This window comes from Paraburkholderia sp. MM5384-R2 (assembly GCF_014201025.1).
Lineage (GTDB): Bacteria > Pseudomonadota > Gammaproteobacteria > Burkholderiales > Burkholderiaceae > Paraburkholderia > Paraburkholderia tuberum.
This window is the reverse complement of record NZ_JACHDI010000004.1, coordinates 228,885-343,012: the sequence shown is the minus strand read 5'-3', so window position 1 is coordinate 343,012 and position 114,128 is coordinate 228,885. Positions and strand designations below refer to the sequence as shown.

General features: G+C 64.1%; 103 protein-coding genes and 5 pseudogenes (1 of these 108 only partly in view). 37 read left to right on the top strand and 71 right to left on the bottom strand.

What is annotated here, in order from left to right:
* A protein-coding gene (locus HDG37_RS09950) for a PLP-dependent aminotransferase family protein (protein WP_184046542.1) crosses the window boundary here: on the bottom strand, window positions 1-725 show its 5' portion. Its footprint begins 691 nt before the window's first position; the window shows 725 of its 1,416 coding nt (coding positions 1-725); the start codon lies at window positions 723-725; its stop codon lies beyond the left edge, outside the window.
* Between the two features lie 186 nt (window positions 726-911).
* On the opposite strand from HDG37_RS09950, the gene HDG37_RS09945 reads away from it, so the two are divergent.
* On the top strand, window positions 912-2,240 hold the full coding sequence (locus HDG37_RS09945) for an aspartate aminotransferase family protein (RefSeq protein WP_184046540.1): 1,329 nt from the start codon (window positions 912-914) through the stop codon (window positions 2,238-2,240).
* Between the two features lie 100 nt (window positions 2,241-2,340).
* Here the strand turns inward: HDG37_RS09945 and HDG37_RS09940 are convergent, their stop codons facing one another.
* A complete protein-coding gene (locus HDG37_RS09940; protein ID WP_184046538.1) occupies window positions 2,341-2,865 on the bottom strand; it encodes a DUF6496 domain-containing protein in 525 nt (174 codons plus the stop codon).
* A gap of 197 nt (window positions 2,866-3,062) precedes the next feature.
* Between HDG37_RS09940 and HDG37_RS09935 the strand changes: the two genes are divergently transcribed.
* Window positions 3,063-3,314 carry a hypothetical protein gene (locus HDG37_RS09935; RefSeq protein ID WP_018423554.1) on the top strand — a complete coding sequence of 84 codons (252 nt, stop codon included), beginning with the start codon at window positions 3,063-3,065 and terminating at the stop codon, window positions 3,312-3,314.
* 128 nt (window positions 3,315-3,442) lie between these two features.
* Here HDG37_RS09935 and HDG37_RS09930 read toward each other — a convergent pair whose 3' ends face one another.
* The 11 genes from HDG37_RS09930 to HDG37_RS09880 all read right to left on the bottom strand — a co-directional run bounded on the left by HDG37_RS09930 (window position 3,443) and on the right by HDG37_RS09880 (window position 17,565).
* Window positions 3,443-4,651, bottom strand: coding sequence for an ABC transporter substrate-binding protein (locus tag HDG37_RS09930; RefSeq protein ID WP_184046536.1), 1,209 nt, complete (start codon window positions 4,649-4,651; stop codon window positions 3,443-3,445).
* A gap of 103 nt (window positions 4,652-4,754) precedes the next feature.
* A complete protein-coding gene (locus tag HDG37_RS09925; RefSeq protein WP_184046534.1) occupies window positions 4,755-8,402 on the bottom strand; it encodes a molybdopterin cofactor-binding domain-containing protein in 3,648 nt (1,215 codons plus the stop codon).
* Window positions 8,399-8,905: a (2Fe-2S)-binding protein gene (locus tag HDG37_RS09920; protein WP_184046735.1), complete on the bottom strand. Its 507-nt coding sequence runs from the start codon at window positions 8,903-8,905 to the stop codon at window positions 8,399-8,401. Before HDG37_RS09920 ends, HDG37_RS09925 begins: the two co-directional genes overlap by 4 nt.
* Before the next feature lie 31 nt (window positions 8,906-8,936).
* Window positions 8,937-10,136: an amidohydrolase family protein gene (locus HDG37_RS09915; RefSeq protein WP_184046532.1), complete on the bottom strand. Its 1,200-nt coding sequence runs from the start codon at window positions 10,134-10,136 to the stop codon at window positions 8,937-8,939.
* A 34-nt stretch (window positions 10,137-10,170) separates the two neighbouring features.
* Window positions 10,171-10,884: an ABC transporter ATP-binding protein gene (locus HDG37_RS09910; RefSeq protein ID WP_184046530.1), complete on the bottom strand. Its 714-nt coding sequence runs from the start codon at window positions 10,882-10,884 to the stop codon at window positions 10,171-10,173.
* Entirely contained in the window at window positions 10,881-11,690 is an 810-nt protein-coding gene (locus HDG37_RS09905; RefSeq protein WP_184046528.1) for an ABC transporter ATP-binding protein, read from the bottom strand. Before HDG37_RS09905 ends, HDG37_RS09910 begins: the two co-directional genes overlap by 4 nt.
* Window positions 11,687-13,639, bottom strand: coding sequence for an ABC transporter permease (locus tag HDG37_RS09900; protein WP_184046525.1), 1,953 nt, complete (start codon window positions 13,637-13,639; stop codon window positions 11,687-11,689). The genes HDG37_RS09905 and HDG37_RS09900 overlap by 4 nt, the downstream gene beginning before the upstream one ends.
* Window positions 13,640-13,812: 173 nt before the next feature.
* Window positions 13,813-14,397, bottom strand: coding sequence for an amino acid synthesis family protein (locus HDG37_RS09895; protein ID WP_184046523.1), 585 nt, complete (start codon window positions 14,395-14,397; stop codon window positions 13,813-13,815).
* Window positions 14,398-14,447: 50 nt separating this feature from the next.
* Window positions 14,448-15,038 (bottom strand): amino acid synthesis family protein, encoded by a 591-nt coding sequence (locus tag HDG37_RS09890; protein ID WP_184046521.1) that lies wholly within the window; start codon window positions 15,036-15,038, stop codon window positions 14,448-14,450.
* Entirely contained in the window at window positions 15,014-15,952 is a 939-nt protein-coding gene (locus HDG37_RS09885; protein ID WP_184046519.1) for a UPF0280 family protein, read from the bottom strand. Before HDG37_RS09885 ends, HDG37_RS09890 begins: the two co-directional genes overlap by 25 nt.
* Window positions 15,953-15,975: 23 nt before the next feature.
* A complete protein-coding gene (locus HDG37_RS09880) occupies window positions 15,976-17,565 on the bottom strand; it encodes a 6-hydroxynicotinate reductase (RefSeq protein WP_184046517.1) in 1,590 nt (529 codons plus the stop codon).
* A 289-nt stretch (window positions 17,566-17,854) separates the two neighbouring features.
* On the opposite strand from HDG37_RS09880, the gene HDG37_RS09875 reads away from it, so the two are divergent.
* Window positions 17,855-18,547 (top strand): TetR family transcriptional regulator, encoded by a 693-nt coding sequence (locus HDG37_RS09875; protein WP_184046515.1) that lies wholly within the window; start codon window positions 17,855-17,857, stop codon window positions 18,545-18,547.
* Here the strand turns inward: HDG37_RS09875 and HDG37_RS09870 are convergent.
* Complete coding sequence (locus tag HDG37_RS09870; RefSeq protein WP_184046513.1) at window positions 18,537-18,797, bottom strand: hypothetical protein; 261 nt, start codon at window positions 18,795-18,797, stop codon at window positions 18,537-18,539. The two genes, HDG37_RS09875 and HDG37_RS09870, sit on opposite strands and share 11 nt — an antisense overlap.
* 70 nt (window positions 18,798-18,867) lie before the next feature.
* Between HDG37_RS09870 and HDG37_RS09865 the strand changes: the two genes are divergently transcribed.
* Entirely contained in the window at window positions 18,868-19,026 is a 159-nt protein-coding gene (locus HDG37_RS09865; RefSeq protein ID WP_184046511.1) for a hypothetical protein, read from the top strand.
* A gap of 67 nt (window positions 19,027-19,093) precedes the next feature.
* Here HDG37_RS09865 and pcaC read toward each other — a convergent pair whose 3' ends face one another.
* The 5 genes from pcaC to HDG37_RS09840 all read right to left on the bottom strand — a co-directional run bounded on the left by pcaC (window position 19,094) and on the right by HDG37_RS09840 (window position 23,339).
* On the bottom strand, window positions 19,094-19,501 hold the full coding sequence (gene pcaC / locus HDG37_RS09860; RefSeq protein WP_184046509.1) for a 4-carboxymuconolactone decarboxylase: 408 nt from the start codon (window positions 19,499-19,501) through the stop codon (window positions 19,094-19,096).
* Window positions 19,498-20,289, bottom strand: a complete 792-nt coding sequence (gene pcaD / locus HDG37_RS09855) for a 3-oxoadipate enol-lactonase (RefSeq protein ID WP_184046507.1) — start codon at window positions 20,287-20,289, stop codon at window positions 19,498-19,500. Before pcaD ends, pcaC begins: the two co-directional genes overlap by 4 nt.
* A gap of 5 nt (window positions 20,290-20,294) precedes the next feature.
* Window positions 20,295-21,674: a 3-carboxy-cis,cis-muconate cycloisomerase gene (locus tag HDG37_RS09850; protein WP_184046505.1), complete on the bottom strand. Its 1,380-nt coding sequence runs from the start codon at window positions 21,672-21,674 to the stop codon at window positions 20,295-20,297.
* A gap of 284 nt (window positions 21,675-21,958) precedes the next feature.
* The gene (locus tag HDG37_RS09845) at window positions 21,959-22,618 is read right to left on the bottom strand and encodes a 3-oxoacid CoA-transferase subunit B (protein WP_184046503.1); all 660 of its coding nucleotides are present in this window, start codon (window positions 22,616-22,618) and stop codon (window positions 21,959-21,961) included.
* Between the two features lie 13 nt (window positions 22,619-22,631).
* Window positions 22,632-23,339 carry a 3-oxoacid CoA-transferase subunit A gene (locus HDG37_RS09840; RefSeq protein ID WP_184046501.1) on the bottom strand — a complete coding sequence of 236 codons (708 nt, stop codon included), beginning with the start codon at window positions 23,337-23,339 and terminating at the stop codon, window positions 22,632-22,634.
* A 419-nt stretch (window positions 23,340-23,758) separates the two neighbouring features.
* Here HDG37_RS09840 and HDG37_RS09835 point away from each other — a divergent pair, with 419 nt between their 5' ends.
* From HDG37_RS09835 to HDG37_RS09825, 3 genes are all read left to right on the top strand, one after another.
* Entirely contained in the window at window positions 23,759-24,688 is a 930-nt protein-coding gene (locus HDG37_RS09835; protein ID WP_184046499.1) for a LysR family transcriptional regulator, read from the top strand.
* A gap of 136 nt (window positions 24,689-24,824) precedes the next feature.
* On the top strand, window positions 24,825-25,463 hold the full coding sequence (folE, locus tag HDG37_RS09830) for a GTP cyclohydrolase I FolE (protein ID WP_184046497.1): 639 nt from the start codon (window positions 24,825-24,827) through the stop codon (window positions 25,461-25,463).
* A gap of 218 nt (window positions 25,464-25,681) precedes the next feature.
* Window positions 25,682-26,779, top strand: coding sequence for a VTT domain-containing protein (locus HDG37_RS09825; protein ID WP_184046494.1), 1,098 nt, complete (start codon window positions 25,682-25,684; stop codon window positions 26,777-26,779).
* Window positions 26,780-26,845: 66 nt separating this feature from the next.
* On the opposite strand, the pseudogene HDG37_RS09820 reads toward HDG37_RS09825, so the two are convergent.
* A pseudogene (locus HDG37_RS09820) lies at window positions 26,846-27,523 on the bottom strand (GGDEF domain-containing protein); the annotation flags it as partial.
* 257 nt (window positions 27,524-27,780) lie between these two features.
* Window positions 27,781-28,626 (bottom strand): CHAD domain-containing protein, encoded by an 846-nt coding sequence (locus HDG37_RS09815; protein ID WP_184046492.1) that lies wholly within the window; start codon window positions 28,624-28,626, stop codon window positions 27,781-27,783.
* 222 nt (window positions 28,627-28,848) lie between these two features.
* Between HDG37_RS09815 and HDG37_RS09810 the strand changes: the two genes are divergently transcribed.
* On the top strand, window positions 28,849-29,442 hold the full coding sequence (locus HDG37_RS09810; RefSeq protein ID WP_184046490.1) for a short chain dehydrogenase: 594 nt from the start codon (window positions 28,849-28,851) through the stop codon (window positions 29,440-29,442).
* Window positions 29,443-29,677: 235 nt separating this feature from the next.
* Window positions 29,678-31,264 (top strand): inorganic phosphate transporter, encoded by a 1,587-nt coding sequence (locus HDG37_RS09805; protein WP_184046488.1) that lies wholly within the window; start codon window positions 29,678-29,680, stop codon window positions 31,262-31,264.
* 98 nt (window positions 31,265-31,362) lie between these two features.
* Here the strand turns inward: HDG37_RS09805 and ppk2 are convergent, their stop codons facing one another.
* Together ppk2 and HDG37_RS09795 are read right to left on the bottom strand one after the other, a co-directional pair.
* Window positions 31,363-32,289, bottom strand: a complete 927-nt coding sequence (gene ppk2 / locus HDG37_RS09800; RefSeq protein ID WP_184046486.1) for a polyphosphate kinase 2 — start codon at window positions 32,287-32,289, stop codon at window positions 31,363-31,365.
* 162 nt (window positions 32,290-32,451) lie between these two features.
* Window positions 32,452-32,850: a VOC family protein gene (locus tag HDG37_RS09795; RefSeq protein WP_184046484.1), complete on the bottom strand. Its 399-nt coding sequence runs from the start codon at window positions 32,848-32,850 to the stop codon at window positions 32,452-32,454.
* A 177-nt stretch (window positions 32,851-33,027) separates the two neighbouring features.
* On the opposite strand from HDG37_RS09795, the gene HDG37_RS09790 reads away from it, so the two are divergent.
* A complete protein-coding gene (locus HDG37_RS09790) occupies window positions 33,028-34,077 on the top strand; it encodes a S1C family serine protease (protein ID WP_184046482.1) in 1,050 nt (349 codons plus the stop codon).
* Between the two features lie 49 nt (window positions 34,078-34,126).
* Here HDG37_RS09790 and ggt read toward each other — a convergent pair whose 3' ends face one another.
* The 6 genes from ggt to HDG37_RS09760 all read right to left on the bottom strand — a co-directional run bounded on the left by ggt (window position 34,127) and on the right by HDG37_RS09760 (window position 40,830).
* The gene (ggt, locus tag HDG37_RS09785) at window positions 34,127-35,872 is read right to left on the bottom strand and encodes a gamma-glutamyltransferase (RefSeq protein ID WP_184046480.1); all 1,746 of its coding nucleotides are present in this window, start codon (window positions 35,870-35,872) and stop codon (window positions 34,127-34,129) included.
* Between the two features lie 35 nt (window positions 35,873-35,907).
* Window positions 35,908-37,311 carry an MFS transporter gene (locus HDG37_RS09780; RefSeq protein WP_184046734.1) on the bottom strand — a complete coding sequence of 468 codons (1,404 nt, stop codon included), beginning with the start codon at window positions 37,309-37,311 and terminating at the stop codon, window positions 35,908-35,910.
* 139 nt (window positions 37,312-37,450) lie between these two features.
* Window positions 37,451-38,215: an NTP transferase domain-containing protein gene (locus tag HDG37_RS09775; protein WP_184046478.1), complete on the bottom strand. Its 765-nt coding sequence runs from the start codon at window positions 38,213-38,215 to the stop codon at window positions 37,451-37,453.
* Between the two features lie 28 nt (window positions 38,216-38,243).
* On the bottom strand, window positions 38,244-39,320 hold the full coding sequence (locus HDG37_RS09770) for a lysylphosphatidylglycerol synthase domain-containing protein (protein WP_184046476.1): 1,077 nt from the start codon (window positions 39,318-39,320) through the stop codon (window positions 38,244-38,246).
* Window positions 39,317-40,132, bottom strand: a complete 816-nt coding sequence (locus tag HDG37_RS09765; RefSeq protein WP_184046474.1) for a 2OG-Fe(II) oxygenase — start codon at window positions 40,130-40,132, stop codon at window positions 39,317-39,319. The genes HDG37_RS09770 and HDG37_RS09765 overlap by 4 nt, the downstream gene beginning before the upstream one ends.
* Entirely contained in the window at window positions 40,129-40,830 is a 702-nt protein-coding gene (locus HDG37_RS09760; protein WP_184046472.1) for a CDP-alcohol phosphatidyltransferase family protein, read from the bottom strand. Before HDG37_RS09760 ends, HDG37_RS09765 begins: the two co-directional genes overlap by 4 nt.
* Before the next feature lie 239 nt (window positions 40,831-41,069).
* On the opposite strand from HDG37_RS09760, the gene HDG37_RS09755 reads away from it, so the two are divergent.
* Window positions 41,070-41,501, top strand: coding sequence for a hypothetical protein (locus HDG37_RS09755; protein WP_184046471.1), 432 nt, complete (start codon window positions 41,070-41,072; stop codon window positions 41,499-41,501).
* 146 nt (window positions 41,502-41,647) lie between these two features.
* On the opposite strand, the gene HDG37_RS09750 is transcribed toward HDG37_RS09755, so the two are convergent.
* On the bottom strand, window positions 41,648-42,169 hold the full coding sequence (locus HDG37_RS09750) for a hypothetical protein (protein WP_184046469.1): 522 nt from the start codon (window positions 42,167-42,169) through the stop codon (window positions 41,648-41,650).
* Window positions 42,170-42,891: 722 nt separating this feature from the next.
* Here HDG37_RS09750 and HDG37_RS09745 point away from each other — a divergent pair.
* Together HDG37_RS09745 and HDG37_RS09740 are read left to right on the top strand one after the other, a co-directional pair.
* Window positions 42,892-43,401: a hypothetical protein gene (locus tag HDG37_RS09745; RefSeq protein WP_184046467.1), complete on the top strand. Its 510-nt coding sequence runs from the start codon at window positions 42,892-42,894 to the stop codon at window positions 43,399-43,401.
* Window positions 43,402-43,550: 149 nt separating this feature from the next.
* A complete protein-coding gene (locus HDG37_RS09740; RefSeq protein WP_184046465.1) occupies window positions 43,551-44,063 on the top strand; it encodes a metal-dependent hydrolase in 513 nt (170 codons plus the stop codon).
* Between the two features lie 50 nt (window positions 44,064-44,113).
* On the opposite strand, the gene epsC is transcribed toward HDG37_RS09740, so the two are convergent.
* Both epsC and HDG37_RS09730 read right to left on the bottom strand, forming a co-directional pair.
* Window positions 44,114-45,040, bottom strand: coding sequence for a serine O-acetyltransferase EpsC (gene epsC / locus HDG37_RS09735; RefSeq protein ID WP_184046463.1), 927 nt, complete (start codon window positions 45,038-45,040; stop codon window positions 44,114-44,116).
* Between the two features lie 142 nt (window positions 45,041-45,182).
* Window positions 45,183-45,416 (bottom strand): hypothetical protein, encoded by a 234-nt coding sequence (locus HDG37_RS09730; protein ID WP_013092363.1) that lies wholly within the window; start codon window positions 45,414-45,416, stop codon window positions 45,183-45,185.
* A gap of 328 nt (window positions 45,417-45,744) precedes the next feature.
* On the opposite strand from HDG37_RS09730, the gene HDG37_RS09725 reads away from it, so the two are divergent.
* A complete protein-coding gene (locus tag HDG37_RS09725; RefSeq protein ID WP_184046461.1) occupies window positions 45,745-46,197 on the top strand; it encodes a DUF3005 domain-containing protein in 453 nt (150 codons plus the stop codon).
* Window positions 46,198-46,340: 143 nt separating this feature from the next.
* Window positions 46,341-46,946: a short chain dehydrogenase gene (locus tag HDG37_RS09720; RefSeq protein ID WP_090807306.1), complete on the top strand. Its 606-nt coding sequence runs from the start codon at window positions 46,341-46,343 to the stop codon at window positions 46,944-46,946.
* Window positions 46,947-46,949: 3 nt separating this feature from the next.
* On the opposite strand, the gene araD is transcribed toward HDG37_RS09720, so the two are convergent.
* The 7 genes from araD to HDG37_RS09685 form a co-directional block, all read right to left on the bottom strand.
* Window positions 46,950-48,686 (bottom strand): L-arabinonate dehydratase, encoded by a 1,737-nt coding sequence (araD, locus tag HDG37_RS09715; protein ID WP_184046459.1) that lies wholly within the window; start codon window positions 48,684-48,686, stop codon window positions 46,950-46,952.
* 31 nt (window positions 48,687-48,717) lie between these two features.
* Window positions 48,718-49,659, bottom strand: a complete 942-nt coding sequence (locus HDG37_RS09710) for an ABC transporter permease (RefSeq protein WP_184046456.1) — start codon at window positions 49,657-49,659, stop codon at window positions 48,718-48,720.
* Window positions 49,659-50,546, bottom strand: coding sequence for an ABC transporter permease (locus HDG37_RS09705; RefSeq protein ID WP_184046454.1), 888 nt, complete (start codon window positions 50,544-50,546; stop codon window positions 49,659-49,661). The genes HDG37_RS09710 and HDG37_RS09705 overlap by 1 nt, the downstream gene beginning before the upstream one ends.
* The gene (locus tag HDG37_RS09700) at window positions 50,543-51,622 is read right to left on the bottom strand and encodes an ABC transporter ATP-binding protein (protein ID WP_184046452.1); all 1,080 of its coding nucleotides are present in this window, start codon (window positions 51,620-51,622) and stop codon (window positions 50,543-50,545) included. The genes HDG37_RS09705 and HDG37_RS09700 overlap by 4 nt, the downstream gene beginning before the upstream one ends.
* Window positions 51,623-51,792: 170 nt before the next feature.
* The gene (locus HDG37_RS09695) at window positions 51,793-52,962 is read right to left on the bottom strand and encodes an extracellular solute-binding protein (protein WP_184046450.1); all 1,170 of its coding nucleotides are present in this window, start codon (window positions 52,960-52,962) and stop codon (window positions 51,793-51,795) included.
* A 248-nt stretch (window positions 52,963-53,210) separates the two neighbouring features.
* On the bottom strand, window positions 53,211-54,155 hold the full coding sequence (locus HDG37_RS09690) for an SMP-30/gluconolactonase/LRE family protein (protein ID WP_184046448.1): 945 nt from the start codon (window positions 54,153-54,155) through the stop codon (window positions 53,211-53,213).
* Window positions 54,152-55,132, bottom strand: a complete 981-nt coding sequence (locus HDG37_RS09685; protein WP_184046446.1) for a dihydrodipicolinate synthase family protein — start codon at window positions 55,130-55,132, stop codon at window positions 54,152-54,154. Before HDG37_RS09685 ends, HDG37_RS09690 begins: the two co-directional genes overlap by 4 nt.
* Window positions 55,133-55,188: 56 nt before the next feature.
* Between HDG37_RS09685 and HDG37_RS09680 the strand changes: the two genes are divergently transcribed.
* Both HDG37_RS09680 and HDG37_RS09675 read left to right on the top strand, forming a co-directional pair.
* Entirely contained in the window at window positions 55,189-55,389 is a 201-nt protein-coding gene (locus HDG37_RS09680; protein ID WP_184046444.1) for a hypothetical protein, read from the top strand.
* A 315-nt stretch (window positions 55,390-55,704) separates the two neighbouring features.
* Window positions 55,705-56,409 carry a LuxR family transcriptional regulator gene (locus HDG37_RS09675; protein ID WP_184046442.1) on the top strand — a complete coding sequence of 235 codons (705 nt, stop codon included), beginning with the start codon at window positions 55,705-55,707 and terminating at the stop codon, window positions 56,407-56,409.
* Here the strand turns inward: HDG37_RS09675 and HDG37_RS09670 are convergent.
* The gene (locus HDG37_RS09670; RefSeq protein WP_184046440.1) at window positions 56,393-56,710 is read right to left on the bottom strand and encodes an XRE family transcriptional regulator; all 318 of its coding nucleotides are present in this window, start codon (window positions 56,708-56,710) and stop codon (window positions 56,393-56,395) included. The two genes, HDG37_RS09675 and HDG37_RS09670, sit on opposite strands and share 17 nt — an antisense overlap.
* 157 nt (window positions 56,711-56,867) lie before the next feature.
* On the opposite strand from HDG37_RS09670, the gene HDG37_RS09665 reads away from it, so the two are divergent.
* Window positions 56,868-57,461, top strand: coding sequence for an acyl-homoserine-lactone synthase (locus tag HDG37_RS09665; RefSeq protein ID WP_184046438.1), 594 nt, complete (start codon window positions 56,868-56,870; stop codon window positions 57,459-57,461).
* Between the two features lie 57 nt (window positions 57,462-57,518).
* On the opposite strand, the gene HDG37_RS09660 is transcribed toward HDG37_RS09665, so the two are convergent.
* Entirely contained in the window at window positions 57,519-58,208 is a 690-nt protein-coding gene (locus HDG37_RS09660; RefSeq protein ID WP_008920914.1) for a FadR/GntR family transcriptional regulator, read from the bottom strand.
* Between the two features lie 281 nt (window positions 58,209-58,489).
* On the opposite strand from HDG37_RS09660, the gene HDG37_RS09655 reads away from it, so the two are divergent.
* The 3 genes from HDG37_RS09655 to HDG37_RS09645 all read left to right on the top strand — a co-directional run bounded on the left by HDG37_RS09655 (window position 58,490) and on the right by HDG37_RS09645 (window position 61,378).
* Window positions 58,490-58,957 (top strand): universal stress protein, encoded by a 468-nt coding sequence (locus HDG37_RS09655; protein WP_184046436.1) that lies wholly within the window; start codon window positions 58,490-58,492, stop codon window positions 58,955-58,957.
* 223 nt (window positions 58,958-59,180) lie between these two features.
* Window positions 59,181-59,948: a helix-turn-helix domain-containing protein gene (locus tag HDG37_RS09650; RefSeq protein WP_184046435.1), complete on the top strand. Its 768-nt coding sequence runs from the start codon at window positions 59,181-59,183 to the stop codon at window positions 59,946-59,948.
* Between the two features lie 116 nt (window positions 59,949-60,064).
* Window positions 60,065-61,378 (top strand): SUMF1/EgtB/PvdO family nonheme iron enzyme, encoded by a 1,314-nt coding sequence (locus HDG37_RS09645; RefSeq protein WP_184046433.1) that lies wholly within the window; start codon window positions 60,065-60,067, stop codon window positions 61,376-61,378.
* Window positions 61,379-61,470: 92 nt separating this feature from the next.
* On the opposite strand, the gene HDG37_RS09640 is transcribed toward HDG37_RS09645, so the two are convergent.
* The 5 genes and pseudogenes from HDG37_RS09640 to HDG37_RS09620 form a co-directional block, all read right to left on the bottom strand.
* Complete coding sequence (locus HDG37_RS09640; RefSeq protein ID WP_184046431.1) at window positions 61,471-63,612, bottom strand: xanthine dehydrogenase family protein molybdopterin-binding subunit; 2,142 nt, start codon at window positions 63,610-63,612, stop codon at window positions 61,471-61,473.
* Window positions 63,609-64,619 (bottom strand): xanthine dehydrogenase family protein subunit M, encoded by a 1,011-nt coding sequence (locus tag HDG37_RS09635; RefSeq protein WP_184046429.1) that lies wholly within the window; start codon window positions 64,617-64,619, stop codon window positions 63,609-63,611. Before HDG37_RS09635 ends, HDG37_RS09640 begins: the two co-directional genes overlap by 4 nt.
* Window positions 64,616-65,158 (bottom strand): (2Fe-2S)-binding protein, encoded by a 543-nt coding sequence (locus HDG37_RS09630; RefSeq protein WP_184046427.1) that lies wholly within the window; start codon window positions 65,156-65,158, stop codon window positions 64,616-64,618. Before HDG37_RS09630 ends, HDG37_RS09635 begins: the two co-directional genes overlap by 4 nt.
* Before the next feature lie 645 nt (window positions 65,159-65,803).
* A pseudogene (locus HDG37_RS09625) lies at window positions 65,804-66,052 on the bottom strand (transposase); the annotation flags it as partial.
* Window positions 66,051-66,362 (bottom strand): annotated as a pseudogene (locus tag HDG37_RS09620) (IS4 family transposase); the annotation flags it as partial. The pseudogenes HDG37_RS09620 and HDG37_RS09625, both read right to left, overlap by 2 nt.
* A gap of 210 nt (window positions 66,363-66,572) precedes the next feature.
* Here HDG37_RS09620 and HDG37_RS09615 point away from each other — a divergent pair.
* Window positions 66,573-67,532 carry a GGDEF domain-containing protein gene (locus HDG37_RS09615; RefSeq protein WP_311541206.1) on the top strand — a complete coding sequence of 320 codons (960 nt, stop codon included), beginning with the start codon at window positions 66,573-66,575 and terminating at the stop codon, window positions 67,530-67,532.
* A gap of 148 nt (window positions 67,533-67,680) precedes the next feature.
* Here HDG37_RS09615 and HDG37_RS09610 read toward each other — a convergent pair whose 3' ends face one another.
* From HDG37_RS09610 to HDG37_RS09590, 5 genes are all read right to left on the bottom strand, one after another.
* The gene (locus HDG37_RS09610; protein WP_184046423.1) at window positions 67,681-68,682 is read right to left on the bottom strand and encodes a transketolase family protein; all 1,002 of its coding nucleotides are present in this window, start codon (window positions 68,680-68,682) and stop codon (window positions 67,681-67,683) included.
* On the bottom strand, window positions 68,679-69,524 hold the full coding sequence (locus HDG37_RS09605) for a transketolase (RefSeq protein WP_184046421.1): 846 nt from the start codon (window positions 69,522-69,524) through the stop codon (window positions 68,679-68,681). Before HDG37_RS09605 ends, HDG37_RS09610 begins: the two co-directional genes overlap by 4 nt.
* 38 nt (window positions 69,525-69,562) lie before the next feature.
* The gene (locus HDG37_RS09600; RefSeq protein ID WP_184046419.1) at window positions 69,563-70,891 is read right to left on the bottom strand and encodes an MFS transporter; all 1,329 of its coding nucleotides are present in this window, start codon (window positions 70,889-70,891) and stop codon (window positions 69,563-69,565) included.
* 78 nt (window positions 70,892-70,969) lie between these two features.
* Window positions 70,970-71,719: an SDR family NAD(P)-dependent oxidoreductase gene (locus HDG37_RS09595; protein ID WP_184046417.1), complete on the bottom strand. Its 750-nt coding sequence runs from the start codon at window positions 71,717-71,719 to the stop codon at window positions 70,970-70,972.
* A gap of 207 nt (window positions 71,720-71,926) precedes the next feature.
* Window positions 71,927-72,823 (bottom strand): LysR substrate-binding domain-containing protein, encoded by an 897-nt coding sequence (locus HDG37_RS09590; RefSeq protein ID WP_184046415.1) that lies wholly within the window; start codon window positions 72,821-72,823, stop codon window positions 71,927-71,929.
* Between the two features lie 191 nt (window positions 72,824-73,014).
* On the opposite strand from HDG37_RS09590, the gene HDG37_RS09585 reads away from it, so the two are divergent.
* The 5 genes from HDG37_RS09585 (at window position 73,015) to HDG37_RS09565 (ending at window position 80,029) form a co-directional block, all read left to right on the top strand.
* Window positions 73,015-74,559: an ATP-binding cassette domain-containing protein gene (locus tag HDG37_RS09585; protein ID WP_184046413.1), complete on the top strand. Its 1,545-nt coding sequence runs from the start codon at window positions 73,015-73,017 to the stop codon at window positions 74,557-74,559.
* A 36-nt stretch (window positions 74,560-74,595) separates the two neighbouring features.
* Window positions 74,596-75,591: an ABC transporter permease gene (locus HDG37_RS09580; protein ID WP_184046411.1), complete on the top strand. Its 996-nt coding sequence runs from the start codon at window positions 74,596-74,598 to the stop codon at window positions 75,589-75,591.
* Window positions 75,592-75,617: 26 nt separating this feature from the next.
* Window positions 75,618-76,640: a substrate-binding domain-containing protein gene (locus tag HDG37_RS09575; protein ID WP_184046409.1), complete on the top strand. Its 1,023-nt coding sequence runs from the start codon at window positions 75,618-75,620 to the stop codon at window positions 76,638-76,640.
* 89 nt (window positions 76,641-76,729) lie between these two features.
* Window positions 76,730-77,617: an amidohydrolase gene (locus HDG37_RS09570; RefSeq protein ID WP_221311958.1), complete on the top strand. Its 888-nt coding sequence runs from the start codon at window positions 76,730-76,732 to the stop codon at window positions 77,615-77,617.
* Window positions 77,618-78,064: 447 nt separating this feature from the next.
* A complete protein-coding gene (locus HDG37_RS09565) occupies window positions 78,065-80,029 on the top strand; it encodes an enterotoxin (protein ID WP_184046406.1) in 1,965 nt (654 codons plus the stop codon).
* Between the two features lie 20 nt (window positions 80,030-80,049).
* On the opposite strand, the gene HDG37_RS09560 is transcribed toward HDG37_RS09565, so the two are convergent.
* Window positions 80,050-81,921 (bottom strand): beta-galactosidase, encoded by a 1,872-nt coding sequence (locus tag HDG37_RS09560; RefSeq protein ID WP_184046404.1) that lies wholly within the window; start codon window positions 81,919-81,921, stop codon window positions 80,050-80,052.
* Window positions 81,922-82,221: 300 nt separating this feature from the next.
* Between HDG37_RS09560 and HDG37_RS09555 the strand changes: the two genes are divergently transcribed.
* Window positions 82,222-82,713, top strand: coding sequence for an aminoacyl-tRNA deacylase (locus HDG37_RS09555; protein ID WP_090807449.1), 492 nt, complete (start codon window positions 82,222-82,224; stop codon window positions 82,711-82,713).
* Window positions 82,714-82,834: 121 nt separating this feature from the next.
* On the opposite strand, the pseudogene HDG37_RS09550 reads toward HDG37_RS09555, so the two are convergent.
* Window positions 82,835-83,152 (bottom strand): annotated as a pseudogene (locus tag HDG37_RS09550) (filamentous hemagglutinin); the annotation flags it as partial.
* A 185-nt stretch (window positions 83,153-83,337) separates the two neighbouring features.
* Here HDG37_RS09550 and HDG37_RS09545 point away from each other — a divergent pair.
* The gene (locus tag HDG37_RS09545; protein WP_184046402.1) at window positions 83,338-84,513 is read left to right on the top strand and encodes a diguanylate cyclase; all 1,176 of its coding nucleotides are present in this window, start codon (window positions 83,338-83,340) and stop codon (window positions 84,511-84,513) included.
* A 170-nt stretch (window positions 84,514-84,683) separates the two neighbouring features.
* Window positions 84,684-85,376, top strand: a complete 693-nt coding sequence (locus tag HDG37_RS09540) for a cytochrome b/b6 domain-containing protein (protein ID WP_184046400.1) — start codon at window positions 84,684-84,686, stop codon at window positions 85,374-85,376.
* Between the two features lie 44 nt (window positions 85,377-85,420).
* Here the strand turns inward: HDG37_RS09540 and HDG37_RS09535 are convergent, their stop codons facing one another.
* Window positions 85,421-85,882, bottom strand: a complete 462-nt coding sequence (locus HDG37_RS09535; RefSeq protein ID WP_184046398.1) for a CHRD domain-containing protein — start codon at window positions 85,880-85,882, stop codon at window positions 85,421-85,423.
* A gap of 336 nt (window positions 85,883-86,218) precedes the next feature.
* Between HDG37_RS09535 and HDG37_RS09530 the strand changes: the two genes are divergently transcribed.
* Complete coding sequence (locus HDG37_RS09530; RefSeq protein ID WP_260332832.1) at window positions 86,219-86,515, top strand: hypothetical protein; 297 nt, start codon at window positions 86,219-86,221, stop codon at window positions 86,513-86,515.
* Between the two features lie 233 nt (window positions 86,516-86,748).
* On the opposite strand, the gene ilvD is transcribed toward HDG37_RS09530, so the two are convergent.
* Entirely contained in the window at window positions 86,749-88,611 is a 1,863-nt protein-coding gene (gene ilvD / locus HDG37_RS09525) for a dihydroxy-acid dehydratase (protein WP_184046396.1), read from the bottom strand.
* Window positions 88,612-89,078: 467 nt separating this feature from the next.
* On the opposite strand from ilvD, the gene HDG37_RS09520 reads away from it, so the two are divergent.
* Entirely contained in the window at window positions 89,079-90,470 is a 1,392-nt protein-coding gene (locus tag HDG37_RS09520) for a short-chain fatty acid transporter (protein ID WP_184046394.1), read from the top strand.
* Between the two features lie 103 nt (window positions 90,471-90,573).
* Here HDG37_RS09520 and HDG37_RS40295 read toward each other — a convergent pair.
* The 5 genes and pseudogenes from HDG37_RS40295 to HDG37_RS09495 all read right to left on the bottom strand — a co-directional run.
* Window positions 90,574-90,807: pseudogene (locus HDG37_RS40295) on the bottom strand (hypothetical protein); the annotation flags it as partial.
* Between the two features lie 202 nt (window positions 90,808-91,009).
* Window positions 91,010-91,441 (bottom strand): NUDIX domain-containing protein, encoded by a 432-nt coding sequence (locus HDG37_RS09510; protein ID WP_184046392.1) that lies wholly within the window; start codon window positions 91,439-91,441, stop codon window positions 91,010-91,012.
* 23 nt (window positions 91,442-91,464) lie between these two features.
* Window positions 91,465-92,109 carry a LysE family translocator gene (locus HDG37_RS09505; protein WP_184046390.1) on the bottom strand — a complete coding sequence of 215 codons (645 nt, stop codon included), beginning with the start codon at window positions 92,107-92,109 and terminating at the stop codon, window positions 91,465-91,467.
* A 214-nt stretch (window positions 92,110-92,323) separates the two neighbouring features.
* A complete protein-coding gene (locus HDG37_RS09500; protein WP_184046388.1) occupies window positions 92,324-93,304 on the bottom strand; it encodes a substrate-binding domain-containing protein in 981 nt (326 codons plus the stop codon).
* Complete coding sequence (locus HDG37_RS09495; RefSeq protein WP_184046386.1) at window positions 93,301-94,680, bottom strand: leucine-rich repeat-containing protein kinase family protein; 1,380 nt, start codon at window positions 94,678-94,680, stop codon at window positions 93,301-93,303. Before HDG37_RS09495 ends, HDG37_RS09500 begins: the two co-directional genes overlap by 4 nt.
* 300 nt (window positions 94,681-94,980) lie before the next feature.
* On the opposite strand from HDG37_RS09495, the gene HDG37_RS09490 reads away from it, so the two are divergent.
* The gene (locus HDG37_RS09490) at window positions 94,981-95,604 is read left to right on the top strand and encodes a methylated-DNA--[protein]-cysteine S-methyltransferase (protein WP_184046384.1); all 624 of its coding nucleotides are present in this window, start codon (window positions 94,981-94,983) and stop codon (window positions 95,602-95,604) included.
* Between the two features lie 134 nt (window positions 95,605-95,738).
* A complete protein-coding gene (locus HDG37_RS09485) occupies window positions 95,739-96,044 on the top strand; it encodes a panthothenate synthetase (protein WP_184046382.1) in 306 nt (101 codons plus the stop codon).
* An 8-nt stretch (window positions 96,045-96,052) separates the two neighbouring features.
* Here the strand turns inward: HDG37_RS09485 and HDG37_RS09480 are convergent, their stop codons facing one another.
* The 6 genes from HDG37_RS09480 to HDG37_RS09455 all read right to left on the bottom strand — a co-directional run bounded on the left by HDG37_RS09480 (window position 96,053) and on the right by HDG37_RS09455 (window position 103,528).
* On the bottom strand, window positions 96,053-97,294 hold the full coding sequence (locus HDG37_RS09480) for a Zn-dependent hydrolase (protein ID WP_184046380.1): 1,242 nt from the start codon (window positions 97,292-97,294) through the stop codon (window positions 96,053-96,055).
* Complete coding sequence (locus HDG37_RS09475; RefSeq protein ID WP_260332831.1) at window positions 97,288-97,578, bottom strand: hypothetical protein; 291 nt, start codon at window positions 97,576-97,578, stop codon at window positions 97,288-97,290. The genes HDG37_RS09480 and HDG37_RS09475 overlap by 7 nt, the downstream gene beginning before the upstream one ends.
* A 105-nt stretch (window positions 97,579-97,683) precedes the next feature.
* Window positions 97,684-98,391 carry a dienelactone hydrolase family protein gene (locus HDG37_RS09470; RefSeq protein ID WP_090807471.1) on the bottom strand — a complete coding sequence of 236 codons (708 nt, stop codon included), beginning with the start codon at window positions 98,389-98,391 and terminating at the stop codon, window positions 97,684-97,686.
* A gap of 324 nt (window positions 98,392-98,715) precedes the next feature.
* Window positions 98,716-99,888, bottom strand: a complete 1,173-nt coding sequence (locus tag HDG37_RS09465) for a porin (protein WP_184046378.1) — start codon at window positions 99,886-99,888, stop codon at window positions 98,716-98,718.
* A 799-nt stretch (window positions 99,889-100,687) separates the two neighbouring features.
* Window positions 100,688-101,152, bottom strand: a complete 465-nt coding sequence (locus HDG37_RS09460) for a hypothetical protein (protein WP_184046376.1) — start codon at window positions 101,150-101,152, stop codon at window positions 100,688-100,690.
* Window positions 101,153-101,902: 750 nt separating this feature from the next.
* Window positions 101,903-103,528 (bottom strand): L-lactate permease, encoded by a 1,626-nt coding sequence (locus HDG37_RS09455; protein WP_184046374.1) that lies wholly within the window; start codon window positions 103,526-103,528, stop codon window positions 101,903-101,905.
* Window positions 103,529-104,459: 931 nt separating this feature from the next.
* Between HDG37_RS09455 and HDG37_RS09450 the strand changes: the two genes are divergently transcribed.
* On the top strand, window positions 104,460-105,968 hold the full coding sequence (locus HDG37_RS09450; protein ID WP_184046732.1) for an MFS transporter: 1,509 nt from the start codon (window positions 104,460-104,462) through the stop codon (window positions 105,966-105,968).
* Between the two features lie 136 nt (window positions 105,969-106,104).
* Here HDG37_RS09450 and gudD read toward each other — a convergent pair whose 3' ends face one another.
* Window positions 106,105-107,454: a glucarate dehydratase gene (gudD, locus tag HDG37_RS09445; RefSeq protein ID WP_184046372.1), complete on the bottom strand. Its 1,350-nt coding sequence runs from the start codon at window positions 107,452-107,454 to the stop codon at window positions 106,105-106,107.
* Window positions 107,455-107,584: 130 nt separating this feature from the next.
* A complete protein-coding gene (locus tag HDG37_RS09440; protein WP_184046370.1) occupies window positions 107,585-108,916 on the bottom strand; it encodes an MFS transporter in 1,332 nt (443 codons plus the stop codon).
* 415 nt (window positions 108,917-109,331) lie between these two features.
* Here HDG37_RS09440 and HDG37_RS09435 point away from each other — a divergent pair, with 415 nt between their 5' ends.
* The gene (locus tag HDG37_RS09435; RefSeq protein ID WP_184046368.1) at window positions 109,332-110,042 is read left to right on the top strand and encodes a FadR/GntR family transcriptional regulator; all 711 of its coding nucleotides are present in this window, start codon (window positions 109,332-109,334) and stop codon (window positions 110,040-110,042) included.
* A 55-nt stretch (window positions 110,043-110,097) separates the two neighbouring features.
* Here HDG37_RS09435 and HDG37_RS09430 read toward each other — a convergent pair whose 3' ends face one another.
* Genes HDG37_RS09430 through HDG37_RS09420 form a run of 3 tightly spaced genes read right to left on the bottom strand, consistent with a single transcriptional unit; the run spans window position 110,098 to window position 113,093 of the window.
* Window positions 110,098-110,403: a hypothetical protein gene (locus HDG37_RS09430; RefSeq protein WP_184046366.1), complete on the bottom strand. Its 306-nt coding sequence runs from the start codon at window positions 110,401-110,403 to the stop codon at window positions 110,098-110,100.
* A 1-nt stretch (window position 110,404) separates the two neighbouring features.
* Window positions 110,405-111,763: an acyclic terpene utilization AtuA family protein gene (locus HDG37_RS09425; protein WP_184046364.1), complete on the bottom strand. Its 1,359-nt coding sequence runs from the start codon at window positions 111,761-111,763 to the stop codon at window positions 110,405-110,407.
* Window positions 111,764-111,788: 25 nt separating this feature from the next.
* Window positions 111,789-113,093 (bottom strand): CitMHS family transporter, encoded by a 1,305-nt coding sequence (locus tag HDG37_RS09420; protein ID WP_184046362.1) that lies wholly within the window; start codon window positions 113,091-113,093, stop codon window positions 111,789-111,791.
* 98 nt (window positions 113,094-113,191) lie between these two features.
* On the opposite strand from HDG37_RS09420, the gene HDG37_RS09415 reads away from it, so the two are divergent.
* Window positions 113,192-114,088, top strand: a complete 897-nt coding sequence (locus tag HDG37_RS09415; RefSeq protein WP_184046360.1) for a LysR family transcriptional regulator — start codon at window positions 113,192-113,194, stop codon at window positions 114,086-114,088.
* Window positions 114,089-114,128: the final 40 nt, after the last annotated feature.

Below are 114,128 nucleotides of genomic sequence, written 5' to 3'. Positions count from 1 at the left end.
AGCGTTGCGAGAGCGTCCGTATCGACGCCGGCCGGCGTGCGCGGCACGCCATGCACGACCAGCCCGGCGAGCTTCAGGATCTGCAGCAGATTGCAGTAGCCGGGATCTTCGACGATCACCGCATCGCCCGCGCGCAGCAGCGTGCGCACGATCAGATCGAGCCCCTGCGTCGCGCCCTGCGTGAGCAGCACGTTCGCGACGTCGACGGGCAGCCCGCGCCGGTCGAGTTGTTCGGCGATGCGCTCGCGCAGCGGCGCGAAGCCGTACGGATGGCCATAGTCGCCAAGCCGCGCGGCCGGCACCCGGCTCAGCGCGCGCAGCGAGTGCTGCAGGCCGCTCTCGTTGGTCCATTCGCTCGGCAGCCAGCCGCAGCCCGCCTTGATCGGCACCGAGTGATCGGCGAACACGTCGGACAGCAGCCACGTCGCGGTCAGGCTCGGCGGCGTCCAGTCGGCGACGGCCGCCCGCGTGGACGGCGAGCGCGCCGCCACCCGATAGCCGGAGCCGCGCCGCGCGACCACGAGCCCCATCGACACCAGCCGGTTGTACGCCTCGGTCACGGTGAAGGTGCTCAGCGCGTGGCTTTGGGCAAGCTGCCGCACCGACGGCAGCAGCGCGCCCGCGCGCAGCGATTGCGAGTCGATCGCGCGCGCGAAGCTCCGCACGACCTGTTCGACGAGCGTCGGCGCCGCGCGCCGGTCGCGTTGAAGGTCCAGTTCGATCATGTTTCGGGCGAAAAACGAGGGGCAAAAAGACGGACCGCGGACCGCCCGCTTACCGGAACAGTTCGCGCGAATCCACCAGCACAGTTGACACCACACTTGGTCAACTGTTTATGCCGCCATTAAACCGCGAGGGCTACAGTTTGGCTACGCTTAAAGCCCCAACCGACACCACTTCGAGGAGATGCCATGACTTCGCGCCCCGTCATCGACGATCTGTCGTCCTTCTGGATGCCCTTCACCGCCAATCGCCAGTTCAAGGCCGCGCCGCGCCTGCTGGAATCGGCGAAGGGCATGTACTACCGAAGCACCGACGGGCGCGAGATTCTCGACGGTTGCGCCGGGCTGTGGTGCGTGAACGCCGGTCATGGCCGCGATGAAATCGTCGCCGCGATCACGCAGCAGCTGTCGACGCTCGACTTCGCGCCGACCTTTCAGATGGGCCACCCGCTCGCGTTCGAAGCGGCGAAGAAGGTTGCCGAGCTGATGCCGGAAGGGCTCGATCGCATCTTCTTCACGAACTCGGGCTCCGAATCGGTCGACACCGCGCTGAAAATCGCGCTCGCCTACCATCGCGCGCGCGGCGAAGGCCAGCGCACGCGTCTGATCGGCCGCGAGCGCGGCTATCACGGCGTCGGTTTCGGCGGGATTTCGGTCGGTGGTATCGCGCCGAATCGCAAGACGTTTTCGGGGGCGCTGTTGCCGGCGGTCGATCATCTGCCGCACACGCACGACCTCGAACACAACGCGTTCTCGAAGGGCCAGCCCGGATGGGGCGCGCATCTGGCCGAGGAGCTGGAGCGCATCGTCGCGCTGCACGACGCTTCGACGATCGCCGCGGTGATCGTCGAACCGGTGGCCGGCTCGACCGGCGTGCTGGTTCCGCCGCAAGGCTATCTGCAGAAGCTGCGCGAGATCTGCACGAAGCACGGCATCCTGCTGATCTTCGACGAAGTGATCACGGGCTTTGGCCGCCTCGGCAAGGCGACTGCGAGCGAACACTTCGGCGTCACGCCGGACCTGATCACGCTGGCGAAGGCGATCAACAACGCGTCGATTCCGATGGGCGCGGTCGCGGCGAGCCGCACGATCCACGACACGGTCGTGGGTAGCGGCGCGCCGGGCGCGATCGAGCTGTTCCACGGCTACACGTACTCGGCGCATCCGGCGGCTGCCGCGGCCGCGATCGCGACGCTCGATCTGTACCGCCGCGACCAGTTGTTCGAGCGCGCGGCCAGCCTCGCGCCGACGTTCGAAGCCGCCGCGCATGGACTGCGCGGCGCGAAGCACGTGAAGGACGTGCGCAATCTCGGCCTCGTCGCGGGCATCGAGCTCGAATCGCGCGACGGAGCGCCGGGCGCGCGCGCCTACGAGGCGTTCGTCAAATGCTTCGAGGCAGGCGTGCTGATCCGTTTCACCGGCGACATCCTCGCGTTCTCCCCGCCGCTGATCATCGACGAAGAGCAGATCGCGCGGCTCTTCCGCACCGTTGGCGAGGTGCTGGCGACGGTGCAGTAAGAAGGCCCGCAAGCGCGCCACCAGGCGACGACGAAAGAGCGGCGGCACGCGCATGCGTGCGCCGCTCTTTTTTATTGCTGCCGCTTTGCGAGCCGCAAGCTCAGTGATGCGCGCGCGACGCCCGCGTTTGCGCGGCCTTTTTCGCGGCAGCGGAGCGTCCAGCCGCGCCCTTCGTCGCAGCGGCCTTTTTGGCTGCGGCCGAGCGGCTCGCGGCTGGCCGCTTGGCCGCCGCCGACTTCGCCTGCTTCGACATCGCCGCCGACGACGCCCCGGCCTTGCTCTCGCGCTTGAGCACGCTCTCCGACACACGCGAGCGTTTCGCGCTCGACTCCTTGCTCGCACTCTTTTTCGCGGTGCCTTCGTGCTTGCCCGCCGCGCTGTCCTTCTGCGCTTTCTTGCGGGTCGCCTCGCTCGTGGCGCCCTTCTTCGGCGGCTTTAGGTCGACGCCCGCGCGCCGCGCCTCGGACAGCCCGATCGCGATCGCCTGCTTCGGCGAGCGCACGCCGTGCTTGCCGGCGCGGACCTTGTCCACCTGTTCCTTGACGAACTCTCCCGCTTGAGTACTCGCTGATTTGCCGGCGCGTTTATCGGCCGCGGCACGCTTCAAGGTTTTCTGCTCTGGCATGACGGTTCTCCGGTTGTGGGTGAGTCTCTATCATTCAGCAACGAGCGTGCCGGAGCGCCCATCCGCGCCATGCTCCGGCGGCGGTTGCGCGGGGCGGGACTCGCGTGCGTCGGCGGGACGGCGTATGGTGGTGGACATGGGACGGGAGTAAGCGCCGAAGCGCTAACTCAAATCGGCCGCCTTGCATGGAGACAGCCATGAAGATAGTTACGGTTCGCGCTGGCACGCATATCGAGGGCGTGCACTGGATCGCCGAGTACGTCGAAGACGTCCACGAAATTCGCGTGTTCCGCGAGGGGCAGGAAGTGGACGTGCACAACGCGCCGTCCACACTGTTCGGCGATGAAGAAAACGCGGGCTCGAAAAACACCGCCGATCATCGCGCGATGGAAGCGGCGGTGCTCGCTTATCTGAAGCGCTTCGTCACGGAGCACGACGCGGAAGAGTAGGTTTCGCCGGCGGCAAGCGCCGTTTTCAAAGCCGCCCGCTCGTGGCAAAAGCCGTTGCGAACGTGCATTCACCAACACTCGCGCGGCCTTTGCGCGGCAGTCACGACGGACCGCCGCGCGCCACGTCCTCAATCCGCCGGGCGCAGTTTCTTCACCTCGGCGTCCGATGGCTGCACGCTCGCGCCATCCACATAGCGGTACGACGTCATCACACCCTTGCCGTCCTTCACGCCGGTCACCCCGACATACGCGCCCATCGTCGACTGATTGTCCTGCGCGCGGTACATGATCGGGCCGAAGGGCGTCTGCACGTTGAGCCCCTTGAACGCGGCGGCGAGTTTGTCCGGATCGGTCGAACCCGCCTTCTTGATGCCGTCCGCGATCGACATCAGCGCCGAATAGCCGACCACCGAGCCCAGCCGCGGATAGTCGTGATATTTCGCCTGATACGTGTCGACGAACTGCTTGTTCGCGGCCGTATCGATCGAATACCACGGATAGCCGGTCACGATCCAGCCGGTCGGCGCTTCGGCGCCGAGCGGATCGAGGTAGTCGGGCTCGCCGGTCAGCAGCGACACCACCGCGCGATCCTTGAAGAGCCCGCGCGTATTGCCCTCGCGCACGAACTTGCCGAGGTCGGCGCCGAACAGCACGTTGAAGATCGCGTCGGGCTTCGCGTCGGCGATCGCCTGGGTCACGGCGCCCGCGTCGACGTTGCCGAGCGGCGTCGCCTGTTCGACGACGAACTGCACGTCCGGCTGCGCGGCCGTCAGCAGCTTCTTGAAGGTCGCCACCGCCGATTGCCCGTACTCGTAGTTCGGATACACGATCGCCCAGCGCTTCTTCTTCAGCTTCGCGGCCTCGGGCACCAGCATCGCGACCTGCATGTAGGTCGAAGGACGCAGACGGTACGTGTATTTGTTGCCATCGGCCCAGACGATCTTGTCGGTCAGCGGTTCGGCCGCGAGGAAGAAGATCTTCTTCTGCTTCGCGAAGTCGGCGAGCGCGAGGCCGGTATTCGACAGGAAGCCGCCGAACAGCACCTGCACCTGCTCACGCGCGATCAGTTCCTGGGCGACGCGGATCGTGTCGCCGGGGTTGCCGTTGTCGTCGCGCGAAATAACCTCGAGCTGCTTGCCGAGCACGCCACCCGCCGCGTTCACCTGCTCGAGTGCGAGATTCCAGCCTTGCTTGTAAGGCCCGAGAAAGGCGGGCTGCGCCTTGTAGCTATTGATCTCACCGATCTTGATGGTCTGCTGTGCGCTCGCGCCGAGCGCGGCAAACGAGCACACGGTCGACACCGTGAGGCGAGAGATCCATCCTGCGCGCGTGGTCATGCGTTTCTCCGTTATCAGAAGGAATGGTGGTTTTAGTCAGACATGCGAACGTGCGGACGTGCAAGCGCGTGGACCTGCGCACCTTCGGACGACGGCTGGCGGCTCATTGCTCGCGCGGTTCCGCGCGGATTCTGGCCACGTTCGCGGCGACGTCCTGCCATGCCGGCTTGCCGCCCGCGAACTGGGCGCGCAGGAACGACACGAGCTCGGCGACCTGGGCATCGTTGAAACTGTCGCGGTAAGCCGGCATCGTACCGAGTTCGGGCCGCGCAGGCGAGTCGATGCCGTCGAGAATCACGCGAATCAGATTGTCCGGCGTCGCGCCGTGCAGGTTCGTGTTCAGCGCCAGCGACGGATGTGCGCCGAACAACTGAGGTCCGCTGCCAGCGTGATGGCACGCGGCGCACGCGCCGTCGAAAAGCCGCGCACCCGCCGTGACCGGCGCGCCCGTCATCGCGCTGGCCCGTTCGTATTCGCGCGCGGTCGCGGCCGGATCGGCGTTCAGCTCCAGCGGATTGAGCGACGCGAGATAGACGGCCATCGCGCGGATATCGCTGTCGGGCAGCGTCGCCAGATCGCCGATCACCGGCGCCATCGGCCCGGCCGCGACGCCGTGCAACGGCGCGTGACCGTCGCGCAGATAGCGGAACAGTTCGTCCTCGCTCCACGGTACCGGCGCATTCGACAACGCCGACAGCGCGGGCGCTTCCCAGCCCTCGGCGCTGCCTCCGCCCATGAACGCCGCGCCGGTTTTCTCGGCGCCGAACGCGTTGCGCGGCGTGTGGCACGCGCTGCAATGGCCAAGGCCATTCACCAGATACGCGCCGCGATTCCACTGCGCGCTCTGCGCGGGGTTGGCGGCAAACGCGGTGCGGCCGAGAAACAGGCCGTTCCATGCAGCCATCAGCGGACGCACGCTGAAAGGAAACGCGAGCTTCGTTTCGGGCGGCCGGCTGCGCACCGGCGTTTGCGACATCAGATACGCGTAGAGCGCGTGCAGATCGTCATCGGAGATGTTCTGGAACGACGTGTACGGAAACGCCGGATACAGCCGATGACCGTCGCGGCTGATGCCGTGCCGCATCGCGCGCACGAACGCTTCGAGCGACCAGTGGCCGATCCCGGTCTGGCCGTCGGGCGTGAGGTTGGTGCTGTAAACGACGCCGAACGGGGTCGCGAGCGGCTTGCCGCCGGCGTTCGGCACGCCGTTGTGGGCGGTATGGCAAACCGCGCAATTGCCGAGCGACGCGAGCAGCTTGCCGCGCGCGACCAGTTCCGGCGCAAACGCGCTTGCAAGCGGCGGCGTGATCGGCGCAAGCGGCGCGCTGGAAACCGACGCGAACGACAGCGCGCCAAGCCAGCCGACTGCGCCCGCGGCCAACAAGCCGAAAAAGCCGCGCCGCCAGCGCTTTTTCCTGCGCGCCGCCGCCGCGTCGTGCGCCTGCGCGTCGGCGAGCGCGGCGCGGATCTTTTCCGGCGTGAACGGCGGGCGACGGAAACGCACCCCCGTCGCGTCGTACAGCGCATTGGCGATGGCGGCCGCGCCGGGCAGCGACGCCGACTCGCCCGCGCCCATCGGCGGCTCGCCGTGGCGCGGCATCATCACGACGTCGATCACCGGCACTTCGCGGAACGTCAGGATCGGATACGCGCCCCACTCCTGGCTCGTCACCGCGTTGTCGCCGAACCTGACCTGCTCCTTCAGCGCGCGGCTCGTCGTCTGGATCACGTTGCCGTGAATCTGGTGACGCACGCCATCCGGATTGACCATCGTGCCGGTGTCCTGGCCGACCACGACGCGCGTGACCGCCAGTTCGCCGCTGTTGCGATTGACTTCGACCTCGGCTACCCACGCGGACCATGCCGCGCCGAACCCCGGGAATTTGCTGTGCACGTAGCGCGCGTACGCGATGCCGCGGCCGCGCGCGATGTTGCCGTCTTCGTCGTCCTCGCCGCGCGTTCTGAACGCGGGTTCGCGCGGTTCCCACCCGGCTTTCGCCGCGACCGCCTTGACGAGGTCGATCGCGCGCGGATCGGTCAGATGCCTGAACCGGAATTCGACCGGATCGACGCCGGCCTGCTCGGCCAGTTCGTCGATGAACGACTCGTGCGCGAACGTGTTCGGCAACGCGGACACACCGCGCAGCCACGCGGCGCGCACGATCGGCGGCGTGTCGTCGCAGACGATGCGCATGCTGCGATAGTCGTACGGCGGCACGGCCGTACGGTCCCCCATCTCGAACACCTGCGGCTGCGCGGCAATCGTGCCGGTCAGCAGCAGCGCGAGCGTGGGGGCGTCGTTCGACGGATAGCGCGTCGCGAAGTCGTAGGCGGCCAGTTCGCCTTCGGCGGTGAGCGCGCCGCGTACGTCCATCAGTTGCGCGGCGCCCTTCGGTTCCCACGCGTGTTCGTCCTCGCGCGAGAGCTGCACGCGCACCGGCGCGCCGACCGCGCGCGACAGCAGCGCGGCGTCGGCGGCGACGTCGTCCGCGCAATTGCGTCCGTAGCAGCCCGCCGCATCCATCCGCACGATGTCGATGCGCGCTTCGTCGAGCGTCAGCAATAACGCGAGGTCGGCGCGCAGCGAATGCGGGTTCTGCGTGCCGGACCAGATTTTCAGCTGCGTGTCGTCGCCGCCTCCGTTGCGATAGTCCGCGACCGCGCACGACGGGCCGATCGATGCGTGCATCTGGAACGGCCACACGTAAGTGCGTTCCAACGTGCGCGACGGGTCTTGCGCGAGCGCCGCATCCACGTCGCCTTCGATCACCAGATCGCGCCGCGTCGCCGGATTCGCGCGCAACGCCGCTTCGACCTGCTCGCTCGTGTCGAGCGGCGGCAGGCCATCGACCGTTTTCCAGCGCACGTCGAGCCGCTGCGCCGCCTGTTGCGCAATCTCCTCACGCTCGGCGACGATACCGACGAAATCGCGAATCACGACCACCTTGACGATGCCAGGCAAATCGCGAATCGCCGCTTCGTTCACTTCCAGCAGGCTGTGCCCGATGAACTCACCCTGCGCGACGCCCGCATAAGGCGGCCGCACCACGCGTCCATGCAGCATGCCGGGCACGCGCACGTCGTGCACGAAGCTCAGCTCACCGGTCGCCTTCGCGGGAATGTCGACACGCGGCGCGCTTTTACCGACGACGCGATACGTGTGCGGCGGTTTCAACGGCGCATCGGTCGACAGCAGCAGTTCGACACGCTGGCCTTTGATCAAATCTCCGAAGTGAATGCCCTGCGCCGGGTCGCCATCGCGCGGAAACACGCGGCTGTCCTGCACGTCGAGATCGTTCGCGTCTACATTCAGGCGCGCAGCCGCTTGCGCGACCAGATACTGACGCGCTTGCGCCGCCGCCTGCCGCAGCGGCACCGCCGAAATCTGGATCGTCGCGCTCGCGATCGTCGGTCCCTGGTTCGGCGTTTCGCCGGTATGGCCGAGCACGATCGACACACGCGTCAGCGGCACATCGAGTTCTTCCGCGACGATCTGCGCGAGCGCGGTGCCGATGCCGGTGCCCAGGTCCACGTGACCGTTGAACGCGACCACGCTGCCATCATCTCGCACGACCAGAAACAGATCCGCCTCGGTCGGCACGAACGAAGAACGCGAACCCGGCTGGCCGCGCGCGGCCTTGACCGGTGCATGCGGCGGCCGCGCGACGAGCAGCACGCTGTGCGCGTCGTACAACCGCTTGCGCGACGGCGTCGCGCCACGACGATCGACGCTGAAGTCCGGCCCGGTCATACGCGCGCTCCGTCGTCCACGTCCGTTTGCGCGTCGAGCAATTGCGCCGCGCGCTGCACCGCGCGCACGATCTCGACATGCGTGCCGCAGCGACACAGATTGCGCGACAGCTCGCGCTGGATCGTCGCGACGCTCGGATGCGGATCGCGATCGAGCAGCGCCTTCGCGGTCATGATCATGCCGTTCAGGCAGTAGCCGCACTGCGCGGCCTGTTCGTCGATGAACGCCTGCTGCACCGGATGCAACGCGGTGCGCGTGCCGAGCCCTTCGAGCGTCGTGATCTCGCGGCCCAGCGCGACTTCGGCGGTCGTCACGCAGGCGCGCGTCGGCATGCCGTCGAGCAGCACGGTGCAGGCGCCGCATTCGCCGAGACCGCAACCGAACTTCGGCCCGTTCAGCGCGAGATCGTTGCGCAGCAAGTAGAGCAGCGGTGTCCGCGCCGCCGCGCTGACCACATGCGTCGCGCCGTTTACCTTCAGCACGAGCTGCGCGGCGCGGTTCATCATGATGCGAGCACCCTGTCGCGCCGCGCGTTCACAGCACCACCGGTACTTCGGTCGCGGGCGGCGTATTGCGGCTGCGCCGGCAGCGGATCAGACCATCGATCATCACCATCCCCACACCCGGAATATCGCCGAGCTGCACGCTTTCGAGCAGCGTGTCGGCGGCCGTATGCTGCGCGCGGTCCATGAACACGAGATCGGCGGGACGGCCCACCTCGATCAGTCCCTGGCGCAGGTGGCGCTGCCGCGCGGTATTACCGGTCGCGAAGCAGAACGCGATTTCGGCGGGGATGTCGGCGAGGCTCGAGATCAGCGCGATCATGCGCAGAATGCCGAGCGGTTGCACGCCGGAGCCGGCCGGGCTATCGGTGCCGAGAATGATCCGATGCGGGCATTTCAGTTCGATCGCATGGCGCGCGGTCAGCAACGCGATCCGCTCGTTGCCGTTGTGGACGATTTCGAGCGCGCGGCTCGACTGCTCGCACAGATCGCACACGTGCCGGTACGACAGCGACGTATGGCCGCCATTGACGTGGCCGATCACATCGGCATCGGCGGCGAGCACCACGTCCCGATCGATCAGGCCGGAGCCCGGAATCGACGGACCGCCCGTGTGAATCGTGCTCTGGATACCGTACTTGCGCGCCCACGCGACCATCTGTTGCGCTTCCTCGCCGCCCTTCACGCTGCCGAGGCCGACTTCGCCGAGCAGCTTCACGCCGGCCTCGGAAAGCTCCTTGAAGTCCTGCTCGACCATGCCCTTCTCGATCACCGGCGCGCCCGCCAGCACCTTGACGCCGCCACCGACGCCGGCCGCGCGCATGCCGTCGAACGAGCGCTGCGCGGTGATCGCGAGCGCCTTCACGCCGAGCACGTCTTTCGGACGGCCAGGCAAATGCACTTCGCCGGCCGAGATCATCGTCGTCACGCCGCCGTTCAGATTCGACTCGATCCAGCCGAGCTGATTCTGGCGCGGCGTCCAGTCGCCGAACACCGGATGCACGTGCGAGTCGATCAGGCCCGGCGCGACCGTCGTGCCCTTGCAGTCGACCGTCGTGCGCGCGCCTTCGAGATCGCAGTCTTTCTCGCGGCCGAGCGCGACGATCACGCCGTCGTCGATCACCAGCGTGTCCGCGTCGAGAATCGGCTGATCGATATCGCCCGACAGCAGCAGCCCGATGTTCGTTACCGCGACCTTGCCCGACAAGCCTGTCAACGTCTCTGCCGCCATCTGCCTCTCCTTTCGCCGACACTACCCGATGAATTCACACGCTCAGATAAGCGCGCCTCACTGTTTCGTTCCGTGCGAGTTCGCCGATCGTCCCGCTGAAACGGATCTGCCCTTTCTCGAGCACATACGCGCGGTCGCTGACCAGCTCGGCGAAGTGCAGATTCTGTTCGGATAACAGAATGGATAGCCCTTCGCGTTTCAGTTCGAGAATCATGTCCGCCATCTGCTCGACGATCACCGGCGCGACGCCTTCGGATGGTTCGTCGAGCAGCACCAGATACGGATTGCCCATTAGCGTGCGCGACACGGTCAGCATCTGCTGCTCGCCGCCGCTCATCTGGCCGCCGGGGCGCTTCGGCATTTCGCCGAGATTCGGAAACAGGCGGAACAGCTTGTCGGGCGTCCATTGCGGCGCGCCTTCGCGCGGCGGCTGGCGGCCCGTGTCGAGGTTTTCCATCACCGTCAGGTCCGCGAACACGCGGCGGTCCTCGGGCACGAAACCGACGCCCATGCGCGCGATCTTGTACGGCGCGAGCGCGCTGATGTTCTGGCCGCGAAACGTCACTTCACCGTGGCGGCGCGGCAGCAGTCCCATCACCGCTTTCATCGTCGTCGATTTGCCGGCGCCGTTGCGGCCCATCAGCGCGACTACCTCGCCACGGCCGACTTCGAGGCCGACGTCGAACAGGATGTGGGCGCGACCGTAGAACGCATTGAGGCCGGAGACTTTCAGCATCGGTTCGCTCATTGCAATGCTCCACGATCCCGCGCGCTGCCCGACGCGTCTTGCAGTGGCGCGTGCGGCCGGAACGTCCTGCCGGTGCCGAAATAGACCTCCTGCACACGCGCGTCGTTGCTGATCGTGTCGGCGTCGCCCTCGGCGATCAGCTTGCCGCGCGCGAGCACGATCATCCGGTCGGCGTACGCGAATACGACGTCCATGCTGTGTTCGGTGAACAGCACGCCGATCTCGTGTTCGGTTACCAGACGCTTGGTCAACGCCATCAATTCGTTGCGCTCCTTCGGCGCCATGCCGGCGGTCGGTTCGTCCATCAACAGCAGCTTTGGCCGGTTTGCGAGCGCGATCGCAAGCTCGACGCGCTTCACGTCGCCATACGCGAGCACGCCGCACGCGCGCTTCGCGTGCGCGCCCATGCCGACCTGTTCGAGCAGGGCGAACGCTTCGTCGGCATGGTGCAAGCCCGCTGGCTTCCAGAGGCCGAAGGTCTTTTTCTCGCGCGACACCAGCGCCATTTGCACGTTTTCGAGCACCGTCATCGAGTTGAACGTCGCGGCGATCTGGAACGTGCGGCCGACGCCGCGCCGCCAGATATCGCGCGGCCGCATGCCGACGAGCTCATGACCGTCGAGCAGAATCGAACCCGACGTCGGCTGCAACTGGCCGTTGACCATGTTGAAACAAGTCGATTTTCCCGCGCCGTTGGGGCCGAGCAGCGCCAGCAGTTGACCGGCTTCGAGATCGAATGAAACGTTATCGACCGCCTTCAGTCCTCCGAACGATCTCGACAGACCGCTTACGCGCAGCAGGCTCATAGCCCCTCCTTGACCGCGGCGGCCCGTTGCGACGGCGACGCGGCGCCGCCGTTGGTCTTGCCGGCCTGATCGCCGTTCGCGTCGCCGAAACGCTCGCGAACGAAGCCGACGATCCCCTGCGGAAACGCGATCACCAGCAGCAGGATCGCGAAGCCTAGCAGCGCCTGCCAGTAGTCGGTCTGTCGCGCGACCGTGTCCTGCAGCCACGTGAACACGGCCGCGCCCACGATCGGCCCGCTCAACGTCTGCAAGCCGCCGAGCAACACCATCACGAGGCCATCGACCGAGCGGCTCACGCTGATCACTTCGGGCGAGATGTTGCCCTTCGAAAACGCGTACAGCGATCCGGCGAGTCCGCAGAACAACGCCGCGATCACGAACGACGCCCACTGAACCCGCTTCACGTCGATGCCGATCGCCTCGGCGCGTAGAGCGGAATCGCGCGACGCGCGCATCGCATAGCCGAGCGGCGAGAACAGCATGCGGCGCAGCAGCCACACGCCGAGCACCGCGCACGCGAGCGTCAGGTAGTAGAACGCGACCGGCGAAGACAGCCAGTTCGACGGCCATAGACCGAGAATGCCGTTGCTGCCGCCCGTCACGTCGTCCCACTGGAACACGACCGACCAGACGATTTGCGCGAACGCGAGCGTCAGCATCGCCAGATAGACACCGGACAGTCGCACGCAGAACCAGCCGAACACGAGCGCGCCCACCGCCGCGAGCAGCGGCCCGAGCAGCAACGCGGCTTCCATCGGCAGATTCAGCACCTTCAGAAACAGCGCCGCGCCGTAAGCGCCAAGTCCAAAGTACGCGGCATGGCCGAACGAATGCAGGCCGCCCGGACCCATGATGAAATGCAGGCTCGTCGCGAACAGCACCGCGATCAGGATTTCAACGAGCAGCACCGGCATATATGGAAACGCGTTGGCCGCGAGCGGCGCCAGAACCAGCACCAGCAACACGAAGGCGGCCAGCCCCTTCAGACGCCTGCCCGCCGGACGCAATGGCGTTTCCGGCGTACCCATCGCGCGCACCGCGGCGCTCGCGCGGCCGAGCAGACCCCAAGGCCGCACCACCAGCACGACCGCCATCACGACGAATTCGGCCACCAGCGTGAAGCGGCTCAGCGATAAACCGATGCCGAAGATCGTCACGTGCCCGACACCGATGCACAGCGCCTTGATCTCGGCGATCAGCAACGCCGCGACGAACGCGCCCGGAATCGAACCCATGCCACCGACCACGACGACCACGAACGCATTGCCGATCGTCTCGAGGTCGAGCGACAGGTTCGCCGACATGCGCGGCCCTTGCAGCGCGCCGCCGAGTCCCGCGAGAAACGCGCCGACGAAGAACACGCCGGTAAACAGCCACGCCTGATTGATGCCGAGCGCGCCGAGCATCTCGCGATCCTGCGTCGCGGCGCGCACGAGCGTGCCCCAACGCGTGCGCGTCAACGCGTACCACAGCAGCAGCAAGACGACCGGACCGATCACGATCAGCGCGATGTCGTACGTGGGCAGCGGATGGCCGAGAAAGTCGACCGCGCCCGCGAGATGCGGCGCGCGCGGGCCGAACAGATCCTCCGGGCCCCAAAGCCATAGTGCGGCGTCGCGAAAGATCAGCACGAGCGCAAACGTGGCGAGCAGATGGAATAACTCCGGCGCCTGATAGATCCGCCGCAACACGACGATCTCGACGAGCGCGCCCAACACCGCGACCGCGAGCGCGGCGGCGAGCACCGACAGCCAGAAGCCGCCCGCCGTGTGGCCAAAGCGGCTCGCGATGCTATACGCGACGTAAATGCCGAACATATAGAACGAGCCGTGCGCAAAGTTGACGATGCGCGTCACGCCGAAGATCAACGACAAACCGGCGGCGACCAGAAACAGCGTCGACGCGTCGGCGAGTCCATTGACCAGTTGTACCAGCAGATTCGAAAACATCGCGACCCTCGGCAGCTCGCCGAACGGCGCGCGCGCAACATGCGCAGCGGCCCGATCGGCGGACGTTGCAGCGCGGGCGGCACCATGCGCGCCCGCGTCAACGGCAGGACACTACCAGCGAAACAACCCGCAAAACAAGCGACGGCAAACAGGCGGCTGAAAAAAAGGATCGCTCAGCGCAGGCCGTCCTCGCCTTTGATCTCGTTCGCCTGCAAGCCGCCGATGCGCGGCAGCGGCCGGCCCGACGCGGTCACCGCGACCGCCACGACTATTTCGTTCGCGCGCGGCGCATCGGCCACGCGCGCCTCGATCGCGTCGAAATGGCTGCGCACGTAGGCGGCATCCTTGTGGCCGAGCGGCACGTCGATCGCGGTGCCCAGGGTGCCGATCTTCTTCGCCGACGGCACCAGCGCCGCGCCCTTCTCGACCGCCGCGCGCAGCGGCGCGCCGAGCTTCGGATGCAGGATCGCGGCCGCATGTTCAAGCTCGCCCGCCTCGCCGACGATCGCCGCCTTGCCGTAGCTTTGCGCCTCCCCGGGCGCGATGCCCAACGCCTCGACGCAGCGCTTGCCGAGTAGCGCACCGAGTTCCTCGCCAGCTTCGATCAGCGCGTCGAGCTTCGGCTCATAGCGGCCCGCATACGGATTATCGATCACCGCGATCGCGACCGCGCGGCGCGTGGGCGGCTCGACGGCCTGGCCCATTTCGATGTGTGTTTCGTCGACCTGCACGACCAGCTTGCGAAGCCTGATTGCCATTTGCGCTCTCCGAGTTTCGTTGCCTTGCTGTCTGGTTGCCGCGCGCCGCTTCAGCGCAAGCCGTCCTTGCCGACGATCTCCTCTTTCGCGAGGCCGCCCACCCGCGCATGCACGCGCTGGCCCGTGCTCATCACGAGGATGTAGACGATCTCGTCGGCGGCGGGCGCGCCGGGCACGCGTACTTCGATCGCATCGAAGTGGCTGCGCACGTAGCTCGCGTTGACATGCGTGAGCGGCACGTCGAGCGCGGTGGACGGCGCGCCGACCTTCTTCGTCGACGGTACGATCGCGTGGGTCGGCACACCGTGCTTTTCGAGCAGCTCGCGCATCGCGTAGCCGCCGGGCACATGCCATAGCGCGCCGTGCTCGAGTTCCCCGCGCGCGCCGACGATCGCGCCCTTCCCATAGCTTTCGATCGACGCATGCGGCACCGCCATCGCCGTCAGCAGCCGTTGCGCCATCTCGAAGCCGATCGGCTTCAGCGCTTCCATCGCGGGTTCTATTTTCGGCTCGTAGCGGCCCGCGAACGGATTCGTCATCACCGCGGCGATCGCGCCTCGTCTGAGCGGCTGGGCGGGCGCGGGGCCGAACTCGTGGAAGATGTCTTCGACGTGCGTCAGCACGCGGCGTATTTCGAACACGGAGCCTCCGTTGTCAGTGAAGCGCGCGTGGTGGACAACGCGCGTGAATCGTCGATGCCGGTGACCCGCGCCCGTCCTTGCAGGAACAGCGCGGCGCCTTCGATCAAACCCTGGTCGCGCAACGGCTTCGCGACATCGACGCCGCGCGCGAGCGCGAAATCGATCAGCGGCTGCGGCAGACGCGGCACGTCGACGGTCACCAGCAGATCGCCGAGATCGCTATCGTCCTTCAGCGACGACGCCGGACGCCGCACGATTCCCGCATGATCGAGATCGACCGCGTTCGCGATCATCGTCGCGGCGGCGTCGGCGCTCGCGGCATCGCGCGCGAGCACGGTCACGCTGTCGGCGATGCCGAGACTGAAGCTGCGGCCGCGCCAGCCGCTCGTCGCGACGCCGCGAATCGGCTGCCGAGCGTCGAGCGTCAGATGCGCGTCGAGCGCAGGGTCGTGCGCGAAACGCGTGCCCGAAATTTGCGCGAGATCCGCCAACACGCCCACGCGATACTGCTGCCCCGCCGCGAGGTGCAGCGCGATGTCGCCGCCGTTGTTGATGAACGCACGCGCGATGCCGTCGCGCGCGAACGCGGCGATCAGTTCGTCGGCGACGCTGCCCGCGACCGCCGCCATCGGCGTGATGAAGCTCGAACGATGCGGATGACACGCACGCCACATACGCGTCGCGACCGGCCCTCGAAGCGGGCAATCATGTCGTGCCGCCACAGCCTGCACTGGTTGCCGAAGCACGTTCAATTCCCGGACCAGTTCCTCCAGCACAGGACTGAAGCGCTCCCAGCATGCGTCATATGCGGCACGCACCGTGTCGGGCTCGCCGTCGGCGCCGAGGATCAGGTCGATCGGCCCGTGCTGCCAATGCCAGCGGTGCTCGTCGAGGCGCGTTCGGGTGGGGGTCATCGCGTGATTTTTAGTCAGGGTGCTTAACCGGGCATTGCAGGCGGCCACGGATTGTCCGGATCGCGAGCCAGCGTCCGCCGCGCGAGCGGCGCGCCTTCCGTATGCGTCGGCCCGCTCGCGAGCACGCTCTGCAACGAGCGCACCGCCTCGACGTGGCCGCCGAGATCGCGGTACGTGTCGTACGTCATCGTGAATTCGATCGGCGCGACGAGCGCCGGTGTCGGCACCGTGCCGAACGAGCGGTCCGGCATGCGCGTCACGTCGACCATCACGGTGATGCCGCCGCCCGGCCACACATAAGCCGGCGCGCCGCCGCACGTGACGTTGACGAGCTTGCGCTTGATCGCGCGCGTGAGCAGCACCGGATTCTCGGTCGCGCCGGCGCGCAGACTGCCGCCCGCGCCGCCGAGAAACAGCACCGTCGCGAGCGACGGCTCGCAGTTCTCGCCGATCCGCTCGACCGTGCGGCGCACCGCGTCGGGCATCGGCGCGATGCGCGGTACTAGCTGTGCGTCGAGTTCGTACCATTGCGCGTGTTCGCCGGTCGTCGAGACCATCAGCACGCGCATGCCCGGCTTCGCGACCGACGGATCGAATCCTTCGACGATCGCGAGCGGGTCCTGAATGTCGGTGCCCCCCCAACCGGTGCCGGGATTGGCAACCTGGAAATAGCGGCCCGGCGTCGATTTGCGGCCGCGTATCTTGAGTCCCGAGCGCGTCATGCCGAGGCAGCGGCCCGCCTGGTGCTCGGTCAGCACGCCCGTAATGTGATCGTCGACGACCACCACCTCATCGACATGGCCGAACCATTGCTTCGCGAAGATACCGATCGTCGCGGAGCCGCAGCCGACGCGCATGCGCTGCTCCTCGACACCGTCGACGATCGGCGCGACGCCGGCGCGAATCACGAGACTCGCGCCGCCGTCGATACCAAGCTCGACCGCCTCCTTGTTGCCGAGCGCGAGCATCATGTCGCAAGTCACGCGGCCTTCTTTCTTGCTGCCGCCGGTCAGATGATGGACGCCGCCGAGGCTCAGCATCTGCGAGCCGTATTCGGCCGTGCTCACGTGACCGACGATCTCGCCGTCACAGCGCACGTTGGCCTGTTCGGGGCCGAGAAAGCGGTCGGTGTCGATCTTCACCTTGAAGCTGCAATAGCTGAAGATGCCTTCGGTGACGACGGTGATCATGTCGACGTCGTCGAGCTTCGACGCGACGATGAACGGCGCGGGCTTGTAGTCGGGATAGGTCGAGGAGGCACCGACGCCGGTGACGAACAGCGCGGGTTCGGTGGTGCCTGGGTCCGCGGCGGGGGCTGTGCCGAATTCGATCGCCGCATTTGCCGGATCGGCGTCGGCATCATCCGTACGCGACAGAAACAGCACCGGATCGACGCGAATCAACCGCCCGTCCGCATTCGCATAACGGTCGCATGCGCCGGTGCGCCCTTCCGAGATCTGGCACAGCACCGGACACGCATTGCATTCGATCTTGTTCGCGGCCATGCGCTCGCTGCGCGGCGCCGACTTTGCGAGCACGGTCGGCCCCGGCGTCGACGCGGTATCGCGATCGACACTGTCGGCACCGAAATCGACCTTCGTATGTTCTGTCATCGTGGGGTTCCGTACGACATCACAGGCGCGACATGACTGGCGGTGCTACGTGGTGCGCGAATCGTCCCGGTTTCGGGGCATTTCCGCGTGGGCCGCCCATTTTCATGTTGCGGTCACTCACCGTTCATGTAGTATCTTCTACACCAAACTCGATCGAAATCTACTCGATCAAAATCGACTGTGCAACGTGTTTTCCGTCACACGGGATCATGGTGCGATGCGGCATCGGCATGCTGAGTCTGCGTGCCCGCCGTTCAAACCGACGCTGACAAAGAGATTTGAGACCGTCATGAGCCCCACCGCCGCCCGCAAGCCGGGCGCCATCGGTATCCGCGCGAAACAGGCGCAGGACACGCGCGCCAAGATCCTGAAGGCGGCCATCAGGGTGTTCGCGAAGCAGGGTTATGCGAGCGGCCGCATCGAAAGTATTTCGAAGGCCGCGCGTTCGCACGACCGGATGATCTATTACTACTTCGGCAGCAAGGAGCAACTGTTCATCGAAGTGCTGGAGACGATCTACACGCAGTTCAACGAAGCGGAAAGCAAACTCGATCTCGATCTGCGCGATCCGGTGCATGGCCTCGAACAGATGGTCGAGTTCGTCTGGCAGTACTACCTCGATCACCCGGAGTTCGTGACGCTGCTGTCGAGCGAAAATCTGCACCAGGGCAAGCATGCGAAAAAATCGCAGAAGCTCAAGGAGATTTCGGGCTACGCGATTTCGGTCGTGCAGAGGCTATTGGAGGCGGGCCGCGCGCAGCACGTGTTTCGCGCCGATATCGCGGCGCGCGACGTGTATCTGATGATCGCGTCGCTCGGCTATTTCTATAACGCCAATCAGTACACGCTCGGCGCGTTTCTCGGCGAGCCGCTGATGGACGAGGCGGCGCTCGCGCATTGGCGCGAGGTGATCAAGGAGACGGTGTTGCGCGCGGTGTGCGTGCAGGCGCCGGTGAGCGTCGTAGCGACGACTACCGCATAAAAAAATATCGGCGCGCGCCGAATTCGCGAATGAATGCCGTGCGGATTCCTTCGATACCAATCCTGAACGGCTCGCACTCCTTCACAACGGTAACAGGCGTTTTCGTTTTGCGGCTTTCGTTTGCTGCGGTTTTCGTGGCTTGAGGCTTCACTGCGCCGACGTTCGTAACGTCCGGCTTTTGCACATCTGCAGCGTGGTTCTGTTTTCCCCACGAATCGGCCCACTGTAAAGGACGAATTTGAATAACCACACACTATGATTTTGACCGTTCGCCGCCCCCATCCTGACCTGTCGCGGCCGGTCGGAATGCACGAACTGAAATGGCCGGCCGCTACCGCAACCCTTCCTACCGCCAGTACCTGCCGCAGGAACTGCTCGATGAACTGCGCGCGGTGTCGAAGGCGACCCACCGTCGGGTGCAGCAGATCGCGCGGGTGGCCGTGCAGCGTTTCCTGCGTAAGCTGCGGAGTCCGTCGTGAGCACGCCTGCCCTCGCTTTCGACCTGATCCTGCGCGATGCGCAGGGCCAGTTACGTGTGCTCAGTGTTTACGACTTCGCCGCCGCCGCCGCGGCCGCCGCATCATCCTCGCGAAACAGCTTGTCGGCCAGATGGAACGCGGAGTTCGCCGCCGGCACGCCGCAGTAGATCGCGGTCTGCAGCAGCACTTCCTTGATCTGCTCGCGCGTCACGCCGTTGTTTTTGGCGGCACGCAGGTGCAGCGCGAGTTCTTCGCTGCGATTCAACGCCACCATCATCGCGATCGTCAGCAGGCTACGCGTATGACGCGGCAGACCTTCACGCGTCCAGATCTCGCCCCATGCATAACGCGTGATCAGGTTCTGGAACTCCTCGGTCAGTTCGGTGCGGTTCGCGAGCGAACGGTCGACGTGCGCGTTGCCCAGCACCGCGCGACGCACCTCCATACCGGCTTCGTAACGGTCTTCGTCGTTCATTTTGCCTCCGTCAGGAAGTCGAGCACGGTCTTCGTGAACTCACCGGCCTTTTCGATGTTGGAAATATGCGAGGCATTGAGTTCGACGTAGCGCGCGCCCGGAATCGACTGCGCAAGTTCGCGGCCTTGCGCGGCCGTTGCGGCCAGATCGTGCGTGCCGCTGATCACGAGCGTCGGCAGCTTGATGCCCGGCGTTTCGGGCCGCAGGTCGGCCGCGTCGATTGCGTCGCAGTTCGATGCGTAGCCTTCCTTGTCGGTATGCACGAACACGTCGCGGATCATCGCCAGCACGACCGGCTCGCGCTCGATGAAGTCTGCCGTGAACCAGCGCGGCAGCACCGCGTCGGCGAGCGCGAACATGCCTTCGCTGCGCGCCTTCGCGGCACGCGGCACCCACACTTCCGGCGAGCCGATGCGCGCGGCCGTGTTGCACAACACGACGCGTTCGAAGCGGTCGGCGTGACGCGCGGCGAGTGCGACGCCGGTCAGGCCGCCCATCGATATGCCGCAGAAATTCGCGCGCGCGATCTTCAGCGTATCCATCAGGCCGAGCACGTCGCCGCTCAGCTGCTCGATCGTGTACGGACCCTTCGGCGCTTCCGAATGACCGTGGCCGCGTGTGTCGTAGCGCAGCACGCGGAAGTGCTTCGACAACGCCGCGACCTGCGGCGTCCACATGGACATATCGCAGCCGAGCGAATTCGACAGCACGAGCCACGGCGCGTGGCCGTGACGATCGCCGTCGATACGATAGTGAAGCTCGGTGCCGTTGACTGCGGCGTAGGGCATGCCGGTTACTCCTTGGAATGGGCGCGCTGCGCGCGCGTGGTGTGAAGCGCCAGGGCGGCGTCGACATATGCGTGCGCCTGGCCGACGTATTGAGCGGGATCGAGCAGCCGCTTCAGGCGCTCGAGCGAAAGATGTTCGGTGACGGCCGCGTCGGCGGCGAGCACGTCATACAGCGTCTTGCCGTCGCGGATCGCCGCCTTCGACGCGCGCTCGACCAGATGATGCGCGTCGAGCCGGCCGATGGAATCGCCGAGCGCGAGCATCACCGCTTCGCCGAGGATCAGGCCGTGCGTGACGTCGAGATTCGCGGCGAGGCGCGCTTCGTTGACGTTCAGACCCGCAGCGATCTGTTCGATGTTCGCGAGCGCGCCGCCCGCGAGGCGCGCGAGATCCGGCAGCGCGTCCCATTCGGCCTGCCAGCCGCCGAGCGCGCGTTCGTGCTCCTGCACCATGCCGGCGAACACGGTCGCCACGAGGCCGGGCGCGCGCGTCGCGGCCGTCAGTACCGCCGCGCAACCGACCGGGTTGCGTTTGTGCGGCATCGTCGACGAACCGCCCTTGCCGGCCGCGGCCGGCTCGGCGAGTTCGTCGATTTCGGTTTGCATCTGCAGCGACACGTCGCGCGCGATCTTGCCGAGCGTGCCGATCAGCATGCCGAACAGCGACGCCGTCTCGGCGATGCGATCGCGTTGCGTGTGCCACGGCAAGGTCGGTACCGCGAGGCCGAGTTCCTTGGCGAGCGACTGCGTGACCTGCGGCGCCGCCTCGCGCAGACTCGCGAGGGTGCCGGCCGCGCCGCCGAATTGCAGCACCAGCACACGTTCGCGCAACGCGTCGAGCCGCTCGCGATGACGCAACAGCGCGTCGAGCCATTGCGCGAACTTCAGACCCAGCGTGATCGGCAGCGCCTGCTGCAGCCACGTGCGGCCGATCATCGGTGTCGCGCGATGGGTGGCCGCGAGTTTCGCGACCGCGTCGCAGGTGGCTTGCAGGCCGCTGTCGAGCAGGTCGAAAGTGTCGCGCAGTTGCAGTACCGTCGCGGTGTCGATGATGTCCTGGCTCGTCGCGCCCCAATGCACGTATTTGCCAGCTTCGGCATCGGCGGCTTTGACGCGTGCAGTCAGTTGCTTGACGAGCGGAATCGCGAGGTTGCCGCCGAGCGCGGCGTCGCGTGCAAGCGCGTCGGCGTCGAGCTGGTCGGCCTGGCAGGCCGCTTCGATCGCGGGGACGGCGGATTCGGGAATGACTTTGTGCGCGGCAGAGGCACGCGCGAGCGCGGCTTCGACGTCGAGCATCCGCTGCAGCGTGGCACGCGGCGCCCAAATGTCGTTCATCGGCTGTGTGCCGCAAAGAAGGCCAGTCAGACGGGCGCTGGAGTCGAGCATGGTGACGACGATGTTTGAGGGAATCGGAAGCGAAGAAGCGGCACGGCGCGCGGCGGTTCGAAGCAGACGCCGTCGGGGGGCAAGCGCTCGTGCCGTGCGTATGCCGCGGTATGTGCTGCGTATTGTGCGCCAAACGTGGGCAGCCCGTCGCTGAAGTCGCCAGGCCAGCGCCGTCCAGGAATTCGCCCCGTCAGCGCTGGCCCGTTCGCGCAATGCCGCTTTCAGACGAGACGCCATCGACGCGGCCGCAAAGCAGACCGCCGCCGCGACGCTTCAGCCAACCATCAGGCCGCGCGCGCGGCCTGCGTGCCGTCGGTCATCGGCACACCGGTCAGCTTCAGCAGTGCGTCGAAGCCGATGTCCGTGAAAATCTCGCGCACGACGAGGCCTTCCTTCGTGACGTCGATCATTGCGAGGTCCGTATAGATACGGGTCACGCAACCGATACCGGTGACCGGGTACGAGCACTCGGCGGTGATCTTGCTCTCGCCCTGCTTGGTCAGGTGCTCCATCATCACGTAGACCTGCTTCGCGCCGATCGCGAGGTCCATCGCGCCGCCGACCGCCGGAATCGCGTCGGGTGCGCCGGTGTGCCAGTTCGCGAGATCGCCCTTCGCCGACACCTGGAACGCGCCGAGCACGCAGAAGTCCAGATGGCCGCCCCGCATCATCGCGAACGAATCCGCGTGATGGAAGTAGGCGCCGCCCGTCAGCAGCGTGACGTGCTGCTTGCCGGCGTTGATCAGTTCGTCGTCTTCCTGGCCCTTCGCCGGTGCCGGGCCCATGCCGAGCAGACCGTTTTCGCTGTGCAGGAAGATTTCCTTGTCTGCGGCGAGGTGGTTCGCCACCAGCGTCGGTACGCCGATGCCGAGGTTCACGTAAGCGCCTTCAGGGATGTCCTGGGCAACGCGCTTGGCCATTTCATCGCGAGTCAGTTTCTTCATGTCGGTCTCCGGGTCAGGCAGCAGCGTCGTGAGAATTGGGCGTGGGGGCATGCGCCGCTTGCGGCACCGCGATCACGCGTTGCACGAAAATGCCGGGCGTGACGATTTCTTCCGGATCGAGGCCGCCGAGCGGCACCACTTCCGACACCTGCACGATCGCGGTCTTCGCTGCGCTCGCCATGATCGGCCCGAAATTACGCGCGGTCTTGCGATAGATCAGGTTGCCCCAGCGATCGCCCTTGTACGCCTTGATCAGCGCGAAATCCGCGTGCAGCGGCGCTTCGAGAACGTAGTGACGGCCGTCGATCAGACGGGTTTCCTTGCCTTCGGCGAGCTTGGTGCCGTACGCGGTCGGCGTGAAGAAGCCGCCGATGCCCGCCCCCGCGGCGCGGATGCGCTCGGCGAGGTTGCCTTGCGGCACGAGTTCGAGTTCGATTTCGCCGGCGCGATAGAGCGCGTCGAACACATACGAGTCGGTCTGGCGCGGGAACGAGCAGATGATCTTGCCCACGCGCTTGGCCTTCAGCAGCGCCGCGAGGCCGATATCGCCGTTACCTGCGTTGTTGTTGACGATGGTGAGATTGCGCGCGCCCTGCTCAATCAGCGCGTCGATCAACTCGGACGGCATGCCGGCCGTGCCGAAGCCGCCGATCATGACGGTCGCGCCGTCGTGGACATCGGCGACCGCCGATTGAAGTGTCTCGAAAATCTTGTTGATCATGTCGAATTTCCTTTGGGGGCGCTACGTGCCGCTGGGCTCACAGCCGTAACCGGCAAGGCTCGCGCGGAAACAGTCTCCGGGCATGCTGGCGACGGCTCGCGAGGGGGAGAGCGGGCTGGCGCCTTGGATTGCTTCGCCGCTGAATTGTTCGTTGTGTGAACAGTGATTCGTTTAGCGAACGCTTCGGCGATTATGGTTGTCCTGTGGGCGGATTGTCAAGGCAGGGAAACCCCCTTCATCATAGGTCGCCGCTCGCGGCGGCGAAGGTCCGGGATGCCCTCGTTCAGCGCTCGCCCTGCGCGCGAAAATGCCGGCCGCGCAAAATCCCACTATGCTTATGGGCGATTTTTCAACTAGGCTCTATAGCGATACGGCATAAGCATTCCGTTGCCCCGCCCGCCCCGCGAGCCATAACAAGCATGTCCGAGACACATCTGGATCTGAACCTGATCCCCTATCTGGTCGCGATGGAAGACACGCGCAACGTGAGCCGCGCCGCCGAGCAGCTCGGCGTGAGCCAGCCGCGCGTGAGCACCGCGCTTGGGCGCCTGCGCGAATACTTCGACGATCCGCTGTTCGTGCGCACATCGAAAGGCATGGAGCCGACACCGCGCGCGCTCGCGATCCTGCCCGCCGCGCGCGACGCGTTGCTGCGCATCGAGAAAGGCATGCTCGACGTGCAGGATTTCGATCCGGCGACGAGCACGCACACGTTTTCGATCGCGCTGTCCGACGTCGGCGAAATCGTGTTTCTGCCGCGTCTTTTGCAGCTATTCGCCGAGCGCGCGCCGTCCGCGAATCTGCGCTCGGTCACGCTGTCGCCGTCGCAAGTGGAACGCGGGCTCGAATCGGGCGATGTCGATCTCGCCGTCGGCTATTTTCCGGACCTGGCGGGCAACAACTTCTTTCAGCAGCGGCTCTTCACGCATCGCTTCATCTGCCTGATGCGCAGCGGACATCCGCTGTCGAAGGGGCCGCTCACGCTCGAGCAATACGTGGCGTCCGGGCATGCGGTCGTGCGCGCCGAGGGACGCAGCCAGGAAGTGCTCGAGAAGTACCTCGAAAAGAAGCGCATCAAGCGACGCGCGGTGCTCGAAACGCCGCACTTCATGAGCCTGCCTTTCATCCTCGCGCGCACCGACCTGCTCGCGACCGTGCCGCACGCGATCGGCTTCGCGTACGTGTCGGAGCATGCGTCGATCATGCTCGTCGAGCCGCCGCTGCCGTTGCCGCGCTTCGACCTGCGGCAGCACTGGCATCGCAAGTTTCATAACGATCCGCGCGGCAGCTGGCTGCGCGGCGTGGTCGCCGAGCTGTTCAACGATGCGATGGACGAATGGCCGAAGTAGCCGTGCGCAGCACGCCCGCGACTGCCCCGGCCGCGAAAGGGGCATCGGCACCTTCGGCGCAAAACATGGAACAATGACCTCGGTTACTGACCCCGCGCGTCGCGCAGCGTCGACGCGCGATCCAGGAGGACGACGCATGACCAGCAGCAAGGCAAGGAAGACCAAACCCGTAGCGGCCGCCGAACGCCCGAGCCGCGAAGAAGCCGAGGCAGCCGTGCGCGTGCTGCTGCGCTGGGCCGGCGACGATCCGCAGCGCGAAGGCCTGATCGACACGCCGGCACGCGTGACGCGCGCTTACGACGAGTTTTTCGTCGGCTACCAGGTCGATCCGCGCGACATCCTCGCGCGTACCTTCTCCGAAGTGGACGGCTACGACGAAATGATCGTGCTGAAGGACATCCGCTTCGAAAGCTATTGCGAGCACCATATGGTGCCGATCATCGGACGCGCGCACGTCGCGTATCTGCCGAACCATCGCGTGGTCGGCATTTCGAAGCTCGCGCGCCTCGTCGATGCGTTCGCGAAACGGCTGCAGATCCAGGAAAAGATGACGGTGCAGATCGCCGATACGCTGAACGATGTGCTGCAGCCGGCCGGCGTGGGCGTGATTCTCGAAGCCGCGCATCAGTGCATGTCGACGCGTGGCGTGCACAAGGCGGGCGTCACGATGGTCACGTCGCGCATGCTCGGCACGTTCCGCACCGATCCGTCGACACGGCGGGAGTTTCTGGCGATCGTCGGGAATCCGGGCGCGGTGGCAGTGCCGAATGCCTGATGAGGCGGACCCGGGGGCTGCTCGTGGTTCGTTGACGATGCAGCCCCCGCTCCTGCGAATCCAGCGTGCGCGCCCGCGCGCACTCTCTTCAAGCGCGCCGGCCACCTTGCGGTGGGCACGCGGGGTTGACAGTTAGTTGCGTATTGACGATTGAAACCGATGGTCAATACCGGCCGTCCACGCATGTCAGCGCAACAGCAGCAACAGGAGCGCCTCAATTGGTCGAGTTTCCGTTGTCGGCGGTTTCAACCTGGGGCAGCGCTATCGTGTTCGTCAACGTCCTGCTGACGCGCCTCGGCGTACCGATTCCGGCCGTGCCGATGCTGCTGTTCGCGGGCTCGGCGATCGCCGCGGGCACCCTGGCGTTCTGGCCGACCCTCGGCGCGGCGGTGCTGGGCGCCTTGATCGGCGACGGCACCTGGTTCGCGGCGGGCCGTCTGTATGGACGCAAACTGCTCGCGTGGCTCGGCCGCTTGTCGCCCGCCGTCGATACGAGGCTGGAAACCGCGCGCGCGCTATTCGAACGCTATGGCGTGCCGCTCGTGTCGGTTTCCAAGTTCGTGCCCGGCCTCGGCCTGGTTACGCCACCGCTGATGGGTACGACCGCCGTCGACATCCGCATCTACGCACTATGGGATCTGGCCAGCGTGATCGCGTGGGCGACGTTCTGGCTGCTCGGCGGCGCGGCCGTGGAACGCGAGGTGCATATGCTGCGCGCGTTCGTCGAGCAGCGCGGCGGCACGATCGCCGACATTCTTCTTGCGGTGGCGCTCGTCTATCTGCTCTACCGGCTGTATCTGCGATATTACGAACGGCGCCGGTTCACGCGAGCCACGTCGGCCCAAGCCGCGCCGATGCTGGCTTCATCGGCGAGTGCCGCCGCGTGGGGCATGCCGTGGCGCTGGCGGCGCTTCGGTCGCCTGCGCCGCATGACGCCGTCCCGCGTGCTCGATGCGCGGCCCGGCGCTCCGCTGCTGGATCTGCGACGCCAGATTCCCGACGCGCGCGCGCTCGATCCGCATTCGCCTGAACAGATCGACGGCGCGCTGCGCACATACGACCTGGTCATCTATTGCATCTGCCCGGACAGCGCGACCGCGCTCGAAGTCTCGCTACATATGCGCAGCAATGGCTACACGTGGATTCGCGCACTGCGCGGCGGGCTCGATGCATGGCAGCGGCGTGGCTTCCCGGTGGGCTTGCTGGCTCACGCGGATGGTGCGGCCGCCAATCGGCCGCGCTCGGCGTTGCGGGACGAAACACCAGCGGCGGTGACGTTGCGCGGCTTCGCGCCGCGCAGTGCGGAGCGCGCCTGAATTACGCTGCGTCGCGACAATCTGGGCCGGAAAGGCGCTCACGCTCACGCGAACGAACACCTGGCGTTAAGGCGTCGCCCCCGTGCGCGAGCCCCCCTGCGCCGCCGAATACTCGTCCCACTGCGCCGACCGGGTGCGATTGCGCCCTTCGTTCTTCGCCACATACAACTGTCCATCAGCGGCGGCCAGCAGCTCGAGTCCGTTCGCGACATCCGTGGCGCTCGGCAGCCCCGTTGCGCAGCCGACGCTCACCGTCACCGCCTGCGGCGCATCGTGTCCGCGCACGATGACCTGGTTTTCCACCTTGCGACGAATCTGCTCCGCCACCGCGAACGCGCGCTGCGCGGTCGTATCCGGCAGCACCACCGCGAACTCTTCGCCGTCGTAGCGCGCGACCAGATCGGCCGAGCGCCGCGCCACGGACGCGATGCAATCGGCCACCGCGACCAATACCTCGTCGCCGCTCTCATGGCCGTAGGTATCGTTGAAACGCTTGAAGTGATCGATATCGATGAACAGCATCGACAGCGGCTTGTTCTCGCGTCGCGCCCGCTTCCATTCGTCGTCGAGCCGCTTGTCGAGCACGCGGCGATTGTTGAGCCCGGTCAGCGGATCGGTCGCGGCAAGACGCAGCAGCGCGGCCTGCGCGCGCTGTTTGTCGCGCAGCGCGAACGCGAGCAGCCACGACACGAGCACGAACACCGAGCCGAACGAGATGGTCAGCGCAGCGGCCTTCGCCGACCTCCACCGCCGTCAGGATCGACATCGCCAACGCGACGAGCGTGCCGGCGACGCCGGCCACCCACGGGCGGTTGCCAACATAGCGGGTCATCCCGGCTCGAACGGCGCGCAACGTCAGGCGCAGCCGATGACGCAGCGAAAGCCCATGCGGTGCCACGCGCCTCGCCTCCTTCGCGGACTATTGTTTCGGACCGCAGCGCGGTGCGCCGTGCATTTTGGGCTGCGGATCCTCCGCGCTAGAGAGGACCGAACGCGCTCTCTCAGCCCAGTAGCTCCGACGCCGCGCGCAAGCGGCGTTTGCGTTTCCTGTCGAGCCCACCCAACGCGGCTTCGATGTGGTCCGCATCGCCAAGCGACGCGGCATTGTCGCGCAACAGCGTTTCGCTCGCGACGGTATCGTTGAGCATGCCGAAGCGCTTCTGGATTTTTTTCAGGCGCTTGAGCGTGCGCTTATGGCTGGTCTTAAGCACCGGCCCGAAAAACTCGAATAGATAGCGCAGTTTCTTGCCCGCTTTTCTGACATCGTGAAAGGCTGCGTAATTCGAGCGTTTCGCATGGCGCGCGCGTTTGATGCGCTTTTTCAATGAGCGCTCTGACGCCCCTATGCGTCGAGCGGCAAATTTGCGCAGCGCAATAGCCGAATCGTGCGTGGCGTGCAGTTGCGCGGAAGTGGTGGCCAACGCATCGCGCAGCAGGTGTTTGACGTCGGCGTTCAACAACGTCTCGCGGCTGGTCGCCAGTGTGTCGCGGCGCGCCTGCTCGAGCTTCGGCATCAATGCTTGCGCGCCGCTGTCTTGCTGCTTGAGCAACGCGATCAGGATGTCCCAATCGCGCGTTTTACCCGCCGCGGTGGCGAGAAACTTGTAGACCGCGCGTTGCCGGGAATTTTCGCCCTCGTCGAGCAGCGGTGCGAAAGCCCACCATAACGAACGCAAACGCCGCAGTGAAACGCGCAGTTTGTGCAGCGCTTCGGGTGACGCGTCGCCGTGCACCCCTTTGGCGAGCCGGATCGCCTCATCGACGAGCGGCGCTGCATAGGAAGTGAAGGCACGCTGTGCCGGTTCGTCCTCCACCGGCTTGTTGACTGTCTCGCTGTCTTGCTTCATCGACGCTCCCCGGAAACATGACCTTACTTCCAGCGTAGCAAAAATGATGCTCAGGAGGATCGCGGCGCTTGTCAGCCGGCACTTCCCTCACGCGTTGGCGCGTCGCGCCGGCAGCGTCTATCCTCGACCGATAGGATCGCGCGTTGCACGGTTCGGCGAGTGCTCCGGCGACGATGCAGTGTGCAGTGCGGCAAATGCCGCAAACAGACCTTAGGAGGATGTATGCGAATACTCGTTGTCGGTGCGACCGGCCTGCTCGGTTCGCACATCGTGAGTCTGCTCGCCACCGAGCATGACGTGGTCGGCGCGAGCCGCAAAGGCTCCGAACTGCACGTCGACCTGTCGGACAAACGCAGCATCGAAGCGATGTATGCGCGAGCCGGCAGCTTCGACGCGATCATCTGCGCGGCCGGCTCCGCGAAATTCGCGCCGCTCGCGGCGCTTCGCGACGAAGACTTTTCTTTTAGTCTTGCCAACAAACTGATGGGGCAGGTCAATCTGGTGCGCTGCGGCGTGGACCATGTGTCGCAAGGCGGCTCGTTCACACTGACGAGCGGCGTGCTCGCGCAACAGCCGATGGAAGGCAGCGCCGCTGTCAGCATCGTCAATGCGGGTGTCGAAGCGTTCGCGCGCTCGGCCGCGCTCGAGTTGCGGGGCAAGGCCCGCGTCAATGTGGTGAGTCCGGGGTGGGTCGCCGAAACGCTCGAATCGATGGGCCGCGATCCGTCGCAAGGGGTACCGGCGGAAATCGTCGCGCAAGCTTATAAACGCACCCTCGGTGGCAGCGCAAGCGGCGAAGTAGTCAGCGCATCGTAAGCGCAACCGAAGTCCGCTCGCCGCTCGTGCTATTCATCACCTGCTTAGTCCGGTTCGGACATCTTACTATTCCCGTCCGCCAGCCTGCGTAGTGTTTACCGGCGTGAGCGGCGTAGGCTAGGCCGCGCCGCGCCTGCTTTTCCCGCACCCCAATGCCGTCACGTAGTTGTCATCGTTGCGACACACAGCGAAAGCAGCATCGAGAACTCTGCGACCACTTTTTGGGGCTCACGTCATGCCGGAACTTTCGTATCCGCAACCAGGCGCCGCCAGCGGCAAAGGCCGTAGCGCGGGCCTGGTTATTTTCGTTGCCCTGCTCATCGCGGGCGCCGTGTACTGCGGCGTTCATCTGATAGACGATCTGCAGCCCGTACGCGAAAGCTCGGTACTGCCGTATCTGCTGCTCGGTGTCGCGCTGCTGATCGCGCTCGGCTTCGAGTTCGTCAATGGCTTTCACGATACGGCCAACGCGGTCGCCACCGTCATCTATACCCACTCGCTGACGCCGAATATGGCGGTCGTCTGGTCCGGCGCGTGGAATTTTCTGGGCGTGCTGACGTCGAGCGGAGCGGTCGCCTTCGGCGTGCTGCAACTGCTGCCCGTCGAGTTGATTCTGCAGGTTGGCAGCAGCGCCGGCTTCGCGATGGTATTCGCGCTGCTGATCGCCGCGATCATCTGGAATCTGGGCACGTGGTCTTTGGGCCTGCCGTCTTCGAGTTCGCACACGCTGATCGGCTCGATCATCGGCGTAGGTCTGATGAATCAGATGCTGCATGGTGCGAACGGCACCAGTGGCGTGGACTGGAATCAGGCGCTCGGCGTCGGCAAGTCGCTGCTGTTTTCGCCGATCGTGGGCTTTCTGCTTGCGGGCCTGCTGCTGCTGATCCTGAAGGCCGTCGTGCGCGTGCCCGCGCTGTATGCCGAGCCGAAGGGCAAGGAGCCGCCGCCGTTCTGGATTCGCTGCCTGCTGATTCTGACCTGCACGGGCGTGTCGTTCGCGCATGGCTCGAACGACGGCCAGAAAGGCATGGGGCTGATCATGCTGATCCTGATCGGTACCGTGCCCACCGCCTACGCGCTGAACAAGGCGGTCACGCCGGCGCAAACGCAGAACTTCGTCGCGGTCGCGCATCAAACCGTGGCGACGCTGTCGCGCTACACGCAGGGCGCGGTGCCTTCCGCGGATCCGCGCGCCGACGTCGAGGCCTTCGTGCGCACCCGTCGGCTGACGCCCGCCACGCTGCCGGCACTGCAGCAGCTGACCGGGCAGATCGGTCGCCAGGTCGGCGAGTCGGGCTCGATGGCCGCGGTGCCGCAAGGCATCGTCGATAACGTGCGCAACAACATGTATGTCACCTCCGAGGCGATCCGTCTGATGCAGAAGGCCAATCAGCCGCAGTTCTCGCCCGAAGACGCGAAGGTCATCGCCAACTTCAGAACGCAGATCGACCACGCGACCAAGTTCATTCCGCCGTGGGTCAAGGTGGCGGTCGCGATCGCGCTGGGTCTCGGCACGATGGTCGGCTGGAAGCGCATCGTCGTTACGGTGGGCGAGAAGATCGGCAAACAGCATTTGACGTACGGCCAGGGCGCGTCGGCTGAACTCGTCGCGATGGTCACGATCGGTGCCGCCGACGTCTACGGTCTGCCGGTGTCGACGACCCATGTGCTCTCTTCCGGCGTGGCCGGCACGATGGCGGCCAACGGCTCGGGTCTGCAATGGGCCACGGTGCGCAGTCTGATCCTCGCATGGGTGCTGACGTTGCCCGCGTCGATCGCGCTCGCGGGCGGGCTGTTCTGGGTGTTCCGTTCGGTGTTCTGAGTTCGCCGATCTGGCGTGGCGAAGCACGAAGAAAAGCGCGGTACGCTGATATACGTACCGCGCTTTTTCGTTGGCCAGCTATTTCATACGATCCGCTTTTAATACACCTCGGGCACGATCATCGACTGAGGCACCGGCTGACGGCTATAGTCTTCGTGATAGACACGCGACGGCAAGTCGATCTGCGGATGCTCGATCTCGTGATACGGCACCTGGCTCAGCAGATGCTGAATGCAGTTCAGGCGCGCGCGTTTCTTGTCGACGGCCTGCACGACCCACCACGGCGCCTCGGGGATATGCGAGCGCTGCAGCATCACCTCCTTCGCCAGCGTATAGGCTTCCCAGCGGCGCCGGCTTTCCAGATCCATCGGACTCAGCTTCCACTGCTTGAGCGGATCGCGAATGCGGTTCTCGAAGCGGATTTCCTGCTCTTCGTCGGTGATCGAAAACCAGTACTTGAGGATCTGCACGCCGCTGCGCGCGAGCATCTTTTCGAACTCCGGCACCGAGCGGAAAAACTCGTCGTATTCCTCGTCGGTGCAGAAGTTCATCACGCGCTCGACGCCCGCGCGGTTGTACCAGCTGCGATCGAATAGCACCATCTCGCCGCCCGCCGGCAGATGCGATACATAGCGCTGGAAATACCATTGCGTGCGCTCGCGATTGTTCGGCGCGGGCAATGCGGCCACGCGGCACACGCGCGGATTGAGGCGCTGTGTGATGCGCTTGATCGCGCCGCCCTTGCCGGCCGCGTCGCGCCCCTCGAAGATCACGACGAGCCGGTGCCCGGTCGCGACGATCCAGTCCTGCAGCTTGACCAGTTCTCCCTGCAGCCGGAACAGTTCGCGGAAGTACTGCTTGCGCGCCTCGCGATGCTCGGGCGTAAAGCCGGCCGGGCCGTCGATGATGCGGTCGTCGACCTCCATTTCGAGTTCTTCGTCGTAGGCGTCGATGAGGTCTTCCTCGAAACGGCGTTGCCGCTCCGCCATCAGTTCGATATCGGGTCTCGGGTCCGGCTCTTTCATTGCGGCTCTCCTCGCAACAGGAATGGGATGGCGCGCGGCGGCTAGCGCGACGCGGTCGCGTTCGATTATCGAAGCGCGAGGTGTCAGCCGTGTTACCGCGTGGGCGGCCGCTGCACATGCGTGGTAACCCGATGATAGCGAGTTTTGCCCCGACTTCCGCCGCTAGGGCCGCGGCCGCGCGAAGCTCAGTTCGTGGCCGTCCGGATCGGTGATATGAAAATAGCGCTCGCCCCACGGCGCATCCGACGGCGCGAACGTCGGCTGCAAGCCTGCCGCCACCGCCTTGGCATGGAACGCGTCGACGTCCGACACGTAGATGATCACGCGCCCCCACCAGTTGACCGGCGCGCGCGCATCGGCGATCAGGTTCAAATACGAACTGCCGAACGCGAACGACGTGAAGCCCTCGCGCGGACCGCCGAACTTGAGCGGGAAGCCGAGCGCTTCGTAGAACGCAACGGCGCGCTGCATGTCGCTGGTGGCGAGCGTGATCGCGCTGAGCGACTCGATGCGTGGACCCGGCTGCGGGGATTGCGGCGCTGAAGCGTTAGATGCGGACATGAACAGGGTCTCCGTGGCGCGAGCGAGCGGCGAGCGACGGCCCGCCCGGGAAAGTGTCTCACGGGCAGTGGCCACCGGTCTGGCGGCGCGGCCGGGACGCCGCCGACGCCCCCGGGATGCACTTGAAAACTCGCCCACCGTCCCGCATCTCGGAGCCCGTCTATCCGGAGCATCGTTATGGGAAGCCGCCCACGCTTCATCGATGACCTGTCGAGCGCCGCACCCGACGCCCCCGGGCCCCAATCCACCGACCTTTTGACCCACGACGACGACGCGCTGCTCGACGCCTACTCCCGCACCGTGATCGGTGCACTGGAGCGCGTGCAGCAGGCGGTCGCGTTTATCGCCGTCGAACACCGGCTGCCCGGCGAAGCGTCCGCGCATGGGCGCGGCGCGCGCGGCGGCACCGGCTCGGGCTTCCTGTTCACGCCCGACGGCTACCTGCTGACCAATAGCCACGTCGTGCATGGCGCGACGCATATCCAGGTGACGCTGGCCGACGGCGCGAAGTTCGACGCCGATCTGGTCGGCGACGATCCCGGCAGCGATCTCGCGGTGCTGCGCATCGGTTCGCCGGAACCGCTGCCGCATGTCGAACTCGGCGAATCATCGAAGCTGCGCGTCGGGCAGATCGCCATTGCGGTCGGCAACCCGCTCGGGCTGCAACAGACCGTCACGACCGGCGTCGTTTCGGCGCTCGGCCGGTCGCTGCGCTCGAACTCCGGCCGCATGATCTACGACGTGATCCAGACCGACGCGGCATTGAATCCGGGCAACTCGGGCGGACCGCTGATCAATTCGGCGGGTCAGGTGATCGGCGTGAATACCGCGATCATTCCTGGCGCACAGGCCATCTGTTTTGCGACCGCGATCGATACCGCGAAGTGGGTCATCATGCAGATCTTCGCGCACGGTCGCGTGCGACGCGCGTATATCGGCGTGGCCGGCACGACGACGCCGCTGTCGCGGCGCGTGCAGCGCTACTTCGGGCTCGGCACGCAAAGCGGCGTGCGCGTGATGGAGATCGTCAAAGGCAGTCCGGCCGCGCTCGGCGGCTTGCGCACCGACGACACGATCGTCGCGATCGACGCGCAGCCGGTGCAGGATGTGGATGCACTGCAACGCACGCTCGATGCTTCGCGTATCGACAAGCCGGTCAACGTGACGGTGTTGCGCGGCGCGCAGCGGGTGGAGTTGACGGTGACGCCGGTGGAGCAGGCAGGGTGATGGGGCACTTTGCGTTGGGCAGCCTTGCCTGGATGCCCAGCGTGAAACCCTACCGAACCACCCGCGCCACCCCTCGCCCGCGCGGATCGGCCGCCGCCTCCGGCTCGTCCCCATCGATCCTGATCACCTGAACATCGCCGGTGAATTGCTGCCCTTCCAGCTTGTAGCCCTTCGCCTCGAGCTGCTGTGCGAGTTCGCCCTCGATCGGCTTGTACGGCTCCGAATAGATCGTATTCGGCGGCAATAGCTGGTGATGGAAACGCATCGCGGCGAGCGCATCCGGCAACGACATGTCGAAGTCGTAGATGTCGGTGATCACCTGGAAGATCGTCGTGAAGATGCGCGATCCGCCCGGCGTGCCGATCACGAGCGCGACCTTGCCGTCCTTCGTCAGAATCGTCGGCGCCATCGACGACAACGGGCGCTTCTTCGGCTCGATCGCATTCACGTCGCTGCCGACCACATCGAACATGTTCGCGGCGCCCGGCTTCGCGGAGAAGTCGTCCATCTCGTCGTTCAGCGCGATGCCTGCCCGATCCACCACGACGCCCGAGCCGAACGCGCCGTTCAGCGTGTACGTGTTCGACACCGCGTTGCCCCATTTGTCGACCACCGAAAAATGCGTGGTCTCCGCCTTCTCCGGCATCGAGGTCCCGAGTCCCGGCTGAATGCTCTTCGTGTCCGACGGCGTATTCGGATCGACCTCGGCCGCGCGCTTGGCCAGATACGGGTCGTCGATCAGTTGCGCGACCGGCACCTTGTAGAAATCCGGGTCGCCGAGATACTGCGCGCGGTCCGCGAATACGCGCTTCTCGAGCTCCGCGATCAGATGCACGTATTGCACGGAATTGAGCGGCACGTTCTTGAACTCGGGCGCGATATCGGCCTTCATCTTCAGCAGTTGCACGAGCCCGACGCCGCCCGAACTCGGCGGCGGCGCGGTGATCACGCGGTAACCGTTCCAGTTCGCCTGCACCGGCTCGCGCCAAACGGCCTTGTACTGCGCGAGATCGGCCTTCGTAATCAGGCCGTGGCCGCGCATTGAAGCGGCGATCAGATCCGCAGTCTTGCCCGTGTAGAAATCTTTCGGGCCCTGATCGGAGATACGCTGCAGGACCGCGGCAAGGTCAGGCTGCCTGAAGGTAACGCCCTGCTTCAGATTGCCGAAGTAAGTGTCGAAATTGGTCTTGCCCGCGAAGTTCTTCGCCGCATCGTCGCGCAGCTTCTGCAGTTGCGGGGCGACCATGAAGCCGTCGCGCGCATAGTGAATAGCCGGCGCGAGCACCTGCTGCCATTTCAGCTTGCCGAAACGGCGCTGCGCTTGCCACATGCCGTCGACGGTGCCTGGCACGCCCACCGCGCGATAGCCGACGAGGCTCATGCCTTTGATGATCTCGCCCTTGTCGTCGAGATACATGTTCTTCGTCGCGGCGAGCGGCGCGCGCTCGCGATAGTCGAGGAAATACGGCTTGTTGTCGACGTACAGCGTCATGAACCCGCCCCCGCCGATGTTGCCCGCATCCGGGAACGTGACCGCAAGGGTGAAGGCGATCGCGGCGGCCGCGTCGACCGCATTGCCGCCTTCGTTGAAGATCTGCTCGGCGGCATCGGCGCTGTATGAGTCCGGCACCGCAATCGCCGAACCGGCAAGCACGGCCGGTTGCGTCTTCGCGGGCGCTTTCGCGACAGCAGGCGCCGCCTCGAGAAACCCGGTTGAAACGCAGAGGATTGCGATCAGGGCCAGACCGCTGATCGAAGCACTGGTTGAAGCTTTGACGTTGCGAAACAAGTTCATGACCTCCTCATCGACGACGACATCCGCATGATGGCTTACGCGCGCCCGCGACGGCCGCGCGAGATCTCATCGCCCGCGTCTCGCGGCAGCCGCCGCGTAATCGGAATCGACAGGCACGAGAACAGACCGACGACGAGAAACGCCGGCCAGAAATCGGAGAACACGATGTTCGGATGCCCTTGCACACGATGCGAAATCTGCAGCACGATGCCCGAGATCGTCACGCCCAGGCCGAGCGACATCTGCTGGATGACGCTCGCGACACTCGTCGCGCGGCCGACGTCGCTGCCTGGAATATCGGCATAGGCCAGCGTATTGAGCGACGTGAATTGCAGAGAAGGAAAGAAGCCGCCCACCAGCACGATGCACCAGATCACCCAATGCGGCGTGCCGGGAAAGAACAACCCGTACACGGCGATCGCGAGACCCGCGCACGCGGCGTTGACCATCAGCACGGTACGAAAGCCGAAGCGTTCGAGAATGCGCGACGCCACCGTCTTCATGAAAATCGAACCGAACGCGGACGCGCACGTGATCGCGCCGGCTCTGAACGCGGTCATGCCGAGCCCTTCCTGCAACGCGAGCGGCAACAGGAACGGCACGGCGCCAAGACCGATCCGAAACAGCGAACCGCCGATCACGCTCGCATGAAAACTTGGAATGCGCAGCAAACGCAGATCGAGCACCGGCAGCGCGACGCGGCTCGCGTACAGCACATAAAGCAGCAGCAACACGATGCCGGTCACGCACATGCCGACCGATTGTCCCGTCGACACCAGTTCGCCGCCGACCAGCGAGAGCCCGAGCATGAACAGCGAAGCCCCGCTCGCCGACAGCACGAAACCGAGCCAGTCGAGCCGGCCCGGATGCGGCTCGCGCGTATTGGCGATGTACTTGTTGGTGAGCCAGATGCCGAGCAGGCCGATCGGCACGTTGATCACGAAGATCAGACGCCAGTGCAGATAGGTCGTGATAAAGCCGCCGAGCGGCGGCCCGACCACCGGACCGAGCAACGCCGGCACCGTCAGATAGTTCATCGCGCGAATGAACTCCGACTTCGGCAGCGACCGGAAGATGATGATGCGGCCCACCGGCACCATCAGCGCGCCGCCGATGCCCTGCACGAAGCGCGCGAGCACGAAGGTTTCGAGCGAAGTGGAGGCCGCGCACAGCAGCGAGCCCGCCATGAAGATGCCGATCGCGGTGCGGAACACGGTGCGCGAACCGAAGCGGTCGGCGACCCAGCCGCAGATCGGGATAAAGACGCCAAGGCCGATCACATACGCGGTGACCGCAAGCTTCAGCGTGATCGGATCATGACCGAGGTCGCGTGCCAGAACCGGCAGCGACGTCACGATGACCGTGCCGTCCACGTTTTCCATGAACATCGCGCACGCGACGATCAGCGGAACGATGAAAGCGCCTAAAGCGAGCAGCATTGTCATGGCGACGGGCGGCCAGCCATCAATGGAAAGCGTCGATTATGGCATCGCGGCGACAACAAATGTTGTCGCGCGAGGGGATTTTGCCGGGTGCCATCGCGCGCTGCCGTGCATCTTAGCGCGCGGCACGGACGCCTCAGCGCGATGCGCTGACGAGCGGCTGCAACTGCGGCAGGATCTCGTTGGCGGCGCGCGCGACGTCGTTCGGAAAGTCGATCTCGATCCACGGCGCGCCGGTCACCTCGGCCGTGTCGAACACCTGGCTGCGCTCGAGCAGCAGGTCGCGCACCGCCTCTTCGTGCGGCATGTTCGCGCGGCCGCTGTCGATATAGCCCGCGACGATCTGCGTGAAGCGTCGCGCGGTTTCCTCGCGGAAGCGGAAGAAGCCGACCGACTCGCCGATCATGTCGTACTCCAGATTGACCGCGAGCTGCTTGCGCAACTCGACCGGCACGCCGTCCTTCAGGCACAGCTTGACGGGCTCGTCGCCCGCTTCGAAATCGCGGTCGATCAGCAGACGGTTGACCGACTCGCCCGCCACCAGCGCGCTCAGGATGCGCTCGTCGTACAGCACGTCGGCGTCCATCAGCAGCACGTCGCCGCCGCGCGTCAACGCGTCGGCAACGGTATGCACGGTCAGCACGCTGCCCAGATCGAAGCGCGGATTGAGCACGGTCTCGACCTTGTGCGGCCAGTCGATGCGCGCGAGTTCCGCCTGCACGGATTCCGGCTGGAAACCGAGCGCCAGCACGACGTCGGTCACGCCGGCGGTTTCGAGCATCTGCAGATGCCGTTCGAGCAGGCTCATGCCGTCGAACTGCAACAGGCATTTCGGAAACTGGGCTTGCGGCGGCTGCTGGAGACGCAGGCCGAGGCCCGCTGCGAGAATGATTGCGCGCATGCGCGGTCCTTTGAAAAAAGTACGGAGGTCAATCGGCAACCGGCACGCGCCGTGGAGCGCGCCGCCGTTGCCAGCTTCGTTCGCTGAAGTGCAATACCAGCAGGCCCGGCAGGCCCAGCAGGAGTTCACGCGCACGCTTGGCGAGCGACAACGCCAGCGCCGCGTCGGGCGGCAAACCCACCAGCGGCGCGAGCAGCAGATAGCCGCCCTCCTGCACGCCGAGCGAGCCCGGAATCATGAAGGCCGCGCCGCGAATCGCCTGGCCGACGCTTTCCAGCAGCAGCGCGTCGATCCAGCCGACCGGATGACCGAGAAAACGCAGCGCGAGCCATACCTCGGCCGTGCCGACGACCCATCCCACGAGGCTCAGCGCAAAGCTCGCCGCCACGCGGCCGCGCTCGCGGTACAGCGACTGCACGGCGGCATCGACGGCTTCCGCGCGCGTCATCAGCGACGACCAGTCGCGCTTGCCGAACACCTTCGACACCACGCCCAGCAGCCGGCCGAACAGACCGCGCCGCTGCGCGAAGTAGAACGCGGCGATCAGCGCGCCGAGCACGCCGGTCGCAATCAGCGTTGCGGTGCGCAGGTCGTGCAGCGTGCCGTGCGCGGCGTACGCGCCGAACATCGCGAGGCCAGCGAGCGCGAACACGATTTGCGCGAGCGCCTGCCAGGTCGTGCTGACGGTGATCGCGGCGGCCGCGTCGCGCAGCAGCATGCCGCGCTGCGACAGTTGACGCACCATCACCACCGGGCCGCCGATCTGCCCAGCGGGCAGCAGGCTATTCACCGACTCGCCGATCCAGCGCGCGGACAACGCATCGCGCAGCGAGGGTTCGGCTCGTGCAGCGCTCGTCGGGCGGCTGGTTGCACCGCTTGCCGGAGCTTCATGCGCACCGTCACGCGAGGGGTGGTCGCGCCTGAACAGCACGGCGATCGCAGCCGCATCGAGCACGAGCGGCACCACGTGGAACGCGGCGACGGCCGCGAGCCCCCAGCCGGCTGCGAGCAAGGTCGACGCCACCGAGCCGAAGCCCTGCCAGGCGAGCAGGCCGACGAACAGCGCCGAGCCGATCGACAGCAGAAGCAGGGCCGCCCGACTCACGCGGCGTCCTTGCCGCGCGAGGCCATCTGACGGAACACCTGGCGGAAACCGAAGTACGCGATCGCGTCCTTCATGTTGGAAACGAAGCGGCGCCACGGCCGCATGTTGGGATCGGTGACGTATTCGAACGTCAGCGACACACGCATCTCGTTCGGCCCGGCCGGCGTGATGCGATGACGCAGCTTGTCGCCATCGAAAAACACGAGGCCGCCCGGCGGAATCTGCACCGAGCCCGGCTGGTCCGGCACCTCCGGATTGCGCGTATGCAGTTCGTAGTCGAGCCGGCACGACGATTCGTCGATCACGCCGAGCAGCAGCGTGTAGCGGCGTCCGTCGTAATACGAAGTATCGTAGTGCCAGCCGATATGGTCGCCGGGGCGCGTGTAGTAGTAGAGCGCGTAGGCGTGCGGATCGTCGGCGGGCGACACCTGCAACTGGTCGCCGCTCAGCTGCTCGAGCCAGCCGATCAACTCCTTCGAGCGATACAGCTCGGCGATGAACGGCGCGAGACGGTCGATCGTATGGCGGCTGACACTGCCGCCCTGCTTGTGACCCGGCAGATAGTTGCGGTTCACTTCGTCGAGCAGCGAGCGCGCGCTGTGTACCAGCTGCGCGGTCACTTCCGGCGCGAGGAAATCGTCCAGATACAGAAACGCGTCCTGCGCGGCGAAGTCTTTACGCAGACGCGCGTTGTCGAACGTGCGGGTCCGGCTCGCGACCGCGCGGTCCGCATCGGGCGCGGGCGTGAGCGCCGCCACGGGCGTGCCTGACGACACGGGCGCGATCACCTCGCCTTCGGCGTGCAGATTCATTTGCTGGCCCACTGTTGACGGGATTCAGACGCGCTGGCGGCCTTGGCCGTCGGGCGAGCGCTACGGCGCGCGACGCGCCAGTAGTCGATCACCACCCATACGGCGAACAGCGGCGCGCCGATCGACGCGACCACCACGAACGGCGCGATGACATTCGTCAGCGTGACGATGGGCAGCAGGTACAGCACGTCCTCGGTTTCGAAGCCCCCCATCGACGCCTGCTTCGTGCCGGCCTTGCCGACCATTTCCTCGATCCGCATGCGCAAAAAGAAGATCAGGGCGACCGCGACACCAGCCACCGCGCCGAGCACGCCGGGCGCGAGCTTCAAAGCGTCGATCTGCGCGCCGCCGACACCGATACCCATGCCGACGAACAGCATCACGGTCACGAGCGCATCACAGGCGAGGTCGTAAAAATGACCGATGCGGCTCGACTTGCCGCCCACTCGCGCGAGTTCGCCGTCCGTGTGATCGACGAAATTCGACAGGACGATCAGCAGTGCGCCCGCATTGGCCCACGCGAATCCCCCGTGCGCAAGGCACAGCGCGCCTGCGACGCCGATCAGCAGGCGCAGCGTGGTCAAATGGTTCGGGGTGACCCACGTGTCGACTAGCGGTGTCACGAGCCGGCGGGCGAGCCGGGCGTCCCACGTACGTGGCGGCGGAACGTTGATTGGAGGTCGGGGTTGCGAAGTCATAAGGCGGAAATATATACGGGATTCTGAAAGCTTGCTGTTATGTCATACGTTTCTCTGTGATTTGCAGATGTCGTTCGTGTGTCCCTCACAAAGCGGAATTCACCGAATCGCTGTAAAGTGCGAATCCAGTTGTGCCAGTCACGCGGAATCTGGTCAATGTGCAGCACCGCTCGTGCCCTCCGGGGGATGGCGCAGTGGTTGCTAATCCACGACATCGACTGTTGACGCCGCCTACGCTCATGAACCGTCTCCTTGTCCCTCTACTGTTTGCCGCCGCCGCCGCGCTGCCCCTTTCCTCGTTCGCCGTGGAGCTCGACGCGCCGCTGACATGCAATGAGAGCGGCCACCAGTTCATTGCCGATCTGATGGCGCAGCAGCTGATCAAACCGAAGCCAAGTCACGTCGAAAGCAACTCGATCAACGCGTTCTCGCCGATGCCCGATGCGCATCTGACCGCGTTCGGTTTCCGCGTATTCGCGGTGGTGGGCTTCGAAAAGGACGACCCGATGTTCCGGGTCGGCGACGGCGAACCGGTCGCCCAGTCCGCGTATGGCGCGGTCGTGTTCGGCAGCGACGACAAGGTTAAAAGCGCGCTTGAAAACGCCGGCAGCACGGCGATCGTGCATCACGTCGCGCCGCTCATCACCGCGATTTTCTGCAAGCGCAGCTAGGCTTTGGCGAGACGTCGTATTCGACCGTTTCGGCACGATCGTCGATATCTTCGACCACGAGCCGGTTCGAGTGGCCAGCCATGATGGCCGGCAGTGTCAGCGACCAGCGGATCCGATCACGACGCCACCGCGCCTACAACCGCCACTTACCCCGGCCGACGAAACTCGTTTGCCACCCACGCCGCGGCGCTCGCCTTGCTGAGCTTGAACGTCGGCGCAACCTGCACTTGCGCGATCTGCTCGCCGAAAATATCGAGCGCGCTCAACAGTGCGTACGGCTCGTCTTCGTCGGGGACGATGTCGAGCGTGATGTCGAGTTCGCCGTTGCCGTCCGCGCTCGGCACGCGCACTGTCTTGTGGAGTTGCGCGCGCATCTGCTGCTCGTGACGACGCAGCACTTCCGCCGCGGTTTTCACGAGCGTGTTGAACGCCGATACGTCGAGCGGCTTCGGATCCTTCTTGTTGCGGCCCATCGTCCACGGTCCGACGAGCGCAGGCTCCGCCTCGCCGTCCTTGATCATTTCGACGGCCCAGCCTTCGTCGTCTTCGTTCTTGATGACGCGCGCGGTCCAGCCGTTGTCGCGCCACAGACGTTCTTCATGCACGCTGTCGTCCGGTCCGAGGAACTCGGCATTCGTGTCGGTCGAGGGAAAGGGCGTGTCGGTCATCACAGGTTCACTCACTTCGCGGGGCGCACAAACAGATTTCGAACCCGCGATTCTACCTGCCCAGCCCCTTGGCCCTGCTCGCTCTGACGAACGGACAAGGCGCGTTCGGAACGGCGCCGCCGCTCAACGCGCAAAAAGTTATATTCACCTACGCGACGGTGTATAAATCCGCTTTAAATGTCAGATAAAAAAACGCGGCTCGAAAGCCGCGTGTAAAAATGAAAAAGACACCCTTTGGTCGAAGGGGTCTATCAAAATTATAAGTGGCATCCACCCTCGATTTAAGGCTTTCTTCGAAAGACTGCATTGCGCAAAACCGTGGGAATCAGCGCAAACGGCCTCGTCCGCTTTCCCCTTGTGCTCGCCGCGAGGCCTTGAGCCGTTACCGCTCGACAATAGTCTCAGACTTGACAGCGCGTCCCGCCATTTATCGTTAAGAATATTTTCCTTTTTCGGACCGGCACTCACGCGATTAATTCACATAATCCCCGATTCGGAAATAAACCGTTGTAAGGCGCTCAATTAAATATCCGCATAGCGGCAAGCATCGCTTCTGACGGCGCTTCTCACCACGCTCTTCGTGCAGGCATTGCGCCGTGCGGCCATCCCCGCGTGGCGCGGTCGAACCCACGCGACACGATCACGTTCGGGTATTTTCATGGGCCTTACGGTTTGCCGTCAGACCAATAAACGCATGGCCGCGCTAGTGACGACGTCGACACATGCTCGGTATACTGCCCCGGCCGCCGTGCGACGCCGCGAAACCGCGCCGCCTGCACCGCAACTTCGTCGCGAAGCATCGCGCTGTACGTCAGCGCATCGCGCTTCGCCCGCGCCTCACCTTCCCATGCATGACCGGGAATGCCGACGATCGGATCATGAAAAGACTTCTCCTGCTTGCCCCAACTGTCGCCCTCACCGCCACCCTCGCCGCTTGCGGTTCATCGGGCGGCCCCGCGCGCGATGCGTCCGCGCCGCTCGTGTACGTGTCGTCGTCACGCACGCCTGCGTCCATCGCCGCCTGCCTCGAAGAACGTCTGCCACGCGTGCGCACCTCGCACGCCGGCGCGGCGACCGAACTTGCGGTCGGTGCCGATTCGCACAACTCGTACTTCGTCACGCTGACCCCGCTCAACGGCAACACGGTCATCAAGGTCGTGCATCCGGCCAATGCGCCCGACGATCCGCCCGAAGAGGAAATGCGCTTCGATATCGCGCGCTGCGCGACCTGAGCGGCGCGGCGCGCTTGAACGCCGTGCGCGTCATGCACGGAAGGCCGATGCGCGAATTTTTATCTCGCGCATCGGCTATTTTTTTACGCGCCCATCTGCGAACATAGCCGCCCTTTGTTTTTCGCGCGGCACCTGTGCCGCGAGTTTCGATGGCATCCAGCAAAGCGCATCATGCAACCGGTTTCGCAGCCGGCATCATCGCGGCGGCGATCGTCGCGCGCAGCGGCGGCGGTCCGTTTCATGCTGGCGTGCTGCTGAGCTTCATCGCCGGCGTGGCCGGCAGCACCGCGCCGGACTGGCTCGAAGTCGCATGGTGGTCGCGCGCGCGGCGGCTGTGGATCACGCATCGAACGTTGACGCATTGGGGCATCGGCTGGCTCGCGCTGCTCGCGGTGTCGTACCACACGCTCGGACATTCGAGCTTCGCGGCGCCCGCGTTCGGCTTCGCGTGCGGCGGCCTGATGCATCTGCTCGCCGACTGGCCGAATCCGCTCGGCGTGCCGTGGATCGCCGGGCGACATTCGTTGAATCTATGGAATAGCGGGCACTGCGATCTGATCGTCGTCGCGGCGTCCTGGGCGGCCGCGTGGTTTATCGGCGAGCATGTGTGGCTGCATGGCATACATGCGTTGCCGTGGTTGCGCCATTGGCCGATCGGCTAGGCGCAGCGATACAATCGGCCCGGCGCGCAGGCGCGGCGGCTAGCCGTGCATCATTGCTGTCCATTGTCGGTTCGCTCTCCTTCGCGGACCTTGCCTTGCGATACGCTGCTGCCCGGCGGCACGCTATGCGTGAGCCACACGTTGCCGCCGATCACCGACCCGCGCCCGATCGTCACGCGTCCGAGAATTGTCGCGCCCGCGTAGATCACGACATCGTCCTCGACGATCGGATGCCGGGCGTTGCCCTTGATCAGCGTGCCGTCCTCATCGGCCGCGAAGCTCTTCGCGCCGAGCGTGACCGCCTGGTACACGCGCACGCGCTCGCCGATGATCGCTGTCTCGCCGATCACCACGCCGGTGCCGTGATCGATGAAGAAGCTTGGCCCGATCGTCGCGCCCGGGTGAATGTCGATGCCGGTCGCCGAGTGCGCGATCTCGTTGATGAAGCGCGCCAGCAGCGGCACGCCGAGCCGATGCAGCGCATGCGCGAGCCGATGATGCGTCATCGCCCACACGCCCGGATAGCACAGCAGGATTTCGGTGATGTGCTGCGCGGCGGGGTCGCCGGTGTACGCAGCCTGGATGTCGCTGACGAGCAGCGCGCGTATGCCCGCCAACTGCGTCGCGAACTCGCGCGCCACCGCGAACGCGCGCTCCCGCAACTCGGCGTCCGGCGTCTCGCCGAACTCGGGCAGGAAGCGCAGCGCGCGGCGAATCTGTTCGGCGAGCAGCCGCAATGTGCTTTCGAGCGTGTGGCCAACGTAGTAGTCCACCGTTTCGTCGGTTAGATCGGGCGCGCCATAATGCGTCGGAAACATCGCGGCGCGCAGACCGGCCACGATATTGACCACCGCTTCGCGCGACGGCAATTCGCGAATGCCGAGCGGATGCCGCGTGCGATGCAATTGCTCGCGCGAGGCGCGCAGGTCGGCGACGATCTGTTCAAGGCCCCAGTTATGGGAAGGCTCGTTGGGCATAAGGGACGGCGCCGTGCGGCGTGCACGGTTCGAAGTGGTTATCGAGCAGAGATTACCGCGTTTTAACGGTGCCCGCCCGGCAGCGCGCAGATCGGCTCGGATGCGTCGACGTGCGCTGGCACGCACGCATCGTTCCCTGACTTCAGATAGTCAGACTGCTCGCGTCGATCCAGCGCACTGCCCAATCGCGCGCGTGCGCGATAGCAGCGGCTTCGTCGGAGAAGCGCAGTTCCGTGGGAAAGAAACGGTTAGCGACCAGTTCGCCGTCGCTCGAGCGCGAGATCACCACGTACGGTTGCCAGGAGCCGTCGCCCGAGCGCGCCGGTTCGCAATTCAAAAGATAGCCGCGATGTGTGAATGCAGCATCGAAGTGCATGAGTCACCCGCCCCTGAAGCCCCGTAACATTTTCTCAGTCGCGCGGCCATTTGTTTGTTAGTTTTTCCCACCGTGCTGGAACAGCCGGAGCATGCCGCCAATTTATCCGCGCGTCGGTCGCAGGAGTAAGATCATACTCTGTAGAAAATACGCGTCCATTAAAAAAAACGAAATGAATCGCGGACGTCATCGCCATCCAATCGCGAGGCAACGCCACTCGCATCGAAGGATGGCGGACAACGCATCGCGACTCCCGCGCACCGCGGCGCCGTGTCAGTCGGAACGGCTTTTGCTCTTCCTTCGAATGTCCGCTTCAGGAGAATGCACGATGAACAGCGCGATCAGCAAGCCCGAAAACGCCGGTACGAAACCGGACCCGAAGGACCCACGAAGCACGGACCTGCACAACGACCGCACGCACGACAGCACGGTCGACACCGACGGCAAGAACCGCGAAGCGGCCCGTCTGGCGGGCCACGGCGCGATCTCGCCCGACGCGGTCACGACCAGCAATGCGACGCTCGACAACAGCGTGCCCGAGTCGCTCGATGGCATGGCCGGCTTCGACAGCAGGGTCGGCGGCAACCACCTGCTGCTCGCGCTCGAGCCGGGCTACTCGGTGATCGACAAGGGCATGGCCGAGCCGCTCGCCGTCTACTCGGCCGACCATCAGTACGACGACCCGCGTCCGGTCGGACAGCGCCGCGATCGTGGCCGCATTCACTATGCGCTCAATCATTTGCGGCCTGCGCGCGTAATCGAATTACACCGGGTGAAATAGGCGCGCGCGTATCATCCCTTTATACGCGCGCGTTTGAATTACCGGGTTTATTCCGATTTATCAGGCAATCACGCAGCACGCACTGTTTTATTCTGGTGCGTGCTTTGCTTGGTTTAACGTGGGTTCGTTTAGCGGAGTTGCGGATGAAGAGAATCGTCGTCATCGGTGCCACGGGCACGCTGGGCCAGGCGATCCGCGCGGAGCTGAAGGCGCGTCACGAAGTGATCGAGGTGGGCGCGACGCGCGGGCAATATCACGTCGATAGCACGGACCCGGCGAGCGTCGAGCGGCTGTTTCGCGACATCGGCAAGGTGGACGGCGTCGTCACCGCGACCGGCAAGGTGCATTTCGGTCCGCTGGAGCAGATGAGCATCGAGCAGTTCTGGGTCGGGCTGCGCGACAAGCTGATGGGCCAGATCAACGTCGTATTCGCGGCGCTGCCGTATGTGAACGACGGCGGATCGTTCACGCTGACAAGCGGCATTCTGGGCGACGAGCCGATCCCGCAGGGAGCGAGCGCGACGACCGTCAATCTCGCGCTCGAGGGCTTCGTGCGCGGCGCCGCGATCGAACTGCCGCGCGGGCTGCGCATCAACGTGGTGAGTCCGACCGTGCTGACGGAGTCGATGGAGGCTTACGCGCCGTTCTTTCGCGGCTTCGAGCCCGTCAGCGCGCAACGCGCGGCGCTTGCTTATCTGCGCAGTGTGGAAGGAGCGCAGACGGGGCGCGTGTATCGCGTGGGGTATTGAACCTCAGTGAATCTCCGGCTCGCCCGAGCTATCGGGACTCACGCCGCCGCGCTGCAGGAAGTCGAAATCGCAGCCTTGATCCGCCTGCAACACGTGCGCCTGATGCAGGGCGCCATAGCCGCGCTCGAAGCGCGCAGCGGGTTTGACCCACGCGGCCTTGCGGCGCGCGAGCTCTTCGTCCGATACCAGCAGATTCAGCCTGCGGCGCGGCACGTCCAGCTCGATCAGATCGCCGCTTCGCACCAACGCCAGCGGTCCGCCGACGAATGCCTCGGGCGCCGCGTGCAGCACGCACGCGCCATAGCTCGTGCCGCTCATCCGCGCGTCAGAGATGCGCACCATGTCGCGCACGCCTTTTTGCAGCAGCTTGCGCGGAATCGGCAGTTGACCCCATTCGGGCATGCCCGCGCCGACCGGCCCCGCGTGCTGCAGCACGAGCACGCAGCTTTCGTCGATGTCGAGCGCGTCGTCGTCGATGCGCGCGGCCATGTCGTCGTAGTCGCTGAACACGACCGCACGGCCCGTATGCACGAGCAGATGCGGCTCGGCCGCGCCCGGCTTGATCACGGCGCCGTCGGGCGCGAGATTGCCGCGCAGCACCGCGAGGCTGCTGTCGCGCAGTAGCGGATTCGTGCGGCGGCGGATCACGTCGTCGTTGAAAATGCGCGCGCCGGCAAGGTTCTCGCCGAGCGTGCGGCCGTTCACGGTTTTCTGCGAGCCGTCGATCAGTTCGCCCAGTTCCGCGAGCAGCCCGCGCAAACCGCCCGCGTAGAAAAAGTCCTCCATCAGATAGGCGCCGGTCGGTCTGATGTTCGCGAGCACGGGCGTGCGGCGCGCGATCTCGTCGAAGCGGTCGAGCGTCAACTCGATGCCCGCGCGCCGCGCAAGCGCGATCATATGCACAACCGAATTGGTCGACCCGGACAGCGCGACACAAGTCGTCACCGCGTTATCGACCGATGCCGCCGTGATCAGGTCCGACGGCTTCAGATCCTCCCACACCATCTCGACGATACGCATGCCGGTTTGCGCGGCCAACTGGGCATGCCGCGAATCGGGCGCGGGAATCGACGCGAAGCCGGGCAGCGTGAAGCCCAGCGCTTCGGCCGCGCTCGTCATCGTCGATGCGGTGCCCATCGTCATGCAGTGACCGGGCGAACGCGCGATGCCACCCTCGACGCCCTGCCAGTCGTCCGGCGTCAGCGTGCCCGCGCGCAGTTCGGCCCAGTAGCGCCACGAGTCGGAACCCGAGCCGAGCGTCACGCCGTTCCAGTTGCCGCGCAGCATCGGGCCGGCAGGCAGAAAGATGGCGGGCAGATCCATCGAGATCGCGCCCATCAACAAAGCGGGCGTGGTCTTGTCGCAGCCGCCCATCAACACGACGCCGTCGGCGGGATACGAGCGCAGCATCTCCTCGGCTTCCATCGCGAGGAAATTGCGGTACAGCATCGTGGTGGGCTTCTGGAACGGCTCGGACAGCGTCTGCACAGGCAGCTCGATCGGAAAGCCGCCGGCCTGCCAGATGCCGCGTTTCACTTCCTCGACACGCTGCTTGAAATGCGTGTGGCACGGATTGATCTCGCTCCACGTGTTCAGAATCGCGATGACCGGCTTGCCCGCGTATTCGTCGCGGTTGTAGCCCATCTGCGCGGTGCGCGAGCGGTGGCCGAACGAACGCAGATCGTTCGCGCCGTACCAGCGATGACTACGCAATTCCTCGGGGGTCTTTCTCTTCGTCAACGTCTACTCCACGATTGGCGCCGACCATGCGTCAGCGCCTCTGTTCTTTCACGCGGGATACGATCTGCGTCGGGCTCACGAATTGTAGTGCGATCAGCACCCAGATCAACGTGATCGCCATATAGATCATCGCCATCGCATCGATCGATTGCGGCGCGCGCACGCCGGTCGAAAACACAGCGTAATACAACGCGACCACCAGCGTTTGCGTGGCCGGACCGGCCGTAAAAAACGTCAGCTCGAACATGCCGATCGTGCGCACCAGCACGAGCAGCCCCGCCGCCAGCATGCCCGGCACGAGCAGCGGCAGCAGCACGTAACGGAAATAGCGGAACGTGTTCGCGCCGAAAATGCGCGCGGCCGCTTCGAGATTCGGATCGATCTGCTCGATGAACGGCGTCATCACCAGAATCACGAACGGCAGCGCCGGTACCAGATTCGCAAGAATCACGCCCCATAGCGTGCCGGCGAGTCCGACCTTGTACATCGCGGTCGCCATCGGAATGCCGTAGGTGAAGGGCGGCACCATCAACGGCAGCAGAAAGATCAGCATCGCAAGGCGCTTGCCGCGGAATTGCACGCGCGCGAGCGCATACGCAGCCGGCACGCCGAGCAGCACCGACAGCAGCACGACCGCGCCGACCACCTGCACGGTCACCCACAGCACGCTCGCGAGCTGGAAGTCGCTCCACGCCTGCGCATACCAGTGCAACGTGAAGCCTTGCGGCAACGCGGTGCCGAACCAGCGCGTCGCGATCGAATTCACCGCGACGGTCGCAATCAGCAGCACGACGTTGATCAGGAAGAACGCCATCACGGCCCATACCAGCACCTGCCAGATGCGGCCCGGCAGATTCGCGCGCTGACGCGCACGTTGCGCAGGCTCGCGGGCGCCGTCGCCCGGCTGAGGCGCCGCGGAGGCGGAGGTGGACGCGGACCAGTCGGGCTGCGTCGCGCGACGATCGGTCGTCATCAGCCTTTGCCTCCCGTTACGGGACCACGATAGAACCAGCGGCGCGCGCCGAGCAGCGCGGCGACCACCAGCAGTTGCACGAAGCCCATCACCATCGCGATCGCCGATGCGAGCGAATAGTCGTAGCTCTCGAACGCGGCTTCGGCCGCGGCAATCGACATCACGCGCGTCGGACCCGCGGGCGCGCCGAGCAGCACCGCCGACGGAAACACCGAGAACGCCTGCACGAACGACAGACACGCGGCCATCGTGAGCCCCGGCACGAGCAGCGGCAGATAGATGCGGCGAAACTGCTGCCACGGACTCGCGCCGAGCGTCGCGGCCGCGCTTGCGAGCGTCGGGTCGATGCCGGTCACGTACGACAGCGTCAGCAGAAACGCGAACGGAAAGCCCGACACGATCAGCGACAGCAACACGCCCGTGAAGTTGTGCGTGAGCCGCACTTCCTGGGTGTACAGATGCAGCGCCTGCAACGCCTGCGGCAGCCAGCCGTGCGGACCGAAGTAGGTGAGCATGCCGTCGGCGATCAGCACGGTGCCGAGCGTCACCGGGATCACCAACAGCGTCGTGACGATCTTCTGATACCGCGAGTAGCGGCGCAGCGCGAACGCGACCGGCACCGACACGCCGACGTTGATCAGTGTGGCCGGCACCGACAGCTTCAGCGTAACGAGAATCGTCGGCCACATCGACGTGTCGGTGAAGAACGTCAGATAGTTGGCCCACACGCCGCCGCCGTTCATCGGCCGGAACGACAGCGCGAGACCATACGCGAACGGATAGATGAACAGCGCGACGATAAAGAGCAGCGCGGGCGCGACGAGCCAGGCCTTGGCATCGCGCGGCGCGCGGGACGTAAGCGGGGCGACAAGCGTCGGCGTGTTCATGCGGCCTCGGCGTCGTAGACGAGCACGCACGACGGCCGCACGCGCAGCGTGATGCGCTCGCCCTCCGCGCATTCACCGGTCACGCGCGCCCACACGTCGCCGAACGCGGTCTTCACGCGCAGCAGCGAATCGTGGCCGCCATACTCGAGCGCGTCGATCAGCGCCTCGAACGCGTTGTCGGCGCCGGGCTCGGCGCGCTCCATGTCTTCGGGGCGCAGCGCGACACTCACGCGTTTGCCGTCGAAGCCGGCCATCGGCGTGCCGATGAGCCGCACGCCGTTAGCACTGACCACGACGCCATCGCCTTGCATGCCCTCCAGCGTGAACTCGGCGACATTGCGATAACCCATGAAGCGCGCGACATGCAGATTGCGCGGCCGCGTATAAACCTCCTTCGGCGTCGCGACCTGCTGCACGACGCCCTCCCTCATCACGACGATGCGATCGGCCATCGACAGCGCTTCGTCCTGATCATGCGTCACGTACAGCGTCGCGCGTTCGAGCTGCGTATGGATGCGGCGAATTTCCGCGCGCATTTCGATGCGCAGCTTCGTATCGAGATTGGACAGCGGCTCGTCCATCAGGATCAGCGGCGGCTCGATCACGATCGCACGCGCGATCGCGACACGCTGCTGCTGGCCACCGGACAATTGGCCGGGCAGCTTGTGCTCATGACCGGTCAGTTGCACCAGTTTCAAGGCCTCGCGTGCACGACGCGCGATCTCGCTTCTGCCGACGCCGCGCATTTTCAACCCGAAGCCGACGTTCTCCAGCACGCTCATATGCGGGAACAGCGCGTAGTTCTGGAACACCATGCCGAAGCCGCGCTTTTCCGGCGGCAGCACGTCGATGCGCCGCTCGTCGAGCCAGATGCCGCCGCCGGTGAGCGGCTGCAATCCGGCGATGCAGTTCAGCGCCGTCGATTTGCCACAACCCGACGGCCCCAGCAGCGCGATGAACTCGCCGCGCCGGATCGTCAGATCGAGACCCTGCAGCGCGGCGATCGCGTGGCCTTGCGCGTTGGTGAAACTGCGGCTCACCGAATCGAGCCGCAACTGCTCAAAGTGATGCTTCATGGCGGTTTCCTGATCCGCGTGAGGCGACGGATGTCGCGAGTGCCGCGCGTGCGGTGGGCGCGGCGCATCAGGCAGTTAAACCGAGGCGCGTGATCGCTGAAAACACGCAGCGCGGCGGTGCCTCACGCCGCGCTGCGTTTCGCCTCGTTTTCCGTCGCAATGGTGAAGGCCTAACGGGTCTTCTGCGCGCCGATGTCGCTATCCCACTTCCTGAAGGCGGCGACCATCGCTGCTGCATTCAGCGGCAAAGCATGCGGACGATCGGCCAACAACTTCGCGTATTCGGGGCGGCCATACTTTTTCAGCACCTCCTGGCTGTGCGCGGGCGCCTGCTCGACGGTGACGCCCTTGATCGCCGGACCCGGATAGAAGTAGCCGTCGTCATAGGTCAGCGCCTGCTGCGCGGGCTCCAGCATAAAGTTCATCATCTTGTACAGCACGTCGAGCTTTTCCTTCGGCACGCCCTTCGGAATCACCATGTAGTGCGCATCGTTGACCCACGTCATGTTGTCGAACGGCTGTACGCGGAAGTCGGCCGGCACGATGCCGAGCGCGCGCGGATTGATGTCCCAGCCGGTCACGGTCACGGTCATGTCGCGCGTGCCTTCGCCCAGTTCCTTCATCACCGCCGAGGTGCCGCCCGGATAGTACGGTATGCAGTCGTTCAACTGCTTCAGGAACGCCCACGTCTTGTCCCAGCCGTGCACCGGGTCCTGCGGGTCCTTGTCGCCGAGCACGTAGGGCAAGCCCATCAGGAACGTGCGGCCAGGACCGGAATTGGCCGGCCGCGCGTAGATCAGCTTGTCGGGGTGGGCCTTGCACCATTGCAGCAGTTGCTCGGGTGTCTTCGGCGGATCGCTGACCTTGGCCGGGTTGTATTCGAGCAGCGGACCAGCCGGCATATATGCGACCTCGAGCCCGTAGCCTTGCGCGAGATCCTGCATCTTGCGCGGGCCCGGCGCGTACTTGTCGAGCACGCCGGGGAACTGCGCCGCGTTGTCGGGCAGCAGCTTGATCCAAAGGTTCTGTTCGATGCCGGCCGCGAGCGCGTCGGTGCCGGTCAAAACGAGGTCGATGTCGGAGCGGCCCGCGGCCTGCATCGCCTTGATCTTGCCGGGCAATTGCGGCGCGGGCGCGTTCGTGAACGTGATGTTCGCGACGAGATTCGGATTCTTCGCCTTGAACGCCTCGAAGCCCTTCTGCGTGAGTTGAAGGTCGCCGGCCACGTCGACGATATTGATCGTGACCGGATCGGCCGCGTGCGCGGCAAGGGTGAACGCCGCGCTCGCGGCGATACAGACGGATACCAGCTTGAACGACAACCTGTGCGAAACAGTCATGGCGTCTCCTCGCTTCTTGGTATGGAAGCCCGCTGGTCGATGCGTTGCGGGCGGTGTCTTTCTACCAAGGGAACATAGCGAAGCGCAACAGCCGATGTCAAGCAAATAGTCGAGAGTGTGAGTCGGGCGAGAAAATGGCTCGTTTTACCTGAAATCCTTGTCGTTCAATGCCCGGCACCGCGGGTTAAGGGCAAACCCGAGCCCTCGCCGCGATAGCAATACATCTTGTCTGGTTAGCGGACAACTGCTCAACCTCCGCGCACGCCCTGCGTATTGACGAACAGCGAATACAACCCGTGGCTCGCCGCCATGAACAGACGGTTGTGATGCCGTCCGCCGAAGCAAACGTTCGCGCAACGCTCTGGCAAGGCGATGTGGCCGAGCGGCTCGCCTTGCGGGCTGAACACGCGCACGCCGTCGAGCTCGTCGGTGCCCATGCCCCACCCGCACCACAAGTTGCCATGCGTGTCGACACGAAAACCGTCCGGGGTGCCCGGACCCGCGTCGATCAGCACGCGGTTGTTCGACAGCGTCGTGCCTTTGCCATTGGCCTCGACATCGAATACGCGGATCTTGCGCGGCTCACCGCGCGATTGGACCACGTACAGCAGCGATTCGTCCGGCGAGAACGCGAGACCGTTCGGGGCGAGCACGTCGTCGATGACCATCGACACCTCGCCCGACTGGCCGTCGATCCGATACACGCACGCCTTCAGCTCCGACTGCTGCTGCTCGCCCTCGTAGAAACCTTCGATGCCGAAGGTCGGGTCGGTAAACCAGATCGAGCCGTCCGATTTGACGACCACGTCGTTCGGCGAATTGAAGCGCTTGCCCTGATAGCGATCGGCGAGCACGGTGATCGAGCCGTCGTACTCGGTGCGCGTCACACGCCGCGTCAGGTGCTCGCAACTGACGAGACGCCCTTCGCGATCGCGCGTATGGCCGTTCGCATTGTTCGACGATTGACGGAACGTGCTGACCGCGCCCGTCGTTTCGTCCCAGCGCAGGATGCGGTCGTTCGGAATGTCGCTCCACAGCAGATAGCGGCCATCGCCGAACCACACCGGCCCCTCCGACCAGCGCGTGCCCTGATACAGGCATTCGACCGACGCCGACGCGATGATCAACGACTTGAAGCGCGGATCGAACACGCGGATGGAGGGATCGGGATAGCGTCGGCAGTGATCGGTCATGGGATTGTCTGCGTGTCGGAGCGGTTCGATTGGGTGGGCGCGAACTCGCGCTCGAGAGCGAGCAGCGTGCGCGCGGTCTGCGCGATCTTCGCATGATGCTCGCGCGGTGTCGAACTGAGCAGCGGCTGCAGCGGCCCCATGTCGGCGAGGCCCGTGAACGTGATTGCATCGTGCAGCACGCGGATCAGCGAGATGTCGTTGCGCAGCGTTTCGAGCGGCATGAATGCATCGTACAGACGTTGGGCGGTGTCGTGATCGGCGCTATCGGCGCACCGGCCGCTTCGCACCGCGCGCAGCAGCGCCATCACCATGCTCGGCGCGATACAGCCGCTTCCGGTCGTCCACGCTGCGAGCCCGAACTCGCGCAGATGCACGAGCGCCGGCCGCTCGCCCATGCCCGATACGATCTTCGCGGCCGGCACGCGTTGCAGCAGCCGGCGCAGATACGGATCGTGAGCGGGGTTGTCGCGCGGGATCGCATATTTGACCGCGCTCAGCGTCCCACGCTCGACGAGCCGCGCGAGCGTATCGACAGCGACGTAGTTTTCGCTCTTGATATACAGCGTGAGCGGCATGCCGGCCGTGTCGGCGATCCGCGTGAGGCCCGTCTCGACGCCCTCGGACGTCGTGAAGCCGCCGAGCGGCAGCACCATCGCCGTGCGGTAACGCGTCTGCGCGAGAATGCGCGCCTGATCGAGCATCTTGCCGTAGTCGGGACCCAGCGCCGGAATCACCCGTGTCCCGGGACCCGCGGCCTCGGCGAGCAGGTCCAGCAGCTCGCGGTATTCGCTGACCGCGACGTGATAAAGGTTCGCATTGCCGCCATACAGTAGCGTGCGTACGCCGCCCGCTTCGATATGGCGGATCAGCGCGAGATTCTGGGCAGGGTCGAGCGTGTAGTCGGCCCGGCGCGCGAGCGGCGGCACGGCCATGACCGACACGGCGAACTCGCCGTCGCTAAGCGGTGATTCGTTCATGATGGTTGACGCGGAAACGCGCTAGGCGGAGGTTTCACGGTAGCATCGGCATCACAATGTTGTCAAACAACCTGCGCGTGACGATCGCCCAGCATGCCGTCGGCGGCGAATTGCGCGGGAGCCGATCACGAAATTTCCTTTTGTATAACAATGAAGCGGGCCCGCAGCCAGCGGAATCGGCGCAGGCTTTTTTTGGCAACAAGGACACGGCGAGCAATAACCCGCTTTCCGAGATAATCGAAAACGATTTAGTTTAAAGCGCGACGAAATAATGCTGTCAACGAAATCTATTAAAATCTGTCGCCGGATGTCGATTAGCCGCGCCGCGCACCCGAGAAGCCCGGCCGGGTTAAAGATTTATTTCAATCAGGATAATAATAGGCGACACCGGCGTTGCTATCACGTGGCGGCTATCGTGTACCCCGCGGAGCACCGGCGCATTGCGTTCGAGTTTTTAGTGATAGATTATGCGGACCAAAAGAGCGGACCGAAGTTTGTCTGCCAATAACCGCGAACGGGATGTTTGCGAGCCTGAGAGAGCCAAAAAATTGTCGCTACACTTTATCGAGCAGATGGCACCGCTACTGGACGCCGCCGACGAGGCGGAATGGTTCGGCGTGATTACGGGCTTAGCCGAAACGTGGGGCTTCGACAAGATTCTGGTCGCGATGCTGCCGCGGCCAACCATGCGTCTCGAGGACGCTTACCTGCGCAGCACTTACGCACCGGCATGGCGCCAGACGTACGACGAGCAAGGCATGGTGCATATCGATCCGACGGTCGCACACTGCCTGTCACGCTCATCGCCGCTGGTCTGGACGCCCGAGATTTTCGCCAGCCCGGCGCAGCAATCCCTGTATGAGGAAGCTCGCTCGTACGGCCTGGGCGCGGGCGTGACGCTGCCAATTCATGGACCGAATCAGGAAGCCGGCATGATGTGCTTCGTCAATGACGACAAGCCGTCAGACGGGTTCAGGCGCCATGTGAACGCCGCGTTGCCGAACCTCGTGCTGTTGCGCGACCTGGTGATCGACACCAGCAAACAGCATCTGAATTCACATGCGCAGACCTTGATGCCGAAGCTCACGCCGCGCGAGCGAGAATGTCTGAAATGGACCGCACGCGGCAAATCCACGTGGGAGATATCTCACATCCTGAGTTGCTCGGAAGCGGTGGTGAACTTCCATATGAAAAACATCAGGGCGAAATTCGGCGTGAATTCGCGGCGTGCGGCGGCCGTGATCGCGGCGCAGCTTGGGCTTATTGACCCGGGTTGAGCAGCGCGGCCGCGTCGCGGCTGTACATCACACGCTCGGCGCGACCCAGATCGGCGTCCGACACGGTCTTCATGAAGTACAGACCTAGCAGGATCGACACCGGCGCCGGGATCTCCGCGCCCGACTCGAAGCGGCTGCCGCGCGATTGCGTGACGCCAAAGCGAGACCAGAAACGGCGCTGGCTCTCTTTTTTCTTCTTCCGGTAGGCAATGATCAGAACGCGATCCACTGCCGAAGAGACCTCCGAAGGACGCGCCTGGAGGTGGGTTTGCGGTTGCCAGTGATTGTCGAGGAGTTCCATTTTGGACCCTTGTAGGTTGGGGGCGAAGACGTGTCTGAATTCTGATATACCCGATAAGCATCCACACCTATCCAGGTAGGTAGGTGGCGCAAAGATTCAGAATGCATAAGTTTTCCTGCGTATCTGGCAGCCCCCCCAACGCGTACAGGAGAACGTCATGCAAACCACGATCCGAATTGGACTCCGGCAGGAATTCGACAACGAACTGATCAACGAGATGTACCGCTTGCGCGCCCGTGTCTTTCACGGCCGGCTCGGCTGGGAAATTCCGACCATCGCGGGAATGGAGATAGACGGCTACGACGCGCTCGGGCCGTACTACATGCTGATTCAGGGCGAAGACGAACGGTTGCGCGGCTGTTGGCGCCTGATGCCGACCGAAGGTCCGAACATGCTGAAAGACACGTTCCCTCAGCTACTGCATGGCGCGGCCGCGCCGGTCGGGCGACATATCTGGGAACTGAGCCGCTGGGCGATCGAAACCGGCGGTGAGGAACAGTCGTTTGGTTTCACGGATATGACAATCCGCGCAATTCAGGAAGTGATGCGCTTCGCGCAGCGCATGGCCATCACGCACTACGTGACGGTGACCACCACGCCGATCGAGAGGATGCTGCGCCGAGCCGGCCTCGACGTCAGCCGGCTCGGGCCGCCGCTGCAGATTGGCATCGAGCGGGCCGTCGCGCTCGACGTCGCGGTGAGCGCGAAAACGCTGACCTCGCTGTTCGGGCCGGTCGCCGTCGCTGCTTGAGCCGCGCCGAAGCGCGGCCTGACAAAAGTCGCGACGCCTTCACCCGCGCGCGCGGACTCAGGAACCGAACATCCGTTCCAGCGCGTTCTCGAGATGCGCGCGCATTGCGGCCTCCGCGCCCGCCGCGTCCTTGCGGCGGATTGCGTCGAGCACCGCCATGTGTTCGGCCTGCACCAGCCGCTGCCGCTCCACCGTCTTGACGAGCGACAGATTGCGCGACAGGTTCATGCTGAACAGGATCTGCTCCTCGATGAACGACATCACCGTGATGAAAAACGGATTCTTCGACGCGCGCGCGACCGCCTGATGAAACAGGAAGTCATCCTTCGCGCCGATCCCCTGCGCCTCGATGATGCGCTCGAGCTCGTCCCACGCGTGCTGGATCGCGGCGATGTCGTCGGCGTCGGCCTTCAGCGCTGCCTGCGCGGCCGCGCCCGCCTCGGTCACGATGCGAAACTCATAGCAGCGGCGGATATCGGACAGTGTTTCGAGCGGCGCGAAGCGGCGTACGTCCGGATCGGGGCGCCGCGCGACGGTCGTGCCAGAGCCGTGCCGCGTCGAGATGATGCCGTCGGCCCGCAATCGCGCGAGCGCTTCGCGCACGGTCGGCCGGGACGTGGCGAAACGCTCCGCCAGCGCGTGCTCGGTCGGCAATCGCTCGCCTTCCTTGTACTCGCCTTCGAGGATGCGGTTGAGAATGTCGCCGTAGATCTGGTCGGGTAAGCCCTTGGTTTTTCGATCGTTCATCAGCGGACTGGCCAGCTTGTCTGAATATGGCTTGATTGTAAGGCCAACCCTGTTTCGGCTTCAGCAAAGTTTTACGGGTTGTAAGCATGCCAGGCTGCTTCGCGCACGCCGCCGCGCCCGCCATTTTGTCCGCGCCGCGCCGCAATATTTGGCAAATGTTTGATTTACATCCTGGTCCGGTGCATCTTTTCGGGCAATCATCTAAGCTTCATTGGTATAAAAGATCAATAAACCTGCCGCGGTTAGCAATGTGGCAGACGCATTTTTGACGCGGAGCCGATATGTACACACGCATCCTTGTAGCGGTCGACGGCAGCAATACCTCGCGCCGTGCGTTCGAAGCGGCGCTCGATCTCGCCAAATCGAATGGCGCGGTGTTGCGGCCATTTTATGTCGTCGAAAACACGCCGATGTACTTCGAGGCGCCCGGCTACGATCCGTCGATCCTGCGCAACCGCCTGATCGAGGAAGGCCAGGAGCTGCGTGCCGAGTTTTCGAAAGTGATGGCCGAGCAAGGTGTGAAGGGCGACCCGGCGGTCTCCGAGGCTTCGTCGCTCGGCGATGTCGCCGAGATCGTGCTGCAGGCCGCCGCCGAATTCAAGGCCGACCTGCTCGTGATGGGCACGCATGGCCGGCGTGGCTTTCAGCGGCTGATTCTCGGCAGCGTCGCTGAACGCTGCGTGCGCCAGGCCACTCTTCCGGTTCTGCTGGTACCGTCCGCCGCGGGCACCGACAAGGAACCCGCCTGACTCTTTCATCAGGCGCAGGGCGGAACGCCACGCCCTGCCTTGTGCCGGAATCGAGCCACGCTACCCGTCGACGGGCGACGTCGATATAGGCCGCGGCGGCTCACCTTCTCACCTTCGTCAGAGCACCGACGTTGCTCGGACTGCCGAGCAGCGAACGCGTCACTTTGCCGCCAGTCGCGGGTCATAGCGGGTGGGACAATTTCACCACTACCAATAATCGAACATGCTGAATCCTACTGCTGTGACCCGTTCCTCGACCCGCTCCGCCGGCAACCGCGAGGCCGTGGCGGCACGCGCAGCCGCACGTACCGCCGCGCGCTGCTCCAGCTGTTCGATGCGTGAGATCTGCATGCCGCGGGGGCTGTCGGCGGAGGAACTGCCGAAGCTCGAAACGCTGATCTGTTCGGCGCGCTCGGTGCCGCGCGGCGAAGCACTGTATCGCAGCGGCGACCGCTTCGACAATATCTACGCGGTGCGCTCCGGCTCGATGAAGACCGTGATGGTCCACCGCGACGGCCGCGAGCAGGTCACCGGGCTGCGTCTGGCCGGCGAGCCGCTCGGGCTCGACGGCATCAGCGCGGACCTCCATGCGTGCAGCGCCGTCGCGTTGGAAGACAGCACGGTGTGCATCGTTCCCTATAGCGCGCTGAAGCTGCTGTGTCGCGAAATCAGTTCGATCCAGGAGCGCATGCACAAGCTGCTGGGCGCGCAGATCGTCAGCGAAGCCGCGCAGATGATGGTGCTCGGCTCGCTGTCCGCCGACGAACGCGTCGCCGCCTTCCTGCTGGACGTGTCACAGCGCAATGCGCAGCGCGGCTACTCGTGGTCGGAATTCAATCTGCGAATGACGCGCGAGGACATGGGCAGCTACCTCGGCATGACGCTCGAAACGGTCAGCCGTACCCTGTCAAGATTTCAAAAACGCGGCCTGATCGACACGCGGGGCAAGCACATTCACATCGTCGATCTCGAAGGCTTGCGGCAGATCTAGCGGCCAGAGTGGCCTGGACGGTCGCGCTGTTAGTCTTGGCACGCCGCCTGCGAGCGGGTAGAGTTTTCAGATCGTCCCCCCCCACGGCAACCGTGTTCCATGGAGACCCGGCCCCAATGAATCGCGACCCTGTCCCGCATCATCCACTCGTGCAGCGCCTGCTCGACGCGCGTCAAGTCACCGACGACCTGTTTGCGATCGTCAAACCCGACTACCTCTATGAACGGCCGATCCGCGAGCGTCACCGCGTCGTGTTCTACATCGGCCATCTCGAAGCGTTCGATCGCAATCTGCTCGACCAGCGTCTGTTCGATCTGCCGGCTTTCGCGCCGGAACTCGACCAGTTGTTCGCCTTCGGCATCGATCCGGTAGACGGCGGCTTTCCCACCGATCAACCCGGCGATTGGCCGTCGCTCGCCGCCGTGCGCGAGTATGCGACGCGCGCGCGCCGGCAGATCGACACCGCGCTCGACGAACTCGGCAGCCCGGCGCACGACGAGGCGGCCGTGCAGCTGCTGAACGTCGCGATCGAGCATCGGTTGATGCATGCGGAAACGCTCGCGTACATGCTCCATCAGTTGCCTCTCGCGCAGAAGAACACAGCGTTGCGCGAGCCGGTGGTGACGAGCAAGGAGCAGCGCGACGCGTTGTCGTCGATGGTTAGCGTGCCGGCCGGCACGGCCGTGCTCGGCATGCCGCGCGAGGCCGGCCGCTTCGGCTGGGATAATGAGTTCGGCGAAATGGGCGTGGACGTGCCCGCGTTCGAGATCGATCGATACATGGTCACGAACGGTGCGTTCCTCGAGTTCATCGAAGACGGCGGTTATCGCGAGCCGAAGTGGTGGTCGCCGAAGGACTGGGCGTGGAAGGAAGCGGAGCGCATCGAGCATCCCGCTGGCTGGTCGCAACGCACGGAGCAAGACGGTCGCCCCGCATGGACGCTGCGCACGATGTTCGACGACGTGCCGTTGCCGCTCGACTGGCCCGTCTACGTGAGCCACGCCGAAGCGAGCGCCTACGCGCGCTGGGCCGGCAAAACCCTGCCGACCGAGGCGCAATGGCAACGCGCGGCGCACGGTGCGCCGCAAGCGGCGTCGGGGAACTTCGATTTCCGCAGTTGGGATCCACGGCCCGTCGATGCGCATCCGGAGAACGTCAGCACGTTCGGCGCGGAAGGTCAGTTCGGCAACGGCTGGGAATGGACCTCGACGCTTTTCGAAGCGCTGCCGGGCTTCGAAGCGTTTCCGTTCTATCCCGGCTATTCGGCCAACTTCTTCGATGGGCAGCACTACGTGCTGAAGGGCGGCTCGGCGCGTACCGCGCGGTGCATGCTGCGGCCGGAATTTCGCAACTGGTTTCAGCCGCATTATCAGTATGTGTATGCGGGGTTTCGGTGTGTGCGGGGTTGTGACAAGTTAAGCAAAAAATGACTCGATGATCATCTTTCGCTTAACTGAAAATATCCGCGCAAAACTGCGGTGCCGTCCGTCCTGAGCACTCAACTCACGACCGAGCCGCATTGCTATCCCGCAGCGGCGTGCCGACTCGAAAGGCCTGCCAGTATCTTGCCCGGCAAAATGGGCAGGTCGCGCACACGCAAGCCAATGGCGTCGAAGACGGCTGCGGCCACTGCGGCATCCACGCCGGTCGCGCCGAGCTCTCCGATGCCGCGGGTACCGATCGCACTTGCATGCGGATCATACTCACTGACGAAGTGGATCTTGATATCGAGCGGAATGTCCGCATTCACCGGGACCGCCACGTTCGACAGATTCTTCGCGAGCCAGCCACCGGTATTGGGCTCCTGCACGCTTTCTTCCATCGTCGCCTTGCCCCAACCCCAGATGATCGCGCCCGTCATCTGGCTTCGCGCCGTTTTCGGATTGATGATCCGGCCCGCGGAATAGGCACCCACCGCCCGGCGCAAGCGCACGAGGCCAAGCTCGGGATCGACGCCTACTTCGACAAAGATCGCACCCCACGTCCGCATCGCGTATGGCGTACCGTCGCCGTCCGCGCTGAAGCTGGCGCCACCCGCAAGCGTGAACGCACCGTCCGCGACCATCTCCGGTAGATTAGCCCGCCGCAGGCTCGCGCGAACGTCTTTCCCGCCGAGCGCATCGAGCTTCGCGTTGATTTCCCGGCAAGCCAGTGCGATCGCGCTTCCCGTGCTGCCCGTGGCGCTCGATCCATAGACGGGACTCGCCGGATGAAGGTTGGTATCGCCCCACACAATCGACACGTTCTCGATCGGCAAGCCCAGCTCTTCGGCTGCGATCTGGCAAAAGACCGTCTGCGTGCCGGTGCCGATATCGTGCGTGTTCGCCTCGATCAGCGCCGTGCCGTCGGACCTCAGGCGCACGCGCGCCCCGCCGGGAAAGCGGAAATTGCCCATTGAGCTCGTCGCCATCCCATGTCCGATGCGCCACGCTCCGTCTCGTCGTGGCGTCTCGCCGCGCGTGCGCCAGCCATAAAGGCGCGCGCCTTCCTCATACGCCTCGCGAAGCTTTTTTGACGACCAAGGCTTGTTCGTATGCGGATCGACCTCGGCGTAGTTCGCCAGTCGTAGATCGAGCGGGTCGATCTTCAGCGCCACGGCGAGTTCGTCCATCGCGCTTTCGAGCGCCCATAGCCCCGGACCTTCCACCGGCGCGCGCATTGGCGTGGGCACGTTGATGTTGCGCCGCTCCAGCCACTGCCTGGTGCGAATGGCGGGCGACGCATAAAGCGTCTTGCTTGCTTCGCTTGCGGGCTCCAGATGCGTGTCCGCAATCGCGCTCGAATTGACGATTTCGTGATCGATGGCGCTGAGCCGGCCGTCCGCCGTTGCCGCAAGCTTGATGTCCTGTTTCACCCACGGCTGATAGCCGACGCAGACGAACTGATCGTGACGCCGCAGATGAAGCTTCACGGGCCGCCCCGCGACGCGTGCCGCGGCGGCGGCAAGAATCTGGTGCGGCCACACATATCCCTTCGAGCCGAACCCGCCGCCCGTGTGCGGTGCGATCACGTGAATGTCGTCCGGCCTCATGCCGAGTGCCGCGGCTACGACAAGCGGCACATTCTCGCTCGCCTGAACCGCATCCCACAGCGTGAGCTTGCCGTGCTCGAATCGCGCAACGGTGCCCGATGTCTCCATCGCATTGTGGTGACGCGCGGCTTGAATATACGTCGCCGCCACGCTTGCCTGTGCGGTTCCGAAAATCGCATCGACGTCGCCCATCTCCAGATCGTCGCCGAGCATGCGTGGCTCGGGCGGCGGCTCGCGCGTCGCGGCGCCGGGAAGGACGGGGTCGTCGCGCTCGCAACGGACAAGCACGGCATCGCGGCCGGCTTCCGCCGCCTCGATGGATTCCGCAAGCACGATTGCGACCGGCTCGCCTTCGTACCGAATCGCGTCGTTTTGCAACGGCAGTGCGAGCACCGCCGCTGGCGGCTGAACCGCACCGAATCGCGGCATATCGTGCGCGGTAAGCACCCGCACCACACCCGGTAAGGTAAGTGCCGTGGTGGCATCCACGGCGATCAGCCGGCCCGACGCGACGGGCGCGCCGACCAACGCCGCATGAAGCGTGCCGGGCGGCGTGTTGTCAGTCGCGAATTTCGCCTGTCCCGTGACCTTCGCCTGGCCTTCCACGCGGGAGACCGCCGTGCCGATGCTCATGATCGCCCTGCTGCCGTCAGTAACGCACGCACCGCGGCATTGCGCGCCATCGTCACCTTGTAGCCATTGTGAGCGAGCGGCCGGGCGTCGCTCATTGCCGCGTCGACAATCGGCGTGACCACTTCCCTGGTCGGCGCCTGCCCGGCCAGCGACACCTCCGCGGCTGGAAGGCGCCACGGGCGTTGCGCCACCGAGCCAAGTGCGATGCGCGCCGACACAATGCGATCCCGATCGAGCTCCACGGATGCGGCTGCCGAGACCAGCGCATATTCGTAGCTGGCGCGCTCGCGGACTTTTACGTAGGCCGATCGTGTGTCCGCGCGGATGGGTATGTGAAAGGAGACGATCACTTCGTCGGCAGCCAGTCTCGTCTCGAGCCGGGCGGCATCGCCGCCCATGCCGGCCGCTTCCTGCTGCGTCAGGTGGAACTCCGTCATCTTGATCATTCGACCGCCGTTCGGCCCGATGACCTCAGCTGTCGCATCCAGACAAGCCAGTGCCACAGCCGGATCGGACGGTTGAACTGCGACGCATGCATCGGTCCAGCCAAAAATTGCATGCCGTTCGTTGATGCCATTGCGCGCGGGGCAGCCCGACCCGGGATTGCGCTTGTTGCAGCCCCATGGCAACGGCGCTTCCGAACGAAAATAAGCGCATCGCGTCTTTTGCATCACATTGCCGCCCAGCGTCGCGCGGTTGCGCACCTGCGCCGAGGCGGCGAGCAGACAGGCTTGAGCCAGCGCGCTCGCGTGGGCGCCGACGAGCGCGTCTTCACCGATCACGTTCAGGTCCGTCAGCGCGCCGATCACCAGATCGTCACGCTCGCGCACAATACGAACGAGACCTGTGAGTCCACCGACATCGATGACGCGATCGGGCGCTGCGATGCCGAGCCGCATCCAGTTGAGCAGCTCCGTACCGCCCGCGATGATCGCCACGTTGCCCGCCGCCAACGACGCGACTACCTGTTGCGCGGTTACGCCACGCGCGTATTCGAAGTTTTTCATCGTTCGTGCCCGGCCGCGCCGGCGGCATCGAGCACGGCCGCCGCGATCTGCGGATAGCAAGAGCAGCGGCACAGATTGCCGCTCATCCATTCGCGAACGCTCGCCTCATCGGTCGCGTGCCCTTCAGCGATGCAGGCGACCGCGGAGACGATTTGCCCGGGCGTGCAATAGCCGCACTGAAAGGCATCGTGCTCGATAAATGCCTGTTGTACCGGATGCAGCGTCCCGTCGGAGGCGGCCAGACCTTCGACAGTCGTGACCTCGCAGCCGTCACATTGCACGACGAGCGTCAGACAGCTGTTCATCCGCTTGCCGTCGACCAGCACGGTGCAGGTGCCGCATGCGCCTTCATTACAGCCCTTCTTGGCGCCGCTGAGACCCGAGTCTTCGCGCAACCAGTCGAGCAGCGTGACGCGCGGATTCACCGTAGCGGCCCGCGGCTGGCCGTTCACACGCATCGCCACCGTGATGCTGCTTGACCAGGGCAGCCCGGCGTCTCCATTTGGAGCTAATTGCTCCCCGAAAGTAGCGTCGTCCATTCCCAATTCCTTGCCGGTTTCAACAATCACTCTGCTTGTATATAGACCATATGGAGTCGATATCAAGGGACGATATCCCTCCTGCTTCCGCACCGTCTCCCAAAGAATCGATCCGGCTCGAACTGTAACAGCGAGCTGCTCGCATGCACTCGCTCGACACTTGCGAGCGGGCCAGGATTAGGTGAGCCGATTTCGACCTGATGCTGATTGAGGCCCCAGGTCCCAGGCCCCAGGCGCCAGCGAAATGCAGTCGATGTAGGTGATGGCTACCCTTCTCCGTCGAGAACTGGCCGGTTTGCAACGACCTGTGCCTGACGTCGGTTGGCTGCACGCGTTAAAGGTTTTTCGACGTCTGCCCTCATTCACATGGCTGTGAGTGTGCCGCGGCGCGTGTTTCACAACCGAGGGTGGGACGAGGCCATTCCACTATATCCGGCCTTGTGTGCAGCCTGACCGGCCGCTGGCCCCTATGAATTCCGCTGACTCGCTCCTCATTCTTAACGCGAGCTCGAAGCTCTTGGTTATTCCCAGGTTTCGCGAGTCCCGGTCCGACCTGTGTCGTCATCACTTACGTTTGCCAGCGCAACTTTGACGTTTCACTTGCTTATAAAATTGACTTCCCCACGTGAGGGCAAGGCCCGGCAATCAAGCAGGCTTGACGCTGATGTGCGCACGTTCATATGGGCGATCATGCGCCAGCATCGCCCAGATTGTTCGCGCCATCTTGTTGGCGAGCGCGACCGCCACAACATTCGAGGGACGGCGAAGGCTGATTTGCCGGAGCCAATTACCTGGCTCCTTCGTGTGATGCAGCACACTGCGCGCCCCGTGGATCAGCAGAGTGCGCAAATACGTATCCCCTCGCTTACTTATTCCCAACAGTTGGACTTTTCCTCTGGCGAGCGCGGCAGTAGCCTCCCGTGCGCACACTCATGGGTCGCAGCCCGTCGGCAGCTCGCTGCGCGGCCCACCCGTTGACCGCCTTCTGACAGGAGGCGTCCTCTTCCAGCGCCTGGCGCATGAACATCGACAGCGTCACCGTCGGCGGATACAGCCGTTCCCGATGTTCTGGCAAATGCGCTTCCGTTATGTCCAACCGCCCAGGGCTCGTCAGTATGTTGAAGTCGTCAACCGCCTGGGCCCTGCGTGCCCGGCTTTGAACGCCGCCAAGCGTTTGCCTGTGATGATTTCGTGCATTGCGGATCCATGGGGGCTGGTCCTTGGAATGAGACGGGTGTTTGCCTGGTAACAACCATCCTGTCAATCCCTGGATCAGCCTCCTCCGTTTCTCTTCAAGTACTTACCCGCGTCCTCTCCTCCATGCTGGCTTAAGTAAGTGCCATTCTTTCTAGGTGTCTTTCGCGGACAACCTGAGAAGGAGCAGGCGCTCCTCCGTATATGCTTGGGCACGGTCGTGTTGATCGGCTATATCGCCGTCGCCGCGCTCCAACGCACGGCCGCCGCGTATGACACTCTGGGCGTGGTTTTCGCATACGTGGTATTCGGCGTGGTGACATACATAGCCGCGACCGCCGCGACAGTTCGGCCGCGCCTTCGATTGACGGTCACCACCATTGCAGACCAGGCGCTTGTCATGACTGCCTTGGCGCTCGGCCGGCGCTTGGCGCTGCCCTTGCTCTGGGTCGTGTTCTGGTTCCTTGTGGGTGCCGGTTGCCGCCACGGCAAGCGGCCGTTGCTACTTTCATGTGCAGTTGCGCTTGCAGGCGTCGTGATTCTGATGCACGTCGAGCCGTGGTGGAGTGAAAACCTCGCGGTGGGATTGGGCATCATGCTCAGCATCGCGGCGACTTCCGTGTACTTGATGGCCCTCGTGCATCGGCTCGAACGGCAGGCTGCGACGGACCCTCTGACAGGACTCAGCAACCGCACTCGCCTCGAGCAGGCGATCGCCAAAGCGACTGCGGCGCGAGACGACGATAAAGGACAGTCTGTCTTGCTGTTCATCGATCTCGACGGCTTCAGATACGTCAATGACGCTTATGGGCATGCGGTGGGTGATGAACTGTTGCAGTGCTTCGCCAACGGTCTGCAGACCCGCATTCGCCGCGGCGATACGGTTGCCCGCCTGGGAGGCGACGAGTTCGCGGTGCTCGCCCGCCACGTGCATGGCGACGCCGGCGCGCGCGCGATTGCCGACGGTATTCACGACATCCTTCATGGGCTTCGAGAGATCGGCGGTCATCCCGTCGCCGTATCGGCCAGCATTGGCGTGCGCATGCTCGGTGCCAATAGCGCGGACGGACGTCTTGATGCGCACGCCCTGATGCGCCAGGCCGATAGCGCGATGTATCGCGCCAAAGCGAACGGGATGGACAAAACCTCATTCTTCGATGAGACGGGTGCCGGCGTGTAAGCGGACAGGGTTCCCGGCGGTGCCCTGCTCGTGTTGGCGAGCGCATTTGATGCAGGTGCCGGGCCGCGGCCGCTCGTATCTGGGAGCATGTGCGCGTCGAACGGTCAACAACTATGGCTTTCACTTCGCCCCGGGAAAGCGCGACGCCTCAGACCAACCACCGCTTGATCGCCTCAACCATCGTCGACGTGGAAATTCCGTAGCGGTCATGGAGCGTAGGTAATGCACCGGCAGCAAGGAACGCATCCGGCAGTCCCACCTGCCGGAACGGACAGGACACGCCCGCGCGCATCAGTTCCGCCGCCACCGCTTCGCCGAGACCGCCAATTACCGTGTGGTTCTCCGCTACCACCACGAGTCGGCCCGAGCGCTTCGCTTCGCGGAGAATCGTCTCGGTGTCGAGCGGCTTGACGGTCGGTACGTGCAGCACGCCCACGTCGATCCGGTCTTTTTCAAACGCCTTCGCCGCTTCAAGTGCGCGCATCGTCATGATGCCGGAGGAGATGATCAGCACGTCGGCGCCGTCGCGCAGCATCTTCGCTTTGCCGAGTTCGAAGGTGTAGTCGTATTCGTCGAGCACAGCTGGTACGTTGCCGCGTAGCAGGCGCGCGTACACCGGTCCTTTATGTGCGGAAATCGCCGGCACCATCTGTTCGATATCGAGCGCATCGCACGGGTCGATCACCGTCATGTTCGGCATCGCGCGCATCAACGCGATATCTTCAGCCGCCTGGTGCCTCGGACCATAGCCAGTAGTCAGACCCGGCAATGCGCAGACGATCTTGACGTCGAGGTTGTCCTCGGCGATGGCCTGATGCATGAAGTCATAGGCGCGGCGCGTAGCGAATACCGCATAGGTCGTGACGAACGGTTGCGCGCCCTCGTGCGCAAGGCCGGCCGCCGCGCCCATCAGCAATTGCTCCGCCATGCCCATCTGGTAGTAGCGCTCGGGAAACTCCCTGGCGAAAATGTGCAGGTCGGTGTACTTGCCGAGGTCGGCCGTCATGCCGACGACGTTCGTGTTCTGCCGTGCCAATTCCACCAGTGCGTGGCCGAAAGGCGCCGAACGCGTGATCTGTCCTTCGCCGGCGATCGAGGCGATCATGGCCGAGGTCTTCAGGCGCGGCTTGCTTGTCGTTGCGTTGCTCATACTTGTCTCCCTGCTTCGAGTGCCTGCAGCGCCAATTGCCATTCGTGGGCATCGACGCGGATAAAGTGGTTCTTCTCGCGTTCTTCGAGAAACGGCACGCCGCAACCCATGCGTGTATCGGCGATGATCATGCGCGGTTGCGCAATGGGATGCGCGCGGGCCGCGTCGAACGCAGCGGCCACGGCGGCAATATCGTTGCCGTCGACGCGTTGCGTGAACCAGCCGAACGCCTCCAGTTTTTCGACCAGCGGCTCGAACGCCATGATCTGCGTGGACGGGCCGTCGGCCTGCTGGTTGTTCACGTCGACCACCGCGATCAGGTTGTCGAGCTTCCAGTGGCTTGCCGACATGATGCCTTCCCAGATCGCGCCTTCATCCAGTTCGCCGTCAGAGAACAGCGTGTACACGAACGAAGCAGAATGCTTGCGCTTGAGTCCGAGGCACCGTCCGACCGCGATGGTCAGGCCGTGGCCGAGCGAACCACCGGACATCTCCATGCCAGGCGTATAGCTGGCCATGCCGGACATCGGCAAGCGGCTATCGTCGCTGCCGTAGGTTTCTAGCTCTTCGGCCGGCAGAATGCCTGCTTCGAGCAGCGCCGCATACAGCGCGATTGCGTAATGTCCGTTGGACAACAGGAAGCGGTCGCGCTCTTCCCACTCAGGGTCTTCGGGGCGATAGCGCATCGCGCCAAAGTAAGCAACGGCCAGCACATCGGCGATGTCGAGCGCTTGCCCGATGTAGCCTTGTCCCTGGACTTCGCCCATCAACAGGGCGTTTCTGCGGATACGGTAAGCGTGCTCGGCAAGCGATGCCGTCGAGGCATTGGATGGACTGTTCATGTCGTCTCCTGTGATCAGTCGGAATGGGTGAAGGAGGTTCAGCGGTTCACGGTTTTAGCGGGCACCAGGAAGACAAGGCAGGCACCGAGCGTGATAGCGGTCGAGATGAAGATCAGCCCCGCTGTTGACTTACCTGTCAGGTCGTTCAGCCAGCCCACGATCGCTGGAGAAAAGAAGCCGGCGAGATTGGCGACGCAGTTCACGGCAGCTATTCCGGCTGCGGCAGACATGCCGCCTAGCAAGGCTGTCGGCAACGACCAGAACTGCGACGACGAGGCGAGGATGCCTGCTGCCGCGATACTCAAACAGACGATCGAGGCGGGGATGCTGCCGAGCGTGGGCAATACGGCGAAGCCCGCGGCGGCGACCAGCATCGGAATCGCCAGGTGCAGCCGGCGCTCGCGGCGACGGTCAGCGCTCATGCCGATCAAGGGCAGCGCGATGATGGCGCACAGATACGGGATCGCAGTGAACAGTCCCACCCACAGCGGATCGGCAACGCCGGACTTGCGGATGATCGTCGGCAGCCAGAACGTCAGACCGTACTGGCCGAGCACGACGCAGAAGTAGATCGCGGCCATCAGCCACAAGCGACGGTCCCCGATGAACGATCTGACCGAGACGTGGGCGATCTTATGCGCGTTATCGCTCGCGACATTGCGTGCGAGCAGGGTCTTTTCCGATTCGGTGAGCCACTTTGCCTTGACGATGCTGTCATCGAGATACAGCAGGATCGCTATACCGAGCACGAGCGAGGGCAGCGCTTCGAGCAGGAACAGCCATTTCCAGCCGGCCATATCCAGCGTGCCATGCAGCGAGTGCAAAATCCAGCCCGAAAGCGGACCGCCGATTATGCCGGCCAGCGGAATCGCCATAAAAAACAGCGAGAGCGCCTTCGCTCGGCGAGCAGCCGGAAACCAGTAGGTCAGATAGAGAATTACGCCAGGTGCGAAGCCCGCTTCAGCGACGCCCAGCAGAAATCGCAACACGTAGAACGCCGTCGGTGATTTCACAAAAACGAAGCTCGCGGAAATCACCGCCCACGTGAGCATGATTCGCGCGAGCCATTTGCGCGCGCCGACACGGTGAAGGACGAGGTTGCTCGGCACTTCGAACAGAAAATAGCCGAGAAAGAAGATGCCTGCGCCCATGCCGTAGACGGTCTCGCTAAAGCGCAGATCGTTGAGCATCTGAAGCTTCGCGAAGCCGACGTTGACCCGATCGAGATATGCGCCAAGGTAGCACAGCATGAGGAATGGGATGAGCCGACGGCTTACTTTCGCGTAGGTCTTCGATTCGAAGCTGGGCGAGTCGGCAAGGGGCAACACGCCGCCTTCGATGGGCGAAGCGGTATTCTTGGATTTCATGTTTTGTCTCCATCCACTGGCCCCGGGTTGGCCCGGGTACCTGGAATTCAGCGCCCTCTCTCGGGCGCACGCTGTCAGTCAATGAATAAGCATGCCGCCGTTCACGTCGAGCGTGATGCCGGTGAGATACGTTGACAGATCGCTCACCAGAAAGAGGCACGCGTTTGCGACATCGGCAGCATCGCCAAGCCGGCCAAGCGGAATGCCTTTGATGATGTCCACGCGCATCTCCGCGGTGAGTTTGTCGCCGGTAATGTCGGTCTGGATCAGACCGGGCGTGATCGAGTTGATGCGAATGCTGTCGGGACCGAACTCGCGCGCCATCGCACGGGCAAGACCGAGCACGCCGGCCTTCGCGGCGCTGTAATGGGGGCCGCCGAAAATACCACCGCCTCGTTGCGCCGACACCGACGACATGCACACGATGCTGCCGCCTTTCTGCTCTTTCATCGCCGGCAATACGGCTTGCGACATATAGAGCGTGCCGCGCAGATTGACGTCGACGATTGCGTCGAAGCCCTCGGCGGTAATGTCCAGTGTGCGCACTGGCTGCGTGATGCCGGCGTTGTTGATGAGGCCGTCGATGCGGCCGTATCGTTCGAGCGTCGCCTTCGCGGCCTTCACGCAAGCGTCTTTGTCGGTGACGTCGCAGGCGAGCCCGAGGTGGGCTTCGCCGAGATCGGCGGCGGCCTGCTTCGCGTCTTCTGCGCGCAGGTCGAGGATCACAATGCGTGCGCCTTGCTCGGCCAGTGCTTTGGCGGTGGCTTTGCCGATTCCGCGCGGTGAAGCCGCGCCCGTGACGATAACGACCTTGTTGTCGAGCAGCATGATTGTCTCCTGGGTGTTGATCTGATGACGCAGTGTCCGGCACGCGGTCACTCGCATCAACACCGTGGCGCTCAACTATGCTTGAGAAATTTTCAGGTAACCGGCTGCCAGCCCGGTAGGCATGCTGGGTCGCTGTGTCGACGCGCCGCAACAACCCGCATGCTCATGCACGTACAGGGATACCCTGATGCCGACTCGGCGCAGCCGTTACGCCGTACGGTCCCTGTGACCGATTTCCCGCTCGATCCATGCGATGAACCGCGCAACGCGTGGGAGCTCCGCGTTCTGGGGCGGATAGACCAGATGATGCGCGCCCACTTCGACGGAGTGTGTATCGGCGAACACCGGCACGAGCGCGCCTTCCTTGATCCGTACCGACGCGAGCATCAGGCTTTCCAGCGCGATGCCCAAGCCGAGTGCGGCCGTCTCGAGTGACATGTACGAGCGGTCAAACGAGAAATCGAAAGTCTTGTGCGCAGCGGACACACCGGTGCGTCCGAACCACTGCTTCCATTGGACGAGCGGCGTCTCCGAATAGATCAGACGATGCGCCAGAAGATCTTCCGGCGTTCCGACCGGGTGGCTTTCCAGATATTTCGGCGAGGCAAGCGGCGCGATGAATTCATTGCGCAGTGTCCTGACCTCGAGATCGCGCCAGTTCGCATAGCCGTGCCGCAAGTCGATATCGTAGTAGTCACTGGTAAACGATACATCTTCATACGAGCAGGCCAGATTCAACTGGATATCGCCGTTGGCTTCCTGAAACGATTCGAGCCTGGGCAGCAGCCACATGAGCCCGAAGCTGGGGCTGGAATGCACACGCAGGATATCGACGTCGGCGCGGCTCGATGCGCGCTCGGTCGCGCGGCTCAGATCCGCAAGAGAGCCCGTCACGTCCGACAGATAGCGCTCGCCTGTCGGTGTCAGGACAAGACCCCGGCCCGACCGATAGAAAAGTGGTTGGCCGATGATCGATTCGAGGTTGCTGATCTGGTGACTTACCGCCGAAGCGGTCAGACCAAGTTCCTCGGATGCGCGGCTGACGCTCCTGGTTCGGGCCACGCTCTCGAAAGCGACGATGGCTTTCACGGGTGGGATGCGCATAGTGAAATTTATTTCAGTCGCAGTTGAATGAAACCGCCTTGTTAGCACGCCATCCGCACTGCCATTCTGTGGGCAAGCCGCGTAACCAGGGCTGTGAAGTTTCCTGATGCAGACCGCGTCAATGCACGGGCAGCACTGCAGTAAACCATAGACATATATTGCGCAGCGCAACAACTGCGCAGGAGACAGCGATGAATTATCCGTCCTTTCTGCTGACGGCACGTTCGATCGTCAAAAGCTTCGGACCCACGAGCGTCTTGAAGGGCTTTGATATTTCAATCGCCGCAGGCGAAGTGCACGCGTTTCTGGGCGGCAACGGCGCAGGCAAATCGACGCTCATCAAAATCATCTCCGGCCAGTCCGATCGCGACGGCGGCTCGCTCGAATTCGACGGACAGGACATCGGCGCATCCGTGGGCGGCCATGTCGCCGCCGGCACCATTGCAGTGGTCAATCAGGAACTGGCGCTGCTGCCGCATCTATCCGTCGCCGAAAACATCGCGATGCCGCGCTTGCGGCGCGGGTCCGCCCGCTACAGCGAACGGGCTTCAATGGCCATCGCCATCGAAGCGCTCTCGCTGATCGATCCTCACTTCGCGCGCGAATCGGCAGGACGGCTCGTCAGCGGCCTGACGCTGCATGAGCGCCAACTGGTGGAGATCGCCCGCGCGCTCGGCTCAGGGGCGAAGTTGTTGCTGCTCGACGAACCGACCGCCAATCTGACTGCGGCGGAAACGGGCCGGCTCTTTTCGGTGATACGCCGGCTGATCGCCGACACGGGGCTCGCTGTACTGTTCGTCTCGCACCGGATGCGCGAGATCCGCCAGATCGCCGATGTCTGCACGATCATCCGCGATGGCAAGACAGCGGTCGACCGTGCGGCGCTCGATGCGATCACGGACCGTGAAATCATTGAATGCATGGGGCAAAGCGTTGTGGTCGACGAAGCGGCGAAGAGCGTAGCAGAGTCGGCGCAGTTGACACAGGCCGCGCCGCTTGCCGACCGGGAAGCTCACGATGGCGCCAAGGTCCAGTCCGCCGGCGTGCTTCGCATCGAGCGTGATGGCGTGGCGATCGAGGTTCCCCAAGGCGCGATTGTCGGTCTCGCTGGCGCACCTGTCGGCCCATCGTCGCTTATCGATGCGCTAACCGGTATCGCACCCGCCGGAGCGTGGGCCATCACGCGTGACGGCAGGCGCGTGAGCCACGCTCACCCCTGCGCCGGCGCACGCGACGGCGTCGGCTTTGTCTCCGGCGATCGCTCCAACAAAGGCATCCTCGCCACCCTGCCAATCGTTGACAACCTCGTCGCCGCTGCGCGTGTCGTCGGGCGGCGGCATGTCGTGGGTCGTGCGGAGATCGAACAGAGCACTCAACTACTTGAAACGCTGAAAATCCGCGCAGGCTCGCTGTGGGACTTGCCCGCAACGCTCAGCGGCGGCACCCAGCAGAAGCTGCTGGTGGCCCGCTGGCTATTGCTGCGACCCAGGCTGCTGGTGCTTGAAGAACCTACACGCGGCGTGGACATCCGCACGAAGCGGGAAATCTACGGGCTGATCCGCAAGATGGCGCAGCAGGGCACGACGATTGTCTGGTGGTCGACCGAATACATCGAGCTCGTCGAGTTGTGCGACACGGTGCTTGCTTTCGACCTCGACGGTAAGCCTACCGAAGTATTGCGCCATTCCGACGTCAGCGAAACGCAACTTGCCGCCGCAACCGGCATGGCCGCCTAGACCGCTTTGCACAACGATATCTATCTGGAGACAGTCATGAAATCAGTCACTCACGCGATCGCGGGCGAGCATCGCCAGCCTGGTGGCGCATTGCGCCGCTTGCTCTCGACTTATCGCACGGAAATTGCCATTGCAATCGCCATCATCGTGATCGAGCTGGCGGTCAGCATGATCGTGCCGGCAGCGCTGTCCGGCGGCAACATTTCCAACGTGACGCAAGCGGCCGCGCCGCTCGTCATCATGGCGTTCGGCGTACTGCTCGTGATTATTACAGGCGGGATCGATCTGTCCGTTGGCTCGGTGTTTTCGCTGACCGGCATGGTCACGGGCCTTGCCATGGTGCACGGTTATGGCTCAATCGTCAGCAGCCTCGCGGGATTGTCGGTCGGGGTCGTGATCGGTGCACTCAACGGTGCGCTCGTGACCTTCGTCGGGCTGGCGCCGTTCGTCGTGACGCTGAGTACGTACGCGATCGCGGGAAGCCTTTCATTCATCGTTACGGACGGCCATTCGCTGCCGATTTCCGAACCCAACTACTACCTGCTGAATTCGGGAACGCTGATTCCCGGCCTGCCGAACTACGCTCTGTGGTGCGTGCTGCTGCTCGTCGCGATCGAGTACTGCCTGCGCAAGGTCGTCGCGGGGCGGTGGCTGTATGCGATCGGCAGCAGCAGTTCATCGGCCCGCGTGATCGGCATCCCGGTCAATCGCGTGCGGCTGGGCGCCTATCTGCTGTCGGGGCTGTTCGCTTCATTCGCGAGCATCGTCAGCGTGTCCTACATCAGCAATGCGGAAGCGACCGCGGGCTCGAGCCTGATGTTGCAGGCGATCGCGGCGGTCGTGATCGGCGGAGCGAGCCTCTTCGGCGGAACAGGCTCCGCGATCGGCGCGCTGCTTGGCGCACTCATGATCACCATCATTCAGAACGGCGCGAACCTCATCGGTGTCAACAGCTTCTGGCAAGGCACCGTCACAGGCGTCGTCATTCTCATTGCGGTCCTCGTCGACCGCGTTACCAAAGCCCGGCGTTGAGCACGGGTTAGTTCCAGGAGACAAAGATGGACAAGCATACGTTGCACTCGGCCGGCAGGTTCTCAGGCCATCCGCTCGGACGGTTGATAGGGGCATCGGCATTGGCGCTCAGCATGGCGTTCGCGTCGCAGATGTCGTTCGCGGCAGACAGGCAGACCGTCGCGTACATCGCGCCGTCACTGGATATTTCGTACTGGCAGTGGGTGGCGTATGGCGTGAAGCAACGGGCGAAGGAACTCGGCATGGATTACATCGAGTTCACCTCCGAGAATTCACCAGCCAAACAGATGGACAACGTCCGCACGGCGATGACACGCGGTGTCAGCGCGATCGTCATGGGGCCGGTCAGTTCGACCAGCACGCCACCGGTCTTGCGTCTGTTGAAGTCGAAGTCTATCCCGGTCGCATTCACCGGCATCGGGCCGCAAGCCGGTCAGACCGACTATACGTCGGCGGTCACCGCCGACAACTACGATACTGGCAAGGCCGAGGGCACCTATGTCTGCAAGCTCGCGAAGGAGCGTGGCAGCAATAAGGTAGCGGTGCTATCGCTGCCGCAGGATCGCGAGAACGCGCAGAAGTATTTGAAGGGCGCGCAGGAGTCGTTCAAGGCGGATGGGTGTGAAGTCGTACAGGTGTTAGAGACGCACGGCTTGACCGTCAACGAAGCGGTCACCCAGGCGAACGACGTGCTGACGGCGCATCCGGACGTCAAGGCGATCTACGGCATGTACGACGAAGCCGCTACCGGCGCCGCGAAGGCGTTGCAAACGCGCGGCATGGTCGGCAAGGTTGCCGTCGTGACCGCCGACGGTAGCCCGACGACGATCAAGCTGCTGCGCGATGGCGCGATCCAGGGGATATTCCTGCAGGAGGCGGTCGGGCAGGGAATCGACGCGACCACGCAGGTCTTCAACGCGCTGAACCATAAGCCGACGACCCATGAACTGGCGCTCAAGGAGCCGCTCGTGACGAAGGCAACGATCGATCAGCCGGAAACACAGGCAACGGTCAAGCGAGTCTATCCGCCGTCAGCGGGTAATTACTGATACTTGAGTGGGGTTGCGGTATGGCCGTTCGTACGCCGCGAGCGGCGCCGTACTCCGGCTTACTCTAAACGGGAGACACCATGGACAATCTGCCGATCATCGATCCGCATCATCATCTTTACGATCTCAAAATCGGTAACTATCCGTGGCTGCAGGGACCGATGCTCGAGCGCGTATTCGGTGATTATTCGGCCATTCGCCATGACTATCTGATCGATGACTTTCGCGCCGACATCAGGAATCAGAACGTCGTAAAGTCGGTTCACCTGCAGGTCGAATATGACCACAACGATCCTGTCGCCGAGACGCGCTGGCTCCAGGGCGTCGCCGACGTTCACGGTTATCCGCACGGTATCGTCGCATTCGCGGACCTCGCCGCACCGAACGCGCAGGCTGTGATCGAGGAACACTGTCGGTTCGCCAACGTGCGGGGCATCCGTCAGTGTCTGAATTTCCACCGCGATCCGGTGAAGACGTTTATTGATAACCCAAATCTGATGAGCGATCCGCAATGGCGTCGAGGCTATGCGTTGCTCAAGCGCTACGACCTGTCGTTCGATCTGCAGTTGTACTACACCCAGATGGAGGAGGCCTTGTCTCTCGCACGGGAGTTCCCCGATACGCTGATGGTGCTCAACCACACCGGCATGCCAGTCGACCGGACACCGGAAGAGATCGAAGGCTGGAAGCAGGGAATGAAATCGCTCGCATCGGCACCGAACGTTTTCTGCAAGATATCTGGACTGGGCATGGGCGATTGGAAATGGACGGTGGATAGCATCCGGCCGTTCGTTCTGCACGCGATTGAAGCGTTCGGGTCAAACCGCTGTATGTTCGCGAGCAATTTCCCGGTCGACAAACTGTTTAGCAGCTATGACGCCGTGTTCGACGCATTCAAGGAAATTACACGAAAATTTTCGTCCGAGGAGCGGCGCGCGCTATTTCACGACAATGCGGAGCGGGTGTATAGGCTGTGACATCACCGATACTGCGATGTGGCTCTCCTCAGGGTGTGGCCCCGAAACGCTTTTGTTTCCTGGCACCAACTGAGCGTTTTTCCGGCTTGCCGCGAAAACCACCCTGCCGAGGGTACTTCGGACCATGCCCGACTTGCCGAGGGGCCGCAATGGGCCCGTGAAGTGCCGTTCGCAGGCGCCCCGCGACAGTCTGTACAGGGTCGTCAGTACGCGTTGGCGGATTTGAGAGTCGCCGCTCTGGAGCCGCCTCGGGCGAGCGCTACGGTGCGCCCGGCAACGAAGCGGTGCTCAACGCGTTCTTGCGCTACCACCATACGCAGGGGCTTTCCGAACGGCCAATGACTATCGCCGAACTGTTCGCGCCTTCCACCACGACGCAGTTCGTTATCTGACGCCATTCGCGGGGGCGGCGAAAATCTCTTCCTCTGGCTCGAGACAGGTTTCTTTATGCGCGCCAACCATGCTTCGGCTACGCCAACTGGCATGCCCGTGCTCCAGACGACGGGCCATATCTCCTCGTTCGGCAACGACGCGATTGCATTGCGCTGGACGAACGAGGACAAACGTCTCGCCGGTTTCTCACTGATCGATTGCGAGCGCAAACGCACGTTACGCATCGTCGCGCCGCTCACGTTCACGCTCGCTGACGGAACCACCATAAGCCTGGCCGAGCTGAGGGTCGTTGCGCCCGTGAGCGACGCTGCGCTCGAACCCAACCCGCATGCGTCCCGCTTGGGCGAACGAATCGCAGGGCGACGCACGAGCGTCTCCCTGGTAGATACGCATGGACGCCTAAAGGTGCAATGGAGCGTGGAGCAGCGCGAAGGTTCACGATATCTGCGCGTCCAGCTGGCGATTACGGCGCTTCTTCAGGACGAAGCAATTGCTGCCGTGTCGTTGCTGAAGACGCGCGCTCCAGGCGCCAGAGCCAGTAGTGAGCGCAAGGGCACGCCGGTCATTGCGGGCAATTTCTATCTGGGCTTCGAGCACCCGCTGGCGACAAGTCAGGTGAAGGGCGACAGCCTCAGCTTCATGCTGCATCGCGCGTTGCCGCTGGAGAAAAACAGGACGCTGGTCTACTCCGCTGTGGCAGGTGTAGCCAGCGACGGCCAGGTTCGGCGCGACTTCGGCATCTATCTGGAGCGGGAACGGGCTCGCCCGTATCGCCCGTTTCTGCACTACAACAGTTGGGCCGACATCGGCTACCTCACGCCGTACACGCAGGAGCAGGCGCTCGAGCGCATCGAAACAATCGGCCACGAGTTGCACACAGCGCGCGGGGTGCAGATCGATTCGCTTCTGTTCGACGATGGCTGGGACGACCTTGGCGGCGGCTGGCAATTCAGCAAGGCATTTCCACATGGCTTCGCTCCGCTGCGCGACGCTGCCGCGCGGTTCGGCGCCGCTCCCGGCATATGGCTCTCCCCGTGGGGCGGCTACGGTACGCCGAAACAGGAACGCGTGACGCGAGGACGTGCCGCTGGCTATGAGGTCATCGACAACGGTCTCGCATTATCGGGGCCGACGTATTACCGGCGCTTTCATGAAGTCGTGATGAACTTGCTCGACAAGGGCGGCGTCAACCATTTCAAGTTCGACGGCACAGGCAATGCCGACAGGGTGTTCCCCGGCAGCCTGTTCGACAGCGATTGGGACGCGGCGATTCAACTGATCGAGGACATCCGCGCGGCCAAGCCCGAAATTTTCATCAATCTCACCACAGGTACGCATCCGTCGCCGTTCTGGCTGCGCCACGTCGACTCCATCTGGCGCGGCGGCAGCGACGATGGCCTGGCGGGCAGCGGGACGAATCGCGAGCGCTGGATCACATACCGCGATACGCAGACGTATCACAACGTCGTGGAGCGCAGTCCGCTCTTTCCACTCAATTCGCTGATGCTGCACGGCATCCTCTACGCGCAGTGCAATCCACGCCTCAATGCGTCGTCGGGCGACGCATTCTCCAACGAAGTGTGGTCGTACTTCGGGACCGGCACGCAATTGCAGGAGCTCTACATTACGCCGGCGCTGCTGGGCGAGCACGACTGGGATGTGCTTGCGCGCGCCGCCCAATGGGCGCGAGAAAACGGCGACATTCTTCGCGACAGTCATTGGATCGGCGGGGCGCCGGACGAACAGGCGGCCTACGGTTGGGCAGCGTGGGCGCCGCGCAAGGCGATCGTGACGCTGCGCAATCCTCACAGTCGCACGCAACGCTTCACACTCGACCTGCGGCGCCAACTGGAACTGCCGGATCACGCGGCGGCACGATTCGAATCGCACAGCCTTGGGCGTGCGGGGGATTCCGGTATTCCTGTTCAACTGGACGCTGATCTGTCGCAAGCAGTGCAACTGGCGCCGTTCGAAGTGCTCACGCTCGAACTGCTGCCGGTTGCCGCCGCGAAGCGGTGAAGGGGGACGAGGCGTAGGCGCTAGTACAACCTGTCGGCCAGTTGAATCGGCTTTGCCTCGATCTGATGGAGGTCGAAGACCAGCACCTCGTTGTTACCTTGCACGAGCCATGGCGCGGGACAATACAGGCGCCTTTGCGGGCCGATGTTCCAGTAGCGTCCGAGATTGTGGCCATTGACCCAGACGATACCCTTGGTCCAGTTGCTCATGTCGAGCCAGGTGTCGCCGACTTCAGTCAGCAGCACGTTCGCCTTATAAAAGAGACCGGGTTTCCGTGGGTTCGTGCAGTCTTCGTTGAGGTTGGCGATAAACGTTTCATCCATCGGCAGCAGGTAGATGTCCCATTCCTCGAGCAACGCGAGCGAGCCGTCGACGTGTTTCATCGTGACCGGCTCGAGCAGACCTTTACGGTCAACGATCGCGGGTCCGAAATTGACGCGCCCCATGGCCTCGACGAGTATCTCCAGCGCTACCTGGCCGTCCGGGTTCGACCCGTGCTTGTGCCGCGCCGAAGGCAGGGCAAGCGGCGCGCGATGCATCATGCGGAGCGACTGCGCGTACTTCTGCGGCAGTTGCGCTCTCGATACGCCGCCCGCGTACCGTTCACCAAGGAAAACCGTTGCGTAGTCGTGAACGGCGCTGATATCCAGCACACCGCGCGCGTGCTCCGGCAAAGACTTGCGATACAGCACGAAGCCAAACGCCTGACCGTAGCGTTCAAACGACTGCGGCTCGACGCCATGCTCGCGTGGCAGTGCCGCGGGCAGATTGTCCCAGATCGAGGCGTAGAGCGTTGGCATCAAGGCCTCAGCGCCTGCGCAGTCAAGCGTGGCGATGACCTCGGGTATGGCTGGCAAGGGTTCGGGCAGATAGCTGGCGATCAGGTCTCGATACTTCATGTACTTCGGCGTCGCCATGCCTTGCTCGCTGATCGGCGCGCAGTAGTCGTAGCTCGTGATGTCGGGCTGATAGTTGCCTGAAGCGTCCACGTTCGCGCCGGCAAAAAAGCCAAAGCTCGTGCCGCCGTGAATGACATACAGGTTGAACGACAGTCGCGCCTGCATGAACGTGGCCAAGGTACTGGAGAGGTCGTAGTCCACGCCCGCGAACCCCGCTTCGCCCCAATGCGTGAGCCACCCTAGGTACACCTCGCCAGCCATCGCGGGCACCGAGGGGAATTCGCGGCGCACAGTTGCGATCTGCGCTGCGTCGCCGTTGCTCAGCGCGATTGCGCCGCCCGTTACCGTGGTGCGATTGCGTTCGAGTTGCGGCAGACCGTCTTCGGTGTAGAACGGCCCGGTTATGCCTCCTGCTAGCCAAAGCTGCCTGAGCTCTTCGAGGTAAGCCGGATTGCTCGCATACGAACCGAATTCGTTCTCGATCTGGATCATCAGGATCGGTCCGCCGTGCTCGCTCATCAATGGCTTGATACGCGGAACCAGTTCGTCGATATAGCGAGCCACCGCCGCCATGTAGCGAGGATCGGTGGCCGAGTCGGTCCGCAACTGGATGTCCCGATCGCGCAACAGCCAGGAAGGGAGGCCGCCCAGATCCCACTCTGCGCACACGTAAGGCCCGGGGCGCAACAGCACCCACATCTGCTCGGCTTGGCACAGGCGGACGAAGGCCTCGATATCGCGATTCCCGCTGCGGAAGTCGAACACGCCTCTATGCGTCTCGTGGTAATTCCACATGATGTACAACGCGATGCAGTTCATCCCCATCGCCCTTGCCATGCGGATCCGGTGTCGCCAGTACTCGCGCGGGATGCGGGCTGGATGCATCTCGCCGCTGCGAATCTGGAACGGCAGGCCGTCGAGCAGGAAATGTTCGCCGTCGGGGCTAAAGGAGAAGGTATGGCTGCGTTCGAGGTTCACGATGGGCGTTGTCAAGTCGACGAATGCAGGCTACCTGTAAATCGGCTGCACCTGCGAGAACGGTAGAACGCAGTTCCTTAACGATCAACAGCTTGCGAACTTTTTCGGTCCGCGGCGGCGCCATGCCTCGCACGGACCAAAGGTGTCGTTCGCCGGACCGGCCGACCAAGGTCAGCTGAGGAACGGCGGATTCAACCGGTGGATTCGATCGCTCGATGGAATCGTTCAGCTGGCGTGCGTATTGCCGGTGCGTGAACTATTCTGAAAAGATCGCAATTGTTCATTCCTTTTCAGGTATTCGACGGGAGGTGTGCCATGTCGATGTCGCCAACCTTGCAGGACTGCCTGCGCAGCAAGGGTTCCCGCTACGAAGTCGTGCGTCACCCATACAGCCACTCGAGTATCGAAACGGCTGCTGCGGCGCACATTCCGGGCGACCGCCTCGCCAAGACCGTGCTCCTCGAAGACGAACACGGCTACGTGGCCGCCGTGCTGCCGTCAACTTACGCGGTGCAGCTCTCCGAACTCTGGAGCAAGACAGGGCGCCGGCTCGCTCTCGCCACGGAAGTCGAACTGCGCGAATTATTCAAGGACTGCGATGTGGGAGCGCTGCCGCCAATTTGTATGGCGTATGGCATGAAAACCTACCTGGAATCCAGTCTGGCAGGCCAGCCAGACGTCTACTTCGAGGCGGGCGATCACGAAGAGCTGATTCATATGGAAGCGGATCAGTTCCTCATGCTGATGGACGATGCGGAGCGCGCCCATTTCGCCCGGCGGATGCGAGGGTTGAGCGGGCGGGCCTGACCCAACTGGCCCGCCCGTGCGCTGGCCGCGATAATTTGACCGCCTTTTGCTTCATTTGTCAGGGGTAACTAATCAGTGGAAGCTGGAATTTTTTTCCAACTTCCGCTTGATTAGTCACGCGTCATTGCGCCAGTTGCCAGCGCAGCACCGGATGCGTCGCGCCGGCAGGCATCGCCCACACCCCCGTCGGACTGAAGTCATCACCCACGAATGATGCCGGTGTGCTCATCTGCGCGGTGGTCAGCCCGTTCGCCGCGGGAATCGGCGTGCCGTACACGACGCCGACTGTGGCGGTCGTGGTGTCGGTGTCCCAGTACACATCGTTCCCGATCGTGCCTGTATTGGCCCGCGCGATGCCGATCGGCTGATAGGACGGCTGAGTCACGAGACCGGTTGCGAATGACTGGGTGATCGTTCCCGAGTTTATGACGACAAGGCCAACCGGCGAAATATCCGCGTTCACCGTGTAGTTTTTCGGGCGACCGCAGGTCCACCGCCCGGCTTCGAGTCTCCCCACGACCCATTCCGATATCATTTCGCAAGGATGCGCGGCATTTGCCGTTATCACGTATGTAGTCTCTAACCTTTTCCCCGTTGCAGCGGGGACGCGCTCTGAAGTCAGCGATGAAAGTCGATCTAGCCACGCTTTACCTTCTTGTGATCGGAACCTTGTTTGCCAGTTCCGCCATGATGTATTGGGAACACCTGTCCCATCCCAAGCGCGGCAAGGAATTGCGAATGCTGGCGGCCGGCTATGCGACCCTCGGAATCGGTTGCGCGGCGGCTGCATTTCGGGTTCAACTGCTCGGTGCAGCTGGCCCCGCAGTGAGTAATCTCGTGATTCTCACCGGCTATCTGCTCGTCCTGGACGGTGTGGCAATGTTCAACGGCCGGCGATATCTCGCGAGCTCGATCGGGTTGCTTCTGCTGATGGGGCTCACGTGGGCCGTGGCTGGCGTGCGTTGGCAGGCTGCCGTCTGGATGTACGTCAGCGCCATCCCGATCGCGCTGGCTTCCGCCATGACGTCGCTCGAACTGCTGCGAGGCGACGGCATGCCGGCGGTTCAATCCCGGCGCGTCGCCGTGGCGGTAACGGGCATCCACGCGCTGTTTTACGTCGCCCGGGCTTTCGTGCTGCCATGGCTGGTGCCGATCTTCGGGCCGCGCGTGCTGGCTGTCTCCAGCGAAATCACGATGTACGAAGGGGTTCTCTACTCGGTCATTTTGCCGATGACCTTGCTCCGGCTGACCCGGGAAGAAATTCATGGTGAGCTTTTGCAGGAGTCCCGCACGGATTACCTGACCCGACTCGGAAATCGAAAGTTGTTTTTCGAAGAGGGGGAGCGGGTTATCAGCGACCGCGGCATAAATCGACTACCCGTCACACTTCTTGCGTTCGACCTCGATCACTTCAAGAGAATCAACGACCAATTTGGGCACAAGACCGGCGACGAGGTTTTGAGGTCATTCGCGCAAACCGTTCGAGCCGTGACGGGTACGGACGCGATTCTTGCACGCATAGGCGGCGAAGAATTTGCCGCCCTGCTGCCGGGCTACGACAGCGACCGCGCAAAAAAGCTAGGCGAGAACGTTCTCAGCCGGTTCGCCGCAATGTCCCATGGCGCCGACGGCCACCGGATTCGCGCCACCGTCAGCATTGGACTCGCCGAGTCAAGTCGCGAAACGGCTTCCCTCACCGACCTGCTCTCAGCCGCCGACCAGGCGTTGTATCGAGCCAAGTCGCTGGGCGGCAATCGGCTTGAACAGACGCCAACGACCGCGCTCGCCGCCGCCAGCTGATCTTCGAGTGGCAATCGGATTCAAGCTCCCGCCGGCTAGAGTGTGGGGAAGTTTCCGGTCCCGCTCGAAACACTGAATTCGTTGGCCAGCACGGCTCCGTCGATTTTCCGCGTGGCCGAGGAGCCACGCGGATTTTCGTCCGAGCGCGATTGCGCACGCAGGTACGACACATGGATGCTCACGAACCCGACACGCGGCCGACCCAACCCGTAACCCGCCCTGTCCTTGTCTGGGACGCGCCGGTGCGGTTGTTTCACTGGCTGGTGGTCGTGCTGGTCACGGCCGCGTATGTCACGTTGAAGCTGAACTGGATCGACTGGCACGTGCGCGTCGGCGAGACGCTGCTCGCCATTGTCATTTTCCGGCTGCTGTGGGGCTGCTTTGGCAGTGAGACCGCCCGCTTTCGCAGTTTCGTGGCATCACCCGCGGCTGCGCTTCGTCATTTGCGCCGCCTGTTTCATCGCGAGCCCGATGTGCAGGTAGGCCACAATGCGGCCGGCGGCTGGATGGTTCTATTTCTGCTCGTCTTGCTGCTGACAGAGACGCTGAGCGGGCTCTACGTCAACAACGACATCGCCGACGAAGGGCCGTTTAGCGAACTGGTGCCCGTGTGGCTCGCCAACGCAATCTCGGCGTTGCACGGCCTTGTCTGGTACGTGCTGCTCGCCGCGGTGGTGCTGCACGTGCTCGTGATCGCCCTCTACGCGGTAGCGAAGGGACACAACCTGCTGCGCCCGATGCTGACCGGCTACAAACTGCTGCCCTCGTCCGTGGCCGCCCCGCGGCAGGCGCCAGCGCTGCTGGCGCTGCTGCCATTCGGCGTCGGCGTTGCCGTGGTGATGCTGCTCGCGGCTTATCTGTGAGCCTGCCGCAAACCCGCTCTCCGGGCGCGGCTACCGTGCCTGCATCAGTTGCCCTTCGGTGGCTTCACCTGGCCGCGAATCTCGCCATTCGGATTGTTCTTCGTGTGAACGTTGATGTACATGTCACCGGCTTCGAACATCTTGGCTTCGTCCGGAGATAGCGTGGCCTGACCGGTGATCGGGCTCGTCACCTCCGTGGTGCCCTTCTGCGACAGCCAGACCTTTACGCCAGCGTTTTTACCGGCCGGGGCGGGTCCGTGGAAATGCGCCATCGTGGTCGGACTCGTCAATCCGCTGAAGCTGATGTTCCAGGTGACGACCCGCGTGCTGGGGTCGTACGTGAGCTTGGCGCTACCGCTGCCAGGCGTCTGCACCGGCGGAACCTGTTGGGCGCCCGTCAAAGGCACCTCAAACGAGACGGGCGCCGCTTGCGCCAAGGTTAGCGCACCCGCGAAGGCCAAACCACCGAACACCATGAAAGCGCGCCGCGTGATGGATCGTGACATCTGGTTTTCTCCTGTTGGGTTTGCCCTTGGTGAGCGGGCGATTATTGAAGACTGCAGAAGACCTCGTCGGCGTTGTTGGCAGCCAAACAAGTGAGTCAAGCATAGACGCAAGCAGGCCGTAACGCGAAGGTTGCATGAGGCCGAAATCCGGCTATGCGTGGCAACCGCCCCGTTACGTCGACGCCAGATGAGTCTGTCCAGCGATTCGAAAGGAAATCGTCGGGCGAAAATCGTTGAAATTTGATCTGGCGCGAAAAATTCTTCCGGTACGATTTGCGCTTCGTGCGCAGGCAGCGGATGTAACTGGCGCGACCTGGTGTTGCGCCAGGCGCCTTCATGGATCACACCCATTGTTACGCTGCCATGTCCATCCCGAACGCCTTCGTCGGCATCGCGATTCTGTCCTGCCTGATGAGCGTCGCCGCTCTCGGCTCGCTGTTTCGCGCTCAGGTTCCGGGGATACGCCATTGGTGTGTGTCAAGTGGCCTGCTGGCCGTCACGGCCACGCTCCTTCTGTTCCGTCGGTCGGATATCGTCGTACTGGGCGCAAGCGCGTTGCTGCTACTGGCCTCGCTCCTCGCGATCCACGGCTTCCGGCGATTCTTTCATCGGCAAACGGCAGAAACTGCGTGATGCTGGCGGGGTCGTCGCAGCGTGCCGATGACATCGTTTCCAGTTTTCCGGCTTGGGAAAGCTCCGCGCAGGAGACGCCTGAGCGATCGTCCATTCGCACTGCCACCGCAAAAAAAACCGGCATGCAGTCGCCCGCATACCGGTCTCTATTGGAGCCCCAGTCGCGTCACCGCGAAAAGGGCCGCCGCGCTGATCCGCGCCAGTCCGCGCTTTATTTGCGCTTTATTTGCGCTTTATTTGCGCTTCAATTGCGAAACATCGCGCACCGCGCCGCGATCGGCCGAGGTCGCGAGCGCCGCGTACGCCTGCAATGCCTGCGACACGACACGCTCGCGATTGGTCGGCTGCCATGCGTCGTCGCCGCGCGCTTCCATCGCCGCGCGACGGCGTGCGAGCTCTTCATTCGACACCGCGAGATGCATCTTGCGCTGTGGAATGTCGATCTCGATCACGTCGCCGTCTTCGACCAGACCGATCGTGCCGCCTTCCGCCGCTTCCGGCGACGCATGGCCGATCACGAGCCCCGACGAGCCGCCCGAGAAACGGCCATCGGTAAACAGCGCACAGCTCTTGCCGAGGCCCTTCGACTTCAGATACGAAGTCGGGTACAGCATTTCCTGCATGCCCGGACCGCCCTTCGGACCTTCATAGCGGATCACCACGACGTCGCCCGGCACGACCTTGTCACCGAGAATCGCGTCGACCGCGTCGTCCTGGCTTTCGAACACGCGCGCGCGACCCGAGAACAGCCACTGCGATTCGTCGACACCCGCGGTCTTCACGATACAGCCCTTCTCCGCGAGATTGCCGTACAGCACCGCGAGGCCGCCGTCTTTCGAGTACGCGTTTTCCTTGCTGCGGATACAGCCGCTCTTGCGGTCCGTGTCGAGCGTCGCGTAGGTCGCTTCCTGGCTGAAGGCGACCGTGGTCGGAATGCCGCCCGGCGCCGCGCGGAAGAATTTCTGCGCTTCCTCGCCCGCGTCGCCGGCGATGTCCCACTTCGCGATCGCGTTGCCGAGGGTGCCGCTATGCACGTTGCCGCACGACAGATCGAGCAGCTCCGCGCGCGCGAGCTCACCGAGAATACCGATGATGCCGCCCGCGCGATGCACGTCCTCGATGTGGTACTTGTCGGTCATGGGCGCGGCCTTGCACAGGCAGGGCACCTTGCGCGAGATACGGTCGATGTCCGACATCGTGAAATCGACGCCCGCTTCCTGCGCGGCGGCCAGCAGGTGCAGCACGGTGTTGGTCGAGCCGCCCATCGCGACGTCGAGCGTCATCGCGTTTTCGAACGCCTGCTTGGTGGCGATGCTGCGCGGCAGGACCGAGGCGTCCTCTTCCTGATAGTAGCGGCGGCACAGATCGACGACCAGGCTGCCCGCCTGCTCGAACAGGCCCTTGCGCCATGCGTGCGTCGCGACGATGGTGCCGTTGCCCGGCAACGCGAGGCCGATCGCCTCGGTCAGGCAGTTCATCGAGTTCGCGGTGAACATGCCCGAGCACGAACCGCAGGTCGGGCACGCGCTGCGCTCGACTTCGGCGACTTCGGCGTCGCTGATCTTCGGATCGGCGGCCTTGATCATCGCGTCGATCAGGTCGATCTTCGCGATCACCTGGCCGTCGGTCGGCGACTTGATCTTGCCCGCTTCCATCGGACCGCCCGACACGAACACGACCGGAATGTTCAGGCGCATCGCGGCCATCAGCATGCCCGGGGTGATCTTGTCGCAGTTCGAGATGCAGACCATCGCGTCCGCGCAGTGCGCGTTGACCATGTACTCGACCGAGTCCGCGATCAGTTCGCGCGACGGCAGCGAATACAGCATGCCGCCGTGGCCCATTGCGATGCCGTCGTCGACGGCGATCGTGTTGAATTCCTTCGCCACGCCGCCGGCCGCTTCGATCTGCTTCGCGACCAGCGCGCCCAGGTCGCGCAGATGCACGTGGCCCGGCACGAACTGCGTGAACGAATTCACGACCGCGATGATCGGCTTGCCGAAATCGTCGTCCTTCATGCCGGTGGCGCGCCACAGCGCGCGGGCGCCGGCCATGTTGCGGCCATGAGTCGAAGTGCGTGAGCGATAGTTAGGCATCTGTATCCTCAGGTATTGCTGTTATCGGTTTTGATGAGCGCCCGCGCGGGCGTGGGGATCGCAGCGCGGACTTTGCGCTGGGAACGAATAGTGCAAGAACGCCAGTAAGACGTCCAATATATTTTTTCTGCGTGATTAGGTCGGGGAAAGTATTAAACGATGCCGCGACCGCTCAGCCGATTTCACCTTTTCTTGACATTGCCCGCTCCCACCGCGAATAATGCAGCGTTCGTTTAACGAAACCGTGTTCACCATAAGAACATTGAAACGGAAGCAGAGGTCTTTTCGAGCGCAACACCGGGTTCGAGGCCAGGCGCGCCCAAGCCTGGGGCCACCCTCCTGGATTCGCGCCAATCTGTCCGCTGTGATCAAGATCAGGTAAGGCAAGCTTGCCGCCAATACGCGCCGGCGCGCCGTACCCGCCCCTCCGCCCAGCACAGGGCCGGGCACTACACAGAGTCACACACATGAAGCGAGACACTCCCCCTCACGCCGCCGGCCGACCGGCCGCTTCGCGCGGCATCGTCGAAGGGCTGGTTTATGTTTTCGAGCAGGTCATGCCCGACCCGTTCGTACTGTCGATCTGCCTGACGTTCTTCGTCGCCGTGCTGGCGATGCTGATCGCACCGAACGGCACACTGCCGACGCTGCTCGATTCCTGGTACACCGGCACGTTCGGCATTCTGGGCTTCGCGCTGCAGATGATCCTGATCCTCGCGACCGGCTACGCGATCGCGGAAGCGCCGATCGTGCAACGCGGTCTGCGCGCGCTCGCGTCGCATGCGAACTCGCCGACGCGTGCCGCGCTGCTCGTGTTTCCGGTCGTCGCGGTTGCCGCGTGGCTCAATTGGGGGCTCGGGCTCATCGTCGGCGCGTTGCTGTCGCGGGAAATCGCGCGGCGCGTCGACGTCGACTTCGCATGGCTCGTCGCGGGCAGCTATTCGGCCTGGTCGATCTGCAACAGCGGGCTGTCAAGTTCGATCGCGCTATCACAGGCGTCGCACGGCAATGCGCTGAATCTCGTCGAGAAAGCGACCGGCCACGTGGTGCCGCTCAGCGAAACCATCTTCGCGCCGTTCGTGTTCGTTCCGACCGTGCTGGTCGTCGTCGTGATGACCGCGATCTTCATCAAGATGCATCCGAAGGCGGAGAACGTCGTCGCGTTTCGTCAGAGCGGCGAAGCAGCCGCCGACGCGCCGAGCGACGACCCGCATGCCCGCGCGAGCAGCGAGACATCGCTCGCGGCGCGCCTCGAACAGTCGATGCTCGGCACACTGCTGATGCTCGCGCTCGGCATCGGCTATCTGGCGCTGACGTGGCACAAGGAAGGATTCGATCTCGACATCAACAACACGATCCTGATCTTCCTGATGATCGGTCTCGCGCTGCAACGCACGCCGATCGCGTACGCGAATTCGATTCGCCGCGCCGCGCGTCAGACCGGCTCGATGCTGCTGCAATATCCGATGTACGGCGGGATCATGGGCATCATGAAGGGCACGGGTCTCGCGTCGATGATCGCGAAAGCGTTCGTGACGATCGCGTCACCGGTCACGCTGCCGCTGTGGAGCTATCTGAGCTCGCTGATCATCACGCTGCTGGTGCCGAGCGCCGGTGGCCACTGGGCGGTGCAGGGTCCGTTCGTGCTGCCCGCGGCGCTCAGCCTGCATGCGTCGGTGCCGCGCACCGCAATGGGCGTCGCGATGGCCGAGAATGTATCGAACATGCTGCAGCCGTTCTGGGCCGTGCCGATCGTCGCGATCGCGGGTATCCGGATTCAGCGCGTCATGGGCTACACGGCGGTGACGTTCGCGGTGTCGCTGGTGATTTACGCGGTGGCGTTGTGGCTCGTGCCGTAACCACAATGACCTGAGTCCGAACGATCTCGCTACCGTCAAAACAAAGGGCCGATGAAGCAATGCTTGATCGGCCCTTTGTGCTTTTGCGGCGTACCGCTCGCTGTTACATCTTGACGAGGTCCAGCAGCGTCTTTTTGCCGTCCTTGTAGTCGTACAGCGAGATCACGCCGTGCTGAAGGTCGCCCTTCGCGTCGAACGTCGTTTCGCCGGTCACGCCCTTGTAGTCGGTGCCCGACACCTTGGCGAGCACCTTCGCCGGATCGGTCGAGTTCGCGCGCTTCATTGCGTCGACGACGATATACACCGCGTCGTACGTGAACGGCGCGTCGAATTCGATCTGATGAGCCCTGCTGGGTGTACGCCGGGTTCGTCGACGACGGCGAGATCTGCACGATGCCAGCGTCGCTGTCGATCTTCGAGGCCGGAATCGACGCGCCCGAGTTCAGGTGGCCCACCACCGCGACGACTGGGATTTTGCGGGTTTGATTCGTTCAGGAAATCGTCAGCAAAAGTGACGAGATAAGCAGGAACTCTGCGAATCACGGCTTGAAATCGGCCAGCATCACACCGTCGCGGATATGCGCGAGAGCGGCCGCCACGTAGTCGACGACCGGTGCCGGTGGATGGTCCGGCTTCGCCCACACGAAGCCCGAGCACTTGTGCGGCTCCATGTTCGCCAGTTCGCCTTGCCATGAACGGCACGCGAGAAAGAAGCTGATGCGGTTCGTGTCCGAGTCGCGCCGCATCACGAGTTTGAATTCGAGCGCGCCGGGCGCGATCGTCACACCGGCTTCTTCTTTCGATTCTCGAATCGCGCATGCCTCGATCGATTCGCCCGGTTCGAGATGGCCGGCAATCAACGCGTACTGGCCGTCCCTGAAACCGGTATTCGCGCGCCGGATGAAAAGGCACTCGCCCTGCCCATTCAGGAACAGCACGTTCACATCGACGATGCTTTGCATTCGGCTCATTTTCTTGCCGGCATCATGACGGACTAGCCGCGTTGCGCGGTCAGCAGCTTGATGCCGAGCGCGACGAAGACGAGCCCGCTGCCGCGTTTGATGGCCGCGACCCAACGGCCGGCTCCGGCGCGCGTATGGATACCTCGCACACCGAGCGAATAAATGGTGTGCACGAGCGCGACGGTGAGCGCGATCGTCAGATACATCACGATGAACTGCTCCGACAGGCCGCGCTCGTGGTCAATGAATTGCGGCATGAACGCCGATAGAAAGATCATCGTCTTCGGATTGCTGCCCGACACGAGCAAGGCTTCGCGGAATACCTTCTTGCGCTCGAACGTATAAGCGGACGATGCGACGCCCGCCGGCTGCGCGGCCCGCGATGCCTCTTTGTTGCCGCCGCGCAGTTGCCTGATGCCGAGATACATCAAATAACCCGCGCCGAGCACTTTCATCGCGACGAAGAGCGGCGGCAGCGTCGTCAATACCGCGCCGACGCCTAGCGCCACGAGCACGACGACGACTCCTTGCGCGAGCAGATTACCGGCGACGCTCGCCGCCGCGCCGCGGTTTCCATAGCGGACCGAATTGCGGATCACGAGCAGAACGTTCGGTCCCGGCGAAATGGTGGTGAGCAGATAGGCACCGGCGAAAAGCAACCAGGTATGGAAGGACATGGCAGGCCCAGCGGTTCGTTGTAGTTGAATACCAATACACCGGACATCATCATGCCACGGAAAAAATCGCTGCCGCCGTCGCTGCGCGCTAATCGGTACGCACGACCTGACACAAGAACTGCTTCAAACGCGCACTTTGCGCACCCGCCCGATGTGGTGCATCGCGAGAGCCTGCGCGTCGGCCTTGCTGATGCGCCGGACGTCGCGCGCCGCCTCAACGTTTCGAGCCCGTCACCAGTTGCAGCGGCGTCTCGATCACCTTCGACAACTCGCGCTGCTTGCGCCGCTCGGTCACCGCCTTCAACGCGAAGTCGATGCCGAACACGGTCTGGCGGCCGGCGAACTGGTTCATCGTCGCGAGCACGCGGCCGTCGGCGAGTAGCGGCTTGATCGCATCGATCGCGTCGTAGCCGGTGACATAGACGCCGCCGCCGCGACCCGCGTCGCGAATCGCGTCGACCGCGCCCATCGCCATGTTGTCATTGCCGCATAACAGCGCGCGCAGCTGCGGGTGCTCGGCCAGCATTTTCGCGGCCACGTCGCGGGCCTTGCCGTACTCCCAGTCACCCGGCTCGACCGCGACGACCTGCACGCTCGCGGCATCCATCGCATCGCGGCTGCCGGCCGTGCGCTGCTGCGCATTGCTGCTCACCGAAATGCCTTCGATGATGCCAACCTGATCGCCGGGCTTCAGCCGCGTGGCCAGATATTGGCCGACCTGCTTCGCGCCGTTGCGATTGTTCGGCCCGACGAACGGCACCGAGATGCCGGCGGCCGCTTGCGCCGCATCGTCGAGCGGGTTGTCGATCGTGATCGTGATGATGCCGGCCTTGATCGCGCGCGCGATCACCGGGATCAGCGCCTTCGAGTCGGTCGGCGCGATCACGATCGCGTTCACCTTCGCCCTGATCGCCTCGTCGACCATGCGGATCTGCGCGGCGGTGTCGGTCTGTTTGGCCGTGCCGCGAATCGTCAGGCTGAATTGCGACGAGAAGTGGTCCTGGTAATCGCGCGCAGCGTCGACCATCGCGACCGTGAACGGGTCAGACATCGATTTGAGTACGAGCGCGATCTTCGGCTTCGTGCCGGGCAGCACTTCGGCGCCGGCATCGTCCGCGAACAGCGCGATGCCAGTGAGACCGGTTGCGGCCAGCGCGCCCGCGAGCAGCACGCGGCGGCGCATGTTCTGCGTCATGGCTTAACTCCTTCGCGGAGGTGCCGGTTGCGGACGGGCCGGTTGCGGACGCGCCGATCGAACGACGCGACGCTGGCGGCAATTTCGTCGAAGAGCGGCCGGCTGTCGATATCTTCGCTCAGACAACGCGTCTTCAAGGCGGCGAGTTGCGCGTCGAGTTCACCGGATACGTCGCAACGCTCGAGCAGTTCTTCGAGCAGACAGCCGTACGCCCTCACTTCGAGCCGCTGCAACGCGATAGCGAGCTCGCGATCGCCGGCGTCAAACAACGACGCCGCCCCGAAATCGCCGAGCAGCGCGCGCCCCGCGCCGCCGTGCAGGATATTGTGCGCGTACAGATCGCCATGCATCACGCCGCCCCGATGCAGATGACTCGCGACCTTTGCGATGCCGCTCGCGATACCGAGCACCGTCGCAAGGTCGAAGCGCGCGTCGTCGCGATAGATGTCCCGCGTACACGATGCGAGGCTCGGCGGACCGGCGAGATTGGCGAAGCGCGTATCGATCAATCCCATCACGAGGCCATGCGTTTCCGACGGATGCCCGATCACCTTGCCGAGCACGGGGATCAGGTTCCCATGTTCGCCGCCGCGAATGCAAGCAGCCATCTCGCAGTCGGGCAAACCGTCGCTCGTCACCGCGCCCTTGAACAGCTTGACGGCGACCGCACGCGGCGCGGGCTCGTTGTCCGCGTGCAGCGCCGCGCGATAGATGACGCCCGATGCGCCCTCGCCCAACGGCCGTTCGAGCTGCAACGCATCCCAACGAATGCCGCTGATCGGTGTGTCGATGAGCGCCGCCTGTTCGAGCGCCGCGTTGAACGGATTGCCCGCATACGCGAGCCACGCAAGCCGCGGCAGACGCAGCAACCAACGCGGCAATGCATCGAAACGATTCGCCGCGACCCTCAGCAGTTCGAGCCGCGTGCATGCGAGCAACTCCTCGGGCAGCGCGCGCAGCCGGTTGCCGGCAAGCATCAGCTTCTGCAGTTGCGTGCAGCGGCCGAGCTCCGCGGGCAAGCGTTCGAGATCGTTGTCGGTCAGAATCAGCCAACGCAGCAGCGGCGGCAGCGCGCGCGCCGGCACCTCGCGGATGCGATTCGACTTGAAGCCGATCATGCTCAGTTGCACGCATTCGCCGAGCACGCCGGGCAATTCGGTGAACGGGTTGTTGGACGCGAACAGGATGCGCAGTTTGCGCAGACGCGGCAGATCGTCCGGCAGCGTCGTCAATGCGTTGTTCGACAGGTCGAGCACTTCGAGCGTATCGGCGAGATCGAAAATCTCGCGCGGAAATTCGCTCAGGCCGCACGCGAGTTTGAGTTCGCGCGCACCCGCCAGTCGCCCGGCCTGCAGTTGTTCTAAAGTCGTGGTCACAGTCGTGGGAAAGAAGATCGGGTAGCGCCCGCAGCGCGTCGTACCGAAGCTGTCGATTTTACTGAGTCGAAGGTCATCTGGGGTTCTCTGCGGTACAGTGATGCGAGCGTCGCGGGGGTCACGGCCGTCGCGGCCATGTCGAATGCGAATGAGACAGCAATATCTGGAGCGCGTTCAGGCGACGCAAGCGACACACTATCGGATAACGGCGCAGCCTTCATACAGTTTTGCGCGTCCGGTCGTCGAAACGCCGCCGCCTCGCAAGTCCTTGCGCCGCCACCCTGTCAGGAGCCTGAGAAAGTGACGTATGCATACAAGTTGATCGATTCGCCGGTCGGTCAGTTGAAGCTGGTGGCGAAAGGCGAATGCCTTGCCGCGATTCTGTGGGAGCACGACAAGCCGAACCGCGTGCGACTCGGCGAAATGAGCGAAGCGAACGAACTCGCGGTGCTCCTCGAAACCGAGCGGCAATTGCGCGAGTACTTCGCGGGCACACGCCAGGCCTTCGATCTGCCGTTCGACTTTCAGGGCACCGAGTTCCAGAAGCAGGTCTGGCGCGCGCTGCTGACCATTCCGTTCGGCCAGACGCGCAGCTACTCGGAGATCGCGCGGCAGATCGGCAACGTCAACGCGGTGCGCGCGGTGGGCGCGGCAAACGGCCGGAATCCGATCTCGATCGTCGCGCCGTGTCATCGCGTGATCGGCGCGTCGGGCGAGCTGACGGGATTCGCCGGCGGCCTCGCCAACAAGATGCTGCTGCTTTCGCTGGAGGCGGGGCAGACCTCGCTCGAAGCAGCGGCGGATGACGCGCATCGGCTGGCGCCGAAGGGAAACGCGGCGCAACCGGTCAAGGTCGATGCGCCCGCGAAACCGGCGCATCGTCAGCCGAGCCGGGGAACGCAGGGTTCGCTGTTCGGTAGCTAAAGCAGCGCACACCCGGCACGATGCGCCACCCACCGGCCGTAATCGCCGATGCTTCGTCCGCGATCAGCACCATCGTCCGCGCATGCAACACCTATCCTTAAGATGCCCTTTGGGGCATCGAACAGGAGGATGACATGCGCATGCTTCTCAACATACAAATACCGAACGAACCGTTCAGCACACTCGTGCGTGAGGGCCGAATCGGCGACCTGATGAGAAAGATCCTCGAGGACACGAAACCAGAAGCCATCTACTTCACCGAGCAGCAGGGCAAACGCGGCGCGGTGGCGGTCGTCGAGGTCGCCGATGCATCGGCGATCCCCGCGCTTGCCGAACCGTGGTTCCTGACGCTCGACGCCGACTGCGAGCTGCGCATCGCGATGCTGCCCGAGGATCTGATGAAAGCCGGGCTCGACGCGCTCGGCGACAAGTGGAAGTAACGCGGCCCTCAGGAATGCCCAGCCGATAGCTGCAGCAGCATCGAAGCGGCGGCCGTCGCCGCGACCTGGCAGCCGAGCACGATATGTGCCTCGGCCGTGTCCTCGATAAAGTCGTGACTCACGCCGCCGATGCTCGGCACGAACATCATGCACGCCGGCATGCAACGCGCGATCACCTGCGCGTCGTGCGCGGCGCCGCTCGGCATGCGCAGCCACTGGCCCGGCGCGAGTGCTTCGGCGGCTCGCGCGATGTGCTCCGCGAGCGTGGCGTCCATGCTGACGGGTTCGATCGGCTCGTCGAGCGTCTGCAATTCGACGCTCACCGCGTTGTGCGCGTTGAAATCGCGCACCAGTTCCGCGAGCGCGCGTTCCATGGCCTGAAGCCGTGCGGGGTTCGCATCGCGGAATTGCAGGTACATGTCGGCCGCGCCGGGCACGACGCTCATCGAGCCCGGATCGAGATCGATGCGGCCCACGGTCCAGACGGTATCCGCGTCCGCCAGCTGCCCGAACGCGTCGTTCATCCGCGCGATGAACGCGACGAGCGCCGCGCCCGCGTCGCGGCGAATCGCCATTGGCGTCGTGCCCGCGTGATTGCGCTGACCCGTGAAGCGCAGTCGCGATTCGCGCAGCCCGACGATCGTCGTGACCACGCCGATCGCTTTGCCGATCGCCTCGAGACGTCCGCCCTGCTCGATATGCGGCTCCAGATACGCGACCTGGCGCCCTGCCTCGAAACGTGCACGCGGCCGGCCCGCCAGTCCAGCGGCCTCGAGTACGTCGGCGAGGCGTTCGCCCTGCCGATTCGTCGCGCCGCGAATCGAGTCGTCGACCACCTCGCCGACGAAGCTGCGGCTGCCGAGCAGGCCCGAGAACGTGCCCTCCTCGTCGATCCACGACGCGACGTCGACGGCGAGGTGCCGCGTCGCGTCGTGCTCCGCTAGCGCGCGGGCGATTTCGAGCCCGTACATCACGCCCATTGCACCATCGAGCCAGCCGCCGGTCGGCTGCGTGTCGGTATGCGAGCCGATCACGAGCGCGGGACTGCTATTGCGCGAGCGTCCGAACACGGTGCCGACGCCGTCGATGCGCGCGTCGAGCCCCGCCTCAGTCATCCGGCCGACCAGCCATTCGCGCGCCGCCAGATCGACCGGCGACAGCGCGAGCCGGACCACGCCGGGACCGGTCGCGCCAAAACCGCGCAGCCGTTTGAGGTCGGCCATCAGCCGGTCAGGATCGATCTTCACCACGTTGTCATCTCCATGAATTGATTGCGGATATACGCGTGAAGCCCACCCTCCGGCTCGAACAATCGATACAGCGTGGGCCGCGACAGCTGCGACATGGCCAGCACGCTGTCGACCGTCAGATCAGGTTGGCCGAGATTTGCGTCGATATAGCGGCGCGCTGCCGTGAACATCGCGGTGCGTGCCACCGCCCGCGCACTGCCGGTCAAGCCTGTTTCCTTGCCGAACGCCGCCGCCATCAACAGCGCGCAAGTGTGGAGCGCTTCCTGAGCCGCGGGCGTGTCCATCGTGGGCAGCGTGCGGCACAGTTCGGACGGCCGTATCAAGAAAGCCCCACGACCGCGGGCACTCTCACGAAGCGGACTAACCGTCTGCTTCCGCCATTCACCAACTCATTTCCACAGCGTGCGGCCAAAGAACGTCAACGTACGATCCCACGCCTGTTGCGCCCAGACCGGGTCGTATTGCGTCCTCGCGATGCGGCCCGACCCGACCGCCGTTTCGTTCGCGAACGCGTGACGCGCCAGATAGCGATGAAACTCGACGTCGACTTTCGCGTCGGTGAGTTTCTTTTCGAGCGCGTCGACGGTGTCGGCGGCGAAGAACTCGTCCTGCAGACCCCAGTGGCCCATCACCGGAACCTTGATCTTCGACGCGTCGATATAGTCGAGCGGCGGGAAGCCATACCAGACGACGCCGGCCGCCACTTCAGGCACGTTGCACAGCGCGAGGAACGTCAGCGCGCCGCCCATGCAATAGCCGGTCAAGCCAACCTTCGCCGCGTGCTGCTGCAGATACTGGACCGCGCCGCGCACGTCCTGCGTTGCGGCATCGCCGAAATCGAGGCCGCTCATCAAGTGGTGCGCCTCATCCTCTTCGACCGTCGACTTGCCGCGATACAGATCGGGCACCAGCGCGAAGTAGCCGGCTTTCGCGAGGCGATCGGCGACGCCGCGAATCTGGTCGTTCAAGCCCCACCATTCCTGGATCACGACGACCGCGGGCGCGCCCGCGGTTTTTTCAGGCTTCGCGAGATAGCCCTGTAGCTGCTTGCCGTCGGGACGGTTGAACGTGATCATCGAACCTGCGTGTTGGGTCATCGGTCGCTCCTCGAGTAGACGAAACCGCTAGCATAGCGCCACTACCCCGTTTTCTGTTCAATCGGAATCGTGCCAACGCGCGAGCGTGATCCCGCGGAATCTGCGCGTTATGTGAATCGAACAATATGAGGATCAACATAAGGAAAAATTCGTTAATTGATTCGTCGACGCGAGAGATGCCCTCAGCCGTTTCGTGTTGAAAGCCGGCGTAAAACGCGACGCAGAAATCAGGCCCGCGCGACGTGTGATTTCGCGCACGCATTCAAGCGCTTTTATCCAATGGGTGAATGACTCGACTGAAAGCTAGACGTATTGCGATGCGCGCTAGAACCGCTCTATCACACCGAATTGGACGCCCGCGACCGGCGCGCCCGGATAGGCAACGGGCAGCCCGGTCACGTTGACGCCGCGCAGCGTGAAGCGCGAGTCGTCGTGATTCGCGAGATAGGCGGCGCTGAAATACAGCAGCAGCGTCGGCGACATGCTGTATTCGAATGCCGCGCTGAACTGGTCCGCGCTGCCGCCAGGCGTCGTGTAGTCGCGCACGTGCGCATAGCCGAGCGAGGCACGCGCATTGGTCGAAAAACTGTACTGCGCCGACGCCGAGCCGCCCGCGCCGTGATAGACCGGTGTGCCGCCATCGCCGTTGAAAAAGGACAGCCACACGCGCAGCTTGCCGAAGGCGTAGTTCGCGCCGCCGAGGTTCGCGCGCAGCGCTCCGGCACCGTGCGTCTGCTGGCGCGCGTACAGCAGATGCAGGTGGTCGAGCCGATACGACGCGCTCACGTAATAACCGTCGATGCCGTTGCCGTCGGCCTCGGACGGATCGCGCATCGCCATCATCAGCGTCGCACTGAAGCCGGCGATGCGCGGCGACAGATACGCAACCGCGTTGTTCGCATACGGCGTGATCTTCGACAGATTGTTGAGCCCCGAGGCGATCGTGCCGGCGCCGAACGCGTCGAGATCGCCCTTGAACGGGATATAAATCGGCGAATACTGACGGCCGACGCGCAGTTCGCCCCAGTTGCCGCTCGCGCCGATCCATGCCTGCCGATTGAAGATCGAGCCGGGCACCTGCAAGCTGCCGTCGGTCGAGCTGAAGCCGTTTTCGAGCGTGAACACGATCGCGTTGCCGCCCCCGAGCGGCTGCACGCCATGCAGCCCGACCCGCGAGCCGCGATACGCGCCGGAGTCCATGCGCGCCACCCAGCCCGAACCGGGGTCGGTGATTTCGACGCTCGTATCGATCACGCCATACAGCGAGACGAAGCCGGTGTTGATTCCTGAGGCGGCGCCCGTGCCGGTATCGATGTCGGTGACAGCGGCTGCGCCGTGCGCATAGAGCAGAAGCGCGCCACCTCCCCAAACCGCTCTCGCGCCGACGCTGATCGTCAAGGCTTCGCGGACTGTGTTCAGCAGGCAAGCCATGGCGTGACGCAGGATGAGTTCCTCCTCGAACACATCGATCGGATATACCGCGAGCGAACTTACCACGTTCGGGCGTACCCGTGCGCACCGTCCAGTACGCTCGCGCACATCCCTACGATGCAAGCGCGCGCCAGCGTCCGCGACTGGAGGACGGCGATGCAGGAGTCGCCGCGGCCCGTGTGCGGCGCCGTGCCCGGGGCACCACCTTTTTCCCGCGCCGTGTGGTATTGCAGAACAACGGAATTCGTGAGACTAGGGCATCCGATAAATCAACGACCTAACCAACAATTCCGTTGTCGCTCTCGTGGCGGCGACAGAAATTGGTGAGACTCACCGGCTTCGTTCCGATATTCGTGAGACTGTCAGAAAAGGAATCGTCCCGGTTCGGCCAGTTTCCGCCGCCCGTCTGAGCCACAAGGCGGCCACTCGAACGGCCGGTCAAGTTGAAAGCGGTTCCCAAATAACGCCATGCCGAGTGTCGGCATCGGGCCGCGCAGAGACGTTCGAGACGCCCAGCGTAGCGCGCTTAGCGTACGAAAAGTCCGTTTGTGATGAACCGCTGCCCCGCGATCGAAATCCCCCGCCTGGGGTTGCCGCCGATCCAGGTTGCGGGCGGGTCAGCTTAGGATCAGAATGATCCGCCGAGGGTGCCCGTCGCCGGGCGACCCGGCAACCGTCAGGGAGGTAAGTCATGCGTGTTATGGTGAAGTTCTCGTTTTCCGCTGATGCCGGCAACTCCGCCATCCGCGCCGGCAAATTAGAAAAAGTCTTCCAACAGCTAACCGAGGATCTGAAGCCCGAAGCCGCTTATTTCCACGCCGAGAATGGCGACCGGGGCGGCTTCTTCATCGTGAACATGGCGGAATCATCGCAGATTGCCGATACCGCCGAGCGGCTCTTCTTTGGTTTGAACGCCAAGATCGAACTCGTGCCGGTCATGAATGCCGATGACCTGCGCAAAGGTCTGGCCGGCGTGCAGGAAACGATCCGCCGCTACGGCTGAGTCCCCCTGGACGATGACCTCGCCCTTGCCGGCCGCCGCGTCGTAGTCGCGCTCGAGCCATAAGCGGGCATAGCACCGGAACGGAGCCAGCTTCTGATGGTCGCCGCGCAAGATCGCGTCGGCCTCGACGATCTCGGGCACGACGTCGGGGTCGTAGTTGAGGTTCATGGCGAAGACGCAGCGCGAGCGGTTGTCGGCAGTGCCGAACCGCTCGCGCACGGCCTCCTTGGCGCGTTCTAGGCGCTTCTCGAGCTGGCCGAGGATCTGCCGGCCGCGCTCCACCATCCCCCGCACCACGGCGATGCCGTCATAGCCCGATGCCGTCATAGCCGCGCCGATCGGCAAAGGCGGCCGTTTCGTAATCGGGGTACCGTCAAGATTCGGACGTTTACGTACGTCAACCGCGAAACTGTCAGATTTGGTCCTGAGACTTTGCAGCGAGGGTGTCAAGTCACGTTGGAAATATCCTTAATCTGACGCGTTCCCCGCCGGGCTCTGACGTCCGGCTGAAATACGCTTCAACTGGACGACACGCAGGCTTATGAGTCAGCAGTCGGCCATGAAGCGCCATTCGCCCGCCTCATCGCTCAGACGTTCGGACGTCGGATCCACTCAGCAAACGGCCATTCCTCCATCGGCAAATCCAGATGTCAAAGCTGTCCGTCGATTTGCGCAAACGACTGAACGAGATCCGGGGGTTTCCGGTCTTCGCGGCTTTCCGGATTGTCAATCAATAGTGTTGTACGACTCGCGTCTTATATCGTCCTCCAAACAGGCGCGCACAAATCGCGTTTGATCTTCGCTCGACGGGAGACCGCTCCTGCAATGGGAGCAGCGAAAGGGACAAGGCGTGAATTGGACGTTGGGCAACGACTTTGGGATGCTGGACCCAATCCGCCAGGACTTCCCGCAGTAACAAAGCCCCGACGACGGCGACAACGGGTCCAGTTACGTGCCCCGGGATCTGTCGAAAAGGGGAGGTTCAATGCGCAAGCGGACGGGCCTACCGTCCCGTCCGCATTTGAATTCGTGTTCAGCTGATCGGCGGTGAAACGCCTCGCGAGCACCTGAATCGGCCTAACCGCCACCTGCCAGCGTCATCAGGCCTGGGGCGAACACGTAGAAACCCACCCCGATGATGATGAGGTAGAGCAGCATGATGAATGTCCATCCCATGTTGTGTCGGATGACTTCCCCTTCGTTACGCACGAAACGGCTGGTCGACACACCCACACTCGCGGTCTGCGGCGCAACCGGCTTTCCAACCTCGGCGCCCACCGAGTTGAGCGACGGCAGGAGCAGCGTGGGGAAGCCGAGCAAGCGCCCGACCGTTACCTGGAAGAAGCCGAACATTGCGTTGGTGGACGTATTGCTGCCAGACAGCGCCACGCCGATCCAGCCGAGAATGGGCGCAACGACGATGAAGGCAACACCGATCTTTGAGAATCCCTGGGCGAGAGAGGCCGCCATCCCCGAGAAATTGAAGATGTACGCGAGGCCGAAGATGAAGACGCCCACCAGCAAGGCGCCCCACATCTGATGCCAGGTGCGGCGGAAGGCTTCCGCATATTGCGCGGGCTTCATGCCGATCAGTAAGGTGGTGATGAGCCATGCGGCGAAGATCGCCGTGCCGCCGATGAAGGGCGAGAAAGCGAAGACGGCGCCCACTTCAGCGCCCTGGCGAATCGAAGAGCCTGCCGTGACCGCGAACTTGAACCAGACTATCTTGGGCAGCGGCGACCATGGGCCGGTCCACAGGACCACCACCACGATCAGCACAATGAAGGGCAGCCAGGCGCGGAACACCTGCGCCCTCGAAAGTCCGTGCGGCGCGTTGCTGAGTGCCGCTGCCGCCGCATCGACAGGCTTGCCGCCATAGCCGAGCACGGTTTTCGGGCGCCAGAATTTGAGCAACACGAGCAGGGCGGCAAAGCAAACGATCGAACCGGTCACATCGGGCAGATAGGGCCCCAGGTAAACCGCGACCGGGTATTGTCCGGCGATGTAGCCTAGCGAGCCCACCACCGCGAGCGGCCAACCGTCGCGCAAACCGGTTCGTCCGGAGACCAGATAGATCAATACCCAAGGCGGCAGCAACGCGAGCACCACCACGATATGCGCGACCGAGGCGGAAAGTGCGAGTATTGGCAGGCCGGTCACGGCTGCCAGGGCAATGATCGGCACACCGAGCGCGCCGTAGGAGACCGGGGCGTTATTGGCGATCGCGGCAACTCGGATCGCGTCGAGATCGGGAATGCCAAGCCCGATCAGAATCGGCGCCACGAACGCCCAAGGGTAGCCGAATCCGACCAGCCCCTCGAGCAAGGCGCCGAAAGCCCAGGCAAACAGCATGGTCTGTGCCCTCACGTCCGCAGTGCCCTGGGCGGTGAGCCAGCGCCGGAAATGGTCGAACACACCGGTGAGCGTCAGCGAATTGAAGAGCATGACACCCCAAAACGTGATCCAGTCTACCGCCCAGATGCCCGTCAGCGAGCCATAGAGATAGGCCCGGATCCCGGTGCTCAGCGGCATCCCCCATACCGCGACGGCGAGGATAAAGGTGACAATCGCGCCGAGCAGGACGGAAAGCCAGGCAGAAAGCTTGAAGACTGCGAGTAGTACCAGGAGAATGACCACGGGTACCAGCGCCAGCAGCCACGACGCGAACAAGTTGCCGGTCGGATTGAGAATTTGCTGGAACATAGATCAGACTCCGTTTTGTTTTTAAATTTCGCTGGGAGACGCGTGATCGCGGTGTGGTACCTCTCGCAGTGTAGGAAAGATACTTGATATTGCAATAAACGCTTGTATGGATGCGTATGCCGTTGCCACGGAACGATGTTGCTCGGGCATTTCCGTACAGGCCAACAGTAGAGGGCGTTCAGATCGCAGTCCTCCTATTGCGACGAGGTGCTGCGTTGAAGAGCTTTCGGTTCGCGGACGAGAGGATCCTGTTCGGGCTGGGGCAAGCCGCCAATTCCAGATTGACATGCCGAAGTCGAGGCTACGTGTGTCCCGTGCCGTCAGCGCAGGCGCCCCTACGTGATAAGCGTTTCGCGACCGATAGCCTTTCTCCGCAGCGGAGCGGAATCATCGCCGCATTAGCGGAATTAGTCGGACAAACAAAATGCGTTAGCCCTCCGAATCCATAGAGACACGGAGAAATTCGATTGCTAACCAGGCTCGCCGTCGGTCGGTTGTACTTCCATAACTGCCGTTCGGTTTCATGATCCTCTATGACCGGATCGGGTCGTTTTGAGTCGATCCGACATCGTGACCTGCGTTCGGCGAGCATTTCAGCACGCTGGTTGTTGTCGCAGCCGGCCGCGGATTTACCGGGACAGCGTTCCCGGCAGTCTCATCAATTCGGTATTTTCAGTCTCACGAACTCGGCTCCAGTCTCACGAATTCCGTTTCCCTGCAGTATTTCGCGCGACGAATGCTTTTGACCAGGGAAAACCCATATAATCCTCAAGACGTCAGACAACTTGCGTACAATCGCCGCGAGCCTGACCGCGATCCGCCGTGCAGCGTCCACCCCGAACCGCCTTCTGCCCGATCCGTGAATTCCACCGCCCCCGCCAGTTCCGCCGCCGCCGCCCCCGCCCTGCCGTTTCGTCACGCGCTTTACGCGATGCTCGGCATCGGTCTCGTCAACATGCTGGTCGCGCTCGACCAGACCGTCGTCAGCACCGCGCTGCCGTCGATCGTCGCCGAGCTGCACGGCTTCGAATATTTTGCGTGGATCGCAAGCGCGTACCTGCTCGCCTCGGTCGTCACGGTGCCGGTGTTCGGGCGGCTCGGCGACTACTTCGGCCGCAAGCGCTTCGTGATCGCCGCGGTGATCACGTTCACGGTCGCGTCCGTGTTGTGCGGCCTCGCCAACAGCATGCTGTTTCTCGCGATCGCGCGCGGACTGCAAGGCGTGGGCGGCGGCATGATGGTCGGCACCGCGTTCGCGTCGATTCCCGATCTGTTCCCCGACCCGCGCACCCGCGTGCGCTGGCAGGTCGTGCTGGCCGCGGCCTACGGCATCGGTACGGCGGCCGGCCCGTCGCTCGGCGGCTGGATGAGCGAGCACCTCGGCTGGCGCTCGACGTTTCTCGTCAATCTGCCGGTAGGCGCGGCGGCGCTCTATTTCATCTGGATGCATCTGCCGAATTTCCGGCGGCCGCATGACGGCGAAGTCAAGATCGACTGGCTCGGCGCGGGGCTCGTCGCGGGCGTGCTCGGCGGCTTGCAGGCGTTTATCGAAGCGGTGCCGAAGCACGGCCTCACCGTGGGCAATCTCGTGCTCGGCGCGTGCGTGATCGCCGGCGCGATCGCACTCTTCACGTGCGAAAAGCGCGCCACGCATCCGATCGTTCCGCTCGATCTGTTCAAGGACGCGCAGCTCGTCACGCTATTCACGCTCGGCATGCTGTCCGGGTTCGTGATGTTCTCGCTGATCTTCTTCGCGCCTTTGCTGCTGCAAGGCGGCTTCGGTCTTTCGCCGCAGCAGGCCGGCCTGCTCGCGACGCCGATTGCCGCGTGCATCGCGCTCGGCAGTGTGGTGAACACGCGCATCGTGATTCACATGAAGAAGCCCACGCGGATTCTGACGATCGGTTTCGGGCTGCTGATGTTCGCGTCGATCGCGCTCGCGTTCGCCAATCCGGACACGCCGCGCTGGCGCATCGTGCTGCCGATGGGCGCGGTCGGCATCGGCCTCGGCTTCATCCTGAACAACCTGAACGTGTTCGGCCAGGAGATCGCCGGACGCGAGCGCTTCGGCATCACGACCGCGCTATTGCAATCGACGCGCATGGTCGGCGGCATGCTCGGCACCAGCATCGTCGCGACTGTCGTGCAGCATCACTATCGCAACGTCGTCACGCGCACGATGAGCGTGCTCGGAGAGCCGGCCGCATCGCAATGGCGGCCGCGTTTCGTCGATCTGCGCATCCTGATCGACGACGCGTCGCGCACGCAGCTGATTGCGGATATGAAGAAGTCGGGACTCGATACGCTCGCGCTGATCGATAGCGCACGCGACGCGCTCGTGCAGTCGATTCATATCGGTGTGTGGCTGACGGCGGTGGCATCGCTCGCGGCCGCGCTGCTGGTGCAGCGGATTTCGCATGTGGTGTTTCGCAAGAGCTGACAAGTGGCCCTATGATGGCCGCCGACATCCGCGGTGCAGCTATCTCGCACCGTGCAATGCAAAAGGAAACAAAAAAGCCTGGTGAACCGCATCTTTCGTGCAGCCCGCCAGGCTTTTTGATTGAGTTAAATCGTCCTTAACGCACGAGACACGGCCGTTTGTTGTCGAACTTCCAGTTCGGAATCAGATATTGCATGGCAATGCCGTCGTCGCGCGCGCCGAGGCCGTGCTGCTGATACAGCGCGTGCGCCTTCTCGAGCGCATCCATATCGAGTTCGATGCCAAGCCCCGACTTCTGCGGCACCTTGACCTTACCGCCGACGATCTGCAGCGGATCTTGCGTCAGGAACTGACCATCCTGCCAGATCCAGTGCGTATCGATCGCGGTGATCTTGCCCGGCGCCGCGGCCGCGACGTGCGTGAACATCGCGAGCGAAATGTCGAAGTGGTTGTTCGAATGCGAACCCCACGTGAGGCCCCAGTCGTTGCACATCTGCGCGACGCGCACCGAGCCCTGCATGGTCCAGAAATGCGGATCGGCGAGCGGAATGTCGACCGATTGCAGCTGGATGGCGTGACCCATCTGACGCCAGTCGGTCGCGATCATGTTGGTCGCCGTCGGCAGGCCGGTTGCGCGACGGAACTCGGCCATCACTTCGCGGCCCGAATAGCCGTTCTCCGCGCCGCATGGATCTTCCGCGTAGGCGAGAACATCGTGCTTGTCACGGCACAGGCGCACCGCTTTCGCGAGCGACCATGCGCCGTTCGGGTCGAGCGTCACGCGCGCTTCGGGGAAGCGCTCGGCGAGTGCCGTGACCGCTTCGATCTCGGCCTCGCCTGGCAGCACGCCGCCCTTCAGCTTGAAGTCGTTGAAGCCATAGCGCGCCTTCGCGGCCTCGGCAAGACGCACGACCGTCTCCGGCGTCAGCGCTTTCTCGGTGCGCACGCGCTCCCAGTCGTCACGCGCGCCGGCGTTGTTCGCGTACGGCAGATCGGTCTTGTTGCGATCGCCGATATAGAACAGGTAGCCGAGCATTTCCACTTCGTCGCGCTGCTGGCCTTCGCCGAGCAGTGCCGCGACCGGCACGCCGAGATGCTGCCCGAGCAGGTCGAGCAGCGCGGCTTCGAGCGCGGTCACCGCGTGAATCGTCGTGCGCAGGTCGAAGGTCTGCAGGCCACGCCCCCCAGCGTCGCGATCGGCGAACTGCGTGCGCACCTTGTTCAGGATCGCCTGCAGATTGCCGATCGACTGACCGACCACGAACGGCCGCGCGTCGTCGATCGTCTTGCGGATGTTCTCGCCGCCCGGCACTTCGCCCACGCCGGTATGCCCCGCGCTGTCGCGCAGAATCACGATGTTGCGCGTGAAGAACGGACCATGCGCGCCGCTCAGATTCATCAGCATGCTGTCGCGACCGGCGACGGGCACGACGCGCAGTTCGGTGACGACCGGCGTGGCGTTCGATTCGGTAGGTTTGGTGGACATGGGAAAAGCACCTGTGTGATGAAGTAGGCCGGCCGGCGGAAGCCGCCGCGCGCTGCGTGCGTGTTCGACCGGACCGGATGAGAACTCGAATACAGAAAAATCGACGGCCGCATGCGAGCCGTCAGTGTAGTCAATGCGCGTTGCCGTGCAACGAATCGGGCAACGGTTCGCGATTGCCGGGCTTGTTGCGCGTCAGGAAGCCGGCCGCCGCCGCGAGCAGCGACGCGACGCCGAGACCGTACAACCCGCCCGTGATCGAGCCCGTGTGCTGCTCGAGATAGCCGAAGGTGGCCGGCGCGAAGAAGCCGCCGAGGTTGCCGAGCGAGTTGATCAGCGCGAGCACGCCGGCGGCGACGCGCGCATCGAGGTAGCCCTGCGGAATCGGCCAGAACAGCGACGAGGCCGCCTTGAAGCCGATCGCCGAGAAGCAGATCGCGACGAACGAGAACACCGGGTTGCCCGACGTCGACGCGAACAGACCGACCGCCGCGATGACGAGCGCGACCGCGAGCCAGCCCTGCTGATGTCGCCATTTCGCCGATACGACTGCGAAGCAGTACATCGCGCCCATCGAGATCAGCCACGGAATCGCGTTGAACATGCCGACCTCGAAGTCGGAAAGGCCGCCCATCTTGCGGATGATGGTCGGCAGCCAGAAAGTGGCCGCGTAGATGGTCAGTTGGATCGCGAAGTACAGGAAGCAGAACAGCGCGATTTGCGGGTCCTTCAGCAGCTTCACCGTCGGCAGATGCGCGCCGCCTTGCGCTTCGCGCTCGCCCTGTTCGGCCGCGATCGATTGTTCGAGCACACTTTGTTCTTCGGCCGTGAGCCAATGCGCGTCGCGGATGTGCGACTTCAACAGCAACCAGCTGACGACGCACAGCGCGATCGAGAACGCGCCTTCGATCAGAAACATCCACTGCCAGCCTTGCAGGCCGAGGCCGCGAATCGACAACAGCGAGCCGGTGATGGGACCGGACAGCACCGACGCGAGCGCCGAGCCCGACAGAAAGATCGCCATCGCCTTGCCGCGTTCCTTTTGCGGCAGCCACTGCGTGAAGTAAAAGACGACGCCGGGAAAGAAGCCCGCCTCGGCGACGCCGAGCAGGAACCGCAGCACGTAAAACGACGTGTCGTTCCAGACGAACGCCATTGCGCCCGCCACCAGCCCCCACGTGCCCATGATGCGCGTGAGCCAGGCGCGCGCGCCGAACTTCTGCATCAGCACGTTCGACGGCACTTCGAACATCGCGTAGCCGATGAAGAACAGCCCGCTGCCGAGCCCGTAGGCGGCCGCGCCGATGCCGAGATCGGCCTTCATGTGCGCGTTGACGAAGCCGATATTCACGCGGTCGATATAGTTCGCGATGAACATGATCAGGAAAAGCGGCAACACGTTGCGCTTTACCTTCGCGACCGCCGATTCCAGCGGGTCGAGCGCGGTGGTCAGAACTGATGTCAAGTTGTGTCTCCTGTCGGCCACGAGGCCTGGTGGAACGCAGCGCGGCGCACCCGGTGGATGCAAGACCCTGCTCTACGCCTGATATGTTGTCTGACGACAGTCTACCGCGTTATTTTTGTCAAATCCAGTAGGGTGTTTACCCTGTGATTCCAGAGGGACTGCCTTGAAATAACGGCAGATTCAAAGGTTCAGAACGCTGTTGACCAACCCGAATCCGCCTCGAACTAAGACGTCTGATGTCTACAATTGGCAGACTGTCGTCAGCAGCCCATGCGTTTGCGCAAATGTCCGCCTCATCCCCGCCGCCACCGCGCATCCGCACGCAAAAAATAGCCCGCGCCGATGCCGCCGAACGCGGCAGAATCGAGTACAGTCCTGTGCGATACTTTGCAGGATCAGTCAACCAGCCACAAAAATGAGCAGCCTAACTGAAAAGGTGGTGGCCACCCTTTCCGATGAGATTCGCCGCGGGGCGCTGAGGCCAGGCGACCGCATCCCCACCGAAGTCGCGATGATGAAGCAGCTGTCCGTGAGCCGCTCCGTGGTCCGCGAGGCGATTTCGCGTCTGCAGGCAGAGAGGATCGTCGAGACGCGCCATGGCATTGGCACGTTCGTGCTCGCGCCCGCCGCCGAAAAGCCGATGCAGCTTCCCGCCGCCGATCTCACCAGCATGCTCGACGTGATGGCGATCATCGAGTTCCGGATCGACGTCGAAGCGGCCGCGGCCGCGCTCGCGGCATCGCGGCGCACCGAGCAGAACCTGAAGCAGATCCGCACTGCGCTCGATCGATTCGAGTCGGAGCTCGAGCGCGGCAGCACCGACACGCTCGCACACGACATCGAGTTCCATTTGCAGATCGCGCGCGCGAGCGGCAACCGCTATTTCTTCGACGTGCTGAGCCAGCTCGGCCGCTCGGTCAGCCCGCGCACCCGGCTCGGTTCGGCCGAGATCGCGGAGCTAGACCATATCGAGGTGTTGCGCAGCGTGCTCGGCGAGCATCTGATGATCTATCGCGCGATCGAGCGTCAGGATGCCGACGACGCGCGCGCCGCGATGCGCATGCATCTGAGCAACAGCCGCGAGCGACTGCGCCGCGCGCATGACCTGACGAAGGCTGGCGCGTGATCACATGCGGGGCTGAGCGGCCGCCCCGCAATACGACACGCCGCCGGCAATGCCCTCACTGCCCCACGTCGAGATCCATTAACGCCGAGCTCAGCGATTTGCCATGCGCGTCGAGCGCGAGCGAACGCGTAACACCGCCGCCGAGCGCGTCGCCGAGCACGAAGTTGAATGCGGCAAGGCCCGGCAACTCATGGCGCACCACATCGCCGCGCACCACATCGCGCAGATGCGTCTTGACGCGCTCGGGCGTCAGCACATCGCGCAACCGCTCGTAATGCAGCGCGTCGTAGCAGATCACCGAGATATTGAGCGTATTGCCCTTGTCGCCGGTGCGCGAGTGGGCCAGTTCCCGTAGTTTCATCTCAAGCCTCCATCAGCGAGAAAGCCGGCGCCGCATACTCGCGCGGCAGCAGCACCGATTGCACCGCGACCACCTCGCGCGCCGCCTTCGTCACGCCGCCGCCGCCCGCCGGTCCGTTCGTGTACAGCGTCTCGACCTCGTTGCCGATGCGCAGCGCCTGCGCGAACGACGCCGTGCGTCCCGCCACCCGGGCGCGCACTTCGTACGGCTCGCCATGACCGGCCGCCACCGCGTCACCATGCAGTGCGTTCACGCCGATCAGATCGAAGCGCAACTCGCGCGTCTGCACGCCGGTCAGCGCGAGACGCTCGCGCACGATATCGAGCGCGAGCCGCGCCCGCGCGAGCGCGCCGGGTCCGCCGTACGAAATCTGCCCCTCGCCGATATAGCCGTCGAAATACGCCACCGACACTTTCAACGTCGCGGTGCGCTCCGTGCCGCCACCACCGGTGACGCGCACACGGTCCACGGCTTCCTGCTCGACGCGCACCTGCGAGAAATCGGCGACCACGTCGGGCTGCAGATAACGACTCGGATCGTGGATCTCGTAGAGCAACTGCTCCTTGCAGGTCGCCTCGGTCACGAGCCCGCCACTTTGCGCGAGCTTCGTGATCACCACTGAACCGTCCCGCGCAACTTCGGCGATCGGAAAGCCGAGCCGCGCGAGATTCGGCACGTCCTTGAAACCGGGGTCCGCGAAATAGCCGCCGGTGATCTGCCCCGCGCATTCGAGCAGATGGCCGATTACCGTCGCCTGGCCGAGCATCGGCCAGTCGTCCATGCGCCAGCCGAATTCGTGGATCAGCGGCGCGACGAACAGCGACGGATCGGCGACGCGCCCGGTCAGCACGATCTGCGCGCCGGCCGAGAGCGCCTCGACGATGCCGCTCGCGCCGAGGTACGCATTGGCCGATATCAGCCGGTCCGCGTACGCGGCCACCGCCTCGCCCGATTCGACGAAATGGAAGTCGCCCGCGCGCACGACGTCGAGCACGTCGTCGCCGGTGACAGCGGCAATCCTCAGGCCGCCGAGACCCAACTCGCGCGCGATCTGCGCGGTCCGGCGCGCTGCCGCGAGCGGATTGGCCGCCCCCATGTTCGACACGATACGCACGCCGTTGCGCGCCGCGACGGGCAGCACCGCGCGCATGCGCGCTTCGAGCAGCGGGTCGTAGCCGAGCTCCGGGTCCTTGCTGCGCGCCTGCTGCGCGATCGCGATCGTGCGTTCGGCGAGGCATTCGAACACGAGATAGTCGAGCTGGCCGTGTTCCGCGAGTTCGAGCGCGGGTTCGATGCGGTCGCCCGAATAGCCCGCGCCCGCGCCGATGCGCACGACGCGTCGAGGTTCAGTGGCTGTCATGGTGCTCCCGTTCCTTCAGTGAGGCTCACAGTGGAAAGATCCCGAGCACGACGCACGCGATCGTCATCACGACCGACGCGCCGAACAGCAGGGGAAACGTGAATCGTTGATGATCGGCCAGATCGATACCGCACAGCCCGACCACGAGGAACGTCGCGGGCGTGAGCGGACTGACCGGAAAACCGGTGGTCATCTGTCCAAGCAACGCGGCCTGACCGACGTGCACCGCCGGCACGCCGAGCTGGCCGGCCACTTCCGCGATCACCGGCAGTACACCGAAATAAAACGAATCGGGATCGAACAGCATGCTGAGCGGCATCGACAGCAGGCCGAGCACGATCGGAATATGGCTCGCCATCGCCGGCGGCACGAAGCCGACGGCCGCCTGCGCCATCGCCTTCAGCATGCCGCTGCCCTGCATCACGCCGGTGAACACGCCGGCCGCGAGCAGGATGCCGGCCATCATCAGCGCGGCGCGTGCATGCGCGTCGATCCGTTTGCGCTGCATGTCCACATTCGGATAGTTGACCATCAATGCGATGCACAGGCCCACCATGAACATGATCGCCGGCGGAATCTTCTCGCCCATCACGACCATCGTGCCGAGCACGACGAGCGTCAGCACGATGTTGAACCAGAAGTTTTGCGAGCGGCGCAGCGCCTGTTGTTCCGGCGTCAGTTCGCGTTGGGGCATCGGCACGGAGCCGCTCGCAGCGTTGAGACCGAGGCGCTTTTCCTCGCGCCGCCCGAGCCAGTACGCCATCGAGAACACAAATACGAGGCCGATCGCCTGCACCGGAATAAGCGGATTGAACAACGCCGAGATCGGCAGATGCAGCGACGCGGACGCGCGAATCATCGGCCCCGTCCATGGCAGAAAATTGATGCCGGCCGCCATCGATACCGCCGCGGCGAGCACGCGCCGGTCCATCTTCAGGCGGTCGTAGAGCGGCAGCATCGCCGGAATGGTGACGAGGAAGCAGACGGCGCCGGAGCCGTCGAGGTGGATCAGCAGCGCGAGCAGCGTGGTGCCCATCACGATGCGCGTGGGCCGTGTGCCGACCGCGCGCAGGATGCGCTCGATGATCGGGTCGAGCGTACCGGCGTCGGTGATCGTGCCGAAGTACAGGATCGCGAAGACGAACATGCAGACGACGGGCGCGAGGCTCTTGAGGCCATCGACGACGAACTTGCTCGTCTGCAAGCCGAAGCCGCCGAGCAGCGAGGCCGCGAGCGGCACGATGATCAGCGCGACGAGCGGCGACATGCGTTTGGACAGGATCGCGCCGAGCAGCACGACGATGGTAGCCAGCCCCAGCAATGGCAGCATGAGCTTGTCTCCAGGTTGTTTTTTAGTGTGATCGAGCGTAAGTTCGGGGCACCAATAATGCAATTGAAATGAATTGATTGCAGCAATCACAAATCATCATGGATCTGAATCTCCGCGACATCCGCGCGTTTATCGCGGTCGCGCAAACGGGCAGCTTCACGCGTGCGGCCGCGCGGCTGCATCTGTCGCAACCGGCGTTGACGGTGCAGATTCGCCGGCTCGAGGAAACGGTCGGCCTGCGCCTGTTCGATCGCAACAGCCGCAACGTCGCCCTGACGCCGACCGGCCGCGAGCTGCTGCCCGTGCTGCAGAAATCGCTGCACGACATGGAGCACGTGCTGCTCGATGCGCGCGCGCTCGGCGAAGGCGGGAGCGGCACGGTGCGCATCGCGTGTCTGCCGACCTTCGCGGCGAGCGTGCTGCCCGAGCTCGTGCAGGCGCTGAGAAAAGCCGTGCCGCGCGTCGGCTTCGAGGTGCGCGATGTCGTCGCGAGCATGGTCAACACGTTGGTGCGCAACGAGGAAGCCGATATCGGACTGACGGGCGGCGAACTGAACGACAGCGGGCTCGAGGTACTGCATGCGGGCATCGACCGGCTCGTCGCCGTGCTGCCGAAGCAGCACGCGCTCGCGCGGCGGCGCCGGCCCGTCAGGCTCGCCGATCTCGCCAGCGAGCCGCTCGTGCTGACCGCGCAGGGCACGAGCGTGCGAGCGGTCGTCGACAGCGCGTTCGCCGACGCGCAATGTGAGCCGCGCATCGCCTGCGAACCGACCTACATGATGAGCGCCGTCGCGATGGCGCGCGCCGGGCTCGGCATCACGATCCTGCCGGCGTCGGCGCGCGAGGTGTGCGCGGAGCCCGAGCTAGTCGCGCGACCGATCGACGAAGCCGCGTTCACGCGGCGCATCGCGCTGATCAAAAAGCGCGGCCGAACCTTGCCGCCGGTGACCGAGACTTTCGTCGCGATGCTGATCGAACGGCTCGGCGCGTCATAGGGCCGCACAGCGTCGTTTTGCGCGTCGCGCGCAGCCCCTA

Bases quoted from the DNA above. Each gene is read 5' to 3' on its own strand.
- folE (WP_184046497.1), top strand. From the start codon at position 24,825: ATGACCAGCAGCAAGGCAAGGAAGACCAAACCCGTAGCGGCCGCCGAA.
- HDG37_RS09935 (WP_018423554.1), top strand. From the start codon at position 3,063: ATGAAGATAGTTACGGTTCGCGCTGGCACGCATATCGAGGGCGTGCAC.
- HDG37_RS09895 (WP_184046523.1), bottom strand. From the start codon at position 14,397: ATGGCAATCAGGCTTCGCAAGCTGGTCGTGCAGGTCGACGAAACACAC.
- HDG37_RS09760 (WP_184046472.1), bottom strand. From the start codon at position 40,830: ATGACTTCGCAACCCCGACCTCCAATCAACGTTCCGCCGCCACGTACG.
- HDG37_RS09725 (WP_184046461.1), top strand. From the start codon at position 45,745: ATGAACAGCGCGATCAGCAAGCCCGAAAACGCCGGTACGAAACCGGAC.
- HDG37_RS09920 (WP_184046735.1), bottom strand. From the start codon at position 8,905: ATGAACCGCGCCGCGCAGCTCGTGCTGAAGGTAAACGGCGCGACGCAT.
- HDG37_RS09475 (WP_260332831.1), bottom strand. From the start codon at position 97,578: ATGGACACGCCCGCGGCTCAGGAAGCGCTCCACACTTGCGCGCTGTTG.
- HDG37_RS09660 (WP_008920914.1), bottom strand. From the start codon at position 58,208: ATGAACGATCGAAAAACCAAGGGCTTACCCGACCAGATCTACGGCGAC.
- HDG37_RS09665 (WP_184046438.1), top strand. From the start codon at position 56,868: ATGCAAACCACGATCCGAATTGGACTCCGGCAGGAATTCGACAACGAA.
- HDG37_RS09520 (WP_184046394.1), top strand. From the start codon at position 89,079: ATGAAGCGAGACACTCCCCCTCACGCCGCCGGCCGACCGGCCGCTTCG.
- HDG37_RS09455 (WP_184046374.1), bottom strand. From the start codon at position 103,528: ATGTTCCAGCAAATTCTCAATCCGACCGGCAACTTGTTCGCGTCGTGG.
- HDG37_RS09815 (WP_184046492.1), bottom strand. From the start codon at position 28,626: ATGAAGCAAGACAGCGAGACAGTCAACAAGCCGGTGGAGGACGAACCG.
- HDG37_RS09910 (WP_184046530.1), bottom strand. From the start codon at position 10,884: ATGAGCGAACCGATGCTGAAAGTCTCCGGCCTCAATGCGTTCTACGGT.
- HDG37_RS09710 (WP_184046456.1), bottom strand. From the start codon at position 49,659: ATGACGACCGATCGTCGCGCGACGCAGCCCGACTGGTCCGCGTCCACC.
- HDG37_RS09740 (WP_184046465.1), top strand. From the start codon at position 43,551: ATGGCATCCAGCAAAGCGCATCATGCAACCGGTTTCGCAGCCGGCATC.
- HDG37_RS09540 (WP_184046400.1), top strand. From the start codon at position 84,684: ATGGATGCTCACGAACCCGACACGCGGCCGACCCAACCCGTAACCCGC.
- HDG37_RS09805 (WP_184046488.1), top strand. From the start codon at position 29,678: ATGCCGGAACTTTCGTATCCGCAACCAGGCGCCGCCAGCGGCAAAGGC.
- HDG37_RS09430 (WP_184046366.1), bottom strand. From the start codon at position 110,403: ATGAAACTACGGGAACTGGCCCACTCGCGCACCGGCGACAAGGGCAAT.
- HDG37_RS09925 (WP_184046534.1), bottom strand. From the start codon at position 8,402: ATGACCGGGCCGGACTTCAGCGTCGATCGTCGTGGCGCGACGCCGTCG.
- HDG37_RS09460 (WP_184046376.1), bottom strand. From the start codon at position 101,152: ATGACGGCATCGGGCTATGACGGCATCGCCGTGGTGCGGGGGATGGTG.
- HDG37_RS09650 (WP_184046435.1), top strand. From the start codon at position 59,181: ATGCTGAATCCTACTGCTGTGACCCGTTCCTCGACCCGCTCCGCCGGC.
- HDG37_RS09530 (WP_260332832.1), top strand. From the start codon at position 86,219: ATGGATCACACCCATTGTTACGCTGCCATGTCCATCCCGAACGCCTTC.
- HDG37_RS09695 (WP_184046450.1), bottom strand. From the start codon at position 52,962: ATGACTGTTTCGCACAGGTTGTCGTTCAAGCTGGTATCCGTCTGTATC.
- HDG37_RS09575 (WP_184046409.1), top strand. From the start codon at position 75,618: ATGGACAAGCATACGTTGCACTCGGCCGGCAGGTTCTCAGGCCATCCG.
- HDG37_RS09585 (WP_184046413.1), top strand. From the start codon at position 73,015: ATGAATTATCCGTCCTTTCTGCTGACGGCACGTTCGATCGTCAAAAGC.
- HDG37_RS09720 (WP_090807306.1), top strand. From the start codon at position 46,341: ATGAAGAGAATCGTCGTCATCGGTGCCACGGGCACGCTGGGCCAGGCG.
- ppk2 (WP_184046486.1), bottom strand. From the start codon at position 32,289: ATGAAAGAGCCGGACCCGAGACCCGATATCGAACTGATGGCGGAGCGG.
- HDG37_RS09880 (WP_184046517.1), bottom strand. From the start codon at position 17,565: ATGACAGAACATACGAAGGTCGATTTCGGTGCCGACAGTGTCGATCGC.
- HDG37_RS09500 (WP_184046388.1), bottom strand. From the start codon at position 93,304: ATGACGCAGAACATGCGCCGCCGCGTGCTGCTCGCGGGCGCGCTGGCC.
- HDG37_RS09865 (WP_184046511.1), top strand. From the start codon at position 18,868: ATGGCCGGCCGCTACCGCAACCCTTCCTACCGCCAGTACCTGCCGCAG.
- HDG37_RS09705 (WP_184046454.1), bottom strand. From the start codon at position 50,546: ATGAACACGCCGACGCTTGTCGCCCCGCTTACGTCCCGCGCGCCGCGC.
- HDG37_RS09700 (WP_184046452.1), bottom strand. From the start codon at position 51,622: ATGAAGCATCACTTTGAGCAGTTGCGGCTCGATTCGGTGAGCCGCAGT.
- HDG37_RS09885 (WP_184046519.1), bottom strand. From the start codon at position 15,952: ATGACCCCCACCCGAACGCGCCTCGACGAGCACCGCTGGCATTGGCAG.
- HDG37_RS09645 (WP_184046433.1), top strand. From the start codon at position 60,065: ATGAATCGCGACCCTGTCCCGCATCATCCACTCGTGCAGCGCCTGCTC.
- HDG37_RS09435 (WP_184046368.1), top strand. From the start codon at position 109,332: ATGAGCAGCCTAACTGAAAAGGTGGTGGCCACCCTTTCCGATGAGATT.
- HDG37_RS09470 (WP_090807471.1), bottom strand. From the start codon at position 98,391: ATGACCCAACACGCAGGTTCGATGATCACGTTCAACCGTCCCGACGGC.
- HDG37_RS09845 (WP_184046503.1), bottom strand. From the start codon at position 22,618: ATGAAGAAACTGACTCGCGATGAAATGGCCAAGCGCGTTGCCCAGGAC.
- HDG37_RS09580 (WP_184046411.1), top strand. From the start codon at position 74,596: ATGAAATCAGTCACTCACGCGATCGCGGGCGAGCATCGCCAGCCTGGT.
- HDG37_RS09930 (WP_184046536.1), bottom strand. From the start codon at position 4,651: ATGACCACGCGCGCAGGATGGATCTCTCGCCTCACGGTGTCGACCGTG.
- HDG37_RS09945 (WP_184046540.1), top strand. From the start codon at position 912: ATGACTTCGCGCCCCGTCATCGACGATCTGTCGTCCTTCTGGATGCCC.
- HDG37_RS09790 (WP_184046482.1), top strand. From the start codon at position 33,028: ATGGGAAGCCGCCCACGCTTCATCGATGACCTGTCGAGCGCCGCACCC.
- HDG37_RS09850 (WP_184046505.1), bottom strand. From the start codon at position 21,674: ATGCTCGACTCCAGCGCCCGTCTGACTGGCCTTCTTTGCGGCACACAG.
- HDG37_RS09630 (WP_184046427.1), bottom strand. From the start codon at position 65,158: ATGGACGACGCTACTTTCGGGGAGCAATTAGCTCCAAATGGAGACGCC.
- ilvD (WP_184046396.1), bottom strand. From the start codon at position 88,611: ATGCCTAACTATCGCTCACGCACTTCGACTCATGGCCGCAACATGGCC.
- pcaC (WP_184046509.1), bottom strand. From the start codon at position 19,501: ATGAACGACGAAGACCGTTACGAAGCCGGTATGGAGGTGCGTCGCGCG.
- HDG37_RS09905 (WP_184046528.1), bottom strand. From the start codon at position 11,690: ATGAGCCTGCTGCGCGTAAGCGGTCTGTCGAGATCGTTCGGAGGACTG.
- HDG37_RS09875 (WP_184046515.1), top strand. From the start codon at position 17,855: ATGAGCCCCACCGCCGCCCGCAAGCCGGGCGCCATCGGTATCCGCGCG.
- HDG37_RS09555 (WP_090807449.1), top strand. From the start codon at position 82,222: ATGTCGATGTCGCCAACCTTGCAGGACTGCCTGCGCAGCAAGGGTTCC.
- HDG37_RS09900 (WP_184046525.1), bottom strand. From the start codon at position 13,639: ATGTTTTCGAATCTGCTGGTACAACTGGTCAATGGACTCGCCGACGCG.
- HDG37_RS09450 (WP_184046732.1), top strand. From the start codon at position 104,460: ATGCTCGGCATCGGTCTCGTCAACATGCTGGTCGCGCTCGACCAGACC.
- ggt (WP_184046480.1), bottom strand. From the start codon at position 35,872: ATGAACTTGTTTCGCAACGTCAAAGCTTCAACCAGTGCTTCGATCAGC.
- pcaD (WP_184046507.1), bottom strand. From the start codon at position 20,289: ATGCCCTACGCCGCAGTCAACGGCACCGAGCTTCACTATCGTATCGAC.
- epsC (WP_184046463.1), bottom strand. From the start codon at position 45,040: ATGCCCAACGAGCCTTCCCATAACTGGGGCCTTGAACAGATCGTCGCC.
- HDG37_RS09835 (WP_184046499.1), top strand. From the start codon at position 23,759: ATGTCCGAGACACATCTGGATCTGAACCTGATCCCCTATCTGGTCGCG.
- HDG37_RS09750 (WP_184046469.1), bottom strand. From the start codon at position 42,169: ATGACCGACACGCCCTTTCCCTCGACCGACACGAATGCCGAGTTCCTC.
- gudD (WP_184046372.1), bottom strand. From the start codon at position 107,454: ATGTCCACCAAACCTACCGAATCGAACGCCACGCCGGTCGTCACCGAA.
- HDG37_RS09590 (WP_184046415.1), bottom strand. From the start codon at position 72,823: ATGCGCATCCCACCCGTGAAAGCCATCGTCGCTTTCGAGAGCGTGGCC.
- HDG37_RS09810 (WP_184046490.1), top strand. From the start codon at position 28,849: ATGCGAATACTCGTTGTCGGTGCGACCGGCCTGCTCGGTTCGCACATC.
- HDG37_RS09505 (WP_184046390.1), bottom strand. From the start codon at position 92,109: ATGTCCTTCCATACCTGGTTGCTTTTCGCCGGTGCCTATCTGCTCACC.
- HDG37_RS09675 (WP_184046442.1), top strand. From the start codon at position 55,705: ATGGCACCGCTACTGGACGCCGCCGACGAGGCGGAATGGTTCGGCGTG.
- HDG37_RS09425 (WP_184046364.1), bottom strand. From the start codon at position 111,763: ATGACAGCCACTGAACCTCGACGCGTCGTGCGCATCGGCGCGGGCGCG.
- HDG37_RS09545 (WP_184046402.1), top strand. From the start codon at position 83,338: ATGAAAGTCGATCTAGCCACGCTTTACCTTCTTGTGATCGGAACCTTG.
- HDG37_RS09640 (WP_184046431.1), bottom strand. From the start codon at position 63,612: ATGAGCATCGGCACGGCGGTCTCCCGCGTGGAAGGCCAGGCGAAGGTC.
- HDG37_RS09635 (WP_184046429.1), bottom strand. From the start codon at position 64,619: ATGAAAAACTTCGAATACGCGCGTGGCGTAACCGCGCAACAGGTAGTC.
- HDG37_RS09610 (WP_184046423.1), bottom strand. From the start codon at position 68,682: ATGAGCAACGCAACGACAAGCAAGCCGCGCCTGAAGACCTCGGCCATG.
- HDG37_RS09690 (WP_184046448.1), bottom strand. From the start codon at position 54,155: ATGACCGATCACTGCCGACGCTATCCCGATCCCTCCATCCGCGTGTTC.
- HDG37_RS09655 (WP_184046436.1), top strand. From the start codon at position 58,490: ATGTACACACGCATCCTTGTAGCGGTCGACGGCAGCAATACCTCGCGC.
- HDG37_RS09840 (WP_184046501.1), bottom strand. From the start codon at position 23,339: ATGATCAACAAGATTTTCGAGACACTTCAATCGGCGGTCGCCGATGTC.
- HDG37_RS09565 (WP_184046406.1), top strand. From the start codon at position 78,065: ATGCGCGCCAACCATGCTTCGGCTACGCCAACTGGCATGCCCGTGCTC.
- HDG37_RS09535 (WP_184046398.1), bottom strand. From the start codon at position 85,882: ATGTCACGATCCATCACGCGGCGCGCTTTCATGGTGTTCGGTGGTTTG.
- HDG37_RS09915 (WP_184046532.1), bottom strand. From the start codon at position 10,136: ATGGCGGCAGAGACGTTGACAGGCTTGTCGGGCAAGGTCGCGGTAACG.
- HDG37_RS09420 (WP_184046362.1), bottom strand. From the start codon at position 113,093: ATGCTGCCATTGCTGGGGCTGGCTACCATCGTCGTGCTGCTCGGCGCG.
- HDG37_RS09775 (WP_184046478.1), bottom strand. From the start codon at position 38,215: ATGCGCGCAATCATTCTCGCAGCGGGCCTCGGCCTGCGTCTCCAGCAG.
- HDG37_RS09795 (WP_184046484.1), bottom strand. From the start codon at position 32,850: ATGTCCGCATCTAACGCTTCAGCGCCGCAATCCCCGCAGCCGGGTCCA.
- HDG37_RS09780 (WP_184046734.1), bottom strand. From the start codon at position 37,311: ATGCTGCTCGCTTTAGGCGCTTTCATCGTTCCGCTGATCGTCGCGTGC.
- HDG37_RS09415 (WP_184046360.1), top strand. From the start codon at position 113,192: ATGGATCTGAATCTCCGCGACATCCGCGCGTTTATCGCGGTCGCGCAA.
- HDG37_RS09680 (WP_184046444.1), top strand. From the start codon at position 55,189: ATGTTGTCAAACAACCTGCGCGTGACGATCGCCCAGCATGCCGTCGGC.
- HDG37_RS09670 (WP_184046440.1), bottom strand. From the start codon at position 56,710: ATGGAACTCCTCGACAATCACTGGCAACCGCAAACCCACCTCCAGGCG.
- HDG37_RS09685 (WP_184046446.1), bottom strand. From the start codon at position 55,132: ATGAACGAATCACCGCTTAGCGACGGCGAGTTCGCCGTGTCGGTCATG.
- HDG37_RS09755 (WP_184046471.1), top strand. From the start codon at position 41,070: ATGAACCGTCTCCTTGTCCCTCTACTGTTTGCCGCCGCCGCCGCGCTG.
- HDG37_RS09510 (WP_184046392.1), bottom strand. From the start codon at position 91,441: ATGAGCCGAATGCAAAGCATCGTCGATGTGAACGTGCTGTTCCTGAAT.
- HDG37_RS09745 (WP_184046467.1), top strand. From the start codon at position 42,892: ATGCTCGGTATACTGCCCCGGCCGCCGTGCGACGCCGCGAAACCGCGC.
- HDG37_RS09940 (WP_184046538.1), bottom strand. From the start codon at position 2,865: ATGCCAGAGCAGAAAACCTTGAAGCGTGCCGCGGCCGATAAACGCGCC.
- HDG37_RS09730 (WP_013092363.1), bottom strand. From the start codon at position 45,416: ATGCACTTCGATGCTGCATTCACACATCGCGGCTATCTTTTGAATTGC.
- HDG37_RS09595 (WP_184046417.1), bottom strand. From the start codon at position 71,719: ATGCTGCTCGACAACAAGGTCGTTATCGTCACGGGCGCGGCTTCACCG.
- HDG37_RS09600 (WP_184046419.1), bottom strand. From the start codon at position 70,891: ATGAAATCCAAGAATACCGCTTCGCCCATCGAAGGCGGCGTGTTGCCC.
- HDG37_RS09605 (WP_184046421.1), bottom strand. From the start codon at position 69,524: ATGAACAGTCCATCCAATGCCTCGACGGCATCGCTTGCCGAGCACGCT.
- HDG37_RS09765 (WP_184046474.1), bottom strand. From the start codon at position 40,132: ATGAATCTGCACGCCGAAGGCGAGGTGATCGCGCCCGTGTCGTCAGGC.
- HDG37_RS09485 (WP_184046382.1), top strand. From the start codon at position 95,739: ATGCGCATGCTTCTCAACATACAAATACCGAACGAACCGTTCAGCACA.